The organism is Caballeronia sp. LP006 (genome assembly GCF_031450995.1).
Taxonomy (GTDB): domain Bacteria; phylum Pseudomonadota; class Gammaproteobacteria; order Burkholderiales; family Burkholderiaceae; genus Caballeronia.
In genome coordinates, this window is sequence record NZ_JARTVW010000005.1 from 1,139,236 (window position 1) to 1,253,022 (window position 113,787).

General features: G+C 62.6%; 105 protein-coding genes, 5 tRNA genes and 2 pseudogenes (1 of these 112 only partly in view). 49 read left to right on the top strand and 63 right to left on the bottom strand.

Annotation, left to right across the window (positions count from 1 at the left end):
- The first annotated feature begins 74 nt into the window (after positions 1 to 74).
- Positions 75 to 2,360 carry an arginine/lysine/ornithine decarboxylase gene (locus P9250_RS21955; protein WP_244827289.1) on the top strand — a complete coding sequence of 762 codons (2,286 nt, stop codon included), beginning with the start codon at positions 75 to 77 and terminating at the stop codon, positions 2,358 to 2,360.
- 28 nt (positions 2,361 to 2,388) lie between these two features.
- Here the strand turns inward: P9250_RS21955 and P9250_RS21960 are convergent, their stop codons facing one another.
- From P9250_RS21960 to P9250_RS21990, 7 genes are all read right to left on the bottom strand, one after another.
- Positions 2,389 to 3,363 (bottom strand): spore coat protein U domain-containing protein, encoded by a 975-nt coding sequence (locus tag P9250_RS21960; RefSeq protein ID WP_250491931.1) that lies wholly within the window; start codon positions 3,361 to 3,363, stop codon positions 2,389 to 2,391.
- A gap of 1 nt (position 3,364) precedes the next feature.
- The gene (locus tag P9250_RS21965) at positions 3,365 to 5,785 is read right to left on the bottom strand and encodes a fimbria/pilus outer membrane usher protein (RefSeq protein ID WP_310395158.1); all 2,421 of its coding nucleotides are present in this window, start codon (positions 5,783 to 5,785) and stop codon (positions 3,365 to 3,367) included.
- 36 nt (positions 5,786 to 5,821) lie between these two features.
- A complete protein-coding gene (locus tag P9250_RS21970) occupies positions 5,822 to 6,547 on the bottom strand; it encodes a molecular chaperone (protein WP_250491933.1) in 726 nt (241 codons plus the stop codon).
- Positions 6,548 to 6,638: 91 nt separating this feature from the next.
- A complete protein-coding gene (locus P9250_RS21975; protein ID WP_310395161.1) occupies positions 6,639 to 7,145 on the bottom strand; it encodes a spore coat U domain-containing protein in 507 nt (168 codons plus the stop codon).
- 257 nt (positions 7,146 to 7,402) lie between these two features.
- Complete coding sequence (locus P9250_RS21980) at positions 7,403 to 7,909, bottom strand: spore coat U domain-containing protein (RefSeq protein WP_244827295.1); 507 nt, start codon at positions 7,907 to 7,909, stop codon at positions 7,403 to 7,405.
- 265 nt (positions 7,910 to 8,174) lie between these two features.
- A complete protein-coding gene (gene gstA, locus P9250_RS21985; RefSeq protein ID WP_250463595.1) occupies positions 8,175 to 8,780 on the bottom strand; it encodes a glutathione transferase GstA in 606 nt (201 codons plus the stop codon).
- An 82-nt stretch (positions 8,781 to 8,862) separates the two neighbouring features.
- Complete coding sequence (locus P9250_RS21990; protein WP_310395163.1) at positions 8,863 to 9,792, bottom strand: bestrophin family ion channel; 930 nt, start codon at positions 9,790 to 9,792, stop codon at positions 8,863 to 8,865.
- 594 nt (positions 9,793 to 10,386) lie between these two features.
- Here P9250_RS21990 and P9250_RS21995 point away from each other — a divergent pair.
- Positions 10,387 to 11,859 (top strand): lytic polysaccharide monooxygenase, encoded by a 1,473-nt coding sequence (locus P9250_RS21995; protein ID WP_310395165.1) that lies wholly within the window; start codon positions 10,387 to 10,389, stop codon positions 11,857 to 11,859.
- Positions 11,860 to 11,929: 70 nt separating this feature from the next.
- Here P9250_RS21995 and P9250_RS22000 read toward each other — a convergent pair whose 3' ends face one another.
- Positions 11,930 to 12,790, bottom strand: coding sequence for a 2OG-Fe(II) oxygenase (locus tag P9250_RS22000; protein WP_244827299.1), 861 nt, complete (start codon positions 12,788 to 12,790; stop codon positions 11,930 to 11,932).
- Between the two features lie 384 nt (positions 12,791 to 13,174).
- Here P9250_RS22000 and P9250_RS22005 point away from each other — a divergent pair, with 384 nt between their 5' ends.
- Entirely contained in the window at positions 13,175 to 13,948 is a 774-nt protein-coding gene (locus P9250_RS22005; protein ID WP_310395169.1) for a lytic transglycosylase domain-containing protein, read from the top strand.
- A gap of 97 nt (positions 13,949 to 14,045) precedes the next feature.
- Here the strand turns inward: P9250_RS22005 and P9250_RS22010 are convergent, their stop codons facing one another.
- From P9250_RS22010 to P9250_RS22095, 19 genes and pseudogenes are all read right to left on the bottom strand, one after another.
- On the bottom strand, positions 14,046 to 15,653 hold the full coding sequence (locus tag P9250_RS22010) for a glycoside hydrolase family 19 protein (RefSeq protein ID WP_409014972.1): 1,608 nt from the start codon (positions 15,651 to 15,653) through the stop codon (positions 14,046 to 14,048).
- Positions 15,643 to 15,981, bottom strand: a complete 339-nt coding sequence (locus tag P9250_RS22015; RefSeq protein ID WP_310395172.1) for a hypothetical protein — start codon at positions 15,979 to 15,981, stop codon at positions 15,643 to 15,645. Before P9250_RS22015 ends, P9250_RS22010 begins: the two co-directional genes overlap by 11 nt.
- Before the next feature lie 26 nt (positions 15,982 to 16,007).
- Positions 16,008 to 16,202 (bottom strand): annotated as a pseudogene (locus P9250_RS32645) (carbohydrate-binding protein); the annotation flags it as partial.
- Positions 16,203 to 16,220: 18 nt separating this feature from the next.
- The gene (locus P9250_RS22020) at positions 16,221 to 16,757 is read right to left on the bottom strand and encodes a type II secretion system protein (protein WP_250463611.1); all 537 of its coding nucleotides are present in this window, start codon (positions 16,755 to 16,757) and stop codon (positions 16,221 to 16,223) included.
- A complete protein-coding gene (locus P9250_RS22025; protein ID WP_244827303.1) occupies positions 16,732 to 17,109 on the bottom strand; it encodes a type II secretion system protein in 378 nt (125 codons plus the stop codon). Before P9250_RS22025 ends, P9250_RS22020 begins: the two co-directional genes overlap by 26 nt.
- 5 nt (positions 17,110 to 17,114) lie before the next feature.
- Positions 17,115 to 17,582 (bottom strand): type II secretion system protein, encoded by a 468-nt coding sequence (locus P9250_RS22030; RefSeq protein WP_244827304.1) that lies wholly within the window; start codon positions 17,580 to 17,582, stop codon positions 17,115 to 17,117.
- A 22-nt stretch (positions 17,583 to 17,604) separates the two neighbouring features.
- Positions 17,605 to 19,533, bottom strand: a complete 1,929-nt coding sequence (locus P9250_RS22035; RefSeq protein WP_250463613.1) for a secretin N-terminal domain-containing protein — start codon at positions 19,531 to 19,533, stop codon at positions 17,605 to 17,607.
- Positions 19,530 to 20,072 carry a hypothetical protein gene (locus P9250_RS22040; RefSeq protein ID WP_310395176.1) on the bottom strand — a complete coding sequence of 181 codons (543 nt, stop codon included), beginning with the start codon at positions 20,070 to 20,072 and terminating at the stop codon, positions 19,530 to 19,532. The genes P9250_RS22035 and P9250_RS22040 overlap by 4 nt, the downstream gene beginning before the upstream one ends.
- Before the next feature lie 11 nt (positions 20,073 to 20,083).
- A complete protein-coding gene (locus P9250_RS22045) occupies positions 20,084 to 20,605 on the bottom strand; it encodes a hypothetical protein (protein WP_310395178.1) in 522 nt (173 codons plus the stop codon).
- Positions 20,602 to 21,183, bottom strand: coding sequence for a hypothetical protein (locus tag P9250_RS22050; protein WP_310395180.1), 582 nt, complete (start codon positions 21,181 to 21,183; stop codon positions 20,602 to 20,604). The genes P9250_RS22045 and P9250_RS22050 overlap by 4 nt, the downstream gene beginning before the upstream one ends.
- A complete protein-coding gene (locus tag P9250_RS22055; protein WP_310395183.1) occupies positions 21,180 to 22,001 on the bottom strand; it encodes a hypothetical protein in 822 nt (273 codons plus the stop codon). The genes P9250_RS22050 and P9250_RS22055 overlap by 4 nt, the downstream gene beginning before the upstream one ends.
- Positions 22,002 to 22,013: 12 nt before the next feature.
- Complete coding sequence (locus P9250_RS22060; RefSeq protein WP_250508684.1) at positions 22,014 to 23,678, bottom strand: GspE/PulE family protein; 1,665 nt, start codon at positions 23,676 to 23,678, stop codon at positions 22,014 to 22,016.
- A 3-nt stretch (positions 23,679 to 23,681) separates the two neighbouring features.
- On the bottom strand, positions 23,682 to 24,866 hold the full coding sequence (locus P9250_RS22065) for a type II secretion system F family protein (protein ID WP_250508685.1): 1,185 nt from the start codon (positions 24,864 to 24,866) through the stop codon (positions 23,682 to 23,684).
- Positions 24,867 to 24,883: 17 nt separating this feature from the next.
- Positions 24,884 to 25,369, bottom strand: a complete 486-nt coding sequence (gene gspG / locus P9250_RS22070) for a type II secretion system major pseudopilin GspG (protein ID WP_250508686.1) — start codon at positions 25,367 to 25,369, stop codon at positions 24,884 to 24,886.
- Positions 25,370 to 25,442: 73 nt separating this feature from the next.
- Positions 25,443 to 26,849 (bottom strand): glycoside hydrolase family 18 protein, encoded by a 1,407-nt coding sequence (locus tag P9250_RS22075; RefSeq protein ID WP_310395186.1) that lies wholly within the window; start codon positions 26,847 to 26,849, stop codon positions 25,443 to 25,445.
- Between the two features lie 258 nt (positions 26,850 to 27,107).
- Positions 27,108 to 27,542 (bottom strand): annotated as a pseudogene (locus tag P9250_RS32650) (carbohydrate-binding protein); the annotation flags it as partial.
- Between the two features lie 560 nt (positions 27,543 to 28,102).
- The gene (locus P9250_RS22085) at positions 28,103 to 28,525 is read right to left on the bottom strand and encodes a hypothetical protein (RefSeq protein WP_250463634.1); all 423 of its coding nucleotides are present in this window, start codon (positions 28,523 to 28,525) and stop codon (positions 28,103 to 28,105) included.
- Positions 28,526 to 28,710: 185 nt separating this feature from the next.
- A complete protein-coding gene (argH, locus tag P9250_RS22090) occupies positions 28,711 to 30,117 on the bottom strand; it encodes an argininosuccinate lyase (protein ID WP_244827315.1) in 1,407 nt (468 codons plus the stop codon).
- 86 nt (positions 30,118 to 30,203) lie between these two features.
- Complete coding sequence (locus tag P9250_RS22095) at positions 30,204 to 31,016, bottom strand: helix-turn-helix transcriptional regulator (RefSeq protein ID WP_250525521.1); 813 nt, start codon at positions 31,014 to 31,016, stop codon at positions 30,204 to 30,206.
- Positions 31,017 to 31,150: 134 nt separating this feature from the next.
- On the opposite strand from P9250_RS22095, the gene P9250_RS22100 reads away from it, so the two are divergent.
- On the top strand, positions 31,151 to 31,915 hold the full coding sequence (locus tag P9250_RS22100) for a class I SAM-dependent methyltransferase (protein WP_250463642.1): 765 nt from the start codon (positions 31,151 to 31,153) through the stop codon (positions 31,913 to 31,915).
- 104 nt (positions 31,916 to 32,019) lie between these two features.
- On the opposite strand, the gene ppc is transcribed toward P9250_RS22100, so the two are convergent.
- On the bottom strand, positions 32,020 to 35,100 hold the full coding sequence (gene ppc, locus P9250_RS22105) for a phosphoenolpyruvate carboxylase (protein WP_310395190.1): 3,081 nt from the start codon (positions 35,098 to 35,100) through the stop codon (positions 32,020 to 32,022).
- Between the two features lie 272 nt (positions 35,101 to 35,372).
- Between ppc and hemC the strand changes: the two genes are divergently transcribed.
- The 3 genes from hemC to P9250_RS22120 are packed head-to-tail and all read left to right on the top strand — an operon-like array spanning position 35,373 to position 39,681.
- Complete coding sequence (gene hemC / locus P9250_RS22110; protein WP_309961274.1) at positions 35,373 to 36,419, top strand: hydroxymethylbilane synthase; 1,047 nt, start codon at positions 35,373 to 35,375, stop codon at positions 36,417 to 36,419.
- Entirely contained in the window at positions 36,419 to 38,488 is a 2,070-nt protein-coding gene (gene hemDX, locus P9250_RS22115) for a fused uroporphyrinogen-III synthase HemD/membrane protein HemX (RefSeq protein ID WP_309841853.1), read from the top strand. The genes hemC and hemDX overlap by 1 nt, the downstream gene beginning before the upstream one ends.
- Positions 38,488 to 39,681, top strand: a complete 1,194-nt coding sequence (locus P9250_RS22120) for a heme biosynthesis protein HemY (RefSeq protein WP_310396841.1) — start codon at positions 38,488 to 38,490, stop codon at positions 39,679 to 39,681. The genes hemDX and P9250_RS22120 overlap by 1 nt, the downstream gene beginning before the upstream one ends.
- A 91-nt stretch (positions 39,682 to 39,772) precedes the next feature.
- Here P9250_RS22120 and P9250_RS22125 read toward each other — a convergent pair whose 3' ends face one another.
- The 5 genes from P9250_RS22125 to trxB form a co-directional block, all read right to left on the bottom strand.
- Complete coding sequence (locus P9250_RS22125; RefSeq protein WP_244827321.1) at positions 39,773 to 40,096, bottom strand: rhodanese-like domain-containing protein; 324 nt, start codon at positions 40,094 to 40,096, stop codon at positions 39,773 to 39,775.
- A gap of 57 nt (positions 40,097 to 40,153) precedes the next feature.
- Positions 40,154 to 40,807, bottom strand: coding sequence for a protein-L-isoaspartate O-methyltransferase (locus P9250_RS22130; RefSeq protein ID WP_310395192.1), 654 nt, complete (start codon positions 40,805 to 40,807; stop codon positions 40,154 to 40,156).
- A 171-nt stretch (positions 40,808 to 40,978) separates the two neighbouring features.
- Positions 40,979 to 41,599, bottom strand: coding sequence for a trimeric intracellular cation channel family protein (locus P9250_RS22135; protein WP_244827323.1), 621 nt, complete (start codon positions 41,597 to 41,599; stop codon positions 40,979 to 40,981).
- A 3-nt stretch (positions 41,600 to 41,602) separates the two neighbouring features.
- Complete coding sequence (locus P9250_RS22140) at positions 41,603 to 42,394, bottom strand: Smr/MutS family protein (protein WP_310395195.1); 792 nt, start codon at positions 42,392 to 42,394, stop codon at positions 41,603 to 41,605.
- A gap of 227 nt (positions 42,395 to 42,621) precedes the next feature.
- Positions 42,622 to 43,617 carry a thioredoxin-disulfide reductase gene (gene trxB / locus P9250_RS22145; protein WP_250463652.1) on the bottom strand — a complete coding sequence of 332 codons (996 nt, stop codon included), beginning with the start codon at positions 43,615 to 43,617 and terminating at the stop codon, positions 42,622 to 42,624.
- 372 nt (positions 43,618 to 43,989) lie between these two features.
- On the opposite strand from trxB, the gene P9250_RS22150 reads away from it, so the two are divergent.
- Positions 43,990 to 46,299 (top strand): DNA translocase FtsK, encoded by a 2,310-nt coding sequence (locus P9250_RS22150; protein ID WP_250463655.1) that lies wholly within the window; start codon positions 43,990 to 43,992, stop codon positions 46,297 to 46,299.
- 32 nt (positions 46,300 to 46,331) lie between these two features.
- On the top strand, positions 46,332 to 47,003 hold the full coding sequence (lolA, locus tag P9250_RS22155) for an outer membrane lipoprotein chaperone LolA (RefSeq protein ID WP_244827327.1): 672 nt from the start codon (positions 46,332 to 46,334) through the stop codon (positions 47,001 to 47,003).
- Between the two features lie 16 nt (positions 47,004 to 47,019).
- Here the strand turns inward: lolA and P9250_RS22160 are convergent, their stop codons facing one another.
- Entirely contained in the window at positions 47,020 to 47,445 is a 426-nt protein-coding gene (locus P9250_RS22160) for a hypothetical protein (protein WP_310395197.1), read from the bottom strand.
- A gap of 194 nt (positions 47,446 to 47,639) precedes the next feature.
- Complete coding sequence (locus P9250_RS22165) at positions 47,640 to 48,554, bottom strand: LysR family transcriptional regulator (RefSeq protein ID WP_310395199.1); 915 nt, start codon at positions 48,552 to 48,554, stop codon at positions 47,640 to 47,642.
- A 117-nt stretch (positions 48,555 to 48,671) separates the two neighbouring features.
- Here P9250_RS22165 and speB point away from each other — a divergent pair, with 117 nt between their 5' ends.
- On the top strand, positions 48,672 to 49,661 hold the full coding sequence (gene speB, locus P9250_RS22170; protein ID WP_310395201.1) for an agmatinase: 990 nt from the start codon (positions 48,672 to 48,674) through the stop codon (positions 49,659 to 49,661).
- Between the two features lie 13 nt (positions 49,662 to 49,674).
- Here the strand turns inward: speB and cytX are convergent, their stop codons facing one another.
- Positions 49,675 to 50,979, bottom strand: a complete 1,305-nt coding sequence (gene cytX / locus P9250_RS22175) for a putative hydroxymethylpyrimidine transporter CytX (protein ID WP_310395203.1) — start codon at positions 50,977 to 50,979, stop codon at positions 49,675 to 49,677.
- Positions 50,980 to 51,165: 186 nt separating this feature from the next.
- Between cytX and P9250_RS22180 the strand changes: the two genes are divergently transcribed.
- The 3 genes from P9250_RS22180 (at position 51,166) to P9250_RS22190 (ending at position 54,227) form a co-directional block, all read left to right on the top strand.
- Positions 51,166 to 52,482 carry a replication-associated recombination protein A gene (locus P9250_RS22180; RefSeq protein ID WP_310395204.1) on the top strand — a complete coding sequence of 439 codons (1,317 nt, stop codon included), beginning with the start codon at positions 51,166 to 51,168 and terminating at the stop codon, positions 52,480 to 52,482.
- 235 nt (positions 52,483 to 52,717) lie between these two features.
- Positions 52,718 to 54,016 (top strand): serine--tRNA ligase, encoded by a 1,299-nt coding sequence (serS, locus tag P9250_RS22185; protein WP_250525532.1) that lies wholly within the window; start codon positions 52,718 to 52,720, stop codon positions 54,014 to 54,016.
- 120 nt (positions 54,017 to 54,136) lie between these two features.
- Positions 54,137 to 54,227 (top strand) — tRNA-Ser (locus P9250_RS22190).
- Positions 54,228 to 54,325: 98 nt separating this feature from the next.
- Here the strand turns inward: P9250_RS22190 and P9250_RS22195 are convergent.
- Entirely contained in the window at positions 54,326 to 54,703 is a 378-nt protein-coding gene (locus P9250_RS22195; protein WP_310395208.1) for a hypothetical protein, read from the bottom strand.
- 244 nt (positions 54,704 to 54,947) lie between these two features.
- Between P9250_RS22195 and map the strand changes: the two genes are divergently transcribed.
- The 6 genes from map (at position 54,948) to P9250_RS22225 (ending at position 59,109) form a co-directional block, all read left to right on the top strand.
- Positions 54,948 to 55,730 (top strand): type I methionyl aminopeptidase, encoded by a 783-nt coding sequence (map, locus tag P9250_RS22200; RefSeq protein WP_250463762.1) that lies wholly within the window; start codon positions 54,948 to 54,950, stop codon positions 55,728 to 55,730.
- Between the two features lie 217 nt (positions 55,731 to 55,947).
- On the top strand, positions 55,948 to 56,472 hold the full coding sequence (locus P9250_RS22205) for a GNAT family N-acetyltransferase (protein WP_310395210.1): 525 nt from the start codon (positions 55,948 to 55,950) through the stop codon (positions 56,470 to 56,472).
- 118 nt (positions 56,473 to 56,590) lie between these two features.
- Positions 56,591 to 57,373: a septum site-determining protein MinC gene (gene minC / locus P9250_RS22210; protein ID WP_244827336.1), complete on the top strand. Its 783-nt coding sequence runs from the start codon at positions 56,591 to 56,593 to the stop codon at positions 57,371 to 57,373.
- 79 nt (positions 57,374 to 57,452) lie between these two features.
- On the top strand, positions 57,453 to 58,268 hold the full coding sequence (gene minD / locus P9250_RS22215; RefSeq protein WP_244827337.1) for a septum site-determining protein MinD: 816 nt from the start codon (positions 57,453 to 57,455) through the stop codon (positions 58,266 to 58,268).
- Between the two features lie 9 nt (positions 58,269 to 58,277).
- Complete coding sequence (minE, locus tag P9250_RS22220) at positions 58,278 to 58,532, top strand: cell division topological specificity factor MinE (protein ID WP_244827338.1); 255 nt, start codon at positions 58,278 to 58,280, stop codon at positions 58,530 to 58,532.
- A 268-nt stretch (positions 58,533 to 58,800) separates the two neighbouring features.
- Positions 58,801 to 59,109, top strand: a complete 309-nt coding sequence (locus tag P9250_RS22225) for a YXWGXW repeat-containing protein (RefSeq protein ID WP_250491967.1) — start codon at positions 58,801 to 58,803, stop codon at positions 59,107 to 59,109.
- A gap of 17 nt (positions 59,110 to 59,126) precedes the next feature.
- On the opposite strand, the gene P9250_RS22230 is transcribed toward P9250_RS22225, so the two are convergent.
- Positions 59,127 to 60,503: a chloride channel protein gene (locus P9250_RS22230; RefSeq protein ID WP_310395213.1), complete on the bottom strand. Its 1,377-nt coding sequence runs from the start codon at positions 60,501 to 60,503 to the stop codon at positions 59,127 to 59,129.
- Between the two features lie 257 nt (positions 60,504 to 60,760).
- On the bottom strand, positions 60,761 to 60,940 hold the full coding sequence (locus tag P9250_RS22235; RefSeq protein WP_244827341.1) for a hypothetical protein: 180 nt from the start codon (positions 60,938 to 60,940) through the stop codon (positions 60,761 to 60,763).
- Between the two features lie 252 nt (positions 60,941 to 61,192).
- Between P9250_RS22235 and P9250_RS22240 the strand changes: the two genes are divergently transcribed.
- The gene (locus P9250_RS22240) at positions 61,193 to 62,344 is read left to right on the top strand and encodes an OpgC domain-containing protein (protein WP_244827342.1); all 1,152 of its coding nucleotides are present in this window, start codon (positions 61,193 to 61,195) and stop codon (positions 62,342 to 62,344) included.
- Between the two features lie 34 nt (positions 62,345 to 62,378).
- Here P9250_RS22240 and P9250_RS22245 read toward each other — a convergent pair whose 3' ends face one another.
- Both P9250_RS22245 and P9250_RS22250 read right to left on the bottom strand, forming a co-directional pair.
- Complete coding sequence (locus P9250_RS22245) at positions 62,379 to 63,683, bottom strand: MFS transporter (protein ID WP_244827343.1); 1,305 nt, start codon at positions 63,681 to 63,683, stop codon at positions 62,379 to 62,381.
- Positions 63,684 to 63,941: 258 nt separating this feature from the next.
- Entirely contained in the window at positions 63,942 to 64,427 is a 486-nt protein-coding gene (locus P9250_RS22250; RefSeq protein ID WP_310395216.1) for a TonB family protein, read from the bottom strand.
- 145 nt (positions 64,428 to 64,572) lie between these two features.
- Between P9250_RS22250 and P9250_RS22255 the strand changes: the two genes are divergently transcribed.
- Positions 64,573 to 64,728: a hypothetical protein gene (locus tag P9250_RS22255; protein WP_244827345.1), complete on the top strand. Its 156-nt coding sequence runs from the start codon at positions 64,573 to 64,575 to the stop codon at positions 64,726 to 64,728.
- Here the strand turns inward: P9250_RS22255 and P9250_RS22260 are convergent, their stop codons facing one another.
- From P9250_RS22260 to rph, 6 genes are all read right to left on the bottom strand, one after another.
- Positions 64,729 to 65,001: a hypothetical protein gene (locus P9250_RS22260; RefSeq protein ID WP_310395219.1), complete on the bottom strand. Its 273-nt coding sequence runs from the start codon at positions 64,999 to 65,001 to the stop codon at positions 64,729 to 64,731.
- Between the two features lie 696 nt (positions 65,002 to 65,697).
- Positions 65,698 to 65,787, bottom strand: a tRNA-Ser gene (locus tag P9250_RS22265).
- Between the two features lie 44 nt (positions 65,788 to 65,831).
- Complete coding sequence (locus P9250_RS22270; RefSeq protein ID WP_244827984.1) at positions 65,832 to 67,022, bottom strand: MFS transporter; 1,191 nt, start codon at positions 67,020 to 67,022, stop codon at positions 65,832 to 65,834.
- 29 nt (positions 67,023 to 67,051) lie between these two features.
- Positions 67,052 to 68,275 (bottom strand): radical SAM family heme chaperone HemW, encoded by a 1,224-nt coding sequence (gene hemW, locus P9250_RS22275; protein WP_310395221.1) that lies wholly within the window; start codon positions 68,273 to 68,275, stop codon positions 67,052 to 67,054.
- Positions 68,272 to 68,889: an RdgB/HAM1 family non-canonical purine NTP pyrophosphatase gene (gene rdgB, locus P9250_RS22280; protein ID WP_310395223.1), complete on the bottom strand. Its 618-nt coding sequence runs from the start codon at positions 68,887 to 68,889 to the stop codon at positions 68,272 to 68,274. The genes hemW and rdgB overlap by 4 nt, the downstream gene beginning before the upstream one ends.
- On the bottom strand, positions 68,882 to 69,640 hold the full coding sequence (rph, locus tag P9250_RS22285) for a ribonuclease PH (RefSeq protein ID WP_244827351.1): 759 nt from the start codon (positions 69,638 to 69,640) through the stop codon (positions 68,882 to 68,884). Before rph ends, rdgB begins: the two co-directional genes overlap by 8 nt.
- A 293-nt stretch (positions 69,641 to 69,933) precedes the next feature.
- Here rph and P9250_RS22290 point away from each other — a divergent pair, with 293 nt between their 5' ends.
- The 5 genes from P9250_RS22290 (at position 69,934) to P9250_RS22310 (ending at position 74,893) form a co-directional block, all read left to right on the top strand.
- Entirely contained in the window at positions 69,934 to 70,878 is a 945-nt protein-coding gene (locus P9250_RS22290; protein ID WP_244827352.1) for a YicC/YloC family endoribonuclease, read from the top strand.
- A 9-nt stretch (positions 70,879 to 70,887) separates the two neighbouring features.
- On the top strand, positions 70,888 to 71,562 hold the full coding sequence (gmk, locus tag P9250_RS22295; RefSeq protein WP_244827353.1) for a guanylate kinase: 675 nt from the start codon (positions 70,888 to 70,890) through the stop codon (positions 71,560 to 71,562).
- Between the two features lie 70 nt (positions 71,563 to 71,632).
- Positions 71,633 to 71,836, top strand: a complete 204-nt coding sequence (rpoZ, locus tag P9250_RS22300; RefSeq protein ID WP_006025620.1) for a DNA-directed RNA polymerase subunit omega — start codon at positions 71,633 to 71,635, stop codon at positions 71,834 to 71,836.
- 116 nt (positions 71,837 to 71,952) lie between these two features.
- Positions 71,953 to 74,346 (top strand): bifunctional (p)ppGpp synthetase/guanosine-3',5'-bis(diphosphate) 3'-pyrophosphohydrolase, encoded by a 2,394-nt coding sequence (locus P9250_RS22305; protein WP_250463796.1) that lies wholly within the window; start codon positions 71,953 to 71,955, stop codon positions 74,344 to 74,346.
- Positions 74,347 to 74,401: 55 nt separating this feature from the next.
- Complete coding sequence (locus P9250_RS22310; RefSeq protein ID WP_250463799.1) at positions 74,402 to 74,893, top strand: phage protein NinX family protein; 492 nt, start codon at positions 74,402 to 74,404, stop codon at positions 74,891 to 74,893.
- 58 nt (positions 74,894 to 74,951) lie between these two features.
- Here the strand turns inward: P9250_RS22310 and P9250_RS22315 are convergent.
- Positions 74,952 to 75,028: transfer RNA gene (locus P9250_RS22315), tRNA-Arg, on the bottom strand.
- 105 nt (positions 75,029 to 75,133) lie between these two features.
- Positions 75,134 to 75,210, bottom strand: a tRNA-Arg gene (locus P9250_RS22320).
- 152 nt (positions 75,211 to 75,362) lie between these two features.
- Between P9250_RS22320 and greB the strand changes: the two genes are divergently transcribed.
- Positions 75,363 to 75,914: a transcription elongation factor GreB gene (gene greB / locus P9250_RS22325; protein WP_310395228.1), complete on the top strand. Its 552-nt coding sequence runs from the start codon at positions 75,363 to 75,365 to the stop codon at positions 75,912 to 75,914.
- 92 nt (positions 75,915 to 76,006) lie between these two features.
- Here greB and P9250_RS22330 read toward each other — a convergent pair whose 3' ends face one another.
- Both P9250_RS22330 and P9250_RS22335 read right to left on the bottom strand, forming a co-directional pair.
- On the bottom strand, positions 76,007 to 77,140 hold the full coding sequence (locus P9250_RS22330) for a porin (RefSeq protein ID WP_244827357.1): 1,134 nt from the start codon (positions 77,138 to 77,140) through the stop codon (positions 76,007 to 76,009).
- A gap of 532 nt (positions 77,141 to 77,672) precedes the next feature.
- Positions 77,673 to 77,906 (bottom strand): hypothetical protein, encoded by a 234-nt coding sequence (locus tag P9250_RS22335; RefSeq protein ID WP_310395231.1) that lies wholly within the window; start codon positions 77,904 to 77,906, stop codon positions 77,673 to 77,675.
- 659 nt (positions 77,907 to 78,565) lie between these two features.
- Between P9250_RS22335 and P9250_RS22340 the strand changes: the two genes are divergently transcribed.
- Positions 78,566 to 79,723, top strand: coding sequence for an exonuclease domain-containing protein (locus tag P9250_RS22340; RefSeq protein WP_310395234.1), 1,158 nt, complete (start codon positions 78,566 to 78,568; stop codon positions 79,721 to 79,723).
- On the opposite strand, the gene P9250_RS22345 is transcribed toward P9250_RS22340, so the two are convergent.
- The 3 genes from P9250_RS22345 to P9250_RS22355 all read right to left on the bottom strand — a co-directional run bounded on the left by P9250_RS22345 (position 79,720) and on the right by P9250_RS22355 (position 82,151).
- Entirely contained in the window at positions 79,720 to 80,337 is a 618-nt protein-coding gene (locus tag P9250_RS22345) for a chorismate mutase (protein WP_310395236.1), read from the bottom strand. The two genes, P9250_RS22340 and P9250_RS22345, sit on opposite strands and share 4 nt — an antisense overlap.
- Positions 80,338 to 80,544: 207 nt before the next feature.
- Positions 80,545 to 80,694, bottom strand: coding sequence for a hypothetical protein (locus P9250_RS22350; protein WP_244827361.1), 150 nt, complete (start codon positions 80,692 to 80,694; stop codon positions 80,545 to 80,547).
- A gap of 551 nt (positions 80,695 to 81,245) precedes the next feature.
- Positions 81,246 to 82,151, bottom strand: a complete 906-nt coding sequence (locus tag P9250_RS22355; protein ID WP_250463810.1) for a LysR family transcriptional regulator — start codon at positions 82,149 to 82,151, stop codon at positions 81,246 to 81,248.
- A 123-nt stretch (positions 82,152 to 82,274) separates the two neighbouring features.
- Here P9250_RS22355 and P9250_RS22360 point away from each other — a divergent pair, with 123 nt between their 5' ends.
- From P9250_RS22360 to P9250_RS22385, 6 genes are read left to right on the top strand one after another with little or no spacing between them, the layout of a single operon-like run.
- Positions 82,275 to 83,210 (top strand): ketopantoate reductase family protein, encoded by a 936-nt coding sequence (locus P9250_RS22360; protein ID WP_244827363.1) that lies wholly within the window; start codon positions 82,275 to 82,277, stop codon positions 83,208 to 83,210.
- 12 nt (positions 83,211 to 83,222) lie between these two features.
- On the top strand, positions 83,223 to 83,615 hold the full coding sequence (locus P9250_RS22365; RefSeq protein ID WP_250463815.1) for a VOC family protein: 393 nt from the start codon (positions 83,223 to 83,225) through the stop codon (positions 83,613 to 83,615).
- Between the two features lies 1 nt (position 83,616).
- Entirely contained in the window at positions 83,617 to 84,075 is a 459-nt protein-coding gene (locus P9250_RS22370; RefSeq protein ID WP_250463818.1) for a MaoC family dehydratase, read from the top strand.
- Entirely contained in the window at positions 84,075 to 85,298 is a 1,224-nt protein-coding gene (locus P9250_RS22375) for a CoA transferase (RefSeq protein ID WP_310395242.1), read from the top strand. Before P9250_RS22370 ends, P9250_RS22375 begins: the two co-directional genes overlap by 1 nt.
- Positions 85,295 to 86,128, top strand: a complete 834-nt coding sequence (gene aroE / locus P9250_RS22380) for a shikimate dehydrogenase (RefSeq protein WP_310395243.1) — start codon at positions 85,295 to 85,297, stop codon at positions 86,126 to 86,128. Before P9250_RS22375 ends, aroE begins: the two co-directional genes overlap by 4 nt.
- 10 nt (positions 86,129 to 86,138) lie before the next feature.
- Positions 86,139 to 86,927, top strand: a complete 789-nt coding sequence (locus P9250_RS22385) for an enoyl-CoA hydratase-related protein (protein WP_250508712.1) — start codon at positions 86,139 to 86,141, stop codon at positions 86,925 to 86,927.
- An 11-nt stretch (positions 86,928 to 86,938) separates the two neighbouring features.
- On the opposite strand, the gene P9250_RS22390 is transcribed toward P9250_RS22385, so the two are convergent.
- On the bottom strand, positions 86,939 to 87,589 hold the full coding sequence (locus P9250_RS22390; RefSeq protein ID WP_310395247.1) for a DUF4286 family protein: 651 nt from the start codon (positions 87,587 to 87,589) through the stop codon (positions 86,939 to 86,941).
- A gap of 165 nt (positions 87,590 to 87,754) precedes the next feature.
- On the opposite strand from P9250_RS22390, the gene P9250_RS22395 reads away from it, so the two are divergent.
- From P9250_RS22395 to P9250_RS22425, 7 genes are read left to right on the top strand one after another with little or no spacing between them, the layout of a single operon-like run.
- Positions 87,755 to 89,020, top strand: coding sequence for a Gfo/Idh/MocA family oxidoreductase (locus P9250_RS22395; protein ID WP_310395249.1), 1,266 nt, complete (start codon positions 87,755 to 87,757; stop codon positions 89,018 to 89,020).
- A 23-nt stretch (positions 89,021 to 89,043) separates the two neighbouring features.
- Complete coding sequence (locus P9250_RS22400; protein WP_250463835.1) at positions 89,044 to 90,774, top strand: iron ABC transporter permease; 1,731 nt, start codon at positions 89,044 to 89,046, stop codon at positions 90,772 to 90,774.
- A 38-nt stretch (positions 90,775 to 90,812) separates the two neighbouring features.
- Entirely contained in the window at positions 90,813 to 91,886 is a 1,074-nt protein-coding gene (locus tag P9250_RS22405) for an ABC transporter ATP-binding protein (protein WP_244827372.1), read from the top strand.
- The gene (locus tag P9250_RS22410; protein WP_310395252.1) at positions 91,883 to 92,629 is read left to right on the top strand and encodes a hypothetical protein; all 747 of its coding nucleotides are present in this window, start codon (positions 91,883 to 91,885) and stop codon (positions 92,627 to 92,629) included. The genes P9250_RS22405 and P9250_RS22410 overlap by 4 nt, the downstream gene beginning before the upstream one ends.
- A 30-nt stretch (positions 92,630 to 92,659) precedes the next feature.
- On the top strand, positions 92,660 to 93,730 hold the full coding sequence (locus P9250_RS22415; RefSeq protein ID WP_310395254.1) for an extracellular solute-binding protein: 1,071 nt from the start codon (positions 92,660 to 92,662) through the stop codon (positions 93,728 to 93,730).
- Between the two features lie 9 nt (positions 93,731 to 93,739).
- Complete coding sequence (locus P9250_RS22420) at positions 93,740 to 94,594, top strand: TIM barrel protein (RefSeq protein WP_310395256.1); 855 nt, start codon at positions 93,740 to 93,742, stop codon at positions 94,592 to 94,594.
- A 2-nt stretch (positions 94,595 to 94,596) separates the two neighbouring features.
- A complete protein-coding gene (locus P9250_RS22425) occupies positions 94,597 to 95,346 on the top strand; it encodes an SDR family NAD(P)-dependent oxidoreductase (protein ID WP_284507686.1) in 750 nt (249 codons plus the stop codon).
- Positions 95,347 to 95,350: 4 nt separating this feature from the next.
- Here the strand turns inward: P9250_RS22425 and P9250_RS22430 are convergent, their stop codons facing one another.
- The 3 genes from P9250_RS22430 to P9250_RS22440 are packed head-to-tail and all read right to left on the bottom strand — an operon-like array spanning position 95,351 to position 100,044.
- Entirely contained in the window at positions 95,351 to 97,132 is a 1,782-nt protein-coding gene (locus tag P9250_RS22430; protein WP_310395259.1) for an FAD-dependent oxidoreductase, read from the bottom strand.
- Positions 97,133 to 97,189: 57 nt separating this feature from the next.
- Positions 97,190 to 98,959 carry an FAD-dependent oxidoreductase gene (locus tag P9250_RS22435; RefSeq protein WP_310395261.1) on the bottom strand — a complete coding sequence of 590 codons (1,770 nt, stop codon included), beginning with the start codon at positions 98,957 to 98,959 and terminating at the stop codon, positions 97,190 to 97,192.
- A 17-nt stretch (positions 98,960 to 98,976) separates the two neighbouring features.
- A complete protein-coding gene (locus P9250_RS22440; protein ID WP_310395263.1) occupies positions 98,977 to 100,044 on the bottom strand; it encodes a Gfo/Idh/MocA family oxidoreductase in 1,068 nt (355 codons plus the stop codon).
- Between the two features lie 486 nt (positions 100,045 to 100,530).
- Between P9250_RS22440 and P9250_RS22445 the strand changes: the two genes are divergently transcribed.
- Positions 100,531 to 102,087, top strand: coding sequence for a methyl-accepting chemotaxis protein (locus P9250_RS22445; protein ID WP_250525554.1), 1,557 nt, complete (start codon positions 100,531 to 100,533; stop codon positions 102,085 to 102,087).
- A 264-nt stretch (positions 102,088 to 102,351) separates the two neighbouring features.
- On the opposite strand, the gene P9250_RS22450 is transcribed toward P9250_RS22445, so the two are convergent.
- Both P9250_RS22450 and P9250_RS22455 read right to left on the bottom strand, forming a co-directional pair.
- Positions 102,352 to 102,732, bottom strand: coding sequence for an NUDIX hydrolase (locus P9250_RS22450; protein WP_250463896.1), 381 nt, complete (start codon positions 102,730 to 102,732; stop codon positions 102,352 to 102,354).
- Positions 102,733 to 103,060: 328 nt separating this feature from the next.
- On the bottom strand, positions 103,061 to 103,267 hold the full coding sequence (locus P9250_RS22455; RefSeq protein WP_310395266.1) for a hypothetical protein: 207 nt from the start codon (positions 103,265 to 103,267) through the stop codon (positions 103,061 to 103,063).
- On the opposite strand from P9250_RS22455, the gene P9250_RS22460 reads away from it, so the two are divergent.
- Complete coding sequence (locus tag P9250_RS22460; protein ID WP_310395268.1) at positions 103,248 to 103,724, top strand: hypothetical protein; 477 nt, start codon at positions 103,248 to 103,250, stop codon at positions 103,722 to 103,724. The two genes, P9250_RS22455 and P9250_RS22460, sit on opposite strands and share 20 nt — an antisense overlap.
- A 364-nt stretch (positions 103,725 to 104,088) precedes the next feature.
- On the opposite strand, the gene P9250_RS22465 is transcribed toward P9250_RS22460, so the two are convergent.
- From P9250_RS22465 to pepN, 3 genes are all read right to left on the bottom strand, one after another.
- Positions 104,089 to 104,164 (bottom strand) — tRNA-Thr (locus P9250_RS22465).
- A 53-nt stretch (positions 104,165 to 104,217) separates the two neighbouring features.
- Positions 104,218 to 105,234, bottom strand: coding sequence for a class 1 fructose-bisphosphatase (locus P9250_RS22470; protein WP_244827384.1), 1,017 nt, complete (start codon positions 105,232 to 105,234; stop codon positions 104,218 to 104,220).
- Between the two features lie 162 nt (positions 105,235 to 105,396).
- The gene (gene pepN, locus P9250_RS22475) at positions 105,397 to 108,120 is read right to left on the bottom strand and encodes an aminopeptidase N (RefSeq protein WP_310395269.1); all 2,724 of its coding nucleotides are present in this window, start codon (positions 108,118 to 108,120) and stop codon (positions 105,397 to 105,399) included.
- Between the two features lie 195 nt (positions 108,121 to 108,315).
- Between pepN and P9250_RS22480 the strand changes: the two genes are divergently transcribed.
- The 6 genes from P9250_RS22480 to aepX all read left to right on the top strand — a co-directional run.
- Entirely contained in the window at positions 108,316 to 109,107 is a 792-nt protein-coding gene (locus tag P9250_RS22480; protein WP_409014925.1) for a DUF4136 domain-containing protein, read from the top strand.
- 204 nt (positions 109,108 to 109,311) lie between these two features.
- Positions 109,312 to 110,028, top strand: a complete 717-nt coding sequence (locus P9250_RS22485) for a CDP-alcohol phosphatidyltransferase family protein (protein ID WP_310396846.1) — start codon at positions 109,312 to 109,314, stop codon at positions 110,026 to 110,028.
- A complete protein-coding gene (locus P9250_RS22490) occupies positions 110,025 to 110,840 on the top strand; it encodes a 2OG-Fe(II) oxygenase (RefSeq protein ID WP_309961204.1) in 816 nt (271 codons plus the stop codon). Before P9250_RS22485 ends, P9250_RS22490 begins: the two co-directional genes overlap by 4 nt.
- On the top strand, positions 110,837 to 111,853 hold the full coding sequence (locus P9250_RS22495; protein ID WP_250492011.1) for a flippase-like domain-containing protein: 1,017 nt from the start codon (positions 110,837 to 110,839) through the stop codon (positions 111,851 to 111,853). Before P9250_RS22490 ends, P9250_RS22495 begins: the two co-directional genes overlap by 4 nt.
- 24 nt (positions 111,854 to 111,877) lie before the next feature.
- Positions 111,878 to 112,651, top strand: coding sequence for a phosphocholine cytidylyltransferase family protein (locus tag P9250_RS22500; RefSeq protein WP_310395272.1), 774 nt, complete (start codon positions 111,878 to 111,880; stop codon positions 112,649 to 112,651).
- Positions 112,648 to 113,787: the 5' portion of a phosphoenolpyruvate mutase gene (gene aepX, locus P9250_RS22505; RefSeq protein WP_310395274.1), read on the top strand. 549 nt of this gene lie beyond the right edge of the window; 1,140 of the gene's 1,689 nt are visible here — the first part of the coding sequence; its start codon is at positions 112,648 to 112,650; its stop codon lies off the right edge, out of view. The genes P9250_RS22500 and aepX overlap by 4 nt, the downstream gene beginning before the upstream one ends.

Below are 113,787 nucleotides of genomic sequence, written 5' to 3' on the forward strand. Positions count from 1 at the left end.
TACGCTTGTCGAAAGACCGCTGTCGTCGAGCTTCCAGTCTCGGGCAGCGGTCGTTCCATTTGGAGATTCGCACGATGAAGTTCCGCTTTCCCGTCGTCATCATCGACGAAGACTTTCGCTCCGAGAATATCTCGGGTTCCGGCATTCGCGCGCTTGCCGAAGCGATCGAGCGCGAAGGCGCCGAAGTGCTCGGCCTGACGAGCTACGGCGACCTCGCGGCCTTCGCGCAGCAGTCGAGCCGCGCGTCGTGCTTCATTCTGTCGATCGACGACGACGAACTCCTGCCATATGCCGATAACGTCGTCGTGGAAGGCGACACGCCGGAACTGGCTTCGGCTATCGTCGCGTTGCGCGCGTTCATCAACGCCGTGCGCCGCCGCAACGCGGACATCCCGATCTTCCTGTACGGCGAGACGCGCACCTCGCGCCACTTGCCGAACGACATCCTGCGCGAGCTGCACGGCTTCATCCACATGTTCGAGGACACGCCGGAGTTCGTTGCACGGCACGTCATTCGCGAAGCCAAGGTGTATCTGGATTCGCTCGCGCCGCCGTTCTTCAAGGAACTGGTGCAGTACGCAGAAGAAGGTTCGTATTCGTGGCATTGTCCGGGACACTCGGGCGGCGTCGCGTTCCTGAAAAATCCACTCGGACAGATGTTCCACCAGTTCTTCGGCGAGAACATGTTGCGCGCGGACGTCTGCAATGCCGTCGAGGAACTCGGCCAGTTGCTCGATCACACCGGGCCGGTCGCGGCGTCCGAGCGTAACGCGGCGCGCATCTTCAGCGCGGATCATCTCTTCTTCGTGACCAACGGCACGTCCACCTCGAACAAGATCGTGTGGCACGCGACCGTGGCGCCGGGCGATATCGTGCTCGTGGACCGCAACTGTCACAAGTCGATCCTGCATGCCATCACCATGACGGGCGCGATCCCCGTGTTCCTCACGCCGACGCGCAACCAGTTCGGCATCATCGGACCGATTCCGCGCGACGAGTTCAAGCCCGAAAACATTCGCAAGAAGATCGAGGCGAATCCGTTCGCGCGCGAGGCGCTCGCGAAGAACCCGAAGATCAAGCCGCGCATTCTGACGATCACGCAAAGCACGTATGACGGCGTGATCTACAACGTCGAGATGATCAAGGACCTGCTCGGCGACCTGCTCGATACGCTGCACTTCGACGAAGCCTGGCTGCCGCACGCCGAGTTCCATTCGTTCTATCAGGACATGCACGCAATCGGCGCGGGCCGGCCGCGTACCGGCGCGCTCGTGTTCGCCACGCACTCCACGCACAAGCTGCTCGCGGGCATCTCGCAGGCGTCGCAGATTCTCGTGCAGGACAGCGAGAACAGCACCTTCGACCGGCATCGTTTCAACGAGGCGTACCTCATGCATACGTCGACGAGCCCGCAATACGCGATCATCGCGTCATGCGACGTGGCCGCGGCGATGATGGAAGCGCCGGGCGGCACGGCGCTCGTCGAGGAATCGATTGCGGAAGCGCTCGATTTCCGCCGCGCCATGCGCAAGGTCGACGACGAATACGGCGACGACTGGTTCTTCAAGGTCTGGGGCCCGGAGGCGCTGGCCGAAGAGGGTATAGGCGACCGCGAAGACTGGATGCTGAAGCCGAACGACCGCTGGCACGGCTTCGGCGCGCTCGCGGAAAACTTCAACATGCTCGACCCGATCAAGGCGACCATCATCACGCCGGGACTCGACGTGGACGGCAGCTTCGGCGACACGGGCATTCCGGCCGGCATCGTCACGCGCTATCTGGCCGAGCACGGCATTATCGTGGAGAAGACCGGGCTCTACTCGTTCTTCATCATGTTTACCATCGGCATCACGAAGGGCCGCTGGAACTCGATGGTCACCGAACTCCAGCAGTTCAAGGACGACTACGACAACAACCAGCCGCTATGGCGCGTGCTGCCGGAATTCATCGCACAGCATCCATCGTATGAGCGCATCGGCCTGCGCGATCTGTGCGAGCAGATTCACAGTGTTTATCGCGCGAACGACATCGCGCGTCTGACTACCGAGATGTATCTGTCGAGCATGGAGCCGGCCATGAAGCCGTCCGAAGCGTTCGCCAAGCTCGCGCACCGCGAAATCGACCGCGTGCCTATCGACGAACTCGAAGGGCGCGTGACGAGCATTCTGCTCACGCCGTATCCGCCGGGCATTCCGTTGCTGATTCCGGGCGAGCGCTTCAATCGCACGATCGTCGATTACCTGCGTTTCGCGCGCGAATTCAACGAACGCTTCCCAGGCTTCCATACCGACATCCACGGGCTCGTGGGCGAGGTGATCAACGGGCGTATCGAATACTTCGTCGATTGCGTGCGCGACTGAGTTGCGCCCGGCTGCGCGCTGATCGTTGCTAGAAGACGATCAGCGCCATGATGGTGTCGCGATACCTTCCCGGCGGTTTCGATTCCTGCGCCGGGACCTGGCCATAGACCACGAGCGTTTGCGGCTGGCCGGTTCCGGTATTGAAGGCCATCGTCGTGCCATTCGTGCCATCGGCCCAAGGCACCTTGTGTGTCGGGTCGATGTATAGCTGATAGTCGATGGTCTCTGTCCCACCCTGGCGAGCGAGCTTGCGGTTGGTGGTCGTCGCGCCGGGCGTCATGCCGCGGTCCAGCGCCACCGAAAAGGGCATGCCCGAGACGCACGTCACCCGCAACGAACTCGTCGCCTCGATCGGTTGATCGAGCAGGCTCGCCTCCCGAAAGACGAGGGGCGACGCGTCTATCGTGCAAGTCGGGCCGACCGTCGCCGTAACCGTGAACGGACCGCTCGTGTAGGGCGCCGTCGCCGTCTTGCAATCGGGTGGCGTGCCGGTGTATCCCACATAGACGAAGTAGGTGTCCGAGGCGCTGAACGGCATGGTGTACGTGCCGTTCGGTACGGGCTGGTTAGGCGGAATGCGTCCATAGAACGGCTCGTGTTCCCAGACCTTGCCGCCCGGATGAACGGGAAGATCGAGCGTCAGCGGCACGGTGTCGGGCGCCGTGACCGATCCCCACACACCTTGATGGTCCGGATCGACGTAGAGGTTGTAGTTCAATGTTGCGCCGCTTGGGCCAATGAGCGTGCGCGAGTCGGTGTGGCCGATGTTCAGGCACATGCGAACCATCGCCGTCGAATAGCCGCTGCACAAAATGTGAATGCCGCCGACGATATCGGCGGGCTCGGTGTCCGTCACATCGATGGAGCCGAAATCCGTATAGCCCACCGAAAACGTGCAGGTTTGCGAGCGCGCCGCGCCGGAGAGCGCGCAGAGCACGAGAAACACGAGCGCGTATCTGACGGGACGAAACGAGCCGTGCGTGCGGCGAAGGGGTGCGTGCATGTCATTTCTCCTTTTGGCTCTTGCCCTTGTCCGGCTGGCAGGTGATCGGCCCGAGCTGTGGCAGGTCTCCAGCCTTCGGCGGGTCGAGCCTGAAAACGGCTGAACAGTCGCCTTTTGCCTCGTGAATCGTCACGTGGTTGTCTGAATCGAGACGGCGGAAAAATGCAACGCCGTCGTAGCCGACGATCGCCGCTTCGCCCGTACTCGTGAGCGTCGCCACGGCGCCGGCGGGCAAGGGCGCGCCCGTGGTATCGACGAAACTCACCGACGCGCCCTGATAGCGCGACATGCCGAAGTGCGCGAGCGCACCCGAGCGCCGCTGCGGCGCGATGTCCAGTTTCGTTCTGTCGATGGATGCGTCTGGCGGCAGCGCGAGCGGGTCGATCGTCAGTTGATTGCGCTGATAGGAAGTCAGATTCGGCACGAGCAGATAGCCCTTCGAGTTCGTCACGCCGACAAAGCGGTTCTCCTGCGTGACAGGAACATTGGGGACGCCATCGGTCGAAACGAGCGCGAACGCGTCGGTGACCGTGCGCGTCGGCAAGATGGCGCCGTCCATGATCGCGATGCCGCCCGCCATGTCCGTGCTGAGCGCCGTCGTGCCGTTGAAGCGCTGCGCGGTCGCTTCGAAATCGCCGAACTTCGAGCGATAAGTCGTTCCGGCGAAGGCATGACGATAATCGGCACCGGCGCCGCCTTGAACCGACCAGCCCCAGCCGCCACCGTAGTCGGCGGGACGCGATGCGGTGACGTCGGCGGTCGTGTGTCCACCCGACTGCGCCACCGTCGTGCTGACCGACGTATTGCCGCCGAGCGCGATGGTTATGCCAATCGAACCGCCCCATACTCCGCGCTGCAGAAAGTCGCGATACGTGCTTGCGAAAAGCGACCAGCGGCTGCCGATCTGCGCGTTGTACGCAAGCGTGACGACGCGCGCGTGTCCCGAGAACGTGTCTTCGGAATCGACGTAGCTCACTGTCGCCGATTGCGACCGCATCAACGCGACCGATACGGTCGCCTGGTAAATATGCTGAAACACCGAGGTGCCGTCGAGGGCCGCGATATCGCGATAGTTGTTGGTCGCGTGCGTGGTCTGCAGCGTCAGCGAAGCCGCAGGACTGATGTACTGGTAGCCAAGACTGAAAAGCGCGCCGGTCGCGCCATTCAGCTTGCTGCCCGCGGCCGCCGCATTGAAGACGCCGAATTGGCCTGCGCGCACGATCGCGCCCGTGCCGGCGTTGCTTAAACCTTGCCCGCCTTCCGCGTGGGCTTGCAGTGTGAGCCAGTCGGTGATGCCATACGCGGCCGTGCCGCTGAAGACGGGCGATGCCTCGTACGACCAGGAGCGCAGCGTGTAATCGTCGCGCAGAAAGCCGAATTCCGCCGAATAGCTCGACAGGCCTTTTGACAGCAGATGTGTGTCGATATAAAGCGGCACGCTCGTCGTGACGCGACGGCCGAGCGCATCGGTCACGACCACTTGCGCCGTGCCCGCGCCTGTCAGACTGGGCGCCTGCGCGATCTGGAACGGACCCGGCGCGACGTTGCCGTTGTACTGGCGCAGACCGTTGATATACAAGTCGACGGCCGAGGGCACCGCGGCCGATCCGCTGAACATCGGCAGGGGAAACGTCACGAGATCCGGGCGCAGGCTGAAATCGCGCTGTATCTGGAAGCCGCCGAATCGCACCGAGCGCGTCCACGCGAGCGAGCCGGAGATGGCGTCGCCGAACGTCATCGTCATGAGTTTGGCCGGATTCGAATAGACCCAGTTCGTGTCCAGCCGCGTGTAGCCGTTGGTTCCGGCGCCGTTGAGGTAAGTGCCGGTGTTGTCGAATACGCCCGCCGGACTGAAGAGCCGCTGTTCGTTCCAGACGCCGAACTGACCGGCCGCCATTTCGCCCAGTTGGCGCGTGTACGTCACGTCGTAGTTGAGCGCGAAGCCGGTGCCGGGCGTTGCCTTCGGTGTAACCGGAAGCCGGTTGCCGAGGCGCTGCGCGATCTGACGCGACCGGTCGACGTCAAGAAGCGCCTGCTGACGCGCGGAGGAATAAGTGGCGCGCACGCCTGGAATCGATGAAACGGCGATCCATCCGTCTGCATCGGCATGTAAGTCGTCGACCCGGATGGCCGCATTCTCGAGCGTGGCGCGCTCGGCATAGAGCTGGCCGTGACGCAACTCGAAGTTGGACGGCTCGCCCAGGTTCGTGCCGTTGACGACGATCTCGAGCACGAGCGACTGCGTTTCTTGCGATTGCATGTCGAGCGAGGCGGTGCGCGGCGAGCCCGCGATATTCGGAACCTGGCTGGGCGAGCCGCCGGTGATATCGACTTGAGCAACAGCCGCTTGGGAAAACACGCCCAGTGAAATCAGGAGAGGAACACCGCGCGTCACGAGCCTTGGGCGAGTCGATCCATCCATGACGATGCACGCCGTTCCCGTGGCAACCCCGAACGATCAGGGCGCGGCCGGATTGCTCAACGATCCGTTCATGCTGGCGCCGTTCACCGTGGCGCTGACTTCGCCCGTCTTGCCGCGCATGGCGCTGGCCGCGTCGGGGAGTATCCATGAGCGCACCCGGCCTGGCAGCACGTAGCCGAGCAAACCGCCGGACACGCGCACATCCTTGTCCGATGTCTTGAGTGAAACGGTGCTCAGTTGCGCGTGAATGTCGCCATCGTTTTGCACTCGCAGATACGCCTTGCCGTTTCTTTCGACGACGGACCATTGCAGCTTCGGCGTGCTCGCCTCACCGCGCGGCGAAATGAATAGGGGTACGGAATATCGAAAGCGAAACTGAACCGCCGATTGCTTGTCGCCGCCGTCGGGCGGCAACTCGTCGATGATCAGGCGGTATGCGCGTTCCTGTGCAACGGGTGCGGCGTTGGCTCGAATGACGCGGATGACTTGCTGACCGCCGGCGGGCACTTCGGCGATAGGCGGACTGGCGATCAGATCGCGGGTAGGCGTGAGTTTGTCTTCTTCGTCGGACTGATCCCAGACGAAGGTTCGCACCTGAGCGTGAATCGGTTCATCGCCATCGTTGCGTAACGTGACGACCTTGCCGTTTTCCGGGCCAGCGAGCTGGATTGAAACCGGAGATATCTGCAATGACGCGGCGAGCGAGGCAGCGCATTCCAAAAGCAGAAAGGCTGCCCATGCTGGTTGTGTAAAGCGTGGCATCGTCGGTCTCCCGAATTACTTCCGACGATGCCAGTGATATAGCTTTATTCGAGCTCTGGCAAGCTTTGCACATGAAGCGAAGCGAGTTGCCTCAGAACACGACCGTGGCGGTAACAGTCGAGCTATAGGTGCCTGCGGCCGGTGTGGTTTGCGACGGTACGCGGCCGTACACGACGAGGCTCTGACTGTCGCCATTACCTACACCCGAAGCCGTGTCGATGCCGGTCTGCTGGCCCCAGAGCTTGGTGCGGGCTGCATCGCGATACAGGTTGAAATTGACCGAGGCGTCGCCGGTGGCGTTGGCGAGCTTGCGCTTTGCGATGAGCGAACCGGCTGCCGTGCCGGCATCGAGCGCGACGTTGTAGGGCGTTCCGGACGTGCAAGTCACCGCGAGGTTGCTGGACTGATCGACGTTGTCGGTAAGCGCGCCGGTGTCGCCGAAATTCAAGGGATTCGCCGAGATCGAGCAATCGTCTTGAACGTTGAGCGTCACGTCGAACGTCGCGGTCTTGCTGCCGGCGAAGGCGCTGGGCGTGGCGACGGCAACGGTGCTTGCAACGATAGCAATGATGGCGACATTCTTGATCAGGTTACGCATGCTTGAGACTCTCCGGTACGAATTTAAGCGGGAAGCTTTCGATTCGGCGCTGCGTTTTTCTGCATCGCCGCGACATGTATGAATCATAGGGACGGGCGCTTTAAGACTGAATGAGACGAATCTCATTTGAGATAGCGTTGTGCTGCCTTTCCCTTACTGCATCAGGAGACGCGGCTTTATCGGAATAAATTTGCTGCGCCGTCAGATGCAAAAACGGCCTCCCGAAGGAGGCCGTTCCGTCTGCTTATCTACTCGCTTCAGAACACGACCGTTGCGGTGACAGTCGAGCTATAAGTGCCTGCGGCCGGTGTGGTTTGCGACGGTACGCGGCCGTACACGACGAGACTCTGACTTTTGCCATTACCTACGCCCGCTGTCGTGTCGGTGCCGGTCGTCTGGCCCCAGAGCTGCGTGCGGGCTGCATCGCGATACAGGTTGAAGTCGACCGTCGCGGTGCCGCCGGCATTGGCGAGCTTGCGTGTCGCGACTTGCGAACCGGTTGCCGTGCCGGCATCGAGCGCGACGTTGTAAGGCGTGCCCGTGGTGCAGGTCACGGCGAGGTTGCTGGACTGATCGACGTTGTCGGTAAGCGCGCCGGTGTCGCCGAAGTTCAAGGGGTTCGCCGAGATCGAGCAATCGTCTTGAATGTTGAGCGTCACGTCGAACGTTGCGGTCTTGCTGCCGGCGAAGGCGCTGGGCGTAGCGACGGCAACGGTGCTTGCAACGATAGCGATGATGGCGACATTCTTGATCAGGTTACGCATGCTTGAGACTCTCCAGTACAAATTTAAGCGGGAAGCTTTTGATTCGGCGCTGCGTTTTTCTGCATCGCCGCGACATGTATGAATCATAGAGGCGAGCGCTTTAAGACTGAATGAGACGAATCTCAATTGAGATAGCGTTATGCTGCGTTTCCCTTGCTGCATCAAAGGCTGCGGCTTTATTAAGATAGAAGCGCTGCGCCGTCAGATATAGAAACGGCCTCCCGAAGGAGGCCGCTGTCTGCTGCGATCAGGCCGCGCGGTGCGCTCAGATCAACCCTTCGGCCTTCAGCGCCGCCTGCACGCCGGCGCGCTCACCCACGCGCGACCGATACGCCACGAGCACCGGCCACTTGCCGAGATCCAGATCGATGAACTTGGCCCAACCGAGCACCGTGAACAGATAGGCGTCGCCAATGCTGAATTCGTCGCCAAGCAAGTACGGCTTGTCTTCGAGTTGTTGCGCGGTGTAGGCGAGGCGGCGTTCGAGATTGCTCATTGCCGCCGCTTTCCAGTCGCTGCTTGCGGACGGATTGAAGAACGGAGAGAAGTTCTTGTGCAACTCGGTGCCGATGAACGTCAGCCAGCCTTGCAGACGATAACGCGCCATGGCGTCGTTCAGCGGCGCGAGGTGCTTTGCGGGCGCCTGGTCGGCGATGTATTGCATGATCGCGGGACCTTCGGTCAGCACATCGCCATTGTCGAGGACGAGTGCGGGAACATAACCCTTTGCATTGATCTTCGTGAAATCCGCGCCGCTGGCGGTGACTTTCGCCTTCAGATCGACCGCTTCGATATCGAACGGAAGGCCGGATTCAACGAGCGCGATATGCGAGGCCAACGAGCAGGCCCCGGCTTTGTAGAACAGTTTCAAAGCGAATCTCCACAAATAAGGCTCGAAAGATTATGAAGGAGAGCGCTTGCGCCAGGCACGATCGACAATGAAATTAAGTGTCTCAATCCAGTATGTAGAGCCGCGACGAAGAAGAAGCCTTGGGCGCGCGTTCGAAGGCGGGATCGGCCGACATGTCGTGCAGAACGGCTTCGAGCGTATTGCACATTGCGTTCAGGGCGAGGTCGTTTTCTTCGAGGCCGAACGGATCTTCGATCTGTGCGGCGATTGCCTCGAGCGCCATGAACGCATAGGCGACGAGCAGCGCGAACAGTGGCGTGAGCATACCGGCACCATCGACGAGACCGAATGGCAGCAGCACGCAAAACAGATAGATGGTGCGGTGAATCATCACCGAATAGGAGAAAGGCAGAGGTGTGTTCGCGAGCCGTTCGCAGCCGCCGATGACGTCCGACAGCGCGTTGAGGTTACGGTCGATCGCGATGAGCGCGTAGCCGTCGATCGTGCCGTCACGCTGGCGTTGTGCGAGCCATTCGCCGAACCATAGCAGGATGATGCCCGGCTTGAATTGCGCGGTCGAGACGCGAGCGTGCAATTCGGGCGTCAGCCGTGATGCGAGATCGGCGAGCGCATCGGTGCCGCGCAACTGATGCCGCAACGCATGTGCAAAGCCGCCGATTGCCGCGAGGAAGTGCCGCTTTTGTAGAGGATCGAGCGAATTGGGCATCGACAGAATCTGGCGTGCGAGCGAGCGCGCCGTGATGAAGAGTTCGCCCCACAGTTTTCGGCCTTCCCACCAGCGCTCGTAGCTGGCGCTGTTACGAAAGCCGAGAAACACGGCCAGCGCGATGCCCACGAGCGCAAACGGCGGCGTGCCCAGGTTCACCGGATAGTTGCGAATGTGATCGTGCATGAACATCGCCGAGATCGACAGCACGAAGATGAGCGCGAGCCTCGGCAGCAGTTGGGGCAGCACGGAGCCGCGCCAGACGAACAGCAACCGGAACCAGTTCAGTTTTGGGCGAATGATCATAAATGACTACCTTGTGCGAAGCGTGGTCGCTGTCGTTGTCGATTGATGCAGAAACAATCAGCATGATAAGCGGGCCGTAGAAAGCGGCAGCGAAACGACACGCGCACTGCGGTGTATGCGCGTCCTGATGGCGAACATCGGCTACGCTGACAACATCCGGGATGTCGGTCCGCGTGTGCTACCGCATATCGTTTGAAGCGTCTAGAATAAAACCCAAACGAAGGGCAAGTAGATTCCGTTTAAGTTAGTAAAGCGAACTATTTCAGATGGCGTAAGCGAAACATGCGTCGAAGCCAGATGCGAAAACAGTCCGTGTGAATCCGCGATACCAGACCCCTCTCCAGTTGCCTGTTTCATTTCTTCTATGCCGGGAGTGCGCACGTATCGATACGCGTGATCTTGCATAGCCGATCGAGGAGAAGCAAACAACAAGCTCGGGCACCAATGCCGTTCGAAATTGAATGAGGCACTGAGTGACTCGACGTTCTGAAAATGAGTCCGCTTGCCGACGTGTTTCGAATCTTTATCGAGGCAATTCGGCTCGTCGTACACAAAGCGGACGCTGGCTATTGAACGAGCGTAGGAGTGTCTCTCATGTTGCGTCACAAGAAGAAGGTTTTGGCAATGCTGGTACCGCTGGCCGTTCCATGCCTTGCGTGGAGTCACGGCACGATGGAAACGCCGATCAGCCGGGTCTACGCCTGCTACAAGGAAGGGCCGGAAAGTCCGACGTCCGCGGCGTGCAAGGCTGCGGTGGCCGTCGCCGGGCCAGCGTTTCTTTATGACTGGGCGGGCGTCAACCAGCTTCCCAATGGCGATCACAAATCGTTCGTACCCGACGGGCATCTGTGCAGCGCCAACAAGTCGAACTATTACGGTCTGGATCTGGGTCGCAACGACTGGCCCACGACGACGATCTCGCCCGACCTGAGCGGCAACTACGAGTTCGTCTGGAACGCGACGGCGCCGCACGTGACGCGCTACTTCCAGATCTTCATGTCGGCGGATGGTTACGACTTCAATCAACCGTTGAAATGGTCCGATCTCGACAGCAAGCCGTTCTGCGAGATAACCAGCGTCACGCTCGACAACGGTCGCTACAAGTTGAAATGCAAATTGCCCGCAGGCAAGACAGGCAAGCGCATCCTTTATGCGATCTGGCAACGCAACGATAGCGCGGAAGCGTTCTATGCGTGTATGGACGTGGTCATCAACTCGACTAAAACGAGCTGGCGCGAAGTTCGTCCAATCCCGACCACCGCGGTGGATCAGCCGGTCGGCACGAAGATCACCTTGCGAGTATTCGATAACGACGGTCACGATCTCGAATCGCTCAGTTACACAGTGACGCAGCAAACGACCGCCGCGGCCGACTGGGTGTATGCAATGGCCACGAAGATCAACACGGACTCCGGGCGCGTGCATCTCGGTCTCGTTGATAACAGCGGGAACATCGTGCCGCAGAAGGTCATGTCGGCGAACCGCATCTACGTCGATAGCGCGCAAGACTACAACTTCGCGATGGACTACACCGGAGCGCCCGCGCCAACGCCTGCGCCGTCGCCGACGCCCACGCCCGCTCCGACACCGACTCCCACGCCGGCCCCGACGCCAACGCCCACGCCCACTCCCGCTCCGACACCGACTCCCACGCCGGCCCCGGCGCCGACGCCCACGCCAACACCGACGCCGAGCCCGACGCCAACCCCTGCCCCGTCGCCAAGCGCGGGCGGATCGACGTGCTCGGTTGCCTGGCAAGCCGGCACGCTCTATAAGGCGAAGGAAACGGTATCGGATAGCGGGCACAACTACAGCGCGCGCTGGGAGAACTCCGATCAGCCATCGCGCAACGCGGGTAACGGCAAGTCGTGGCAGGACATGGGGACGTGCTCCGGACAGACCGCGTTGACATGCGCGCCGGCCTGGAGTTCGAGCAAGACTTACTCGACAGCCGGAACGAGTGTCAGCGTGAGCGGCATGAACTATCGCAACAAGTGGTGGAGTTCGGGCGTCGACCCGGCAACCAACTCCGACGGTGCATGGGAAAAAGTAGGAGCGTGCAAGTAGCAGTGCCAGCGTGTCGCGCCGGAGCGAATGTTCCGGCGCACACGCGGCGTGGATCGCTCATCTGAATGCGTCAGGCTTCGGCGCGAAACCTGCCCTGACGAATCCACTTGGTGGCAATCCACTTCTCGCCTTTTTCGACAGGCGTTCCGGCATGTAGCGTGCGCGCGTCGGTTTGACCGAGGTCATTGACATACTCGAAGTACAACGCGCTGCCGCGACGCGGATGAATGCGCAAGCCGACGTCCGGAAAGGTGGTATCGCCGCCTCGTTCGACTTCGTTGAGATAGAGGATGACGGTTGCAATACGCTGTCCGCCGCGCAGCATGTGGTGCCGGCTGCCGGCTTGCTCTTCGGGAAAGTAGTCGAAATGCGGACGATATTCGCCACCTATGCCGTAGCGCAGAATATGCAGGTCCTCGCCGTTCTCGATCGGTTGCCGCACGAGTTCGGCGAGCCTGCGATCGACCCTGGTGACGAGTGCATCGGTCGATGCGTTGACGAACGCGCCTTCGCTCTTGCGTTCCTCGATAGTGATCTCGTTGCCCGAGTCGGGATCGACGACCGATGACTGCTGCACGCGCGCGCGGCCGATATCGATCAACCTCGCGCATTCGTCATCGGTCAAGACGTCGGCCAACAACGCGACTACCGGCGTCTCGCATGTGAATACCTTTAGCGCTTCGCAATCGCTCGCGCTCAGCACGCGACCGTCGGGAAGCATGGGCTTGCCGTATCGATACACGCCGGGCGGATCATCGCCGTCATCCGACGTATCGCCTGCAATGTGACGCGCGATGATGGAGCGCGCGGCGTTCGGATGGAACGCGCTGGCGACCATTGCGTCGATGAGCGATTGATGCGTGCAGCCACGGCGGATATTCTCGTCGAGCCAGTTCTTCCATGTAGCGTCGAAGCGCGGGTTCGTGCTCATCGTGGCGTCATCAAAAAGCGAGAGTTTCGATTCGTCCCGAGCGGTGCGTGACAAACCGACGCTCGGTTGAACGCTGGGGAAATCAGCTTTCATGGAAGCACAAATGCTGGCGTAAAACAACGGCATCCTTGGACAATCCGCCATTGAAGATCGTGCTAAAGAAGTGAATCGGCCAATGAATCGAAACGCTGACTGCATGGCGGTTTGGTTCGTCGGCTCGGTTCGTCGATTAAGCGTGGCGGAAGGCCCGAAGCACACTATCCTTGTTGAATGTCCGCACGTTCAACTGTAGCGCTCGTCTTGAGAGCCGGCACGCGTCATTCCATATCGACGCTGCTGGCCTGCGCGCTCGTGATGTCGACGAGGCAGGCGAACGCAGTTTCCATGTTGAGATGCGAGGCCGCGGATAATTCCGTCCGCTATGCGAGCGAGAATCTCGACAACGCGAAATGCAGTCGCGTGAATCTGATCTGGCAAGCCGCCTATCCGCCGGTGGCGTCGAGCGTTGCGCCAGCCCGTGCCGCCGCATCGGGCGATCAGGGCGCGCTGGCATCGAGCGTGGCGTTACCGCGTCGTGCAAGTCTTGCAAGGCGCGAAGCCGTCACGCCTGTCTATACCTACGTGGAAGACGGCGTCAGGCATTACCTCACGAAGATGCCGCTGGGCGTGGCGCAAAACGTCGAAGTCATCAAATTGCACTTCATGGAGACGTGCAGTTTGTGCGCGCCCGAAGAGAACATCGGCATCCCCGCCTTGAAGCTCGACTTGCGTTCATATCAACGTGAAATCGATGCGGCTGCTTCGACCTTCGGCGTCGATAGCGCATTGGTTCGTGCCGTGATTCATGCGGAATCGGCGTACCGCACGAACGCGATATCACGCGCGGGCGCACAAGGGCTCATGCAACTCATGCCCGCGACGGCGCTGCGCTTCAACGTCAACGATCCCTTCGATGCCGCGCAGAATATTCGCGGTGGCGTGAGTTATCTGGCGTGGCTGCAAACGCGCTTCAACGGCAACGTCGATCTCATGTTGGCGGCTTATAACAGCGGCGAATCGAGCGTCGACAAATACAACGGCGTGCCGCCCTACAGCGAGACGAAAATCTACGTCTCGCGCGTCAAGGCGTTAACAGAGCGTTACAAGAGCGGCAAATGAAGATGGCACGGTCTTCGGAATCGGACGTACGATGCCGTCGTTCGCAGGCCGCGCGTTCAACCAGAACGAACCGTTGAACGCGTGCCCGTGGACGTTGCTATTGCGTGTTGTCTATCACGATCTGCCCGTTGTATTGAACCTTGCCGCGGAAGAAGTAGTCGGTGCAGGCCTTGTAGTCGCCGGGCGTGAGAAGCGAGAACGGCATCTGATAATCGACGAGCTTGCATCCCGTGACGGGCTTGCCGTTGGCCCACGCATAGTCCTTGTCCAGATACGCCTTGATTGCCGCGGCCGAGCCTTCCGTGAAGCCGCGCATGTTCGCGCAGCCTAGCGGTTCGTCGGCGGGAATGGTGACGCCGAGTTCGCGCGCGAACTCCTTGTACGCGTTGATGCGATTGGTGACTTGCGAGCGTTCCGCGCCGCCCTGACCGCACTCTATGCCACCGTTGATGATGTAGATCGTCGCGCCGAAGCCAGGCTTCATGTTGTTGCCGACGTCGACGCTATTAGGCTTCCAGGTGCCGTCGATCGCCCAGGTCATCGGCGGCTTGGGCGTCTGCGGGGTCACGGCGAACCATACCGCAGAGGCGAAGTTCAGCCATGTATCCGCGACGCGGCCGGGGTCGTCGAGCAGCACGTTGGGGTCGCCGTATAGCGCCTGCGAGAACGGGCCGAAGTTGTAGTTCCAGGATAATTGCTTGGCGCCGCGCCCGAAGTAGTCGAGGTACTTGCCTGCCGCGTTCTTCGCGCACGGAAAGAAGATCCAGTTGGTCGCATGCGAGCCCGGCGCGCATTGTTGATACGCACCAACGGCCGAGCCTTCCTCGTAGCCCGACTCGCGAAGGAACCATAAAGCCTGCTGCCAGAACGGGATGGCCGTGTCTTGCGGCATTTTTGCGAGCACGGCGTTGTTGTGGTCCGCATAGCCCGAGCGCACTTGCGCCGGCGTGAGTGACGGCCAGTTGGCGCCCGTCTCCTGAACGAAGTGCGCGAAGGACGTGGCGAGCAGCTTGCGGCAGATGGCGGCGGCGTCGCGTCCGTCCGTGTAATCGCCGCAGTACGCCGGAAACTTGGCGATCCCGCGCAAGAAGCTGACGTAGGAGTATTTGATGTTGCGCACCGGGAAGAGCTGGTCGAACTTCGCTTCGCTCACGATCGACTCGACTCGCTTCACATTCGATGGATTCGCCGCGCGTCCGGGCGTGACGGCATCGACGTCGGTATCGGGCAGCACGCGCAGCGCGTCGCGGATCAAGCCGATCTGGCCGTTGGTCTGATCGACGAGTGTCTTCTCGGTCGCGTTGAACTGGGCGACGGTCGGATAGCCGGTGGGTTCGGGGATGTAGGTGATCTTCGGCTTGTAGGATGCGATTGGAGTCGGCGCCGGTGTTGGCGTTGGTGTTGGCGTTGGCGTGGGTACGGGCGCGGGAGCCGGCGTTGGTGTCGGTACGGGTGTTGGCGTCGGCGCTGGTACAGGCGCGGGCGTCGGCGTTGGCGTCGGAGTTGGTGTGGGCGCGGGCGCGGGCGTAGGCGTAGGCGTTGGCGTTGGCGTTGGCGTTGGCGTTGGCGCGGGCATAGGCGTAGGCGAAGGTGAGCCGCCAGAACACGCACCGAGATCTTCCCACGCACCATAGGCGCCCGATTGCGCCGGGTTGTCTCCCTGGGTCCACCACTTATTTCGATAGTTGCGGCCGTTATAAGTTATGCGCGTACCCGGTGTTGCATAAGCTTGGGTAGCAGACCACGCTGCAAAGCACGATGAAGTTGGCGTTGGCGTTGGCGTTGGCGTTGGCGTTGGCGTTGGCGTTGGCGTTGGCGTTGGCGTTGGCGTTGGCGTTGGCGTTGGCGTTGACGTTGACGTTGGCGTTGGCGTTGGCGTTGGGGCGGGTGTTGGTGATGGCTTTGGAGCTGGCGCAGGCACAGGAGCCGGAACTGGCGCAGGAGCAGGAGCAGGAGCAGGAGCAGGAGCAGGAGCAGGAGCCCCCGCCGCCCCCACATCCTTCCAAAGCGTCGGCGTAGTCGCAGGAAACCATCCCGCGCCCGGATACGCCGTATGCGCCTGCTGCGCCTGATAAACGCGACCGCTATAAGTCACCGTGGCGCCAGCCGCATAGGTCGCGCCTTCGCGCCATGCTTCCTGCGCGGACACGATGCCGGCATGCAATAGCAACGCGGCTGGAAGCATCGCCAACTTTCTACGAACGGTCAACATATCAGCACCTCTTTTGGAACGCGACGGCCAGCAGCTGCACATGCCGGCCCGATATGAAAACTACCTTCGATTCATGCTCATTTCCGGGTAGCTCGTGAACTTCCAGTCTTCGTAGCTCGTCTTCAACGCGAAGCTCGCGTCCTCGTCGGAGAAGCCATCCGTTTTCAGCGGCGTTTGCTTCGATGAGCTGTACACGCCGTACAACTCGCCATTGGGGCCGCGCACCGTTTGCCATTCGCCGTTGGTCATCGGGTCGGTGTATGCATCGCGCAGGTATCGGCGCACGAAGGACGCGCGCGAGTCGCGCAACAGGTCATCGAGGCTCTTCGGAAAAGCGCCGCCAGGGTCGGCCTTGACGTACTCACGAATCGCGTTGCGGATCGCATCGCCCTTTTTCAGCAGTTCGAATTCGCGGTTGCGCTGAATCTGCGTGCTCCATACGGTGCCGATCTGCATCAGATAGATGCCGATGAGCGCCACGCACATCAGCGCCCACAACATGCCGAAACCATGCTGCCGCTTGCGCGATGCAAACGCTCGACGCGCTCGATCCGAATGCCGCCCGCGCGCGCTACCAGCTGCCGTAGTCGGTGCCATCCCTTGCCTTGCCTTTTGCGCCGCTGCGCACGTTATAGACGCCGGGCGTGCCGTCGTTGGGCGGCTCGGTCGTCCAGGTCGTGCGGCTTTGCGCGACCGGGTCCATCGGCACCTCACGCAGATAGCGGCGCTCGACCAGTTCGTTGAGCGATTGCGGATAGCGCCCCTGATCGCCGCGAAAGCGGTCGATGGAATCACGCATGGCGGCGAGATTCTCCTGCAGCACGGTTTCCTTGGCTTTCTCCGCCTGCCCGAAGTAGCGCGGCACGACGAGCGTGAGCAAGGTCGCGATGATCGCCAGAACGACCAGCAGTTCGATTAGCGTGAAAGCGCGCAGCATTCGTTTGTTCATGACGCTCACCACTTGCGGTAAGGGACGCCGTTGAGGCCGGTTCCTTCCGAAAGCGAGTAGACGTCGTAGACGTCGTTGCCTTCGCTCGGTGAATCGGCGGAACTCGAATAAGCGCGCTTGCCCCAGGTCTGTTCATCCGAACGGCTCGGGCAATCGCACATCGGATCGCGCGGAACACGCCGCAGGAAGAAGATGCGCGCGTGAGTCGGATTGGTCTTGTCGACTTCGCCGTCCACCAGTACGTCGAGCTTGGCGGGATAGCCCGTTTCGCCGAGCGGACGATCGAACTTGCCGGCGTCGCCGGCGGCTTTGTAAGCATCGATGGCATCGCGAATACTCCATAGGGCGCGCCGCAATTCGTCTTCGCGGTTGCGTTGCGCGGTCACCTGCACGAGCGGCGCCGCGACCATCGCCAGCACCGCGATGATCGCGAGCGTGATGAGCAACTCGATGATCGTGAAGCCCTTGTCCATGGTCGCGGCTGGTTGCACGTTTCTAGGGTTGGGTGGGCGGCGGCGAGGTCGCGGCGGGTGGCTGTGGCGGCGGCGTGGGTGCGGGCAGCGCCATCACGGGCGGCGGCGCGGAAGGCGTCGGCACGGGCGGAGGCAGGGCAGGCGCGCTGCCCGCGCCGCTTGGCGGAACGCGCACGCTTGCGTTCGGTCCGACCGGGTCGCGCTCCGTCGAAATGCGCGTCTCCGTGCCCGAATCGAAGGACACGACGTTGCCCGCCGGCATGGCCTGATTGCGCACGATGCGCGGCGTCAGCATCAGCACGAGCTCCGTCTGATGCTGGTCGTTCGCGCGCGTGCCGAAGATCCGGTCCAGCAGCGGAATGCGGCTCAGGCCTGGCAAACCGGAGCCGGACGCGCGCTCGTTGCGCTGCAGGAGACCCGCGAGCAGCTGCGTTTCGTTGTTGCGCACGCTCATCACCGTTTCGGCCGTGCGAGTGCCGATCTGATAGGCGACCAGTCCCGTCGTCGTCGTGATCGTGTCGGTAACGTTCGACACTTCCATGCGCAACTTCACCTGCACTTCGTCCGAGTTGACGATCACGGGCGCAACTTCCAGCGTGAGGCCCACGTCCTGATAGTTGATGCTCTCGGAGCTGAAGTTGCTGGAGAGCGTCGTCGTGACCACGGGCAGACGGTCGCCGATCAGCACCTTCGCCTTCTCGCGGTTTCTCACGCGGATGCTCGGGTTCGCAAGCGTCTTGGTTTTGCCCTGGTTCTGCAGCATGTCGATACCGACCGGCCCGATCCTCACGAGCACGTCGCTGCTGTTCAGGTTGCGCAGTTGCTGCAAGGTCAGCGTGCCCGGCGCGCGGGTCGAGGCATCGGAATTGGTCCCGTCCGGCATGAGCGCGAACTCGATACGATTCGGATAGGAAATGCCCATCTGCAGCAGATCGGATGACGATACTTCGAGAATCTGCGCGTCGATGACGACTTCCGCGGGCGTCACGTCGAGCGCGCGGATGATCCGCTCCGCGACCTTGATGGTGTCCGGCGCGTCGCGCATGATGATCGCGTTGGTGCGTTCGTCGAGCACGGCATCGCGCGTCTTGACCATCTGCTTGACCGCCGCGAGCACTTGCGCCGCCTGCGAGTTCTGCAGGTAGAACGTGCGCACGACGAGGTCCTTGTATTCCGTTTCCTTGTCGGGCCGCTTCGGGTAGATCAGGATCGAGTTGCCGCTCACCACCTTGCTCGCGAGCTGGTTCGCCTGCAGGACCATCGTCATCACTTGCTTGACGGGCGTGTTGCTCGCGAAGATGGTCGTCGGCGCGGCGGCCTGCACTTCGCGGTCGAAGGTGAAGTTCAGTCCGGTAATGTTCGACATCAGCTCGAAGATACTGATAAGCGGCTGATCCCGGAACTGCACCGTGATCGGCTGATTGAGGTCCTTGTTGAGCTTCGGTTCGAGGTCTTGTCCCTTGGGCGCGAGCAGCAGGTCGCGCAGACGGATGGCGCGCGCGTTGTCGGGCTGCTTCGAGAGCACGTCGTTGAGAATCGCCATCGCCTGGTCCGGTTGATCCTGATAGATCGTTTCGGCGTATTGCACGGCGGTGTCGATGGGCGCCTGCTTCTCGATCCACGCAATCATCTCGCGCGGCCCGTCGTCGCCGGGCGCGGCGGCCTGAGCCTTCTTCGCCCACGCGATCGCCTGGGCCGAATCGCCCGCGCGGTACGCGACACTTGCCCGCTGCAAGTACTCCAACGAAACCTTGCGACGCAGGCTCACATACCAGTTGTAGATTTCCAGGTCGTCGGGATACTGCGCGCTCTGCTGCGCGAGCAATTCGAGCTGCGCGTCGGGCGGCATGGTCCCCAGACGGTTCTGCAGATCCTTGCGATGCATCTCGCCCGCGCACGCCGTCAATAGCGGAATCAGGACCCAGACCGTAATGTCTTTGAGCCGGCTCATTTCAGTTCTCCGAGCGACAGCGTTTGTCGGCGCTTCAACGGCAAGTACATGAACCTCACTTCTTTACGGTTGATGTCCTCGATCTTGTAGGCGTTGAGAAGCACATCGCCCTTACGCAGGAAACCCGTTTTCTTGCAGTTGATGCAAAGCGGGAACTCGCGTCCGGTGCCGCTCAGAACGACGTAGAAGATGCCTTGCTGGTCCAGCCACAGCGAACGGACGACGAAAGGCAAGGGCGGCAAGGGCGGCGGTGGCGGCGGCTTGACGGATTCGGGCGGCGGAGGCGGCGGCGGTGGCGGCTGCCAGTTCTGCATGGGGAAGATGTTCACGGCGGCAACGCGGGTATCCGGCGCGGCGTTGGCTTGCGGCACACTTGCCGGTGCAGGCGCGCTCGCTGGTGAAACTCGCTCCTTCGTGGCCACCGCGGGAGGACGATCCGCCTCGTCGTCGGGCGCCCCGCGAAACCATACGAACAAGATCAAGCCGAGCGTCACGACGAGCAGGCCGCTTATCGGCCACGAGATTCTCAGGGTTCGCATATCGAGCGGCTTCACTTGGCCGCCTCCACGACGAACGAACATTGCAGGCGAATTTCGAGATCGGTCACGCCGATATTCGGCCGCGACAGCGTGAGCCGCTCGCAGCGAATGCCCGGCAAGGTCCGCAACTCGGAGAAGAAAGTACGAAATTGCAGATACTGACTCGAAAACGACGTCTCGACGACAAAGCGGCGGGAGGGCGAATCCTTGTCCTGCGCGGCCATCTGATACGTGATTTGCGGCATCGAGATACCGTTCTTCGCGGCGATCGCGTGCAGGCTGTGCAGGAAAACGAAGTAACGCTGCTCCGGACTCGTCGGCGCCACGGCTTCATCCGGCATGGGCGGCGGCGGTTGTTGCAGCTTCGCGGTGCGCGCATCGAGATCGAGCTCGCGTGCGGCGATGTCGTTGCGAAGCGGCAAGATCTCGACCAGCGCGATGATCGCCGCGCTGCTCAGGAGCAGTAGCGCAAAGAGCCCGAAGGTGCCGAGCCGCCACTGCGCGCGGCGCAGTTCCCAAAGCCAGCGGCTCATCTGGAACCTCCGGCGGAAGACGCGGCCACATCCGGCGCCGACGCGCCCGTTGCCGCCTGCGTCGCGAACGGGCGCCACGTCACCTGAAGCGCGGTTTCCACGGTTTTGACGGGCGGCCCCGGCTTCTCGCTCTGCCGCTTGATCGAGACGCTTTCGGCGGCGGGCTGCGCCTGCAGCCAGTCCGCATAGGAGATCGCTTCCTGCGCCGAGCGCGTCTCGAACTGCATGTTGATGGTGCGCGATGCGGTCACGATATCGAGCGAGAGCATCGCGATATTCGGTTGCCAACCGCCTTCGATCAGACTGCGCGCCGGTTCCGCCGCATAGCGCTGCTGCGCCATCAAGGCGTCCGCGCGGGGATTGCGCATGCCGCGATGCGCCCGGCCAATGCGCTCGAAGCGTTTCTCCTCCTGCGCGACCGACGCTTCGCGTTCATCGAGCGCGGCGCCTTGCTCCTTGAGCTTGTCGCGATACTGCATCGTCACGAACAGCACGACGACGCCGAGGGCGAGCGCAATCAGCCCGGTCGCCACGCCCGGACGATTGGCCCGATGCAGGTCGATGGCGGGCGCTTTCATGGCGAAGCCTCCCATGGCGCGGCAAGCCATTCGACGAGCGTTGCATCCGCGACCCAGCGATCGGCTGCGCCCGGCCCGATGGCGTAACAGCGCTCGGGCGGCTCGGTGGCGGCGAGCACGAAGGCGTCGCGCAACACGTCGTCGAGCGGGCCCGCCACCGGCAGCGCGATGAAGCCGCTCCAGCCGCCGCCGCGCCGCAAGCCGATATGCGCGATGGCCGCGCCGCTTGCCGCCTGCTCCAGTTCCACGACGGCGATGTTGGCGTCGCGAATGTGCCGCGCATGCTTTTGCATGGCGAAGGTAAAGCCCGGCTCGATACCGAGCAATTGCAGCCGTCGCGTCTTGCATAAGCGCTCGATGCCCGCGCACAGCGCTTCGGGCATCGCGGCGGCGAGGCGGCCTTGTTGCCACGCGCCATCGGTGACGGCGTAGCGCCACGGCTCGGCGCCCGCGCCCGCCTGCACGGCCTGCATGCGCGCCATCGACACCCATTGCTCCGGCTTAGGATGCGGCCGCCACGGCAGCGCGTAATAGCGCACGAACGGCGCGCCGACGACCACGCGCAGGCCGTGCAGCCCAGGTCGCGCGGGCTTCGGCGCGAGCGCCTCGATGGCCTTGAGCGCGGCCGCCGTGTCGCCCGGCGTCGTAAGGGCTTCGGTATTCACGTTGCTCGCGACGCCGGACTCTCGCACGCGTTCGCCATCGACCCATAGCGTCACGCGCGGCATGAAAGCGCCCGCGCGGGCCGGGCCCGTGCGCCTCGAAGGGCGCTTCGCGACGGCGCTCATCGCTCCGACCAGATCCGACCAACGTGACATGTTCCGTCTCCGCTAGGCCGGTTCGACGATCGTGACGCGATTGACTTCCGCGAGCGTCGTGCGGCCATCCGCGACCGCGCGCAGGGCGATCTGGCGAATGGGCACGAAACCGCTTCGATTCGCGAGTTGCTTCAGTTCGATCAACGGGCGCCGTTCCACGAAGCACTGCTTGATCGCGTCGTTCATCCGCAGCACTTCCGCAATCGGCTGACGCCCGAGATAGCCCGTCCGGCGACATGCCTCGCAGCCCGCGCCACGGCGAAAGCGCCAATGCGCGACCTGCTCGCGCGTGAGCGCGGAGGCAAGCAGCGTGGCGTCGTCGGGCACCTCGTCGTCGCGCACGCAATGCGGACAGTTCTTGCGCATGAGCCGTTGCGCGACGGCGCCGAGCAGCGCATCGACGAAGCTGTGCATGTCGACGCCCATGTGAAGGAAGCGATCCAGCACGGAGAACACGTTGTTCGCGTGTACCGAGGTCAGGACCAGATGTCCCGTGAGCGCGGCCTGCACGGCGATGCCAGCGGTTTCGCCGTCGCGGATCTCGCCCACGAGAATCTTGTCGGGATCGTGCCGCAAGATCGAACGCAGGCCGCGCGCGAAGGTGAGCCCTTTCTTGTCGTTGATCGGAATCTGCAGCACGCCCGCGAGTTCGTATTCGACGGGGTCCTCGATCGTGATGATCTTCTCGTCGCCCGTGTTGATTTCGGTGAGCGTGGCGTAGAGCGTGGTCGACTTGCCCGAACCGGTCGGGCCCGTCACGAGCAACAGGCCGTAGGGCTCGCGCGCGATCGAGCGAATCGACGCTACCGTGTCCGGGTCGTGTCCGAGTCCGTCCAGACGCAGCGTCGTGCTGTTCGCATCGCCGCGCTGCTTGTCGAGCACGCGCAGCACCGCGTCCTCGCCGTGAATCGACGGCATGATCGACACACGAAAATCGATCTCGCGCTGATTGATGAACGCCTTGAAGCGGCCGTCTTGCGGAATGCGCCGCTCGCCGATATCGAGCTCCGCCATGACCTTGAGCCGCGAGAGCACTTGCTCCGCGACATCGGTGCCGGGCGCGGACGCCGTTTCCTGCAGCACGCCGTCGATGCGGTATTTGATGACAAGACCCGTCGCGGTGCTCTCGATATGAATGTCCGAGGCGCGTGCCCTGAGCGCGTCGTACAGCGACGAATTCACGAGCCGGATGACGGGATGCACGTCCGCCGAAAGCGTGGCGAGCGTGATCTCCACGCCCGCCGCGGCGGCGTTGCCGGTCTTGCTGTCGACATTGACCTGCGTGAGCGCCTGATGCGCGGACTCGTGCAGCGCGAGATACGCCATGAGCTCGCCCGGCACGCAGAAGGCGAACGCGAATGGCTTCTTAACGCGCTGCATCGCCCAGGCACGCAGCGGCGGATCGAAAGGATCGGCAAGCACGAACCACAGGCGCGCGTTGCTGTCGGCGGCAAGCAGGCAGCGGCGCGACATGGCTTCGCCGAACGGCAGGAGGTCGAAGCGCGGTTCGAGCGTTTCGAGCGCGGTGGCGTCGAAGCCGCGCAGGCCGATGGTCTGCGTGACCTTCTTCAGATAGTCGGCGCCGTCGTGTTCCGCTTCGTCCCAGAACTGCTGCTGCTTCGGGCGCGGGTCGCGCACGGGGTTCGCCTTCGCGGGCGTATCGGTGGTCTGTTCCATGTCTTACCCCACGCTTCCGGCCAACTGAAAAATCGGCATATAGAGCAGAAAGATGATCGTCCCGACGATGCCGCCCACCACCAGCATCAGCACCGGCTCGACCACGCGCATCAGCGTGTCGATCGCGCGGTCGAGTTCCTCGTCGCAGAATTCCGCCGAGCGCGTCACCATGCCGGCCAGCTCGCCGCTCTGCTCGCCGACGCGGATCAGCCGCTCGGCCACCGGCGTCGTGAGATTCGCGGCCGGCAACGCGCCGGACAGCGACTTGCCCGCGCGCACTTCGTCGAGCGCGCGCGCAAGCGCGGACTGCATCAGCGAAGGCAGCAGTTGCGCGGAGAGTTCGAGCGCCGCGACCATCGACATGCCGCCCGCGAGCAACAGGCCGAGCGTCCGGTAAAACCGTGTCAGGGCGAAGAGCCGTTGGTAATCCGCGAGCTTGGGCAGGCGCAGCACCGCGCCGAACAATCTGCCGCGCACCTTCTCGTTGCGCAGCGCCATGATCGCGCCGGCGAGCGCGGCCACGATGCCCGCGAGCAGCACGCCGCCGTGCTCGGCGACGAGGTTGCCCCAGGCGAGCATCATGCGGGCGGAGAACGGGATGTCTTTCATCGACGCGAACACCTGGCTGAACTTCGGAATCACGTAAAACGCGAGGAACAGGATGATGAACGCGCCCGTGGCGATCACGATGGATGGATACACCATGGCCGACACCACTTTCTTGCGCACCGCCGCGAGCCGCGCGTCGTAGTGGTGATAGCGCTTGAGCGCCTCGGAAAGATGCCCCGTCTGTTCCGCCGATGCCACGGTCGCGACATACAGCGGCGGGAAATGTTCGGTTTGACGCTCGAGCGCCCGCGACAACGGCTCGCCTTCGTAAAGCGCGGTGACGATGCCTTGCAGCACCGTCCGGTTGAGGCCTTCCTTGCTTTTGTCGCGCAACGTCTCGACCGTTTCGACGAGACTCAGGCCCGCTTCCAGAAGCGCGATCAGTTCCTGCGTAAAGAGCGCGCGCTCGAATACGGGCTTGCGCAACGAGAGACCGCGCGACTTCTTTTCCACGGGTGTCGCTTCGATCAGCGACAAACCCATGTCGGCCATGTTCTGCCGAAGCTGCGTTTCGTCCGCTGCATCGAGCTCCAGTTCCTGCTGGCCGCCGTCGGACTCGACCCGCACGCGATATCGCATGACTGCCGCCGAATCCATCATTTGCCGATGATGTCCGCGTCCTCGCCCGAACCGCCGGGCTTGCCGTCGGCGCCGTAGGTCATGAGGTCGTAGTCCTTGCCGTTCTCGCCGGGCGAGCGGTAGACGTACGGCTTGCCCCACGGATCGTTCGGAATGGCGCTGCTCATGTACGGACCTTCCCAGCCCGAGGTGTTGCCGACGTTGCTCATCAACGCCTGAAGTCCGGCGTCGGTGCCGGGAAAGTGGCCAGTGTCCAGACGGTATCGATCGAGCGCGTCTTCGATACCCTTGATCTGCGTCGCCGCTGTCTTGGAGCGCGCCTTGCCGACTTCACCGAAGAGCTTCGGGCCGACATAGCCCGCCAGGAGCGCGATGATGAGCAGCACCACCAGCAACTCGAGCAAGGTAAAGCCGCGCCCGCGCCAGCCGAGGTCGTGCCGGGAGAGTTTCGTTTTCGACACAGCGGCCGTCGAGAACGCGGCATTCGTCAATCGATCCTGCATGGCTGCCCCCGATTCATTGCATTGCGCATCGTCTGCGCCCGGCGTCACGCACCGGGCGCAGTCGCGCGGCCGATCACTTGTTGACTTCGCTCATGACGTTCAGCAGTTCCGCGTTGGCGGCGTCGCCGTCCAGCTCCCAGCCGAAGACACCGCGCAGACTGAACTGCTTCACGTAGGCGTTCTTGACGCGGATCGTGGTGGGCGAGTCGTAGGACCAGAAAGTCGTGCCGTCGAACTTGTACGACTGCTTCGTCACCGGATGCTCGTACACCGTGCCTGCGGCGCTCTTCAAGAGCCGGTAGTCCTGGATGCCGGCCTCGTACTTCCCGGGCGCTGTCTTGGTGGCTTTCTGATAGAGCCCGTCTCCCTTCGGTCCCGGCGTGACGCCGGTCCAGCCGCGCCCATACAACGGAATGCCGAGAACGATCTTCGACGACGGCACTCCCGCTTTCAGCAAGGCCTGGATGGCGGCATCGGTGTAATAGGTGTTGCCGGGAGCGCCCGCCATGTTCGGGCTGGCCGGGTCCGGATACAAATGCGACTGGAAGTCCGTCGGGCCGGTGCTTTCCCATCCGCCGTGATAGTCGTACGTCATCACGTTGATCCAGTCGAGCGGCTTGCTGTAGTCGCCCGGGTTCGTGCTGGCGATCTTGTCGCCACCCGCGCCGATGGCGACCGTGAGCAGATAGCGTTTGCCGTTTTGCGCGCCCATGGCGTCGAGTTGCTTGCGGAATTCCGTCAGGAGAAGCGTGTAGTTCTCCTTGTCCTTGACGTCGTACGTGTTGTAGGGCTGACCGCCGCCGCCGGGAAATTCCCAGTCGATGTCGATGCCGTCGAACACGTTCGCTGCGACGCCATCTCCGCCCGCGTTCGAGGCAGCATCGAAGGGCACGTTGCCCTTGATATAGACATCGATGCACGACGAGACGAGCTGCTTGCGCATCGCATCGGTAGCGCTGGCCTTGCTGAACCACTTCGACCAGGTCCATCCGCCGAGCGAAATGATCATGCGCACGTTGGGGTACTTGTCCTTCAATAGCTTGAGCTGATTGAAGTTACCCTTGAGCGGACCGGACTTGCCCTGACGTGGATCGCCATAGGGCCAGTCCCATGCATCGCTCTTGCCGTTGACCGATTCGTTCGCCGAGAAGCCTTTTTGGTAGTCGGCCCAGGCGTCGCCGCCGGTGCCTGCGTCCGGGGCGTTCTCGTTGGTCGCACCCGGTTCTGCCTTGTTGATGATGCCGCACTCGTAGCCGCCGTTCTTTTGATAAACGTTGCCGAATGCGTAGTTGATAAACGTGAGCAGCTTCGCCGAGCCCGATGTGTCGACATCCTTGACCTTGTAGTTGCGGTCGTAGATTCCCCATTGCGCGAAGTACGCGCCGACTTCACGCGCGCCGGCGGGAGCGGGGGCGGGCGTTGGTGTTGGCGTGGGTGTAGGCGTAGGTGCCGGCGTAGGAGTCGGGACCGGTGTCGGCACGGGTGCCGGCGTAGGAGTCGGGACCGGTGTTGGTGCTGGTGTTGGAACCGGCGTTGGTGTCGGTGTCGGTGTCGGCGTTGGAGTCGGAACCGGTGTTGGTGTTGGCGTTGGAGTCGGAACCGGCGTTGGTGTTGGCGTTGGAACTGGCGTTGGCGCCGGTGTCGGCGTCGGACTTCCCGAACATGCGCCTATGTCTTCCCATACGCCGTATTGTCCGGACTGCGTCGGGTTGTCGCCTTGGGTCCACCACTTGTTTCTGTAATTGCGTCCATTGGCCGTGACGCGCGTACCTGTTTGTGCATAAACCTGCGATGCCGACCACGCAGCGAAACAAGCCGAAGGTGTCGGAGTGGGAGAGGGTGTTGGCGTTGGAGTCGGCGTCGGGGTTGGTACGGGAGTTGGCGCAGGAGTCGGAGCGGGTGTCGGCGCAGGTGTGGGCGATGGTGCTGGCGTAGGCGTAGCCGCGCTCACATCGCGCCACAAGGTCGGCGTGCTGGCCGGAGTCCACCCAGCGCCTGGATAAGCCGTATGCGCCTGAAGAGCCTGGTATGTGCGCCCGTTGTAGGTGACGGTCGCGCCCGCCGCGTAGGTCGCACCTTCCTGCCATTCGGCGCCCAACGCATTGATTGAATAAGCGACGAGCGCAGCCAGCGTCAGCGCAGTAGTCTTCGACTTCATGCCAAGGCGATTCATGAGAACGGCCTCCTTACTCGGTTTGTTTGGTTCGTTTCGATCCGCGACTCATTTGCGCTGACTGAACTGTCGTCAAACCCTCTCTTATAGGGCTCGTGCGATCATTGATAATCCAGCGACCAAGGCGAGGCAAGCCGAAAATCGGATATTAGGTTTCCTACGGAAAAATTTTTAAGGGTGGACGAAGCGTGTTTTCCTTGACGTTTTTTTCTTGTGAGAATGACGTCGATTCGTTCAAGGAACTCGTTGAGAGAAGCGAAGCAAAAACGAACGATCCAGGCGAAACTGCGAATGCAATCTCGAACCATGACGATGCTTGCGTTACAAAGAAAGCTGCCACCGTTTAGCAGATGCCTTCAGTCGGGAAGACGATGAAGCAGATGCGGTGAAGCCGGAAGAACATCCAAGACCCGTCGTTTTATATTTGTGAATTTAAATCGGGATTGTTGGGCATCTAAAGCGTGTAGGGCAAAACACTCGACCTGCATTGCATCGCTTTCCAATGAATCGAGCGTTGTCTTGCAAGTCGTATCGTGCGCACGATTGGCGCCCCGCGAATATCAAAACTCGACGGTCACGAACTTGACCAGCGGCGTGGTCTCGGAGTTTATCGCCGACGATTGCGGTTCCGCGGCAACGCCGATCGTCTTTCGAGCATCGCCGTAAGCGGCAGTCGCGGCCTGTGCTGTTGCTTGCCTGGAGACGGCGGTGCTTGCATGCAGTTCGCTCATGACGGAAACGCCGTAGGGCGTTTGTTTTCCCGTGCAATCCACCTTGATGGACGTTCGGGCATTCGCACCGGAAAGCATCTCAATCGGATCTGCCGTTTCCGAACCGCTGACGATCGAGCAGGCATTGTGGATGGTCAACGTGACTTCTAGTTGTGAGCTTTTGCGCTCGGCATATGAGGCGGACGTGCCGGAAAGCGCTTCCGCCGCAACGAGCGCAGCCAATGCGGTACTGCGAAAATTGCGCTTGTGCATGATGATTCCCGAAGGCAAAAAAGTGTCTCTCATCATGCTTGCGGGCTACGCCAAGGCGGATAGGTTCGCTCCCATTTCATGCGCTCATTTGAACCATGCAGTGTTTCGCACGGCGTGATAAAAACCGGCGTTCCCAAAAAAATGGACCCACGAATGGGTCCGATTCGAAGCATGGTCCAACTCGATCAGCCAAGCGCCGCGCGCGCCGCCTTGGCGGCCGCACGCACCTGATCCGGCGCGGTGCCGCCCGCATGATCGCGGCTCGCGACCGAACCTTCGAGCGTGAGATATTCGAAGACATCGTCGCCAATCAGATGCGCGACGTTCGGCAGTTCCTGCTTCATTTCATCGAGCGACAAATCGGCGATATCGCATTCGCGATCCACGCAGATGCGCACCGCATGCGCCACGGCTTCGTGTGCGTCGCGAAAGGGCAGGCCACGCTTCACGAGATAGTCCGCGAGATCGGTGGCCGTCGAGAAACCTTGCAGCGCGGCCGCGCGCATAGCCTGCGGCTTGACGGTAATGCCCGCCGCCATTTCCGCGAAAATGCGCAATGTGTCGGCGACCGTATCGACGGTATCGAAAAGCGGCTCCTTGTCTTCCTGATTGTCCTTGTTATAAGCGAGGGGCTGGCCTTTCATCAGCGTGAGCAGCGCCATCAAATGACCGTTCACGCGGCCTGTCTTGCCGCGCGCGAGTTCGGGCACGTCGGGGTTTTTCTTTTGCGGCATGATCGACGAGCCGGTGCAGAAACGATCCGCGAGATCGATGAAACCGACGCGCGGACTCATCCACAACACGAGTTCTTCGGAAAAGCGCGAGACGTGCGTCATGACGAGCGCGGCGGCCGCCGTGAATTCGATGGCGAAGTCGCGGTCGGAGACGGCATCGAGCGAATTCGCGCAGATGCCATCGAAGCCGAGCGTCTTCGCCACCGCGTGACGGTCGATCGGATAACTCGTGCCCGCGAGCGCCGCCGCACCCAACGGCAGGCGGTTCACGCGCGTGCGGCAGTCGCGCATGCGCTCGGCGTCGCGCGAGAACATTTCGACATAAGCGAGCAGGTGATGCCCGAAGGTCACGGGCTGCGCCACCTGCAAATGCGTGAAGCCCGGCATGATGGTGTCGGCGTGTTTCTCGGCCATGTCGATGAGCGCGCTTCGCAGGTCCTTCAACAGTTCGCCGATACGGTCGATCTCGCCGCGCAGCCACAGGCGAATGTCGGTTGCGACCTGATCGTTGCGCGAGCGGCCGGTGTGCAGGCGCTTGCCGGCGTCGCCGATCAACGCGGTCAGCCGCGCCTCGATGTTCAGGTGCACGTCTTCCAGGTCCAGCTTCCACTCGAACTCGCCGCGCTCGATTTCGCCCTTGATCTGCGCCATGCCGCGCTCGATGGCGGCGAGGTCGTCCGCGCCGATGATCTTCTGCGCCGCAAGCATCGACGCGTGCGCGAGCGAGCCTTGAATGTCGACGAGAGCGAGCCGCTTGTCGAAGAACACCGACGACGTATAGCGTTTGACGAGATCCGACATGGGCTCGGAGAAGCGAGCCGACCAGGCTTCGCCTTTTTTGTGCAGTTGGGACGTCATGGTGATGTGATTGGCGGTTGAGGCGAATGAGGCGGCTAAAGCGGCAAGCCGGAAGTCGAAGATTTTAACATTCGGCGCCTGCTGCCTCAGTCGTTGCCGACGAGGATCACGAGCTTCAGATCTTCGCGATGCGCGGGCTTGAAGGTGATCTGGTTGAACACGAGTCGTCCGCGCGACGGATGATCGAACGCGCGTTCGCCGCCTTCGCGCTCGAACACGTCCTGCGACGCCCAGTAGCGCGCGAAGGCATCGCTGGCGGCGCCGAGCGTGTCGATCAGCGTGCGCGTGGGCGCGTCGTTGAGGTGACGGATGGAATCGGCGCGAAACTCGGCGGCAAGACGGCGCGCGCGCGTGTCCCAATCGACGATCAACGCGCGCGCCACCGGCGAGGTGAACGTGTAGGCGAGCAAGTTGCGGTCGTGTTCGCCATCGAGCCAGCCGACGAACAGTTCCGACGCGTGCGCGTTCCAGCGCAGCGCATTCCACTGGCGGTCGAGCACGTAGGCCGGCGCGCCGATCAGCCCGACGCTCTGCAAGAGCGCGGCGGGCACGTCCTGCGCGGTGGGATCGGGCTCGGCGGGATCGCGTTCCTCGGCCAGTTCGAAGAGATACGCGCGTTCGGCCCGCGACAACTGCAATGCGACGGCGATACGCGCGAGCGCATCCGCCGAGGCGGAAACCGGCCGGCCCTGCTCGATCCACGTGTACCAGGTCGGGCTGACGCCGCACAACGCGGCGACTTCCTCGCGGCGCAGCCCCGGCGTGCGGCGGCGCGGCCCCGGCGGCAAACCGACGGACTGCGGCGAAAGCCGTTCACGATGCGCCCGGATGAATTCGCCGAGCGCGCGTGCGGGGATATCGACAGCTTCTCTGGATTCGGTCTTCGGGATCGTTTTCATGAGGCGTGGCGGGTAATGTCGATACCAGAATAAACAGTCCACTTGTACTGGTACAAGGCGGGCTCTATTGTAGCGGCAGGCCGGGCGGCTCAGGAACCGCCCGGCGTCCCCAAGAACATTCCGGAGCCATACCGATGAAACACCACGACCAGGTAGCCGATGCGTTCGGCAGCACCGCCGCCGCCTATCTCACGAGCCAGGTTCACGCGAGCGGCGCCGATCTGCAAAATCTCGCCGCGACTTTTGCCGCGACGTGCGGCAACGCGACCGTGCTGGACATGGGATGCGGCGCGGGTCACGCGAGCTTCGCGGTGGCGCCGCACGTGCGCGAGGTCGTGGCGTACGACATCGCCCCGCAAATGCTGGCCACGGTCGATGCCGCCGCGAAGGAACGCGGCCTTGCCACGATCCGCACGCAACAGGGCGCCGCCGAGTCGCTGCCATTCGCCGACGCCTCGTTCGACTGGGTGGTGAGCCGCATGAGCGCGCATCACTGGCGCGACGTGCCGCGCGCGCTGGCCGAAGTGCGGCGCGTGCTCAAGCCGGGCGGCCGGCTGAAATTCATCGATATCGCGGGCGCCGACGATCCGCTGTACGACACGCACATTCAGGCAATCGAACTGTTGCGCGATGCATCGCATATCCGCGACTATCGCGCCGACGAGTGGATCGCCATGCTCGATACCGCCGGCTTCGACGCGAACGTGACCGAGCGCTGGCGTATCGGCCTGGAATTCGATTCGTGGGTGACACGCATGAGAACGCCGCCCGAACGCGTGACGGCGATCAAATCGATGTGGGCGGCCGCGCCCGACGAAGTGCGCGAATACTTCAAGGCCGGCGACGACTTCTCGTTCGAGCTGGATGCGTTGATGATCGAAGGCAAGCGGCGCGACTGAGCGCCGCTCGGATGCCGCAAGGGCTACTTAAACAAACGTGCCACGAACACATGGCGTGATTCGTGGCACGTGAAAGATGCAATGCCCGTTGCCGGGCGCATCGATCAACCCGTATTACGCAGGCCCGCCGCAATCCCGTTGATCGTCAAATGAATCCCGCGCCGCAGCCGTACGTTCTGATCGCCCGCGCGATGCCGCTTGAGCAGTTCCACCTGCAAGTGATTGAGCGGATCGAGATACGGAAAACGGTTCTTGATCGAGCGCGCGAGCAGCGGATTGTCAGCGAGGCGCTCGCCCTTGCCGGTGATTTCCGCGAGCACGTTGCCGGTCCGCTCGTGCTCCGCGACGATGCGATCGAACACGCGCTTCCTGAGCTTCTTGTCCGCGACGAGCTGCGCATAACGCGACGCCACCGCGAGATCGGTCTTCGCGAGCACCATATCCATGTTCGAAAGCAGATTCGTGAAGAACGGCCACGTCTTGTGCATCTTGCGCAAGGTGCCGAGGCGCTTCGCGCGTTCCGCGTCCGAGTCGGCCGAATCGAGATAAGCCGTCACCGCGCTGCCGAAGCCGAACCAGCCCGTCAGCAGCAGGCGGCATTGGCCCCACGAAAAGCCCCACGGAATGGCGCGCAAATCTTCGATCTTGCGTTGCTTCGGGTCCTGCAGCTTGCGCGATGCCGGCCGGCTGCCGATGTTCAGTTCGGCAATCTCGGCGATCGGCGTCGAGGCGAAGAAGTAATCGGTAAAGCCGGGAGTTTCGTACACGAGCGCGCGGTACGCGGCCATCGCGGAATCGGAGAGCGTTTGCATCGTCGCTTCGAATAGCGGCAATTGCGCGGGCGCGTTCTCGTGCGGCAGAAGCGATGCCTCGAGCGTCGCCGCCACCACCGTTTCCAGATTGCGCCGCCCGATTTCCGGATTGCCGAACTTGCTCGAAATGACTTCGCCTTGCTCGGTGAGACGGATTTGCCCATCGACCGTGCCGGGCGGCTGCGACAGAATCGCCTGATAGGTCGGGCCGCCGCCGCGTCCCACCGTGCCGCCCCGGCCGTGGAACAGACGCAAGGTCGTGCCGCGTTGCTTGAACAGCGCGACGAGCGCCAGTTCCGCGCGATACAGCTCCCAGTTGGACGTCAAGAAGCCGCCGTCCTTGTTGCTGTCCGAATAGCCGAGCATGACCTCCTGCTCGTTGCCCTGATTTTCGATGAGCGCGTCGATGCCCGGCAGCTTGAAGAACTCGCCCATGATGACCGGCGCATTGCGCAAGTCGGCGATGGTCTCGAAGAGCGGAATCACCATCACGCCATCGCGCGCGGGATTGTCCTTGCTGCCGAGGCAACCGTGCAGCACGCCGGTTTCCTTCTGCAGCAACATGACTTCGAGCAAGTCGCTCACAGTCTCCGTGTGCGAGATGATGTAGTTGCGCACCGCGCGCTTGCCGAACTTCTCGCGCGTCATGCGTGCGCCTTCGAGCACGCCGAGTTCGCTCTTCGCGAGATCGGAGTAATCGGCATAAGGAAGACGCAGCGGACGCGGCTGCGCAAGTTCCCTGAGCAACACGGCGCGCTTGTCTTCCTCGGAAAGCGCCGCATAGTCCGCTTCGACGCCCGCGCGCGAAAGCAACTCCGCGATCACCGCTTCGTGGATATCCGAGCTCTGCCGCAAGTCGATGCTCGCCAGATGAAAGCCGAACACTTCCGAAGCGCGCGTAAGCGGCGCGAGCCGCAGCAGCGCAAGCGAGCCGCCATGATGTTGCGCGAGCGAGTCGATCAGCACATGAAGATCGCGCGTGAACTCCGAGCTATCGCCATAAGGCGTCGCGCGAATTGGCGCCGCGCCGCGTCCCGCGCTGCGCACCGCGACCACGCCTTCACCCAGCCGCACGCGCGCGCTCGCCGCGATCCGCGTATAGATGCCGATCAGCGCGCGCCTATATGGTTCGTCCGTGCGATGCGGCGACTGGTCCGGCGAGGCTTCCGCGAGCGCCTGCAAGGCTTCGCTCGATCCGGCGAGCAGATTCGACACGGACAACTCCGCGCCGAGCTTGTGCACCTGTTCCAGATAGTGTTCGAAGATGACCGTTGCTTGCCGCGTGATGGCGTTTTCCAGCGTGGCGGCGGTGACGTTCGGATTGCCGTCGCGGTCGCCGCCAATCCAGCTTCCCATCTGGAAGAACGGCGGCAGCCGCGCGGGCAGGCCGTGTTCAGCGAGCGCTTCCTCGATATCGGCGTAAAGCGCGGGAATTTCCTCCAGAAAAGTCGCGCGATAGTACGAAAGCGCGTTCTCGATTTCATCGGCGACCGAAAGGCGCGACTCGCGCAGCATGCGCGTTTGCCAGAGCGAGGTCACGCGCGCCCGCAGGACGGCTTCGTTGTGCGCACGTTCGCGCGCTGTCAGTTCTTGATCGCGTTCGGCAAGCAGGCGCGCGATGTCGTGTTGCGCATCGAGAATGCTCTTTCGCGACACTTCCGTCGGATGCGCGGTGAGCACGGGCACGATGAGCGCGGCATCGAAGAACTTTTCCAGCACCTTGCGCGTCTTGCTGACGTTGGACTGCTCGCGCATGCGCTCGATGGCGTAGGCGATGGTGCCCGGCTGCGAAGTCGAACCGGCGAGCGCGTGAATCCGCCGCCGCCGATTGTGATGCCGGTCTTCCGCGATATTCGCCAGATGCGAGAAATAGCTGAACGCGCGCACCACGCTGACCGTCTGTTCCGGCGATAAAGCACGCAGACGCTTTTCCAGCGCTTGCGACGCTTCGTTGTCGTCCTCGCGGCGAAATTTGACGGCGGTCTGACGAATGGCTTCGACGAGTTCGAAGACGGCGTCGCCTTCCTGTTCGCGCAGCACGTCGCCGAGCAGGCGGCCAAGATAGCGGATGTCTTCGAAGAGCGGACGGTCCTTGTCGTCGCGCGTGCGGCTGGTCGGCTTCGGCCGTTCGGCGCCATTGATGGCCGTTTTGACGCTCGCCTTCTTGGGAACCGGCGCGGCCTTTGGAGCCACGCTCGCCTTCGATGCCTTCACGGCAGTGGCCGCTTTCGTCGTGCGAATGATTGGCGTCGCTGACGTTGGCATCGCTGACGATGAGGCGCCGGTTGCATGGGCCGCGCTCGATGCGTCGGCGGAAGAGTCAGGCGATAGAGCGTTGCGGCGCGCGGGGCGGGCCGATCCGGAAGTCGTCACGTCGGGTTCTCCTCAGAAGCTGCGCAGTCAGGGTAACGCGACGAAATCACCGACGAAACGAGTTCTGCACAGCCGCGCGAGGTGCGGCGCGAAGCTGCCGCAACCGCGCCGCAGCCGCTTTGCCTTCCGCTGCCGGAACGCGTGCTGAACGCTTCGAAAGGCGCGCGGACTAAGGCTCTGGCGCGCCGCGTGTCTTCAGGTCGACCCTGGCCTGCGTGCTACCATTGTTAGCTAATGTCTATTTATCCATCCCGTCATTCGATCGAGCTTCAATGAATTCCGAGACGCATTCAACGACACCGCCCGCGAGCCTCACAATCGTTTCGCGGGAAAGCCGGCTGGCGATGTGGCAAGCCGAGCACGTGCAGTGTGCGCTGCACAAATTATATCCATCTTGCGACGTCAAAATTCTCGGAATGACGACGCGCGGCGATCAGATTCTCGATCGCACGTTATCGAAGGTCGGCGGCAAGGGTTTGTTCGTCAAGGAACTGGAAGCCGCGCTCGCCGACGGCCGCGCCGATCTCGCGGTTCATTCGCTCAAAGACGTGCCGATGCAACTCCCCGAAGGCTTCGCACTCAGCGCGATTCTCGAACGTGAAGATCCACGCGATGCCTTAGTCTCTTCGCACTTCGATTCGCTCGCTGCGTTGCCGGCGGGCAGCGTGGTCGGAACCTCGAGCCTGCGCCGCGAAGCCATGATCCGCGCGCGCTATCCGCATCTCGAAGTGCGGCCGCTGCGCGGCAATCTCGACACGCGCCTTGGCAAGCTGGATCGCGGCGAATACGCGGCCATCATTCTCGCGGCGGCCGGTCTGATACGGCTTGGTCTCGAAGGACGCATCCGCGCGTATCTGGATGAAACCGACAGTCTGCCGGCGGCGGGGCAGGGTGCGCTCGGCATCGAGATTCGTGCGGATCGCGCCGATCTCGTCGCGTGGCTCGCGCCCTTGCATCACGAAGCGACCGCGCTTGCCGTCGAAGCGGAGCGCGCCGTGTCGCGTGCGCTTGGTGGCAGCTGTGAAGTGCCGTTGGCCGCTTACGCGCATTGGGAGAACGATTCGCTGTACTTGCGCGGCGCGGTCTCGACGCCGGATGGCACGCGCGTCTTGAACGCGGAAGAACGCATCGCCACGCCCGATCTTGCCGCCGCGCTCGAACTGGGTTTGCGCGTATCGGCGGATCTCGAAGCGCAGGGCGCCATGGAGATCGTCAACGCGCTGACCACCATCAGCCACCCGGACGGGCCGAACCGAAGCCCCGGCAACGACGCGGCCAATCCCGACCTGATCCCGCCTTCGACGGCGGGCAAGCACTGATGGCGAGCGAGCGTCGCGCCACCATCGTCGTCACGCGGCCTGCGGGACAATCGGCTGCGCTCATCGCGCTTCTCGCCGATGCCGGTTTCGAGACGCTCGAGTTTCCGCTCATCGACATCGCGCCCGTCGCCGACGACGCTCCTTTGCGCGCGGCCCTCGACGAACTCTACGGGCCGCAACGTTACGCGCTCGTGGTTTTCGTCTCGCCGAATGCGATCGATCATGCGTTCAGCCGTCTTTTCGCGCCGTGGCCTGTGGATGTGCCGGTGGCCGTCGTGGGTCCGGGCAGCGTCGCTGCGCTGGCGCGGCAAGGCGTGAGCGCGCCGGCGTATCGCGTGATCAGTCCGTCGGCGGAAGAAGCCGATCCGCGTTTTGATTCCGAAGCGCTCTACACGGCAATCGAAGCCACGCTCGGCGAGAACGGTCTGGAAGGCAAGCGCGTGCTGATCGTGCGTGGCGATGGCGGGCGCGAGTGGCTCGCCGAGCGCCTCACCGAAGCGGGCGCGCAAGTGGAGAAGGTGGCGGCGTATCGCCGCGTGCTGCCCGAACCGTCCATGCACAAGTGGGAGCGCATCCACACGCTGCTCGCGGGCAATCCGCACGCGTGGCTGCTGACGAGTTCCGAAGGCGTGCGCAATCTCGACGAACTCGCGCGCGAACATCTCACCGCCGACGAGATCACGCGGCTGCGGCACGCGCAGGTGATCTGCCCGCATCCGCGTATCGAGCAGGCCGCGCGGCAAGCGGGTTTTGATAGGATGACGGTGTCCGGCGCCGGCGACGAGCGCATCGTGCAGGCAGTCGATGCGCTTTACCCGCGCAAATCGGCTGGAATTCAGGCTGAACCTCACACTAATCAAGCACGTGAAACGCACGCGAAGCCCGCACCGGCGGATGCATCGCCGGACACGCAACCGGCCGCCGCGCCGGCCCACCAAACGGCTCAATCACGCATGACTGATTCGAACGATTCCAACAAAGCTTCACCTCAGCCCAACGTGCCACCGCCTCCGCCCAATACGCCTTTCACGCCCTACGAGCAGCAGAAGCGGCGCGGCGGCGCGGGCACGGTGTTGTTGTGGTTCGTCATCGTTATCCTCGCGATCGCTGCGGGCGCGGGTGGCTATGCGCTCAACCGCAAGTTCGAACGCAATAACCAGGCGCTCGCCCAGCGCGTCGAAGAAGCCAACGCGCAAGACGCGCAACTGCGCGCCAAGGCCGACGAAGCCGCGAGTTCGACCGCCGCGCTCAATACGCAAGTCATTCAGTTGCAGGGCAAGCTCAATGACGCCGAGGCGCACAGCCAGGCGTTGCAGCAGCAGTATCAGGACCTCGCGAGCAATCGCGACGACTGGACGGTTGCCGAAGTCGAGCAGATTCTGTCGAGCGCAAGCCAGCAATTGCAATTGACCGGCAACGTGCAACTTGCGCTCTTCGCGCTGCAAAGCGCCGACACGCGGTTGGCCGCCACGAACGGTCCGCAGGTCGTGGCGATCCGCAAGGCCGTCGCGCAGGACATGGACAAGCTCAAGGCCACGCCGACCACCGACCTCACGGGTCTCGCGATCAAGCTAGATACGGCGATCGACCGCATCGACAGCTTGCCGCTGTCCGGCGAAGCGCCGATCGATCCGGCGCGCGCTCGCGCGTCAGAACCGGGTGACAGCGCGTCGATTGCTGCGGCGACCGGCGTGCCGCGCTGGAAGGTGCTGTGGTATCAGATCACGAGCGGCATCGGGCAGCAGTTGTCGAGTCTCGTGTCGGTGCGGCGTATCGACAATGCGGACGCCATGCTCACGTCGCCGGATCAGGGTTACTTCGTGCGCCAGAACGTGAAGCTGCGTCTGTTGTCCGCGCGTCTTTCGCTGCTTTCGCGCAGTGAGCCTACGCTCAAGTCCGACCTGAAAGCCGCCGATGCCGCGCTTGCCCGCTACTTCGATCCCTCGTCGAAAGCGGTTCAGGCCGTGCGCGATCTCGTGAAGCAGGTCGATCAGGCGTCGATGGCCGTCGCCGTGCCGAACCTGGACGCGAGCCTCGCCGCCGTGCACCAGTTCAAGCGAGGCGGATGATGACGATTCGTGGACTCATCTGGATTGCGCTGTTGTTCGTCGTTGCGGCGATCATCGCGACGGTCGGCGGCTTCAATGGCGGGCAGATTCTGCTCGTGCTGCCGCCATATCGCATCGACATGTCGCTCAATCTGTTTGTCGTGGCGCTGGTCGTGCTGTTTCTCGCGCTCTATGCGCTGATCCGCGCGATCCGTGGCGTGTGGAAGATGCCGTCGCGCGTGGCGGCGTATCGCACGCGCAGCAAGCTTGCGAAGGCGAACGCGTCCTTGCGCGATGCGATCGGCCATCTGTACGCGGGCCGCTTCTCGAAGGCCGAGAAAGCCGCGCGCGATGCGTTGAGTGTCGAGGACAACAAGGGCGCGGCGGGCTTGATCGGCGCGAACGCGGCGCATCGGCTGCATGAATACGCGCGTCGCGACGAGTGGCTCGCGCAAGTCGGCGGCGCGGACTGGCAGGACGCGCGCCTGATGGCCACCGCCGACATGCGCGCCGATGGCCGCGACGCGGACGGCGCGCTCGTCGCGCTGACCGAGATCCAGGCGCAGGGCGGGCGGCGCATCCATGCGCAGCAGATCGCGTTGCGCGCCCAGCAGCAGTTGAAGAACTGGGGCGAAGTGCTGAAGCTCGTGCGCATGCTGGAAAAGCGCGAGGCGCTGCATCCCGCAGTCGCCGTGCGGCTGCGGCAAGTCGCGGCGGAAAACCTGCTGCGCGATCGCCGGCATAATCCGGATGCGCTGCTCGAACTGTGGCAATTATTGTCGCCGGTGGAGCGTCAGTCGCCGCGTCTCGCCGATCTCGCCGCCGAATTGCTGATCGCGCTGGATCGTCGGGCGGAAGCGAAGAAGATTATCGAAGACGCACTCGCCGTGAACTGGGATGCGCGGTTGTTGCGCCGTTATCCGGATTGCATCGTCGGGGGCGACGCCTTGCCGCTCATTCAGCGCGCCGAAGCCTGGCAAAAGGAACGCACCGAAGACGCCGACCTTCTTTTCACGCTCGGTCGTCTGTGCCTGCATCAGCAATTGTGGGGCAAGGCGCAGGCGTTTCTCGAATCGGCGCTGAAGTTGGCGGAAGACGAGCCGTTGCGTATTCGGACGCATCGCGCGCTGGCGCGTCTGCACGAGCAACTCGGCGATACCGAAAAGGCCGCGGAGCATTATCGCGCAAGCGCGCTGGCAATGAACGTGGTGTGACGCTTTCGTTTCGGCACAAAAAAGCCGCATGCGCTTCAAACGCATGCGGCTTTTTCGTTGGCTGGCCTGAACGCTCGGATTCAGGCTCGGTTCAATACGTTGGCACCGAAGGATCGACCTGACGCGACCACGCGTCGATGCCGCCGTACAGATTGAACACGTTCGTGAAGCCGCGCGACTCCAGAAACATGCCGACTTGCGCGCTGCGCGCACCGTGGTGGCAAATGCAGACGATCTGCGCGTCGTCGTCGAGTTCTTCGCTACGCGCGGGGATGTCGCGCATGGGAATCGACACGATCTTGTCGAGCTTCGCGGTCTGCACTTCCCACGGCTCGCGCACGTCGAGCAAAACGGGAGCGGGGCGCGAGGTGTCGGCAAGCCACGCGGCGAGTTCGGGTGCGGTCAGATTTTGCATGGAATCGAGTAAGGACGATGGCGACAGCCGGGCGGCGCCCGGCCCGAACGCACAGAATCAGAACCTGAATAGCGAAGGATGCACCGCGTTTTGCAGCGGCGCGACGAGCGTTTCGAAAACATCGGACACGCGGAATTGCTTTTCGTCGACCCGCGTGATGATCTGCGCCTTCATGACCGGCGCCGTGCCGACGAAAGCGGCGATACGCCCGCCCACTTTCAACTGTTCGAGCAATTCCTGCGGCATGACCGGCATGCCGCCCGAAACGCAGATCACGTCATAAGGCGCGCCGTCGGCCAAGCCCCGCGCGCCGTCGCCGTGAACCACATGCGCGTTCGACACACCGTTCGCCGCGAGATTCTGCTTCGCGAACTCGGCGAGTTCCGGCGAGATTTCAACCGTGGTCACGCTGCGGCCGCGATGCGCGAGGAGCGCCGCCATATAGCCCGAGCCCGCGCCGATTTCCAGCACCGTCTCACCCTTGTAAATGGCCAGTTCTTGCAGAACCCGCGCCTCGACCTTTGGCGACAGCATGCGCTCGCCGCCGGGAAGCGGAATTTCGAGGTCCGCGAAAGCGATATTGCGGTACGCGGCGGGAACGAAGTTCTCGCGCTTGATGAGCGACAGCAGATTCAGAATCTCCTGGTCCAGTACTTCCCAAGGACGAATCTGCTGCTCGATCATGTTGAAACGCGCTTGCTCGATGTTCATGTTCGTTGTGCGTCGTTGTGCGTCGTTCTGCAAGAAGGGTAGCCGCGAAGGCCGCCGGGTCAGACTTTCAGGCAGCTTCAGGCGGGTTTGAAAACTGTGCGATTGTAGCAAATAGACGGGTTTTCCCGCCCGTTCGTGCGCAGCCAGTGCGGCTCGGCCCATGCAGTTCGACTAATGCGGCAGTCGGATATCGAATTTGAAGGTGACGAGCCGCGCGACCAGAATGAAAGCCGTAGACAGCAGCACGTTGTAGATCGTGTCCACCTGAAGCTGTTCGAGCCCGATATACATCCAGCAGCCCGCGAACGCGCAGACTGCATACGGCCGCGAATCGCGCAGGATCAGCGGAATCTCGTTGCACAGCACGTCGCGCATGATGCCGCCGAACACGCCGGTGGTCACGCCCATCATCGTCGCGGTGAAAACGGGCATTTGCGCATCGAGCGCGATGGAAGTGCCCGAGACGCTGAAGAGTCCGAGGCCGATCGCATCGGTGATGAGGAGCGCGCGCTGATCGAACAGACGCGTCGTCACGCGTAGAAAGAAGGGCGCGAAAATCGCCATCGCGAAGATGACGAACACGTATTCCTGATGCTCGACCCAATAAAACGGCCGGCGTGACAGCAGCACGTCGCGTACGGTGCCGCCGCCGAAAGCCGTGGCGAGGGCGACGAGAAAGGCGCCGACGGCGTCGAGCCGGCGCTTGCGCGCCTCGATGAGACCGGAGAACGCATACGCGAAAATCGCGAACGCCTCCATGATGGAAATGGCGAGAGTCAGCCTGGGATGCACGTTCTAACCCGCTTTGCGGTTCTTGTCTTGTGGATGTTGATGATGTCGCGGCGCGCTCGCCGGTTGCAGCAGCACGAGCACGGCGCCCGCGCCGCCATCGTGCGGACGCGCCTGACAGAACGCAATCACTTCGACCTTCTGCACGAGCCACGCGCGCACCTTGCCCTTGAGCACCGGCTCGCGGCCGACGGACCCGAGCCCCTTGCCGTGAATCACGCGCAGACAGCGCAGCCCGCGCTTCACGGCTTCGCGGATGAACTCCGCAAGCGCCTCGCGCGCTTCCTCGCGGCGCATGCCGTGCAGATCGAGTTGCGCCTGAACGATCCACGCGCCGCGCCGCAACTTCCTCACGACCTCCTGACTGATGCCCGGACGACAGTAGGAAAGCGTCTCGTCGATATCGAGCAGGCTTTCCGGGTCGTATTCGTCGGAGAGCGCTTCCTGCAGGACCGCTTCCTCGTCGCGCCAGCTTTGCAGCGGAAGCGGTGGCGGCGGCACGCGGGCGATAGCGATGCGCGGCGGCGTCTTCAATGGCTCGATTTCGCCGATGGCGCGGCGAAACTCATCGGCCTCGGCCAACGTTTCGCGTTCCGCACGCACGGCCGCGACGCGTTCGGCGTCGCGCTTCTCCGCCTGCGCCTTCAACGCGCTTTTCAGCGATCCGAGTCCGGCGAGCCCTTCGCGTTTCACCGCTTCGGCGACATCGACGGGTTTCGCTTCGACAGGCGCGCTGACTTGCGGCGTGGCGGCGCGCCGCAGTTTCGGTTCGTTCGGATGAGGTTGGTTTTTCGGCATCGTTCGGCCAACGGATAAGCGCGGGACGGTCAAACGCAGCGCGCCGATTGTGCCACGCGCGGCGCCATGCACCTGCACGCAACGGCGCTCGCGAAAATAAAAACGGGCCGGCGGCGCGAACCGTGGCCCGTTCTTCAGTCTGGTTCAACCCTCGATGCGGCTGAACTCAGTGAGCAGTACGCTGCGCGCCGGCAACCATTCTAACGGTCCGACGCGCGCGCAGTCGCTCAACGATCCTTTTCGTGGCTCATCGAGTGCGGCGTGGGCGTTTCGTCGATGGTTTCCAGATAACGTTGCGCATCCAGCGCCGCCATACAACCGGTTCCGGCGCTCGTGATTGCCTGACGATACACGTGATCCTGCACGTCGCCCGCCGCGAACACGCCGGGGATGCTGGTGGACGTTGCGTCGCCCGTCGTGCCGCCCTTCGTGATGATGTAGCCGTTCTTCATTTCGAGCTGGTTGGTGAAGAGATCGGTGTTCGGCTTGTGACCGATTGCCACGAACACGCCTTGCAGCTTGACGTCGGTGGTGTCGCCGGTTTCGGTGCTCTTCACGCGCAGGCCGGTCACGCCGGTCGCGTCTCCGAGCACTTCGTCGAGCACGTGGTTCCATTTGATATCGACAACGCCTTCCTTTTCCTTCGCCAGCAAGCGGTCGATGAGAATGGGCTCGGCGCGGAACTTGTCGCGACGATGGATCACCGTGACCTTCTTCGCGATGCCCGCAAGGTAAATGGCTTCCTCGACCGCCGTATTGCCGCCGCCGATCACCGCCACTTCGCCGTTGCGATAGAAGAAGCCGTCGCAGGTAGCGCACGCCGACACGCCCTTGCCCATGAACGCTTCTTCGGAAGGATCGCCGAGATATTGCGCCGATGCGCCCGTCGCGATGATGAGCGAGTCGCACGTGTACTCGCCCGAGTCGCCGATCAACCGCAGCGGACGCTCGTTGAGCTTCGCCGTATGGATGTGATCGAAGACGATCTCGGTGTTGAAGTTGCGCGCGTGTTCTTCGAGGCGCTGCATGAGTTCCGGACCCTGCACGCCCGTGGGATCGCCCGGCCAGTTTTCGACGTCGGTGGTGGTCATCAACTGACCGCCCTGAGCTAAGCCGGTGATGAGCAGCGGCGACAGATTCGCGCGCGCGGCGTAGACGGCGGCCGAATAGCCGGCGGGGCCGGAACCGAGAATCAGCACTTTGGCGTGTTTGGTCGATGACATGGCGTTTGGTCCGTTATTGATGGCCGTCGGGTTGTGGCGCGGCAACTTCGACGCCCGGCGCAAAAAGCGGCTCATGACCGCGACGCGCCATTGCAGCCCCGACGAACTCTAGTTGGGTGCAAGGGATCAATTATAAAGGCCGTTGCAAAAGCCTTCCGAGTGAACCTTTCAATCGGATTGATAGCCGAGCGTCGCAGGAATCACGAAAAAATCGTTGCTTAATCGTGGCTTAAACCACGACGGTTTGCGTGTGACGAGTGTTACAGGTTGCAAGCACGGACGCCTTTTTGCGCCGTTCACCGCAATGCAGCGTTTACAATAGGCCACCTTATATGCGGCACTTTATAAGCCGCGACAAGCGACTCCGAATCAATGGCCAAAGCATCCTATTCCGCGAGCCCGCAGGCGCTGCCGCACCGCATGTCGCGGCTCTTCACCGAGATTCGCTGGATTCTCCAGGTTGCGCTCGGACTGTTTCTCGTCATGGCGCTCCTTTCCTATAGCCGGAAAGACCCGAGCTGGATGCACGCCATCAGCGTGGATCACATTTCGAACTGGGCTGGGCGCGTCGGCGCCAACACGTCCGATATTCTGCTGCTCGCGTTCGGGCTCTCGTCGTACTGGTTTGTCGTGCTGCTCGGGAGGCGGATCGTCGCGAATTACCGGCGCATCACGCAACCCGCGCTCGCCGACGACGACACCCCGCGCGATCGCACCTGGCTCGCCGAGGCATTCGCGTTCGTGCTCGTGCTGCTCGCAAGCGATGGCATCGAGGCGTTGCGCATGTGGTCGCTCAAGGTGCCGCTGCCGCGCGCGCCGGGCGGTGTGGTCGGCGACATGGTCGCGCGCCATGTTTCCCATGCGCTTGGCTTCACGGGGGCGACGCTCTTTCTGCTGATCGCGCTGGCCATCGGCTTGTCGCTCTATTTCCGCTTCTCGTGGTTGTCCGTGTGCGAAAAAGTCGGCGACGGCATTCTCACCGCGATCACCGGCGCGCAACTCCGGCGCGAAGCGGGCCGCGACCGCAAGCTCGGCGAGGAAGCGGCGACCAAGCGCGAAGGCAAGGTCGTGCGCTCGCGCGTGAAGCAGGAAGATCACGAGCCGGTCGTGATCGTGCCGCCGGTCGCCACGCCGCCGCGTTCCGAGCGCGCGGAAAAAGAAAAGCAGGTGCCGCTCTTCAAGGACCTGCCGGGCGATTCCACCTTGCCGCCGCTCGCGTTGCTCGACGCGCCGCCGAAAACCCAGGAAACCATTGCTGCCGACACGCTGGAATACACCTCGCGTCTCATCGAAAAGAAGCTGAAGGACTTCGGCGTGGAAGTGAGCGTGGTCGCGGCGTATCCGGGGCCGGTTGTGACGCGTTACGAGATCGAACCGGCCACGGGCGTGAAGGGCAGCCAGATCGTCGGGCTCGCGAAGGATCTGGCGCGCTCGTTGTCGCTCGTGTCCATCCGCGTCGTCGAAACCATTCCGGGCAAGAATTTCATGGCGCTCGAATTGCCGAACCAGCGCCGCCAGACCGTGAAGCTCTCCGAGATTCTCGGCTCCGAGGTCTACGCAGCCGCCGCCTCGCCGCTAACAATGGGCCTTGGCAAGGACATCGGCGGCAATCCGGTCTGCGCCGATCTTGCCAAGATGCCGCACTTGCTGGTCGCGGGCACCACGGGTTCGGGCAAGTCCGTCGGCATCAACGCGATGATTCTTTCGCTGCTCTACAAGGCAAGCGCGGATCAGGTGCGGCTCATCCTCATCGACCCGAAGATGCTTGAAATGAGCGTCTACGAAGGCATTCCGCATCTGCTGTGTCCGGTCGTCACCGACATGCGGCAGGCGGGTCACGCGCTCAACTGGGCGGTCGCGGAAATGGAGCGGCGCTACAAGCTCATGAGCAAGATGGGCGTGCGCAATCTCGCGAGCTTCAACAGCAAGATCGACGAAGCGAAGAAGCGCGACGAAACCATTCCGAACCCGTTCAGCCTCACGCCGGACGAACCCGAGCCGCTCGCGCGTCTGCCGCATATCGTCGTGGTCATCGACGAACTGGCCGATCTGATGATGGTCGTCGGCAAGAAGGTCGAGGAGTTGATCGCGCGGATCGCGCAGAAGGCGCGCGCGGCGGGCATCCATCTGATTCTCGCGACGCAGCGGCCGTCCGTCGATGTCATCACGGGCCTCATCAAGGCGAACGTGCCGACGCGCATGGCGTTCCAGGTGTCGTCGAAGATCGATTCGCGCACGATTCTCGATCAGCAGGGCGCGGAATCGTTGCTCGGCATGGGCGACATGCTTTATCTGCCGCCAGGCTCGGGTCTGCCGGTGCGCGTGCATGGCGCGTTCGTGTCGGATGAAGAAGTGCATCGCGTGGTCGACAAGCTCAAGGAGCACGGCGAGCCGAACTATATCGAAGGCATTCTCGAAGGCGGACTGGCCGGCGAGGGTGAAGAAGGCGCGCCCGGCGCAGGCGGCGCGACCGATGGCGAGTCCGACCCGCTTTACGATCAGGCGGTGGAAGTGGTCATCAAGAACAAGCGCGCTTCGATCTCGCTCGTGCAGCGGCATCTGCGCATTGGCTATAACCGGGCGGCGCGGCTGCTCGAACAGATGGAGAACTCCGGGCTCGTTTCGTCGATGTCGTCGAACGGCAACCGCGAGATTCTGACGCCGGCGCGCGATTCCGATTGAGCGCCGACGTGTTTTGAATGGAGAACAAAAGCATGAAGCAACACACGGGGAAGAAGGTATTCGGCGCGGCGCTGCTGTCCGCGTCGATGCTGTTTGCATCGCACGCGTACGCGAGTGGCACGGAGCAGCTGAAGGCCTTCGTTTCGCAAGTCCACGCGGCACGCGGCGAATTCACGCAACAGGAAGTCAAGGCGCCAGGCAAGGTCAATAACGGCGCAAGCTCCACGACTACGCCGACCAAGGGCGTGACCTCCAGCGGCACATTCATGTTCGCGCGGCCGGGCAAGTTCATCTGGTCGTATGAAAAGCCGTACTCGCAGGTTTTGCAGGCGGACGGCGACAAGCTCTACGTCTATGACAAGGACTTGAACCAGGTCACCGTTCGCACGCTTGGCGGCGCGCTTGGCGCAAGCCCCGCCGCCATCCTTTTCGGCAGCAACGACCTCGACAAGAACTTCACCTCGCGCGATGCGGGCGAGAAGGGCGGCATCGACTGGCTGGAACTCACGCCTAGAGCGAAGGACACGCAGTTCGAACGCGTGGGCATCGGCTTCAAGGACGGCAATCTGCAAGCCATGGAACTGCACGACGTGTTCGGCAACGTCACGCTTCTTACGTTCTCGAACATTCAGAAGAACCCGCCGATCAAGAGCGATACCTTCAAGTTCAACGTGCCGAAGGGCGCGGACGTGATCAACGGGTAAGGTTTGGGCGCCCGGCTTATTGATAGTCGGTGACGACCGTCACGAGCGCTGTCGATGGCGCTGACATGGACAGCACGCCGCCTGTCGCGCCGACGTGAAACGTGCCATCGCTGCCGCGTGCGGTCTGACGTCCGGCGCCATCGGCGAAGCGCGCGTACACGCTGCCGGCAATGGCGACGCGTGCGTTCGGCGCGTCGGTTGGCGGCGGCGTGAAGTGCACCGAGACCGTCTGGTCGCTCGCATGGTTCGTCGCCGAAAAAGTTGCGGACGTTGCCGCCGTCGATGTCGATACGCCAAACGGCGGCGCCACCAGCGCGCCCCGGAATGTGATCGTGCCACCGGGCATCGTGTACACCGGGGTGGATACCGCATAGGCGCTCATCACGGCGAGCGCCGCTGCCAATCCAACCCGGCGTGTTTCTCTCAGCTTTGCTTGGTCCATCTTTTCCCCCGTTGAAAAGTCCGTGTTTCGCGTGACGTGATTAAGCACATCCGATCATTCGGCTTATTTTTGAGATAGCGCGATTAGTTTGGATATTAGGAGAAATCGTGTCGGTCGAGTGATTGGCTTTCGCTAATTGCTCGCGGAAATCGATGCTTGTCGAATAAGCATGCGTACTGCTTATTTAGCTGCGTCTAAGCAGTGTGAGCGGCGGTCATGTCCTCGATGAATGCATCGACGATATCGTTCTTCGCATTGCGCGAGCCGCGTCCGCGCTCGGCGCGCACGACCATGTGAAACGCCACGCGATAACGCATGAACTCGGGATTCAACGCGGCGAGCAAGCCGTCTTTCACATAAGGCGCGGCGAAATGCTCCGGCAGATAACCGAGATGCCGCCCGGATAACACGAGCATGGCGACGGCTTCCATGTTGTCCGCGACCGCGCCGATAGTGCGCGGCGTGAGCGCGCCTGCTTCGGGCAGCGGATAGCTTCGCCACGCCCACGCATGCTCGGCGGCATCGTCCGGACTCACATTGCCCGCGTGTACAAAAAGCGGATGCTCTCGCGCGCAGTACGCGAACTGATCTTCGGCAAAGATCTGCGTGTATTCGAGCGACGGCACGCGATGCCAAAAGTAGCCGATCGCCATCTGAATGCGGCCGGCAAGCAGCATTTCCTCGAGTTCGCCTGGCGAGCGGACGAGCACGGATAGGCGCACCGATTCGTCGCGCTGCCGGAAGCGCGCGATCGCCTCGCTGATGCGCGCATTCGCGCTCACCGGCGTGTTGCCGATCATCCCGAGCGTCAGCGTGCCGACGAGTTTTCGGCCGACATGGCGCGCGGTGGAATCGAACGTTTCGACAGCGGCGAGCAACGCTCTGCATGCATCGACGAATTGCTCGCCGCGCGAAGTGAGTGCGAAACCGCCGCGTCCGCGCTCGCAAAGCCGGTAGCCGAGGCGCGTTTCGAGCGTCGCGAGTTGCGTGCTGATGGTCGACTGGCCAACATTGAGCGTGGCCTGCGCGGAGGAAACGCCGCCTGCATCGACGATGGCGAGAAACACGCGTATGAGCCGCAAATCCAGGTCGGAAAGATGAGTGAACACGCGCGCCGCCTATACATCGATTGGGATCGATGTGAAGTTGTTTTCGTCGCCATTTTAGCTTGAGTCAAAAGCGGGTACTAATACGCCATCTTTGGCTGAACGGAAACATTTGACACCATGAATACGTTTTCGCTCTTTACACCTGCCGAACACTTCGACGCCGAACGTCCGCAACCGCTTTCCGGCAATCAGATGCCGCGCTGCGGCGGCATCACCACGATGATGCGTCTGCCGAACGTACCGACGGCCGCCGGTCTCGACGTGTGTTTCGTCGGCGTGCCGTTCGACCTCGGTACGTCGAATCGCACGGGCGCGCGTTTTGGCCCGCGCCAGGTGCGCAGCGAATCGGTGCTGCTGCGCCCGTACAACATGGCGACGCGCGCCGCGCCGTTCGACTCGCTGCGAGTGGCCGATATCGGCGATGTCGCGATCAATCCGTACAACCTGCTGGATTCGATCGACCGCATCGAGCGCGCATATGGCGAGATCCTCGCGCACGATTGCAAGCCGATCACGCTTGGCGGCGATCACACCATCGCGTTGCCGATTCTGCGGGCGATCCACGCGAAGCACGGCAAGGTCGGGCTCATTCACATCGACGCTCACGCCGACGTCAACGACACCATGTTCGGCGAGAAGATCGCGCACGGCACGCCGTTTCGCCGCGCGGTGGAAGAGGGCTTGCTCGATTGCGGGCGCGTCGTGCAGATCGGCCTGCGCGGCACAGGCTACGAGGCGAGCGATTTCGACTGGTGCCGCGAACAGGGCTTTCGCGTCGTGCAGACGGAGGAGTGCTGGAACAAGTCGCTCGCGCCGCTGATGGCCGAAGTGCGCGAACAGATGGGCGACGGGCCGGTATATATCACCTTCGACATCGATGGCATCGATCCGGCGTTTGCGCCCGGAACCGGCACGCCGGAAATCGCGGGTCTGACGGTGCCGCAGGCACTGGAGATCGTGCGCGGCGCGTGGGGCTTGAATATCGTCGGGGCGGATTTGGTGGAGGTTGCGCCGCCGTACGATCCGTTCGGGACCACGGCGCTGCTCGGGGCGAATCTTGCGTTCGAATTGTTGTGCGTGTTTCCGGGCGTCGAGCGGCGCGCGTGAATCGGGCGAGACGTTACGAAGCCAACGCCGCCCGCCGCGTTGAAACCAGCAGCAAGTAGCAGACGGCGCCCAACGCAAGCGATGGCAATGTCGCGCCTAGATTCGGCAGCCACTGGTTGATCGCGTGATAGGCCGCGATTCCGATCGCCCACGCGACAAAGGCGCTCACGTGCCAGCCGCCCGAATAGCCATAGCGGCCGACGGACTGGCCGAGCGCGGCGAGATCGACGCGGCGTTTTCTCACGATGAAGTGATCGGCCAGCACCACGCCGAAGAGCGGCGCGAACACCGAACCGATCAGCAGCAGGAAGTTCTGATACTTGCCCATGGCAACGGCGAGCGCGACCAGCGTGCAGAGCGCGCCGAACGCGGCGGAAAGCACGGGTACGCTCACGCGCGCCCAGAACGTGCCCGTCGAGACGGCGGCGGAGTGGATATCGGCGAAGGCGTTGTCGATTTCATCGATGAGAATCAGGAGCAGCGCAATGCCGCCACCCGCTTGCGCGAGCGCGATGGTGAGGAGCGCATCGCCGCCGCCCGCGGCCAGCCCGTACACCGCGCCGAGCGCGTAGAACCACAGGTTCGCGATGCCGTAGCCGAGCAGCGTGCCACGAAACGAGCCGCCCGCGCTGCGAGAAAAGCGCGTGTAATCGGCAATCAGCGGCAGCCACGAAAGCGGCATGGCAACGACTAGATCGATCCCCGCGCCGAACGCCAACTCACCGGTGCCAGGACGTGCCAGCAGCGCGGCCAGATCCTGCTTGGCCAGCAGATTCCACGTGAGCCAGCCCGCGCCCGCGAGCAAAAGCCAGATGCCCCAGGTACGCAGAAAGCGCCGCACGAAGGACAGCGGACCGCTCACCGCGAGTAGCGTGGCGAGCACGCCGAAGATCACGGTCCAAACGAGCGGCATCGACAGATTGAAAGATTGTTTGGCGAGCGCGTCCGCGGAATCGCGCATGACGATGATTTCGAACGAGCCCCAGCCGACCAGTTGAACGGCGTTGAGCACGGCAGGCACCGACGCGCCGCGCACACCGAGCGTCGGGCGCAGCGAGGACATGGCGGCGAGCCCCGTGTCCGCGCCGACCACGCCCGCGAGCGCGAGCAGCACCACGCCGATCACCGTGCCGATGACGATTGCCACGAGTGCGTGCGCCAGCGACAGACCCGGCACGAGCAGCGCGCCCGCCTGCGCGACTAGCAGGCCGATGCCGAGCGAGAACCACAGCGCGAAGGCGTCGCTGGTGCCGAAGGCGCGCCGTTCGGGCGGCACGGGAATGAGCGGGGCGTAAGTCGACGTGTCCTCTTGCTGCATCGGATTTGATCCTTATCTTGTCTGTTCGCGGTTTGTCCGAAGCCGTCGCTCGCGCGCGAGCATCGGCTGTCATAATGACCCGGATTTTGCGGCCACGCGGAGCAATGCGCTAGCTCTGCCGTTCGGCATAGGCAAAAATGCGTCCGGTGACCCGGCCGTCAGCGCCTCACCTCACTCAGCAAGCACATGTTCGAAGAAAACCGTGGCACCGTCCCGCTCGCGGAACGCCTGCGCCCCCGCACCATCGACGACGTGATCGGGCAGAAGCATCTGCTCGGTCAGGCGAAGCCGCTGCGCGTCGCGTTCGAATCGGGCGAGGCGCATTCGATGATCCTCTGGGGCCCGCCCGGCGTCGGCAAGACCACGCTCGCGCGCCTCATGGCCGCTGCCTTCAACGCCGAGTTCATCTCGCTTTCGGCGGTGCTCTCGGGCGTGAAGGATATCCGCGAGGCGGTCGAGACGGCGCAGATTCATCGCGCGAACGGGCGCCAGACGCTCGTGTTCGTCGATGAAGTGCATCGCTTCAACAAGAGCCAGCAGGACGCGTTCTTGCCGCACGTGGAGTCGGGCCTGTTCGTGTTCGTCGGCGCGACGACCGAGAATCCGTCGTTCGAGGTGAATAGCGCGCTGTTGTCGCGGGCCGCCGTCTACGTGCTGAAAAGCCTGGACGCCGGCGAGTTGAGAGAACTGCTGGAGCGCGCAAGCACTGAACTCGGCGGCCTGACCTTCACCGACGAATCGCGCGACGCGCTGATCGGTTCCGCCGATGGCGACGGCCGCAAGCTCCTGAATAACCTGGAAATCGTCGCACGCGCGGCCGCGCAGCAGAAGCAGACGCACGTGGATGGCGCCTTGCTCGGCAGCGCGCTCGCCGAAAATCTGCGCCGTTTCGACAAGGGCGGCGACGCGTTCTACGACCAGATCAGCGCGCTGCACAAGTCGGTGCGTGGCAGCAATCCGGACGCCGCGCTGTACTGGTTTTGCCGCATGATCGACGGCGGCGCGGACGCGCGTTATCTGGCGCGGCGCATCGTCCGGATGGCCTGGGAAGATATCGGTCTTGCCGATCCGCGTGGCGCGCGCATCGCGCTCGATGCCGCCGAAACTTACGAGCGGCTCGGCTCGCCCGAGGGCGAACTGGCGCTCGGGCAGGCGCTCATTTATCTGGCGGTCGCGCCGAAATCGAACGCGGGCTACAACGCGTATAACGAGGCACGGCGCTTCGTCGGCAAGGATCAGTCGCGCGGCGTGCCGGTGCATCTGCGCAACGCGCCGACGAAGTTGATGAAGGAGCTCGGCTACGGCCACGAGTATCGCTACGCGCACGACGAACCGGACGCCTATGCCGCCGGTGAAACCTATCTGCCGGACGGCATGCGCGACCCGCACTGGTATGCGCCGACGCCGCGCGGGCTGGAAGGCAAGATCGGCGACAAGCTGTCGCGTCTCGCGGAACTCGACGAAGCCTGGCGGCGCGAGCACAAGGATGAGAAGAAGCGGTAAGGGGTGTTGCACGCTGGCGGGTGCTTCGTTTCACTCGCACCGCCCGCCTGTTTCATCGAGCGAATCGAAGCGGCACGCGCCGGCCGTAACCGGTGCGTTAGACTTCACAGCTACTGGCGGCGCGCCTTGCCGCAAAAAATCGGCGGTGCATGATCGCCTGAACGCCAGCCACGGCCGCGCCCGATGCGTGCGCTAAAATCGTCGTTTTCGAATACTTAACAAAAGCATCCCCGACATGCTCGACATTCAACACCTCCGTAAAGACCTGGACGGCGTCGCGAAGCGCCTCGCCGACCGAGGCTACACGCTCGACGTTGCCGCCTTCGTCGCGCTCGAAGCCGAGCGACGCGACATCCAGACCCGCACCGAAGAACTTCAGGCGCGCCGCAATAGCCTGTCCAAACAAATCGGCGCGATGAAAGGCCGGGGCGAGGACACGTCGGCGGTGATGGCGGAAGTAGGCGGCATCGGCGACACGATGAAGGCATCGGCGACGCAACTCGAAAACGTGCAGAAGCGTCTGTCGGACCTGATGCTGACCGTGCCGAATCTGCCTCACGAAAGCGTGCCTGTGGGCAACGACGAGAAGCAGAACGTCGAACTGCGCCGCTGGGGTTCACCGCGCGCGTTCGATTTCGAGGTCAAGGATCACGTCGATGTCGGCGCGCCGCTCGGCCTCGATTTCGAAACCGGCGCAAAGCTTTCGGGCGCGCGCTTCACGCTCTTGCGCGGGCCTATTGCGCGGCTGCATCGCGCGCTCGCGCAGTTCATGATCGACACACACACCGAACAGCACGGCTATACAGAAGCGTACACACCGTACATCGTGAATCCTGAGATTCTCTACGGCACCGGACAGTTGCCCAAATTCGCCGACGACATGTTCCGCGTCGAGAAGGGCGGCGACGAAAACACGGTCACGCAGTACCTCATCTCTACCTCGGAGATTTCACTCACGAACACCGTGCGCGACAGCATCCTCGAAGCGAGCGCGCTGCCGGTGAAGCTGACGGCGCATTCGCCGTGCTTCCGTTCCGAGGCGGGTTCATATGGACGCGACACGCGCGGCCTGATTCGCCAGCATCAATTCGATAAGGTCGAGATGGTGCAGGTCGTCGCACCCGAGCACTCGTACGCCGCGCTCGACGAGATGGTCGGGCAGGCCGAAACCATTCTGCAGAAGCTCGAATTGCCGTATCGCGTGATCACGCTTTGCACGGGCGACATGGGCTTTTCGGCGGCGAAGACCTTCGACCTCGAAGTGTGGTTGCCGGCGCAAAACACCTATCGCGAGATTTCGAGCTGCTCGAATACCGAGGCCTTCCAGGCGCGACGCATGCAGGCGCGCTTTCGCAATGCGCAAGGCAAGCCGGAGTTCGTGCATACGCTCAACGGCTCGGGTCTCGCGGTGGGACGCACACTGGTTGCCGTACTGGAGAATTTCCAGAACGCGGACGGCTCGGTGACCATTCCCGCGGTTTTGCGCCCTTACATGCGTGGCGCAGAGCGTATCGAGGCGCCGGCCGTGGTCTGACGTTTATTTTTAAAAAGGGTCTTGGAAAGCTCGAACGACTTCGTTATACTTTCTTTCTTCGCTTGGCAACGACCCGCTTCGCGAAGGCCGGCAAAGCCTTTAAGGCCTAGGCTGGTAGACGGAAAGGTGGCAGAGTGGTCGAATGCGCTGGACTCGAAATCCAGTGTACAGTTTTGCTGTACCGTGGGTTCGAATCCCACCCTTTCCGCCAAGATACTAAACCCCGCAAGTCGTGAGACTTGCGGGGTTTTTCGTTGAGGGCCCGGTTTCGTTCAAGGCCTTCGCATCACTTCGGCATCACGTCGTGCATCAAGTCGTGCATCGCGCCACATCGAACCTCAGTTCGGGCTCCGGCAACCCGCTGTAGTCATCCACGGATCGCTGCACCTTCACCTCTGTTCCATACGCGGATGGCGTCAAGGTCACGAGCCACGCGTTCGGTCCGACGACGAGCTCCGTCGCTCCTTGATTGCGCACCGTCTGCACCGAAGGCAACCTGCCTTCGAGACAGCCCGATATATCCAACGCACGCCGCGCCGATGAAACATGAATCACGGGCTTCGACGCTCTCAGCTCCGGGCCACTCGTCGAACTGCAGGCAGCCAGCACGGACAAGACCGCGGTAACGGTACAAACGGCATAGACGGAATAAACGGCACGAGCAGCATTCAGGCGATGCAGGTTCATATCTTCAGGCTCGGGTTCTCAAGTGCGAATGCGGGTCACTAGACCACAATCGCGCATCGATCACAAGACCGCATGGCGCGATCGCAAACGCCCGGTGTCGCCACGAAACGCAGCACGCATGCGCCTTTCCAAAGAGAGAGGGCCGCACGAGAGTGCTATCATCGGCCCCAATGTCCTCGTGCACGGCGCGCCCCAAGCGGCGTTTCTCGCGCCACGCACGCAGGCGCGACGAACACATCTGCCAATGGCCATTACGCTCAAGACACCCGCTGACATCGAGAAGTTACGCATCTCCGGCCGCATGGCCGCCGAAGTCCTCGCCATGATCGGGGAACACGTGCGCCCCGGCGTCACCACGGACGAACTCGACGCCCTCTGCAACCGCTTCATCGTCGATGAACTGAAGGCCGTGCCGGCGAACGTTGGCTACATGGGCTTTCCGAAGACGGTCTGCACGTCGGTGAATCATGTCGTCTGTCACGGTATTCCCGGCCCGAAAGAACTGAAAGACGGCGACATCATCAATATCGACGTGGCCATCATCAAGGACGGCTACTTCGGCGACACGAGCCGCATGTACTACGCCGGCACGCCGAACAAGGAAGCGCGGCGCCTCACCGAAACGACCTACGAAGCCATGGTCGCGGGCATCCGCGAAGTGCGTCCGGGCGCGACGCTCGGCGACGTCGGCCACGCAATCCAGACGGTCGCGCACCGGGAAGGCTTTTCGGTGGTGCGCGAGTACTGCGGTCACGGCATCGGCCGCGTGTATCACGAAGATCCGCAAGTGCTGCATTACGGCCAGCGCGGCGCGGGTCTGCGGCTCAAGGCCGGCCTCGTCTTCACCATCGAGCCCATGATCAACGCGGGCCGTCCCGCCACGCAGCAGTCGCGCGACGGCTGGACGGTGACCACGAAGGACCGCTCGCTGTCGGCGCAGTGGGAACACATGGTCGCGGTAACGGAAGACGGCTTCGAGTTGCTTACGCCCTGGCCGGATGGCGTAGGCGCCTACGCCGCGCCGTAAAGAAGCGCGCGAGTACCGTTTGCGCGCGCCGTGATGGTGCGTGAGCGGCGAGAGCGCGTCTGCATGTGCGCTGTAAAGCACTATCCGAGAAGAAAGAATTGACGGGTACGCCCGTTCGGTTGAAGCTACGCGAATGGCCCGAATACCGGAAAGGCCCGAGCGCCTTCGAGGCAGAGAAGCCAGAGAGCCAGAGAGAATTTGCCTGCATGAGCCCCGCATGAGTCCCTCACTGACCGTCAACCGAATCGCCTCGCAACAGGGCGCGGTATTGCGCGAGCTGCGCACGTCGTCGCTGCGCGAAGCGCCCTATGCGTTCGGCGAGACGCTGGAAGATGCGCTGCGCGTCGAGCCGCAATCGTTCGACGACACCGCCGCCGAGCACGCGCATTCGCCTCGCGTCGCGACCTTCCTGCTCTACACGGAAGGGCATCCCTGCGGGCTCGTGCATGCGTATGTCGAGGAAGCCGGATTGGCGCGGGCCTTCGTGGCGGCGCTCTGGGTCGCGCCGGCAGTGCGCCATCTGCGTGGCGGCGAGTTGCTCGTGAACGCCGCGTCGCACTGGCTCGCGGCGCAGGGCGCATCGGAAGTGCATGCGTGGATCGCCGACGAAAACCGCACCGCAATGCGCTTCTACGAACGTCTGGGCTTCGGCCCCACGGGCGATCGCCGCACGATGTCGTCGCACGAACAGGAGCACGAACTGCTCTACGTGCGCCACGTTCAGCGCGAGACCGGCGCGTAAGTCTCGCTTCCCCCTTCCTTCGCGCGTACTCATCGTTTCCGATAGCTGAAACGGGCCGTAAAAAGTATGGCCGCGCGCCCACACGCCTGTAAAATACGCAAAAATTTTGGCCGTTCCTATGTCGCTCAACAAAACGCCCTTCTTCGAACTGCGCAGCGGCTCCGTCGACACGCTCTACTTCGTCGTCAAGACTCCAGACCTCGATGCCCTGCGCACTGAACTCACGCGGCGCTTCGAGGCGACTCCCGAATTCTTCGCGGGCGACGTGGTCGCCATCGACGTGCGCCGGCTCGCCGAGAAAGCCGAAGGCGGCGAAGGCGAGCGCGTCTCGCTCGCGGAATTGGAGACGCTTCTGAAGAGCGTGCGCATGCGGCCCGTGGGCATCGTCGCGTTGCCGGTGCAGCGCTGGGCAATTCAATGGGCAAGCGAGGGCGGCTTGCCGGTCCTCGAGGCGCGCGACCGGCGTGGCGCGCCGAAGCCTTCGGTCGATGAGGCCAAGCCTAACGTCGAGGCCGCCGCGGCGATCGAAGCAGCAGTCGCCATCACGCCGCCGCCCGCGCTGCCGCAGCCGTCGACCATCATCGACCGGCCGTTGCGCTCGGGTCAGCAGGTCTACGCGAAAGGCGATCTTATCGTGCTCGGGCTCGTGTCGTACGGCGCCGAGGTCATCGCGGAAGGCAATATCCATATCTATGCGCCATTGCGAGGCCGCGCGCTCGCAGGCGTGCACGGCAATCACGACGCGCGGATCTTCTGCACTTGTCTCGAACCGGAACTCATCTCCATCGCGGGAATCTACCGGACGACCGAGAACCCGCTCTCGCCCGATGTACAGAGCAAGCCGGTGCAGATCTGGCTGGACGAAGAAAAACTGATGATCGAACCGCTGCGGCTGACCTGACGCCGCGCGCCCGATGCCCCTTGGCGCGCGCTCGATTAAGCAACGCGACGGACCTATTTGACGAACACAAGGTACTTGTATGGCAAAAATCATTGTGGTGACTTCGGGGAAGGGCGGCGTCGGCAAGACGACCACCAGCGCGAGCTTCGCATCGGCGCTCGCATTGCGCGGCCACAAGACGGCCGTGATCGACTTCGACGTCGGTCTGCGCAACCTCGACCTCATCATGGGTTGCGAACGCCGCGTGGTGTACGACCTCATCAATGTGATCCAGGGCGAGGCGAACCTGCATCAGGCGCTCATCAAGGACAAGAAGCTCGAGAACCTTTACATCCTTCCGGCGTCTCAGACGCGTGACAAGGACGCGCTCACGCTCGAAGGCGTGGAGAAGGTGATCGACGAACTGAGCAAGATGGACTTCGAGTACATCATTTGCGACTCGCCGGCGGGTATCGAGTCGGGAGCGCTCATGGCCATGCACTTCGCGGACGAAGCGCTTATCGTGACGAACCCGGAAGTGTCGTCCGTGCGCGACTCGGACCGTATTCTCGGCATTCTCGCTTCGAAGACCAAGCGCGCGATCGAAGGCAAGGACCCGGTCAAGGAGCATCTGCTGATCACGCGCTACAACCCGAAGCGCGTCTCCGAAGGTGAGATGCTGTCGTTGAACGACATCCAGGAGATCTTGCGGATCGAGCTGATCGGCGTGATTCCGGAGTCGGAAGCGGTGCTGCATGCATCGAACCAGGGCTTGCCCGCGGTGCATTTGGACGGCACCGACGTTGCGGAATCGTACAAGGACGTGGTGTCGCGTTTTCTCGGCGAGGAAAAGGCGCTGCGCTTCACGGATTATCAAAAGCCAGGGCTGCTGCAACGTATCTTCGGCACCAAGTAAGGGGACGCAATGTCGATTCTTTCGTTTTTGCTGGGCGAGAAGAAAAAGTCCGCTGCGGTCGCGAAGGAACGCTTGCAGTTGATCATTGCGCACGAGCGCGCGGGTGGCAAAGCCGCCGCCGATTACCTGCCGGCGTTGCAACGGGAACTCGTTGCGGTGATTTCGAAGTACGTGAAGATTACTGACGACGATATTCGAGTGAGCCTCGAACGTCAGGACGATCTCGAAGTGCTGGAAGTGAAGATCGAGATACCGCCGGCATAACGCCGGGCTTGTGTATCGAGATGAACGTATGAAGCCAGGATCGGGCGATCCTGGCTTTTTTCATGGCGACGCTATCGTTTGCGCGCGGCTTCAAATGCGCGTGGCTTTCATCAATATTCGGTTGCACTTCGGTCATCTCGTAATCAGACGTTTGTCTTCCTTTTGACCACGTCGCGCATTGAACGGACATCGGCAGCAAGGTTGCGTTGCCGACATGAAAATCCGCGCCACCCGGCGCGTTCAATGTCCTGGAATACGAGGTCCAAGCATGAAAACTTCCGTTCGCCATTTGCTCGCTTCATCCGCGCTTATCGTCGCTGGCGCGCTCACCGTGACCGCGGCATCGGCCGAAATCGTGATCGTGGCGCCTAGCGCGCCGCCCGCGCCGCGCCATGAGCCGGTGCCGCCCGCACGCGCGGGTTACGTGTGGGATCAGGGTCACTGGAACTGGGAACACGGCCACTACGTCTGGGCGGGGGGCCATTGGGAAGCCGAGCACGTCGGCCATCACTGGGTGCCGGCCGTTTGGGTGGAAGATCACGGCCAGCATCGCTATGTGGCAGGGCATTGGGACTGATCGGCGCGTAAGGCTGATTACTTTTGCGGGGCCGCGTCTTTCTCGACGACGGCCTCGTCTCTTTCCGGCACCTCGGGCGAGGCCGCCGGTTGTGGCAACGGCGCCATATAGCGCTCGGACAGCGCTTCGTATAAAGGCGGCGCGAACAAGCGCGACACGCGGCTCGACACCAGCGCGGTCGCCATCAGCGAGATGACGAGCGCGTGGCCGTTGATCATCTCCATCACGATGACGAACGCTGTAATCGGCGATTGCGTCACGGCCGCAAGATAGCCGACCATCGCGAGCGCGATCATCATGGGCAGCGACATCTGTCCAAACAGCAGATGCAACACGTTGCCGAAGCCCGCGCCAATCGACAGCGACGGCGCGAAGATGCCGCCCGGAATGCCCGGCAGATACGAACCGATCATCGAGATCATTTTCAATAGCGGGTAGAACACCGAAAGATGTTCGCGGCCTTCGAGCAGACCGCGCGCTTCCGCATAGCCGCTGCCGAAGGTCGTGCCGCCCGACACGAGCCCGACGATCGCGATGACCAGTCCGCACAGCGCGGCGAACACGACCGGCCGCGACGCATGCAAATGCCGCAAGGGCGCGGGAATCCACCTCGACGTGTTCAGAAGGAGCCAGCAGAAGACGCCGCCCGCCATGCCCGTGACAATGGCGGTCACGATCACCGCGACGGCCAGCATGTTCGAAAAGTGCGTGCCGACGTCGATGGTGCCGAAATACGTGTAGTTGCCGTTGAGCCCGAGCGCCACGATCCCCGCGATGATGATGCCCGTGATCAGCACGCCGCTCGTGCGCACTTCGAAGCTGCGCGTGAGCTCCTCGATGGCGAAGACGATGCCCGCGAGCGGCGTGTTGAACGCCGCCGACAGACCGGCCGCCGCGCCCGCCAGCACGAGTTGCCGTTCGATCAGCGAGTTCGAGCGCGGGTAGAAGCGCCGCATGTTGAACATGAGCGCCGCGCCGACTTGCACGGTCGGACCTTCACGGCCGATGGTGAAGCCGCCCAGAATCGCGATGAACGATACGGCAATCTTGCTCGCGAGAATCCTGAGCGTAAGCAGCCGTCCGCCGGCTTCCGAAGTCGGACTGTTGAGTACGGCGATGACCTGCGGGATGCCGCTGCCTTCCGAGCCGCGAAAGAACCTGCGCGTGACGAAAACGCATAGCGCGGCGGCGGCCGGTGTGATGACGAGCGACAGCCAGGCGTGCGCGGCGCGCGCATCGAGAAAAAGTCCGTAGCCCCAGTCGATCAGCCGCGCATAGTAGACGGCGATCAGTCCGACGGCGATTGCGCCAAGCCAGAAGATACCGTAGCGACGCCACAGGCCGCGTGTGCGTCGCGCGGTGCGAAGAGAAAGAGAACGTAGCGCTCGGATCATGCGGTCGCTTCGGCCAAAGGGCAGAGTATAGCGAGCGTCCCAAGCATGCGGCAGGTTACGCCTGACGAAGCAGACCCCGGAGCCAGAAAAAAGAACAGGCGCGAGGCTTTCGCCAGGCGCCCAAGAAACGCTCCCGACAACGAGAGCGGAGAGGAGAAGGTTGCCGCGCATGCACGGCACTCCTGAAAAGACTTTTGCCCGTGACGAAAGTTCAATCGGCTTGAAAAATCTTGGTCAGTCGAAAGCTGGACACGTTTTCAGCCGGTAAGCATCTCGAAAGCGATCACCGCGCCGATGGCTCCGATATTCGCAATGAGCGCCTCGCAAACGACGCCGCGCCATGTGAGCGGCCGGAACTTCATCGCAAGGAGCAAGGCCGTCACCAAGGCCAGTGCGATGACCACGACGAGATGCGAACTCTGCAGATGAAAAGGCATTTCAGCCTCCTGTCGATTGAAACGGCATTCCTTCCCGCGACCGGCGTTTTATCGAGTATTAGGTATTGGCATAGTTACTGCAACACCCAACAAAATAGTCATTTTGCCGCCAGCTTCCCGACTGTCTTCAAGTGTTAATTTAAATACGCGTTGATTCAGGGAATTTTCTTTTAAGGCTAGGTACAAACCCCGTATGCGCGCGAACGCCATGTTGGCCGCGCGCCCGACCGCAGTGCGTGGAGCATTCGTCCAATGAGTTCCCCGACCCAACGTTCTCTCGAAGTCGATTTCTTTCGAGGCGTCGTGCTGCTCATTATCGCGGTCGACCATATATCGGGAAGCGTGCTGTCGCACTTTACGCTGCATCAATACGCGTTCTGCGATTCCGCGGAAGTATTCGTCTTCCTCGGCGGTTATGCGTCGGCGGCGGCATACACGGCGCTTGCGACTCGCCGTAGTGCACAAGCCGCCCGCCGACGCTTTTTCAAGCGCAGTTGGGAGATCTATCGCGCCTATCTGCTGACCGCGGTTCTCATGTTGATCGGCGGCGCATTGCTGATGCTCCTCAAGATCGATTCGCCGATGCTGCGGTACACCGAATGGCCGACTTTCCTTGTGCGTCCGGTCGGGCTCTTGTTCGACATCACGACCTTGCGCCAGCAGCCGTATCTTTCGTCAGTCTTGCCGATGTACTCCATCTTCGCGCTCGCGGTGCCTTTCGTGGTTCCGCTCGCCGAGAGGAAGCCCGTTATCGCCATGTTCGGCAGTCTGCTCGTGTGGCTCGCCGCTCTTCCCTTGGCGCGCGCGCTGCCCTCGACCTACGCCGAAGCGTGGTCGTTCAATCCGTTCGCGTGGCAGCTCATGTTCGTGATGGGCATCCTTGCGCGCGTGCAGCCTGTCAGCAACGACTTCCACGCAAGCCGTACTGCGCGTTGGCTGACGTGCGGAGCGATCGCGATCGCACTGACCTTCGCATTCTTCAAGCTCTTCCTGGAAACGCAAGCGCCGCCGGGTTACCTCAAGCAGAACCTGGCGACGTTGCGTATCGTGAGTTTCGCCGCCGTTGCATGGGTGATCGCACGCGCGGTCTATGCGGGATGGATCAAGGCGCTCGCGGCTAAATTGCCGGGCGTGGTGACTATCGGGCAGCAAGGGCTCGTGTGCTTCATCGCGGGCACGTGTGTGTCACTCGTGCTGGATTCGGCGTTGCGCGCCATCGGCATGACGCACTATCAGTGGATTGGCGGTCTCGCCGCCGATGCGCTCGCTGTCGGCACGCTCCTATGGCTCGCGCACTTCTGGGCCGAGCGCAAGCGCACGCGCGTCGAACGGGAACGCAAGCGCGTGCCGCTCATCAAGGGCCAGCCGGTGCCCGCACATGCGGTGAACCAGCGCGATCGCTGAACGCGCCGGTATCGCTATCGAAGTCATTCGAACGCTATTCAAGTGCGATGTCGCGCGTCTCGCGCATGCACAGCACGGCGATGAGGCTCACCGCCGCCGCCGCCGATACGTACCCGCCGACCCACGACAGTCCGCCGCGATTTGCGAGCAATTGCGCGATATAAGGCGCCACCGATGCGCCCAGAATTCCGCCCAAGTTGTACGCGACGCCCGCGCCGGTGTAGCGCACGCTCGTCGGGAACAGCTCGGGCAGGAGCGCGCCCATCGGCGCGAAAGTCACGCCCATCAAGAACAATTCAATGGTCAGAAAGAGCGCGACGTAGACCGTGTTGCCGCTGCCGAGCAGAGGCAGCATTGCGAAGCCGGAGAGAATCGCCGCGAGACAGCCGACGATCAACACGGGCCGTCTGCCGAAGCGGTCGCTGGCGATGGCCGAGATCGGCGTCGCAATTGCCATGAACAGCACGGCAAAACACAAGAGACCGAGGAATTTTTCGCGCGAGAAATGCAGCGTGGAGACGCCGTACGACAGCGAGAAGACCGTCGAGATGTAGAAGAGCGTGTAGCAGACGACCATCGCGAAGGCGCCGAGCAAGGTCGGCGCAAGATAACGGCCGAGCAGCGTGGCGATGGGAACGCGCACGCGCTCGTGACGCTCGACGGCAGTGCGGAATGCGGGCGTCTCCGCGATTTTCAGGCGCACGTAAAGCCCGAGCCCGACGAGCACCGCGCTCACGATGAACGGCACGCGCCAGCCCCAACTGCGGAACTGTTCGTCGGAGAGTGAGAGCGCGAGGCCGAAGAACAGGCCGTTGGAAGCAAGAAAGCCGATTGACGGCCCGAGCTGCGGGAACATGCCGAAGAGGCCTCGCTTGCCCTTGGGCGCGTATTCCGTTGCAAGTAGCGCCGCGCCGCCCCATTCGCCGCCGAGCCCGATGCCTTGCCCAAAGCGCAGGATGCACAGGAGCACGGGCGCAAGACTGCCGATGGAATCGTAGCCGGGCACGAAGCCGATGAGCGTCGTTGAAATGCCCATGACGAGCAGCGACGCGACGAGCGTCGATTTGCGGCCGACGCGATCGCCGAAGTGCCCGAAGATGAACGAGCCGATAGGCCGCGCGACGAACGCAATGCCGAACGTGACGAAAGCCGAAAGCGCTTGCGCGGCCGGCGATCCGTGTGGAAAGAACACCGGCCCGATGACGAGCGCGGCGGCTGTCGCATAGACGTAGAAATCGTAGAACTCGATCGCGGTGCCGATGAAGCTCGCGAAGATCACGCGCGAGGTGCTTTGGGCGCCGTCGCCTGGCTTGGCGGCGGAAAGCGTGGGTGATGACATGGTGTCTCCGTTGTCGTGTCGCTTTTGTGGTGCTTATGGTGGCGCATTCCTGCTCGATGGGCGAGCAAGGCGTAAGAGCGCACGCAAGACGCTTGTTGGGGTGGGCGGTAAAACGGTCGAGCGGCTCGCAGGAGTAGAGCGCGAACCGGACAAAGACTTTCAACGGACGCGAGGGGTAGGCGCGGTCTGAAAGCCATGCCGGAAGCGGGCCCGGCCGGGATGTCAAAAATTATAACGAGCGTGCCGCGAGAGCGCCAATCAATCGATGGTCGTTGCTTGTGGCGAATGCGACGTTTGCAACTGGAAGTGGCCGTCGTCGTTGAACATCCAGCCTTCGAAGAGTTCGAGTTGGCCGTTGCCGTTCAGGAGGCGAGCGGGCGGCACGGGCAATGGCGACGAGCGCCGCAGCGAGGCGAGCGCGGTGGCTTCGGCTTCGTCGTCGCCGTTGGTGCGATACACCGACGAATTGACGACGCGCCCGTTGCGATCCACGGTAAAGGACACCAGCACGAACGAGCGCAGCATGGCTTGCGGCGTGCCCTTCAGCACGTACGACGGATTGCGTTCGAGGATACGTTGCGCGACGCGCTCCTTGTAGTCGCCAAGCGATGCGCGAGACGGTGCGGTTGCGGCGGAGCGTGCTTCGATGACGCTCGGTGGCGGCGTGATCGTGCAGGCGGCCAATGTCGCGGCAAGCACGATGGCGACGCGCGTGGCTGACGGCGGAATCGGTGCTTTAGGCATCGCGAGTAGCATCTGATGACGATGGATCGATGGTAGCCCGTGTCGGCGCCGCAGTGTTTGCGATTCTGCGTGCGCTTCTGGATGCGCTTCTTACAGGCGCAGGATTTGCTGACGATGCTTACACCCAAGGCAAACAGGAGGAGCCATGACTAGCGAAGCGAAGCCGGCCGAAGCACAACCCGCCGAACACAGCGACAACGAGAAGAGCAAGCTGCCCGAACGCGATGACGAAGGCCGCAAGCAGTCGCCAAACGATCGCCCAGGAAAGGAAACAGGCGAGGGCGAAGCGCCGGTAGGTTGATCAATCCACGAAGGGTTTGACGAGTTCCGCACAGCGCAATGGCGCGGCGGTTCTCGTTGTTTCTGGCTCGGCGGCGCGCGTTTCGACGCAACGAAAGACGCTATTGTTTTTTTGCAGCACGTAAGTATCCGCAGGCAGACCGGACGCGCGTTCGGCGATGCTCGTCAAGGCTACGATTCCGTAGCCGTTTTGAATCAGATCGAAAAACGAGGTTTCCGCCTGACGCCATTGAGTGTTGGGTTGCGGCTGTGCATGCGCTGTTATGCCTGTCATGGCGATGCAACCCAAAGTTACTTGCGCGATACGGCTTGGCTTCATCAGGCTTGTCTCCGCTTTATCGATCGATGAGGCGGTTAGATGGTAATTAAGCCGCCTTGTTCATGCGGATTGTGGCAGATAGGGTTTGTGCGCTCGTTGCTGTTTGCAAGTGCACGCGCGCGGCAGGCAAAAAAAAAGACCTCGCGCGAGGCGAGGTCAAACACTTCGAACGGCTTCCTTATCGCGAAAAGGCGTTTAACGCGACGAGGAAGCAAGGTCAAGGATAGGGATCGGGCGATGCCTCATATATCGGAGGAATCCGATTGATTGTTGCTCTTGGGCATGCAGCCGTATCGGACGGTTGTCTCGTTTTAAGCTTTTGTTACCCAGTGCGGCGAGTTGGCCATGTTTCGAGCGGTTTCACAGGGAATTCGCCTTCGCGAAGCCTTATTGGTCGATCGTTCAGTGTTGGATCACTGCGGCTCGATCAAACGCGCGCTTCTCCATGAACCAAGATCGATAGCACGCTAGAGCATGCCGACTGGTAAGCAGTTCTGGATGCTCGAATTTCTTGATTCCCCGGCGTCGGTGCAACCAGTTCGTCATGATCGAAAGAGAATCTCGCTGTTCTTGCTTGCTGATGAATCAATTGCGCGCCGGAAAACAAAAAGCCCCGTAATTCTTAAATTACGGGGCTTTTAGAGATCGCGCTGGCGGAGGCGGTGAGATTCGAACTCACGGAAGGATCACTCCTTCGCCGGTTTTCAAGACCGGTGCCTTAAACCGCTCGGCCACACCTCCAGCAAGGCGCGTATTGTAGCGCACTCAAACGCGCTTCGGAACCATCAGCCTTCGAGCGAGCGCGTCGCTTTCAAGGCGGGAAATAGTTGCATCCATAGAAGCGCCACGGCAATCGTTCCGAGTCCGCCGATCAACACCGCCGGCACCGCGCCGAACAAACCCGCCGTCATCCCCGATTCGAATTCGCCGAGCTGATTCGACGTCCCGATGAACAATGAATTGATCGCGCCGACGCGTCCGCGCATCTCATCGGGCGTCTGCAACTGCACGAGCGACATGCGCACGACCACGCTGATCACATCCGACGCGCCCAGCGCCGCGAGCGCCACCAGCGACAAATAAATGTTGCGCGACAAGCCGAACACGATCGTCGCAATGCCGAACGCAATCACGCCACCGAAAAGCGCCGTGCCCGCACGCTGCCGCAACGGAAAATGCGCCAGCCAGATCGAGCCGGTAAGCGCACCCACGGCCGGCGCCGCGCGCAAGACACCCAAACCCCAAGGTCCGGTATGCAGGATGTCGCGCGCGAACACCGGCAAGAGGGCGGTCGCGCCGCCGAGCAGCACCGCGAACAAATCGAGCGACAACGCGCCAAGGATCACCGGCTTCTTGCGGATGAAGGCGATGCCCGAAAACAGCGCCTCGAACGACAGCGGCGCGCGCATGCGGACGGCTTCATCGATCCTGATCGCCGCCACGGCAAACGCCGCGCCGAGAAACGCGACGGCTACCGCGCCATACACCGTCAACGCGCCGAGGCCGTAGAGGAGGCCGCCCATCGCCGGGCCGAGAATCTGCGCCGTCTGATTTGCCGAGGTGGACCACGCCGTCGCGTGCTGCAATTGCGAACGCTGGACGAGATTGGGCAGCAACGCCGCCATCGATGGCGATTCGAACGCGCGCGCCGCGCCCGTGATCGCCGCGATCGCGTAAATGGGCGCAACGCTTTGCCAGCCATGCCACGCGCCCGCGCACAGACAGAGCGCCGCGGCGCCCTCGATGCCCTGACAAACCCACGCGATCGTGCGCCTGTCGTAACGATCCGCCACATGGCCGACGACGAGCGTGAGCACGAACATCGGCAGGAACTGCGCGAGTCCGACGAGCCCAAGCGCGAACGCGCTATGCGTGATCGAATAAACCTGCCATCCGATCGCCACCGACATCATCTGAAATGCCACCGACGACATCACCCGCGCGCTCCAGAAAAGCGCAAACGGACGATGCCGCATCACCGAGTCCGATCCCAACGTGGGCGCGCTCAATTTTGCGAATCCTTCAAGAACAGCTCCTGTAGATCGTTGAGAAAGCGCTGGCCGAGCTCGGTCGGCGCAATGCGTTCGAAGTCGCGCGTGATGAGTCCGCGCTTCTCCGCTTCGACGAGCGCGGGTTCGATAGCCGACATCGACAAGCCCGTGCGCTCGATGAACGAATGCACCGGAAAGCCTTCGACCAGACGCAGCGTGTTGAGCATGAATTCGAACGGCAGATCGCGCGGTCCGACTTCGCGCTCTTCCTGAATCGCGCTCTGGCCGGGCGAAAGCGCCTGGTCCATGAATGTCGCCGGATGCTTGAAGCGCGCCTGCCGCAAGATTTTTTGCGGAAACGAGAGCTTGGTATGCGCGCCCGCGCCGATTCCAAGGTAATCGCCGAAACGCCAGTAATTCAGGTTATGTTTGCTTTGCCGATGCGGCTTCGCATACGCCGATACTTCGTAATGCTCGTAGCCGGCATCGCGCGCGCGTTCGTGAATCCAGTCCTGCATGTCGGCGGCGGCATCGTCGTCGGGCAGCGCAGGCGGGTATTTCGCGAAGAGCGTGTTCGGCTCCATGGTCAGGTGATACAGCGACAAATGCGGCGGCGCAAAGCCGATCGCGGTGTCGATATCGCGGCGGCATTCGTCGAGCGTCTGCTTCGGCAACGCGAACATCAGGTCGAGATTGAAATTGTCGAAGTGTTTCGACGCGATTTCCACGGCTTTGCGCGCCTGCGTTGCATCGTGAATGCGGCCGAGCGCCTTCAGATGCGTTTCGTCGAAACTCTGAATGCCGATCGACAAGCGGTTCACGCCGCTCGCGCGAAACTGCGCGAACTTCGCGGCTTCGAAGGTGCCGGGATTGGCTTCGAGCGTGATCTCGGCGTCGGCGTCGATGGGCAACAAGGCGCGCGCGTCCGAGAGCAGCCGGTCGAGTCCTTTCGCGGACAAAAGGCTCGGCGTGCCGCCGCCGATGAAAATGGTGTGTACCTGCCGTCCCCACACGAGCGGCAGCACGCTTTCGAGATCGGCACGCAAGGCGTCGAGGTAACGGTCCTCGGGGAACGCATCGCCGTTCCACTCATGCGAGTTGAAATCGCAATACGGACACTTGCGCACGCACCACGGGAAATGCACGTAAAGCGCGAGCGGCGGCAACGACTTGAGCCGGATGCTTCCCGGCGATGTGAATGCCTGCACGACATCGATTGTCTTCGGACCGGAACTCACGCAAGTTCCTTGAGATGTTGCAGCAATTCACGCAGCGCCAGCGCCCGATGCGAAAGCGCGTTCTTGCGTGCCGGATCGAGTTCGGCAGCCGTCGCGTTGAGCGTCGGCAAAAAGAAGTGCGGATCGTAGCCGAAGCCATGTGCGCCGCGCGGCGTGTCGATGACTTCTCCGTGCCAGCGGCCTTCGGCGATGAGCGGTTCTGGATCGTTCGCGTGACGCACTAGCACGAGCACGCAGAAGTAATAGGCGCGGCGGTCGGCTTTGTCGGCGAGTTCGGAGACGAGGTGCGCGTTGTTGGCCACATCGCTTTTCACGCCGCCGCGCATCGAGGCGAAACGCGCCGAATACACGCCGGGCGCGCCGTTCAGCGCGCGTACGCAAAGGCCGGAGTCATCGGCCAAAGCGGGCAGGCCGGTGAGCGTCGCGGCGTGGCGCGCCTTGGCCAGCGCGTTTTCGACGAAAGTGGCGTGCGGCTCTTCGGCTTCCGGCACGCCGAGTTCGCCCTGCGCGATCAATTCGATTCCCGCCGCATCCAGCAGCGATGCGAATTCGCGCAGCTTGCCCGCATTGTTCGACGCGAGCACCACGCGTCCGAGTGTTGCCGTATCAGACACCTTCTATCCCCAGTGCAGCTTTCTGCTTCGCGATCAGGCCTTTTATGCCGCTGTCCGCGAGGTCGAGCAGCGCGTTCATTTCGTCGCGCGAAAATGGTGCGCCTTCCGCCGTGCCCTGAACTTCGACGAAACCGCCCGCGCCCGTCATCACGACGTTCATGTCGGTGTCGCACTGCGAGTCTTCCTCGTAGTCGAGGTCGAGCACGGGCGCGCCCTGATAGATGCCGACGGAAATGGCCGCGACGAAATCCTTGATCGGCGATTGCGCGATACGGCCATTCGCGACGAGCTTCGTAACGGCATCATGCGCGGCGACGAACGCGCCCGTGATGCTCGCCGTGCGCGTGCCGCCGTCGGCCTGGATGACATCGCAGTCGATATTCAGCGTGCGCGGACCGAGCGCGTTCAGATCGAATACGGAGCGCAGCGCGCGGCCGATCAACCGCTGGATCTCCTGCGTGCGGCCGGTCTGCTTGCCGCGCGCGGCTTCGCGGTCGTTGCGCGTATGCGTGGCGCGCGGCAGCATGCCGTATTCGGCGGTGAGCCAGCCTTGGTCGCGCCCGCGCAGGAATTCCGGCACGCGCTCGGCGATACTCGCCGTGCAGATGACCTTGGTATCGCCGAACTCGACGAGCACCGAGCCTTCCGCATGCTTCGTGTAGTGCCGCGTGATGCGCACGTCGCGCAATTGATTCGCGCGGCGGCCGCCCGGACGCGGAACGGAAGGTTTCAGCAGGGGAGAGTCGGTCATGGATGGGCCAGAGTGGAGTTGAACGCGTAATGAAAGTGCCGGCGCTCGATAAAGACGCGGGAATAACGCGAAAGCGCGGCGTGTGCGCGATTTTATCGTTAATCCAAAGCCGGCGTTGTCGCGCGCGGCAAGCGCCGCGAGGCGTCATATCGGCGGGCGCGGCAGTAAAAATGGGATAATGCGGGTTCCTCGCCCGGCGGCCATACGCGTGCCACCGAAGCGCACCCTCAAGCGCGCCGGGCGCTCGTATCGAAACGGCCTTCGCAACGAAGGCTCACATCGCGAGACGTACCATGATCTACAGCATGACAGGCTATGCCAGCGCGACCCGCGAAGTCGTCGCGGATGGCGCGGGACCCAATGGCGCGGGCGGTTCGGGCGTCGGTGTATCGGTGGAATTGCGCACGGTGAATTCGCGCTTCCTCGATCTGAACTTCCGCATGCCCGAAGACGTGCGCGCAAGCGAGCCGCAATTGCGCGAAATGCTGATGAGCAAGCTTTCGCGCGGCAAGGTGGATATCCGCATCAATTTGAATCGCGTGGAGCAGACGGCCAACGCGGGCGCGCTCAATCGCGAAGCGCTCACGCAACTCGCCGCGCTCGAACGCGCCGTGCTCGACGTGTTTCGCGACTCCGAACGCATGCGCACTGGCGAGATTCTGCGCTGGCCTGGCGTGCTGAAGGAAAGCTCGGTGTCGCAAGACACGTTGCGCGAAGCCGTGCTCGCGTGCGGCAAGCAGGCAATCGCCGATCTCATCGACGTGCGCGCGCGTGAAGGCGCGGCGCTGGGCGCGGTGCTCATCAACAACGTGACGGAGATGGAAGCCATCGTCGCGCGCATCACGCCGCTCGTGCCGGAATTGATCGCGAAGCATCAGCAGAAGATCGTCGAACGCTTGCAAGACGCGCTCGGCATTGCGACGAACGACGGCGCCACATCGGCGAGCGTGCCGCGCGAGGAAATTGCCGAGCGCATTCGCCAGGAAGTGACGATGTACGGTATTCGTATCGATATCGCCGAGGAATTGCAGCGGCTCACCGCGCATCTGACCGAAACGCGCCACGTGTTGCAAAAGGGCGGCAAGGTCGGCAAGCGCCTCGACTTCATGATGCAGGAGCTCAATCGCGAAGCAAACACGCTCGGCTCGAAGGCCGCGGCGAAGGAACTCGCGGATGCATCGATGACGCTGAAACTGCTCATCGAACAAATGCGCGAGCAAGTACAGAATCTGGAGTAACGCAACATCATGCCGAACAACACGCACCGCTCGCACAGCAACTACACGGGCATTTATCCGGGCAACCTGTTCATGGTCGTCGCGCCTTCGGGTGCGGGCAAGTCCACGCTCGTGAACGCGCTGCTTGCACAGGACGAAGCTATCCGCCTGTCCGTTTCGTATACGACGCGCGACCCGCGCCCGAAGGAAAGCAACGGCGTGCAGTATCACTTCGTTTCCGTCGATGAATTCATGGAACGCCACAAGGCAGGCGAATTCCTCGAAAGCGCCGAAGTGCACGGCAACTACTACGCGACCTCGAAGGTGTGGATCGAGGATCAGATGCGTAACGGCAACGACGTGCTGCTCGAAATCGACTGGCAGGGTGCGCAGCAGGTGAAGAAGCAGTTCCGCAATGCGGTCGAGATTTTTATTCTGCCGCCTTCGCTGGACGCGCTCGAAGACCGTCTGAAAAAACGCGGCCAGGACTCGGAGAAAGTGATCGTGCGGCGTCTGCTTGCAGCCGGCAGCGAGATGGCGCATGCATCGGAAGCGGAGTATGTCGTGATCAACGAGAACTTCGATCGCGCGCTCGCCGAGTTGCAGTGTCTCGTCAAGGCGACGCGGCTGCGCTTCACCTCGCAATACGCGCGTCATACGGAGTTATTCGTGGAGCTCGGCATTCACTCCGCGCAGGCGCAATGACGCGAAGTAGTGGCCGGGTCATGCCGGTCACATAAGGTAGAATAAAGTACATATCGAGAAGGAAACAAACATGGCCCGCATCACCGTCGAAGACTGCCTGAAACAAATTCCTAACCGCTTCGAGCTCGCGCTTGCAGCGACCTATCGCGCGCGTCAGCTCGCACAAGGCCATACGCCGAAGATCGAAAGCCGCGACAAGCCTACGGTCGTTGCGCTGCGCGAAATCGCGGCCGGCCAGGTCGGCGTCGAAATGTTGAAGAAGGTGCCGGTTTAATTGCCTTCGCCTTCGTAATAGTCCGTGTGACCCTCATCACGGGCGCTGTTTTTTGCATGGCGTTTCAACTCTCCTAACCGGACGACATTGCGCGTCACTTACCCACGGAGGCGAACATGAGTCAAGCACCGTTGCCCGTCTCCGCCTCCGTGGAACCCGACATCGAAATCGATCAGGATTCGGTGCTCGACGCGGACAAGCCCCAAGCGGCGCGCAGATATATCGATGCGGTCCTCGAACAGTCGTTTCGCCATCTGTTCGGGCCCACCGCCACGCCGGAACAGCCGCGCAAGCACGACGTCGTTTCCATCGCGAAACTGACGAACACGCTTGCAGGCTATCTTTCGCCGGAAGAGATCAAGGAAGTCAAGTCGGCTTTCCATTTCAGCGACGAAGCGCATCTCGGGCAGTATCGTCAAAGCGGCGAGCCCTACATCACGCACCCGGTTGCCGTTGCGGAAATCTGCGCGGGCTGGAAGCTTGATGCGCAATCGATCATGGCGGCGCTGCTGCATGACGTGATCGAGGATCAGGGCGTCACCAAGACGGAGATCGCGGAGCGCTTCGGCGCGAAGGTCGCCGAACTGGTCGACGGCTTGTCGAAGCTCGACAAGATGGAATTTCGCAATCGCGAGGAAGCGCAGGCGGAAAACTTCCGCAAGATGCTGCTGGCCATGGCGCGCGATGTCCGCGTCATCCTCGTCAAGTTGTCGGACCGGCTGCACAACATGCGCACGCTCGGCGCGGTGCCGTCGGAAAAGCGCCGTCGCGTCGCGCGCGAGACGCTCGACATCTACGCGCCCATTGCGCATCGGCTGGGTCTGAACAATACGTATCGCGAGCTGCAGGATTTGAGCTTCGCGAACTTCAATCCGACCCGTTACGCCACGCTCGAAAAAGCGGTGAAGGCGGCGCGCGGCAACCGGCGCGAAGTGGTCGGCAAGATTCTCGAAGCCGTTCAGCGCACCATCGCGGACGCCAAGATCAGCGCCGAAGTCACCGGCCGCGAAAAGACGATCTTCAGCATCTACAAGAAGATGCGCGACAAGCAGTTGTCGTTCTCGCAAGTGCTCGATGTTTACGGTTTTCGTGTGGTCGTGGAAAGCGCGCTCGAATGCTATACGTGCATCGGCGCGCTGCATGCGCTCTATAAGCCGGTGCCGGGCAAGTTCAAGGACTACATCGCCATTCCGAAGGTCAATGGCTATCAGTCATTGCATACCACGCTGGTCGGTCCGTTCGGCGCGCCTATCGAGTTCCAGATTCGCACGCGCAAGATGCACGAGATCGCCGAGGCGGGCGTTGCGGCGCACTGGCTGTACAAGAACGGCGGCGCCGACCTCAACGACGTGCAAAAGCGCGCGCATCAATGGCTCAAGTCGCTGCTCGACATTCAGAGCGAAGCAGGCGATTCGAGCGAGTTCCTTGAACACGTCAAGATCGACCTGTTCCCGGACGCCGTCTACGTCTTCACGCCGAAGTCGAAGATCATGCCGCTGCCGCGCGGCGCGACCGCACTCGACTTCGCGTATTCGATCCACAGCGACCTCGGAAATCAGTGCGTCGCGGTGAAGATCAACAACGAATTGCTGCCGCTGCGCACGGAGTTGAAGAGCGGCGATATCGTCGAAGTCATTACCGCGCCGTACTCCAAGCCGAATCCCGCGTGGCTCGGCTTCGTGCGCACGGGTAAGGCGCGCTCGGCCATTCGTCACTATCTGAAGACAATGCGCCTGAACGAGTCCGTGCAGCTGGGCGAACGTCTCGTCGATCAAAGCCTCAAGGGTTACGGTCTGGCGCTTTCGGATGTCACGCCGGAAGTCTGGGAAAAGCTCGTGCAATGGACGGGCAACAAGACGCGTCAGGAAATTTTCGCGGATATCGGTCTTGGAAGGCGCGTGGCGGCGGTCATGGCCAAGCGCATCGAAGTGCTGATGAACGGCCGCGACGACGACGATCACTCGCCGCGCGATCACGTCAATACGAATACGGCGCCGCCAGTTGTCATCACGGGCACGGAAGGCATGTCGGTGCAGCTTTCCGCGTGCTGCCGGCCGATTCCCGGCGACGACATCATGGGCTATATCGGCATCGGGCTCGGCATGGCCATTCATACGACCGAATGTCGCGTGGCGCAGCGAATTCATCGGCGCGATCCAGGCCGCTGGATCGACGTCGCGTGGGCGCCGCAGCCGGGACGTTTGTTCGATGTCGCGGTGAAGGTGCTCGTCAGAAACACGAAGGGCGTTTTTGCGCGCGTCGCGGCGGATATTACGTCGGCGGATGCCAACATCGTCCATATCGCCATGGATGAAGACGTCTCGCAGGAAGCCAAGATGCTGCGCTTCGTCATCCAGGTCAGCGACCGCGTGCATCTCGCCAACGTAATGCGGCGTGTGCGGACCAATCCGGACGTCATGCGTATCGCACGCGAGCGGCCTAGCGACGAGCCGCATCATCGCAATCAGGAAGGCGGCATGCGCATCGACCGCGAACGCGCCGACTATTGATCCACGGCGCGGGCACATCGCGTGCATGCCTGTACGACTACAGGAGAAGCGCCACATGCAAACATCCGATCTCGACGGCCAGGCACTAGACTACTGGGTAGCGCGCGGGCTGCACGACTTCATTCGCGAAATCCACTTCACCGACAGCGGACAGACGCTCTCCATTCGCGGCAACGATCGCGGCCGGCCTTGGGACGGTCGCTTTCTGCCATCGACTTCGTGGGAAGCCGCTTCGGTCGTTCTCGAGCGCGCGTGCCGGCTCGAAATGAGCGATCACGGACGCGGCGAGGTGGTCTGCAGCGTGAGCTTCGGCAAGGACGCGGACACGATGGAAGGGCGCGGACCGTCGCTGCGCGTGGCGCTTCTGCGCGCGTTCGTGCGCCACTCGTTCGGCGATACCGTGGACGACGAATTCCCGCATCGCTCGCAAATGCTGATGGGCGAGCGAGCCGAGGCGATTGGCGAACCGAGCGCGGTGGCATCGGTTGAAGATTTGCCGATACCGGACGAGCGTATAGGCGATATCGGCTCGTTGCCGCGGCAGTAGAGTAAGTAGCGACGAGGCAGACAAAAAGGGCCTTCCGTGTGGAAGGCCCTTCGAAAGGTGGTGCGGCTGGCAGGATTCGAACCCACGACCCCTTGGTTCGTAGCCAAGTACTCTATCCAACTGAGCTACAGCCGCACGCAAAACGGTACTGCTTCAAACGGTACTGCTTGTTTATTACATGCGCTTTTGGTTAAGCGCATGATGCTGTTTTCCGTCCGAAGGCGGGAAACCTGAATTAAGTGGTGCGGCTGGCAGGATTCGAACCCACGACCCCTTGGTTCGTAGCCAAGTACTCTATCCAACTGAGCTACAGCCGCACGCAGAAGCGGAATTATAGCCAAGCCTGTTTGAAAAAGGAAGGGGCGTTGACCAAATTATCGCTTTAGATGCGTCCTCCACGCTCAACGCGCGTGGTAAGTTGTTGGTTTGGGGGCAGAGAAGCCCCGGAAATTCGAACTTGGTCTGTGCGATGAACAAGGCATTTGTCAAAGAGTCGGACGAAAGTGACGACGATCTCGAACTCGGTCAGCCGGACGTTCCGGCGGGGACCAAGAACTACATCACGCCAGCGGGCCACAAGCGCCTGCGCGACGAGCTGTTGCAATTGCTCGATACCGAGCGCCCCGAAGTGGTCAGGCTCGTGTCGTGGGCGGCGTCAAATGGCGACCGCTCGGAGAATGGCGATTACATTTACGGCAAGCGTCGGCTGCGAGAAATCGACCGGCGTATCCGCTTTCTCGGCAAGCGTCTCGATCTCGCGGAACTGGTGGACAGCAGCAGGCAGGAGAACGTCGACCAGGTGTTCTTCGGTGCGACCGTCGACTATTCCGGCGACGACGGCGAGGTGCATACGGTGACGATCGTCGGCGTGGACGAGGTCGACCTGGACGTCGGTCACGTGAGTTGGATCTCGCCGGTGGCGCGCGCGCTGCTCAAGGCGAAGATCGGCGATACGGTGCCGTTGCATACGCCCGCAGGCGTGCAGCAGATCGACATCCTCGACGTGCGCTATCCGCGCTAAAAGTTTTGAAGGCGCTTCGGTGCCCGGAACGTTGGACGAAAAAAGGCCGCTCCGAAGAGCGGCCTTTTTCATACTGATGAAACCAGTCCAGCTTAGAAGCGGTGACGCAGACCAACCGTTGCCGAGACTTGGTTCGGCGTCGACGAAACGCCTACGCCGTTGATCGTCGCGCCCAGACCCGTGCCATCCAGATCCGAAACGTGTTGGTATTCGCCTTGCAGATATACGTCCGTACGCTTGGACAGCGCGTACGCCGTTTGCAGGTCGACTTGGTGGAACTTCGGCTTCACGCCATCGATGCGGCTGTCGGTGTACGTGTAGTTCGCTGCGAGCGACAAAGCCGGCGTCAGGTTGTAACGGCCGTTGACTTCGTAGTTCGTGAAGCGAACGTGGCCGTCCGTCAGACCAACCAGGCCAGCGCCTTGCGAACCCGTGTTGCTGATGGCCGTTGCGTTGTCCAGCATCGTCTGCGTGAACACGAAGCCAACCGTTGCCGGGCCGAAAGCGTAGTTCACGCCGCCGCCGAAGATGCGTTGACGGCCAGCCACGAACGGGTTGTCGCCGCTGATTGCGCCACCGGTGTTCAGCGAACCGGCGTTGTTCAGTTGCATGTACGCGCCAGCAATGTTTAACGGGCCGTAGTTGTACGATGCGCCGACGCTGTATTGACGGTTGTCCGAGAAACCGCCTGCTTCGTTCGAGAAGCCATACTGCGCGCCAAGCTTGAAGCCGGCGTAGTTCGCGCTCGTGTACTTGACCGAGTTGTTCACGCGGAACGTGTTGTCGAGGTTGTCGTTGTCGAACGGGTGGGCGAACTGCGTGCCGCCGTATTGCGTGCCCGTCAGAGCCAGAGGCCCGAGGAAGTCGACCACGGAGTCATATTGACGACCGAGCGTGACCGTGCCGAATTGTTCGCTCGACAGACCAACGTACGCTTGACGGCCGAATTCGCGGCCACCCTGGCCCAGCGTGCCGTTAGCGATGTTGAAGCCGTTTTCCAACGTGAAGATTGCCTTCAGGCCGCCGCCGAGGTCCTCAGCGCCGCGCAAGCCCCAACGGCTGCCGTTCACCGAACCGCTGGTTTCCTTGAAGTTGCTGTGGCCGTTCTGATTGTTCGTGTAGGTGATGCCTGCATCGATCAAGCCGTACAGCGTGACGCTGCTTTGGGCGTGAGCTGCAGTGGCGAAGACACCCGAGAGGGCTGCGACGATGAGAGTCTTTTTCATCTTTGTAACTCCGAGAGCAGATTGGGCCCTAGACCCAGGCTTTGAGGAAACCTCGTTCCGGCGCGCTGCGAGAGGCGCTGTCGGAGGAGTCATGCGTCACGAAGAGACACATGTGTTTCCGGACCAGACGAAGTGTAAAGACGGCGTTACAAGCGGGGCGTTCCAATTTTCGCAATAAATCATTCTTCTAACAGCAATGATCGATGAACCGCTTATTCTTCTTTTAATACAACGCTTTAAGCGCGAATAAAGTCGTAAGGGCGGAAGTGTCAACCAACTCGCGTTGCGCAAGCGCTACATATAAGTTGGCGCAAAGCAACAGGCGCTTTCCGAAAATACGGATTGTTGAGCCAAGTGAAACAGAAGATTGCTTTTTTCGAGGGTAATTATTGCTGCAGCCGTAGCTATACTGAGGGCTCTGCTTTCCGAAGCAGACTTTTTCGTTGACGGAAAAGATCTCCAAACTTTGTCAGCGCGATCTTCGGGTCGCGCTTTTTTTTGCTTGAAACTTCGCGAACTCACGGGCCGCAATCTAGGCCGTGGCTTTCTCCTCTTCCCGCTCGACGACGTCCGCGCCGAGCGGCACTGCCCAATCCTCCATCACGTAGCGGCGGGCGTCCATGGGCGATGCGAGCAGGTTTTGCCAATGATCGCCGTGCCAGGAAGGATCGATTTGGAGCAAGCCGGCCGATGACGTTTCCGGCGCAATGGTCGGAGCGAATGCCAGTTTTAGCCAATGCGCGATACGCTTGAATTGGATTATCACCGCGTCCTCCTTTACAACTGGTTGCGAGTTAGTTTCCATAATCCTTAATTTCATAGAATGGGGCAAGACGAGTAAACGCTTACGATTTTAATAAATCGGTTGCGGGCGTGGTAATTTTTTCACTTAATCAATGCGTCTGCCTGTCGCTTGAAATAACGATGACGGAAAGCAGTAATCGGGATGGTCTGAATTACAGATTAGTTAATGTGCAACAGCGATCGCCGTATTATCTTCCGGGCTCGATAACGATTATCGACCTCGGACTTGTGAGACCGGAGATTCGCAGGATGCATCCCATCGCGGTAGCTCGCGGCGCGCCCATCGCCGGTCGACGGCCCGCTGGAGCGGCCTCTGGCGGCGTATGGACGGTGATTGAGCGACCATGACCAAAATCCATAAGTAATCAGGGTTATCCGCCATTGTGTCAAAATTCATGTTCAACATGGTCGCCGCAAAAAAAGTTTAATTGCGACGACTCAAGCGTCGTAAATCGTAAATCCGGGTAATCACGTAAACCGACAATATATTTGCTTGACCAGAATTACTTACCGATTACCGCGGCTCGGCGATCAAAGCCCCGGTCACCCCGCTGCGTTAGAATGGGCAATCTCGTCCCATCGCTTACTCCCGCGAATCCCGCAATCTCCCGCCGTCCGATAATGCATTTCGATCCACCCGCCGAATTCAAGCTTCCCACCGATCCCATCGTCTTCGTCGATCTCGAAACGACGGGCGGCACGTTCGGCATCGATCGCATCACGGAGATCGGCATCGTCGAGGTCGGGCCAAGCGGCGTGTCGCAGTGGACCACGCTCGTCAACCCGCAGAAGCCGATTCCTGGCTTCATCCAGCAATTGACGGGCATCACCGATGCCATGGTGCGCGACGCGCCCACCTTCGAAGCGCTCGCGCAAGACCTGCTCGAACGCATGAACGGGCGGCTTTTCATCGCGCACAACGCCCACTTCGATCACAGTTTCCTGAAGGGCGAATTCCGGCGGCTCGACCTGCGCTTTACGCCGGATGTGCTGTGCACCGTGCAACTTTCGCGCGCCGTGTATCCCGCCGAAAGCCGCCACGGACTCGATGCGCTCGTCGAGCGTCACGCGCTCGTGCCGTCCGCGCGTCACCGTGCACTCGCCGATGCGGACCTGCTTTGGCAGTTCTGGCAGCATCTGCATCGCTCGCACGCGGCCGATTTACTGAGCGCGCACGTCGAACGCGTGACGCGGCGCTTTCAGATCGCGGCTCATATCGATGAAGACACGATCGAGCGCATGCCAGTTGGCTGCGGCGTCTACGTCTTTCGCGGCGACGACGATGCCCCGCTATATGTCGGCCGAAGCGTGCGCTTGCGTCAACGTGTGCGCTCGCATCTGGTTGGGCCACGCCGTTCCGCGAAGGATTTGCGGTTGTCCGCGCTCGTGCGGCGCGTCGAGTGGCGCGCGACCGGTGGAGAAATCGGTGCGTTGCTTGCCGAAGCGCAACTGGTGGCGGCACTGCGGCCGGCGCATAACCGCGTGCCAAAGGCGCGTACCGGCGACATGCGTGGCGCGCCGTGGCCCTATGCGGGTCCAATCGCAATCGAAGAACGTGATCCGGCGATGGCCGAACGCGTCTGGCATGTCATCGACCGATGGCAATATCTCGGTTCGGCTCGGAGCATCGTCGACGCGCGCGCCTTGTCGGCGATTGCTTCGGCGCCCGTCTTCGAACTCGCTACCTATCGCATCCTCGGCGAGCGCCTCGCGCGCGGACTGGCTTTCGTCGCACTCGAATGCGCGCCAGCAGCTGTCGCGAATCGGGTCACCAGCTAGCCGACCGCGCCCACGCCGCCCGCCGCGCACACATGCGACAACGCGTGCGAGAGCGGATCGTTCATCGACGAGTCATAGCGCGTCAAATGCTTCCAGCGCGCCACGCTTTGTGCAAGACGCAGCGGACAATCGTCGGCTTGACGTAGCGGTTCGACGCGCGCGAGCGCGGTCATGAGCGACTGCGTCAGGCGATCGAGCTTCGGGCGCGTGTCATGCGCGAGATCGGGCGGCGTGCCTTCTGGCGCAGCCTTGGCCGCGCGCCAGTTGGCGAAGAGCGCGTTCTGCACGTCCTTGCTGGCATCGATCTGATCGCGAAAGAACTGGCGCGCGAACGCGGGATCGACCTGCGCGGCGCTGGCTTTATCTTCGACTTGCTTCAGGAGCGCGGCTTCGCGCGGTTCATCGGTGATCGGTTCGCGACGCGCCCACTTCCAGCGCGCGACGGGTTCGGCAAGCGCAAGCCGTTGCGAAACGAGAGCAATGAGATTGGTGAAGGCGGTGTCGTCGCCATCGGCACTAACGGGCGCCGACAACGTGTAGAGCAAGGCGGCGACGCCAGTCGCCGCGAGCACGCGAGATGAAGCGAGAAGAGAAGTCAGAGATCGGCTGCGCATGGGCTCGATGCAAAAGCGCCAGCATAACGCACCGCTGTGAGAGTTCATCCTGGATAGGCGAGTCTTGCCGCACGACTCCCCGCTGCCGTCAAAAGGATAAGGCGCGACTTCGCCTGGCTTCTGCCATGAAGAGACCGTGAGGTCCGTGCGCGCCGTGCGCACCGGGCGTCGTTTTCACGACGACGGCGTGACGATCCAGCGCGCCGCCTATTTCGAGCCGGTCGAGTTGCGCTGTTCGTCGAAGAACGCGCGAACATGCTCGGGCAACTCGGTGGCGAGAAATTCGACGGCAACCGGGTCCGGGTCCGGACTGTTCACTTTGTCGGGGGTCGGGATTTTCGTCGGTCTGGCGTCCATGATGCTCTCCTCTGTGTCGACAACGATTACTTACTAGCCATTCCGCGACGCAAGCCATGTTTCATGGCTTTTGCAGCACCGCATCCGGCCTTGCGAATTCATTACTGCGTTCTGTGTGAATGCGTTATCGGTACGCCGGCAGTCCGACTTGAGCGATTTATCCAGTACGAACGGTTTTAAATAAGCATGCGGTCACGAATTACCGAATTTAAAAATCGTCCAACGCAAAAATTACTTAAAAAGCCAGATAATCGGTAGCTCCGGAAGCCGCGCCCAGCTTGGCTCGGCGACCGTGAGGTCATCGCGCACTAATAGTTTAGCGATTCCTCTATGGATATAACGATACCGGGAAACCAGCGTTGACGCTCGATTGTGCGCAGCGGAAAATAGCTCGTTGTTGTACGAAAGCGCACATAAAGAATCAATCATCGAAGTGTGACGCCCGAATGTGAAATCGGTGTGGTGATTTCGCTGTTATTACGCAAGCGTGTCGGATCAAAACCGCACTGTTGTAATCGCACACTGAAAGCGTCTTCATGGCGTCACGCGAATCAGCTTGCGCTGCCGAATAGCTGCGCCACGACGGATCGCAGCCAGCGGTTTCCTGCTTCGTGGTGGTATCGCGCATGCCAGTGCTGACGCACGGCAAATCGATCGACGGGAAAAGGGCAGGGGTGAACGGCGACGTCGTTGACTCGCGCCAGCGTCTCGCCGATATTGCGCGGCAGCGTGGCGATGAGGTCGGTGGTCTTGATGATCGATCCGAGGCCGAGAAAGCCCGGCAGTTCAAGCACGACATCGCGCTCGATATGCTCGCGCAGCAGCGCCTGCTCAAGCAACTGCGCGCCCGTGCCGGCTGCGATCGCCACATGTCCCTCGGCGCAATATTGCTTTCGGCTGAGCTTCGCGCGCAGCCTCGGGTGGCTGCGGTTGGTCAGGCAGACCCAATCCTGCATATATAACTGCTGCTGGTAGATTCCTCCGCCAAGCCAGGGCACATGTCCGATCGCCAGATCCGCCTCGCCGGATTCCAGGGCGCGTTCCGTGTTGCCGTCGATTCGCGCCGCATCGAGACGCACGCCGGGCGCCTGCGCGCGCACATGCGCCAGCATCCGCGGGAGTAGCGTGATGTGACTGGCGTCGGTCATGCAGATTCGAAACCGCCGCTTGGCGGTCGATGGATCGAACGCAATTTCCCATGCAGCAAAGCGCCGCAGCGATTCGAGAATCTCCCGGCATGGACCGATCAGCGCGTCGGCCTGCGGCGTCGGCGCCATGCCGCTCGGCGTACGAATGAAAAGCGGGTCCTGCAGATGCGTTCGCAAGCGTCCGAGCCAGATGCTGATGGTCGGCTGGCTTTGTCCGAGCTGCTCTGCGACGCGCGTCACGCTGCGCACGTCGTAGAGCAAATCGAAGAGTTGCAGCAGCTTGAGGTCGGGAAGTTCGATCGGTTCCATCGGCCTATTGTCACGGAACAAGCCGCGCGAGTGATATTGCCAAACGCAATGTGGTCATTGAATTCATTGCATTGCCGATATGACCCGTGAGCCGTATCTTGGTCGCAGATCAGGGGGACGGCTGTGAAAATCGCGATTCTGGGTGCCGGTGCGCTCGGCTGCGCCATCGGTGCGGCGCTGACCGAAGGCGGCAACGAAGTGTGGTTGCTGAACCGCTCCGCCGCGCACGTGGACGCCATGCGCCGCGACGGCCTGCTCGTCGACGACGCCACCGGCTCGCGTCGCGTCACCGTGCGCGCCACGACGCAAGCCGCCGAGGCCGGCGCGGCCGATCTCATCATCGTGCTGGTCAAATCTTTTCATACCGATGCCGCCATGCGCGGCGCGCTCGAACTGATCGGTCCCGAAACGGTGGTGCTGTCGCTGCAGAACGGTCTCGGGCATGAAGACGTGCTGGCGGGAATCGTCGGACGCGAACGCGTGCTGGCCGGCAAGACATACGTCGGCGGGGTCATGCGTGGCGCGGGGCATATCGAGTCGGGCGTGGCCGGCAAGGCGACCATCGTGGGCGAACTCGACGGCCGCGTTACCGCGCGCGTTGCGGCCATCGCCGACACCTTCAACGCGTCCGGGCTCGCCACGACGGTCAGCGACAACATCCTCGGGACGATGTGGGACAAGCTCCTCGTCAACGTCGCCACCGGCGCGCTCACGGGCATCACGGGCCTGACTTACGGCCAGTTCTATGAAGACGCGCATCTCAAGGCCACGTCTCTCGCGGCGGTTGCCGAAGCGATGGCCGTGGCGAAAGCGGCGGGCGTCGCGCTTTCCGTCACCGATCCCGAACGGCCGTGGATTCTCGCGGGCGAAGGGCTCTCGCCCGCCTTCAAGACGTCGATGCTGCAAAGCCTGGAAAAAGGCTCCGCTACCGAGATCGATTTCATCAACGGCGCGGTCGTGCGCTGGGGCGAGCGGCACGGCGTGCCGACTCCCGTCAACGCGACGCTCGTCGCCTGCATCAAGGGCATCGAGCGGGCCATGACCGACCGAAAAGAATAAGGAGACAACCGCATGAACGGCAGCAAGGCGTATCTGGAACACGTCGCCATCTGGGTGAAGGACATCCACTGGCACATCCGTTTTTTCGAGGACGTGCTCGGCATGACTATGCGCGAAGTCGACGGCACGATCGACGAACCGCGCCAGTACTGGGCGCTCGGCGGTCTGCAGTTCATCCACAAACCGGACCATGACGCGCCCGAAGGCCGGCTCGGCCATCTGGGCGTGATGTGCGAGGACCTGGAAGCGGCGCTTCGAGCCGCGCAGCGCCACGAAGTCACTGAAATGCCGCAGGGACGCAACTGGATTCGCCTGCCGGACGGCCTTGCCGTCGAGCTGATTCAGGCCAAGCCCGCGTCGTGCGTGGCACGGGCGCTTTCCATCGATCCGCGTTCGGAGGCATGAGATGACGATTGTCGATAAATACTGGGACGACGCCCACGAAGGCGACGAGTGCACGAGCCCGACCTACACGGTCACGAAAGCGCGCATCCTCGCTTACGCCGACCTCACGGGCGACCACACGCCAGTCCACGTCGATGAGGACTACGCCAACGCGAGCCACTTCGGCTCGATCGTCGCGCATGGACTCTTCGGCTTGTCCATCGCGGACGGCCTCAAGACACAGAGCGACTACCGCTTCCTGCCGGGCATGTCGCTTGGCTGGACGTGGGACTTCAACCTGCCGATCAAGGTCGACGACGTGCTGCACGTGAGGTTTCGCATCGGCTCGATGCGTGCCAGCAAGAGCCGTCCCGATTGGGGCATCGTCATCTTGCCGTCGGAGTTGATCAATCAGCACGGGCAGGTCGTCCAGCATGGCGAGCATCGTCTGATGGTGCCGCGCCGACCGGGAGCAAAGTAATGCAGGCACGTCCTCTGGAAGGCATGCGCGTCGTCGATTACAGCCACTTTCTTGCCGGTCCCTATGTCGGACGCTGTCTCGCGGCGCTCGGCGCGGAAGTCATCAAGGTCGAACGTCCGGTCAGCGGCGATGCGGGCCGGCAGCATGCAACCGTGCTCGACGACGAACAAAGCGCCTACTTCCTGCAACTCAACATGGGCAAGCGCGGCGTCAGCGTCAACATGCGCGATGCGCGCGGCAACGAATTCATGCAGCGCCTGTGCGACTCGGCGGATGTGTTCGTCGAGAACTACCGGCCGGGCGCGCTCAAGAAGCTCGGCCTCGGTTACGAAGAGCTGTCCGCGCGCAATCCGGGTCTCGTCTATTGCTCGATTTCGGCGTACGGCCACACGGGACCGGACGCGCATCGCGCGGGCTTCGGGCTGATCGCGGAAGCGAAGAGCGGCATCATGCAGATGATCGGCAATCCCGGCGAGCCGCCGCCCCTGATGCGTATTTCGCTCGGCGACATGTACACCGGCATTCACGCGGTCGCGGCGATCAATGCGGCGCTGCTCGGCCGCGTGAAGAGCGGGCGCGGGCAGCATATCGACATGGCGCTCTACGACACGCTCGTGTCGATGCACGAATACGCGGTCCAGTGCTACACGATGCAAGGCGTCGTGCCCGAGCAAACCGGTCATGACATGCCGACATCGACGCTCTATGGCGTGTTTCGCGCCGCCGACGGCGACCTCGTGATCGCGGCGCAAGTGGACGATGCATGGAAGCGCTTCGCCGCGCTGCTCGAAGCGCACGGCGCACCGGCGGGCTTCGGCGCCGACGCGCGCTTTCACACGCTCAACGGGCGCAATGCGAATCGGCTCGACATTCTCGCGGTGGTCAAGCCCTGGGTCGCATCGCGGCCCGTTGCCGACGTGCTTGCGTTGCTCGACAGCATCGACGTGCCGTGCGCGAAGGTGCAGCGGATCGACGAAGTGCTCGCGGACCCGCAGATCATCGCGCGTGGCATGGTGATCGAGCAGGAGCATCCGCGCTTCGGCACGCTGCGTCTGCCGAACCTGCCGTTCCGGTTCTCCGATTGCGATACGACCATTCGCGAAGTCGGGCCGGACCTCGGTCAGCACAACGCGGAAGTCGCGCAGTCGCTGGGGTTCGACGCGGCGGAGATCGACGCTATGCAGACCGACGGCGTGCTGTATTCGAAAGCGAGGCCGCGATGAGCGATCGGTACGCGGTGATCGGCAACCCGATCGGCCACACGAAATCTCCTTTGATCCACGGCCTGTTCGCGGAAGAAACGCGGCAGGACATGCGCTATACGGCAATCGAAGGACCGCTCGAACCGCACGACGCCTTTGCCGATACGGTGCGCGCGTTCATCGCGGACGGTGGCAAGGGCATGAACGTGACCGCGCCGTTCAAGCTCAAGGCGTTTGCCATGGCCGATGAACGCAGCGAGCGCGCAACCCTTGCGGGCGCTGCCAACGCGATGAGCTTCGAAGACGGCAAGGTCGTCGCCGAGAACTTCGATGGCGTCGGCCTGGTGCGCGACATCGAGATCAATCTCGGTTTGCCGATGGCCGCCAAACGCGTGCTTCTGCTCGGCGCGGGCGGCGCGGTGCGCGGGGCGCTGCTGCCGTTTCTCGATGCGCGGCCCGCCGAACTCGTCATTGCGAACCGAACCGTGCGGAAAGCCGAAGCGCTGGTGCGCGAAGTCGGCGCGCAAGCGTCGTTGACGGCCTGCGGATACGACGCGCTCGAAGCCATGGGCGGCTTCGATCTCGTGGTCAACGCGACCTCCGCGAGTCTCACGGGTGACTTGCCGCCCGTGCCGCCAAGCGTGTTCGATCCCGACGGCGCTGCCTACGAACTCGTCTACGGCAAACGGTTGACCCCGTTCCTTCGGCTCGCGCGCAATGCCGGCGTAAGGGAAATAGCCGATGGCGTCGGCATGCTGGTGGAACAGGCAGCGGAAGCCTTCGAATGGTGGCGCGGCGTGCGTCCGCGGACGCGCGCGGTAATCGATCGGCTCACCGTTCCGCTCGACTGACGAGGCATCCATGACACCCGAAACGGTTCGATCCTGCCGCTACGAAGTCGAAGGCCCGCTCCTCATCTTGACGATCGATCGTCCCGAGGTGCTCAACGCGCTGCATCCGCAGGCGCATCGGGAACTGGCCGAAGCGTTCGATCGATACGCCGCCGATGCTTCATTGCGCGTCGCCATCGTGACCGGTGCGGGCGAGCGCGCATTCTGCGTCGGCACCGACCTCAAGGCGCTGGCGGCGAGTGGCGACCATACGAAGCCCGCGACGGGTTTCGCGGGCATCACGCATCGCTTCGATCTTTACAAGCCATTGATCGCGGCGGTGAACGGCCTGTGTCTCGGCGGCGGCATGGAGATTCTCGCGGCATGCGACCTGGGTGTCGCCGCCGATCACGCGCAATTCGGTTTGCCCGAGCCGCGCGTCGGACTGGCCGCGCTGGGCGGCGGTCTCTTGCAGCGCTTGCCAAGGCAGATCGGCATGAAGGACGCAATGGGCCTCGTGTTGACCGGCAATCGCATCTCGGCGGATGAGGCGCGCCGCATCGGTCTGCTCAATGAAGTCGTGCCGGCGGCTGAACTGATGAAGCGCGCGCGCGCCTTGGCAGAAGACATTCTCGCGTGCGCGCCGCTGGCCGTTCAGGCATCCAAGCAAGTGATGCTGCAAAGCCTTGCGCAAGCGAATCTCGCCGCGACCCTGCACGAAGACTATCCGCTCGCGCGGCGCATGCTCGATAGCGACGACGCCCGCGAAGGACCGAAGGCGTTTGCCGAGAAGCGCAAGCCGAACTGGACCGGACAGTGAAGCGCCGCGTTCTAAGCGGTGCTTGCGTAGGAAAACCGGAAGAGCGCGCGGTCGCAATCCGCCGCCGATACTCCGAGCGCGTCTTGCATGGCCGCCGCGCCGCATTCCAGCGCATTGCGCGTCAATGCGCCCGCGAAAAGCAGATGACCGAAGCCGCCCGTATCCTCCGTTCCACGCATGCGCTTTTCCTCGGTCTGCCGGCCGCTGAGCGCGTCGTGGACGCGGCCGAGCCGCACGCGCGTGAGCGCATGTGCGTCGCGAAGCTCGCGAATGGTGTCGCCGATATCGACGCCTTGCTCGAGATCGAAGCGCACGCACCATTGAAAAGGCGCCAGGCCGCCGCCCACATCCACGAGCGTCTCGCACAACGCGCGCTGAACGTTCCGGTAATGCGGCATCAGCTTGCGGGTCCACTCGGTCGGTGCGTCGAGTCTCGCGAGATAGTCCGGCGATTCGAGATCGCGCGCGGAATCGACGTCGATCACGCACAGATAGCGCGGCCCGTCGCCACTGATACGTTCCCATCGCTCCGCATGCCGGAAGCCGGGCAGGGCGAGCCGTTCTGGCAGATGCTCGAACGAATGCCAGCGCAGATATTCATCGACCGTGTCCGCGTCCACGTCGTGGCGGATAACGACCATGGCCTGCGTGCGCGTCGTCATGAGCGTTCCCCGTGGAAGAAGTCGTCGAATCACGAGCATGCGCGCGTCATTGCCGTAATGCAATTACCGATTGAAATACCTTTCCAAAATCGATACGCTTTCTAAGAACGTAGACGGCCGCGATCAGACGGCTGCATCGAGCGAACTGGCATCGGAGAGAGACACATGGCTTTCATCAGATACGCCGCAATCGGCTGCAGCGGCATGGGACGACGACATCTGCACGGTCTCGCGCAACTGAAGCGCAGCGGACTGGCGAACATCGAGCTTGCGGCCGTGTGCGATCTCAACGCCGAGAGCGCGCGCAGCATGGCCGACGAAGCCGCCGCGCTCTTCGGCGCGCGGCCCGCCGTGTACGCGGACATTGGCCAAATGGCGCGCGAAAATCCGGAGATCGTTGCCGCCGATATCGCCACGGACGCCGGCTCGCACATGAGCGTCGCGTTGCAGTGCTTCGCGGCCGGCCTTCACGTGCTGTGCGAAAAGCCGCTCGGCATCACGGTGTCAGAGTGCCGCAGGATCGTGAATGCGGCGAGGGATGCCGGGCGCGTGCTCTCGGTCGCGGAAAATTTCCGGCGCGATCCGATCAACCGGCTCGTGAAGGCGCTGCTCGACGATGGCGCCATCGGCACGCCGCGTCTGATGCTGGAAACGAGTATCGGCGGGCGCGATGTGATGGTGCAGACGCCGTGGCGGCATCAAAAGCCATCGGGCATGGTGGTACTCGATTCGGGCGTGCACAACGCGGACATCATCCGCTTCTACATGGGCGGCGTGGCGAGCGTCTACGGCGAAAGCCGGCTGCACGAGAAGACGCGCCGCGTGGCCGCGCGCGCAGGCGGTTCGGCATCCGAGACGGACAAGTGGTGGCGCGCGCCGGGCGGCATGCCAACGGAATTCGAAGCGAGCGGCGACGACGCCACGTATTCGCAACTGCGCTTTACTTCGGGCGCTATCGGCCAGTGGGTGAACGATCGCGCGGGACATGGCGAGCATCGCGAGAGCCGCGTCATTCACGGCTCGAAAGGCTCCATTGTGGCGCCGGGCGACCGCAATGGCCGTCCTGTCACGCTTCATCTCGACGATGGCTCCGTCATCGCCGATGCGCGCATTCTCGAGCATGCGCCGAGCTATCGCCTGGGGCCGGTTGCTGCCGCGCTTTTCGGCGATGCGCGTCCGTGGACCTATTCGTTTGCCTTCGACGAAGTGGACCAGCGCATTCTCGCGCTTCAGCTTCACGAACTCGCCGATTGTGTGATGCACGGCAAAGCGCCCGAAGTGACCGGCGAGGAAGCGCTTGCCGATGTCGCGCTCGCGTATGCGCCGATCGAATCGGGCAGGCTCGGCCGCAGCGTGAGCCTCGCCGAAGTGATCGATGGCGAGGCCGCACCCTATCAGGCGGAAATCGACGAGATGCGCCGCCGGTCCTGACACGTCGACTTCGGGAGCGAAGTTTGAATCCACATCACGTACAGCCGCTTGCCGCCGACCGCGCGCCCGCAGCGCGCGCGGGCATCTCCACGCGCCGTCTGAACCAGATCGGCATGTTCGCGCTGCTCATCGCGGCGCTCGCCGTGCTGATCGTCCTGCCGCTCGGCGCGTTGATCCTGCGCGGCTTCGTGCGTATCGACAATGGTCATGCCAGCGCATCGCTTGCCGCTTTCGGCAAGGTATTCGGCGATATGAGCTACTGGATCGCGATGGGCAACACGCTCGTCATCGCGCTCGGTTCCATGCTGCTCGCGACCGCGCTCGGCGTCATGCTCGCGTGGTGTCTCGTGCGCACCAACGTGCCGTGGCGCGGCTTTCTCGAACGCGCCGCCGCCATGCCGATCTTCATTCCGCCGTTCATCGGCGCGTTTGCGTGGATTCTGTTCGGCGCGCCGCGCATCGGCATCTTCAACGTGGCGGCGAAGTGGATGAGCATCGGCCAGCCGTTCAACGTGTACTCGTATCTCGGCATCGTCTGGGTGATGGGCATCTACATCGCGCCTTACGTGATGATGATCGTCGCCGGCGCGCTGCGGAACATGGACCCGAGTCTCGAGGAAGCCGGGCAAGTGGCCGGCCTCAGCCGCTTTCGCACGATGCGCGTCATCACGCTGCCGGTGGTCGGTCCGTCCATTCTGTCGGGCGCGGTGCTCGCGTTCGTCATCAGTCTCGGGCTCTTTGGCACGCCTGTGCTGCTTGGCATGGCGAAGGAGATTTATCTCGTCACCACGCGCATCTACCTCGAATTGCAGCAGTTTCCGCCCGATGCGGGCATCGTTGCCGTGCTGGCGATCTATCTCATGGTGCTTTCGGTCGCGGCCAATCTCGTGCAGCAATGGATGCTGCGCGGCCGTTCCTTCGTCACCGTCACCGGCAAGGGATTCAGGCCGCGCCTGATGAAGCTCGGCGCGAGCCGTCATGCGATCGCCGCCGCGATCTGGTGCTATCTCGCGCTCACGGTCTTCGCGCCGATTGCGATCATCGCGGCGGCGGCGTTTTCGACCTACGCGTGGTCGGGACACTTCACCTGGAACAACCTGCGCTTTCTCTGGACCACGGTGGACGTGCGCACGACCTTCGTCAACAGCCTTCTCATCACGATCATCGCGGCGAGCGCGACGACGGTTCTGGGCGTCGCGGTGTCGTGGTTCACGACGCGCTCGAAGATGCGCGGCCGTCAATGGATCGAAGCCATCGTCCTTTTGCCGATGTCCGTGCCGAGTCTCGCCTTCGCGCTCGGCGTGTTCTTCTTCTGGGTCGCCATGCCGAAGTGGGTCGGCGTGTACGGCACGGTGTGGATCATCATCATCGCGCTGGTGGGGCGCTACATCAGCTACTCGGTGCGCGCCATTTCCAGCAGTCTCGTGCAGATTCATCCCGAACTCGAAGAGAGCGCGCGCATCTCGGGCTACGGCTGGACGCGCGCGCTGTCACGCATCACGTTGCCGCTCATCATGCCGAGCGTGATTTCGAGCTGGGTGATGATCTACAGCATCTTCGTGTCCGAGCTTTCCATCGTGCTGCCGCTTTATACCGCCGAGACGCGCACGCTTTCCATCCTCAGCTTCGATACCTGGTCGATCGGCCAATTCTCGCAAGTGGCCGCGCTTTCGCTGCTGCAACTGATGATGGGCGTGGGTGTCATGGCGGCGGTCGCCGTCATCACGCGCCGCCGCGAGAGTTCGATTGTCTGACGCGCGCCATACGATCACCCGATACGAGAGTCCACGCCATGACCGTTGCCATTCAGTCCCTCACCAAGCGCTTCGGCGGCGTGCACGCCATCGACGATCTCACGGTGCAGTTCCGCCCGAACGCCATCACGGTGCTGCTGGGCGCGAGCGGCTGCGGCAAGACCACGACCTTGCGCTGCATTGCCGGGCTGGAGCAGCCGACGAGCGGCGAGATCGAGATCGACGGGCGCACCGTGTATTCATCGACGCGCAACATCGACCTGCCGCCCGAGAAACGCGAACTCGGCATGGTGTTTCAGTCGTATGCCATCTGGCCGCATTTGAGCGTGATGGAAAACGTCGCGCTGCCGCTGCGGGCGCGCGGCACGGCGCACGCGGCCATCGACACGCGCGTGCGCGACACGCTCGCTTCGGTGGGGCTCGGTCAGCAAGTGGATCGCAGCGCGATGCAACTCTCGGGCGGCCAGCAGCAGCGCGTATCGATTGCGCGCTGTCTCGTGGCCGATCCGCGTCTCATCCTGATGGACGAGCCGCTCAGCAATCTCGACGCGAAACTGCGCGTGGAGATGCGTCACGAGATTCGCAATCTGCAGCGGCGCATCGGCGCGACCATCTTGTTCGTCACGCACGATCAGGAAGAAGCCATGTCGCTCGCCGATGAAATCTTTCTCTTCGATCGCGGACGTATCGTGCAGCGCGGCGCGCCCGAGGAACTGTATTTCCGGCCGGCGGTGCGCTATGTCGCGGAGTTTCTCGGCAAGGCCAATCTCTTTCCGGTTGCGCTGCGTTCGCACGCGGGCGAAACGGAAGTCGTGGCGCAATCCGGGCAGATCGTCGTGAAGGGCGATGTGACGGGCGCCGCCAACGGCAACGAAGCGCTCTGCATGGTGCGGCCCGAAGCGTGGCGCGTGCAGGCGCGCTCGCACGCGGGCGTGCCGGGCCGCGTGCGTGAAAGTTCGTTCGTCGGCGACCGGCGCGAGTTGCGCGTGGAAACGCCGCTCGGCGATCAGACCGTGGTGACGCCCGGCTTCGAACGCTACGCCAACGGCGATGAAATCACCCTGAGCGTCGCGCCCCAGCATTTGCATCTGATGAGAGGAGAGCTTCAATGATCGCTGTCGGCACCGGTCTCTTTACCATGTGGAACGACATCCCGCCCGCCTACGGCCGCGAGTTTGCGCTGATGCACACGCGCGACCACGTGCCCGAGCACATGGCCTATCTCGGCGATGACGGCATCCGCTGGGCGCGGCGCTGTATCGACGGACAAGGCGACATGCCGCGCTTCTTCACGTTTTACGGGCTGACGAGTCTTGACGTGCTCACCGACGAGAAGCACGCGAAGTGCAAGGTGACGGAGACCGCCTGGTTTCTGAAGATGCGCCCGCATTACCGCGACCGCATTGCGTATCACTGCTCAGTGCTGGCAAGCGCGGGCGGCGGCACGGGCGGCACGGTGGCGACGCTCTTGATCGACTTCGCCGACGATGCACGGCAGGATGCGCCGCGTCTCGCGGCGCTCGTGGATGACCTCACGCGTTTGTCGCCCGTGGTCGGCGCGCATCTCGCCGCGCCCGAATGGAACGTGCCGATCCGCGTCGGCGAAGCATTGCCGGCCGGGCGCGAGGGCAACGAAGCGGTGGGCGTGGTGATCCTCGAAGGTTTCGATCGATACGAACTGGCCGCGTGTCTCGAGGACGTGCGCGAGCAACTCGTGGCAAGCGGCGTCGCGGCACGCGTGCGTTCAGCCGGGCATTACGCGCAGGCGTACCGGCTGGACTATGACGAGCTTGCGCATCTCGAACACTTCCGTCGCGACGACGCGCTCATCACCGAACGCTTCGACCTGAAATAGCCGAACGACTACAAATCATCAGGAGACAACATGACCACTTCGATAAAACGGCGCCGCCTCGTCCAGACACTCTCGCTCGGAAGCGCGGCGCTCGCGTTCGGCATCTCGCCGCTGATCGCGCACGCCGAGCCCGACAGCACGCTGATCGCGGAGGCGAAGAAGGAAGGCAAGCTCGTGGTGTATGGCGATCTCTTCACGGTGCAGATCATCGTCAAGGGATTCACCGCGAAGTATCCGGGCATCGACGTGACGACCGCGACCGGCGACGCCTGGCAGATCTATAACCGCTTCATCGGCGAACAGCAGGCGGGACGTCCGGTGATGGACGTGTTCTATCAGGCGGAGGACACCATCATCACGGCGGGCGCGTCGGGCACGCTCGCCGATGTGTCGTACGGCGACAAGGGCGTGCTCTTGCCCATCGCCACGCCCGCACAGGGCACGACGTATCTGCGCGGCAACGGCCAACTGTGCCTCTTCGCCTACAACAAGCAGTCGATCGGTTCCGCGCCCATTCCCGCCGACTGGCAGGACTACGCGAAGCCGAAGGACGAATGGGACGGACTCGTGGCGACGACGAATCCGGCGTCGTCTTCCGCGACCTTCGCGGTGATCGCGAGTCTATATCAGCATTACGGACCCGAAGCCGGCGGCGCGATCCTCAAGGGCGTGCGCAAGACCAACGCGGAACTGGTGGCCTCCATGGGCGTGATGACGACCAAGCTGCAAACCGGCGAACGTCCGCTCGATTTCTTCACCAACACAACGGCCGCGACGGGTCTCATCACGCAAGGTGTGCCGGTTGAAGTGAGAGTGCCGGCATCGGGCGCGGTGGCGCAGTTCAACGCGGTGGCGATCAGCAAGACGGCGCCGCATCCGAACGCGTCGAAGCTCTTTCTGGATTACGCATTGAGCGCGGAGACGCAGACGCGGCTCGCGGCGGCGGGCGCGTATCCGGTGCGCAAGGACGTTGCCGCGCCGAAGGGCTTGCCCGCGCTCACGAACGTCAAGCTGCTCAAGCTCGATTTGCCGCAGGCGCTGAAGGATCGCGACACGATCCTCAAGTGGTGGTCGGCGAGCACCGGTTTCAATACGCGTTGAGGAGAAACGATGATCGAGGAAGTGAATTTGCATGACGTGTCGGTGGCGAACCTGACCGTGGCGGGCGGCGCGCCCGTTGCACTGATCGAGGCCGCCGCGGCGGCGGGACTGGGCAAGGTCGGCTTGCTTTTGCGCACGGCGACGCCCAAGCCGCTCGCGCACGAAGTCATCGGCCGGCCAGACGTGGTGCGCGAGATCAAGGCGGCGTGCCGTGCGAACGACATCCGCGTGTTCGACGTGGAAGCGTTCATTCTTTCGCCCGCCGCCAATATCGACACTTATCGCGCGGCGCTCGCCACCGGCGCGGAACTGGGCGCGACGCATATCTCGGCGGTCGGCACGGAACTGCTGACCAACGACGCGTTTTTATCGGCGCCGGAACGCATCGAACTGTTCGGCCGCTTGTGCGATGCCGCCGCCGAATACGGCCTGCATGTGGGCGTCGAATTCATGCTGTATCGCGACGTGCGCACGCTTGGTGAAACGCTCGAGTTGCTGAATGCGGCGGGGCGCGCCAACGCGGGCGTGATCCTCGATGTGCTGCATTTTCATCGGAGCGGCGCGCGCCCGGAAGAACTCGACGCGGTGCCGGCCGAACGTATTGCCTACGTGCAGTTGTGCGATGCCATCGAACGAAGTCCGTCGCTCGACGGGCTCGCCAACGAAGCGCGCACCGCGCGCCTGCATCTAGGCGATGGCGTGATTCCGCTCGATGTGATTCTCGACCGCTTGCCCGCCGGCGCGCAACTCGTGATCGAGACGCCGGTTGCTGCGGATGCCGGTTTATCCGATGCACGCAAGGTAGCCCATTGCACCGATGCCGCGCGTCGTTTCTTCGCGCGGCGCGCAAGCCAGCGAGTTTGAACATGACGATCAGCCAGGCATTCGAAGGACGCGTCGCCCTCGTGACGGGCGCTGCATCGGGCATCGGGCTCGCGTGCACGGAGCGCTTGATGTCGGAAGGCGCGACGGTGGTCCTATGGGACATCGACCAGAAGCGGCTCACCGCGTGCCAGGAACGTCTGGGCGAGCGCGCGATTGCGCAGCGCGTCGACGTCACGAACGAGGACGAAGTACGCGCCGCGCTCGAAGCGGCGGTGGCGCAGACGGGCAAGCTCGATATCGTGGTCAATAGCGCGGGGATCGTCGGATCGAGTGCGTCGGTGTGGGAGATGCCGCTCGATGCGTGGAACAAGGTGCTGCTGCTGAACCTGACCGCAACGTTCATCGTCTGCAAGGCGGCCGTGCCGTATCTGCTCAGAAACGGTTATGGACGCGTGGTCAACATGGCGTCGATTGCGGGCAAGGAAGGCAATGCGAACCAGTCGGCGTATTCGGCTTCGAAGGCGGGCGTGATCGGCCTTACGAAGTCGCTCGGCAAGGAACTGGCTCAGCGCAATATCACCGTCAATGCAATTGCGCCGGCATCCGTGCAAAGCGAGTTGCTCGCGCAGATGCCACCCGAGCAGATGAAGATGCTGCAAGCCAAGATTCCGATGGGACGTCCCGGCACCGTGCAGGAAATCGCCGCCCTGATTCGCTGGTTGAGTAGCGAGGAGAGTTCGTTTTCCACAGGCGCGGTGTTCGATGCATCGGGCGGGCGGGCGACTTACTGACGCTTCAATGCGTCGGCGTCGGCACGCGGTTCAGGTCGAGCGGCAAAACGAGATCCTCCTGCACCGCGTTTTCGTCTTCGTAACGATGGATGCCCGCCGCATGCCGGCCCGCGACATAGCCGAAGGTCATCGCGGGACCGAGATTGATTCCGCCTGACGGATAGAATCCGCCCATCACGCTCGCCATGTCCGTGCCCACGGCGTAAAGGCCGGCGATCGCCTGGTCGTGCAAATCGAGCACTTGCGCCGAGCCGTTCGTCTTCAATCCCGCGAAGGTGCCGAAGCTGCCCGGGTACACCTTCACCGCGTAGAACGGACCGTGTTCGATAGGCGCCACACATGGGTTCGGCCCCTGATGCAACGGGTCGCCCATCTTGCGGTTATAGGGCGTCGAACCGCGTCCGAATTCCGGGTCCTCGCCGCGCCGCGCGTGGTCATTGAACGCGATGACGGTTTTAACCAGCGCATCGGAATCGATACCGCAGCGGGCGGCCAGCTCTTCCAGCGAATAACCGCGTTGCAGGTAGCCGTTGCGGATGAAGCGGCGCATCGGAACCGGGAAGGGCCGCACGTAGCCCAGGCCGTATCGGCGCAAGAATTGGTGATCGCAAATCAGCCATGACGCGACTTCCTGACCGTCGGGCGCGCCCGCGACCATAGCGGCGGTGTAGTCGTAATAGCCATCGGCTTCGTTGACGAAGCGCTTGCCGTTCGACAGCACGCCGATCACACCGGGCTTGCCGCGATCGATGATGTGCGGAAAGTGCCCGATGCTGCCATCCGAATGCGTGACGCGCGATACCGGCGCCCATGCGGCGGGTGAAGCGACATCCGTCACGAGCGAGCCGCCCGCCGATTCACCCAGGCTGATGCCATCGCCCGAGCAGCTTTCAGGCGGCAGCGCCAGATGCTCGCGGCCTGTCGGCGTGCGCGGGAAGAGCGCCTTGCGGCGCGTGAGGTCGTTCGGAAAGCCGCCGGCGGCGAGCACCACGCCCTTCGCCGCGCGAATCGTGACTTCGCCTCTCTTCGTCGATACGACAGCACCATGCACCGCGCCATCCTCGACGATCAGACGCTTGGCGGGCGCGGACTCCATCAAGGTCACGCCGAGATCGTCGGCGGACTTGGCAAGACGCCCGACGAGCGCCGCGCCATTCACGAGATGCATTGCGCGGCCGTGAAAGGCGAGGTCGCGCAAATGACGCGTGAAGCGCTTCGCCACGTGGATGAACGAGCCGAACGAGCGTGTCATGCTCAGAAAAGCCATGAGGTCGGCGCCCGCCATGATCGGCATGCCCATGAACGAGGTTTCGCGCATGGTCTTGCGCAGGCGCTTGTTGAGCGGACCGATTTCGCGCGCATCGTAGGGCGCGGCGATCACCTGATGCCCTTGCGTCGCGGCGCCTTCGACGTGGCCATGCACATCGGGAATCTGATTTCCGTCCACGAACCGGAGCGCGGTGTGCTCGTGAAAGAAGCCGACCATGTGCGGACAATTGTCCAGAAAGGCATCGACGCGTTCGGGATCGTAACGATCTCCCAACTCGTTCCTGAGATACGTGCGCGGCTGTTGCGGATCTTCGATGATGCCCGCGCGTCGTGCGAGCGGATTGCCCGGCACCCACATCCAGCCGCCCGACCATGCCGTGGCGCCGCCGAAGACGTCGTCCTTCTCCACGACGACCACTTTGAGCCCGTGCCACGCCGCGGTAACAGCGGCAGCGAGACCCGAGGCGCCGGAGCCCACGACCAGCAGGTCGCAGTCGATTTGATTCGGAGTATTCATGTGCCAGGCCGGTTCGTGGTGTTCGATTGTGGCTGCTTCAGTTTCGTCGACAGCGCATCAAACCCTGACGCGCACCGGAATGTCCCGCAGCCCGACCACGAATTCAGGATCGGCGACGGGCACGGCGCGCGCCGCGAATTTCGCGACACGCCATCCGAACACGAGTGCGGGTCCGAGCGTCGTTCCCGGCCCCGGATAAGTGCCACGAAAGATCGATGCGAGGTCGTTCCCGCATGCGAAGAGTCCGGGAATGGCGTTGCCGTGGTTATCGAGTACCTGACCGTCGGCGTTGCCAGACAGCCCCGCGCTGCATGCCAGATCGGCGGGCCACACCGTGACGGCGTAATACGGTCCCGCGCCGATGGGCCGCACGCAGGGATTGGGCTTCTGCGATGCATCGCCATTGAAGCGGTTCATCGCGCTTGCGCCGCGCTTGAACTGCGGGTCTTCGCCGCGCGCCGCGTCGCGGTTGTACGCGGCGACCGTGCGCTCCAAGCCGCTCGCATCGACCTCGAGTTTCGTCGCCAGTTCGGCCAACGTGTCGCCCTTGATGAGATATCCCGCCTTCACGAAGCTGGCAATGCGCGCCTGGCTGCGTTTCTTCATCACGAGTCCGAGGCCGTAATCGCGCAGGAACGCGGCATCGACGATCAAATGCGCCGGCACGCTCGTGCCCTGGCCGTTGTCGCGCAGCATGCCCATCACGAAGTCGTGATAAGAATCCGATTCGTTCACGAAGCGCTCGCCACGCGCGTTCACGGCGATGAGTCCCGGCTTCGCGCGATCGAGAAGAATGTGCGGCCAGACGCTATCGGGCTTGCCTTCGCGACGCAGGATGGAGCAGGGCATCCACAGGCCGGGGCTTTCGCAGCCATCGTCGAGCCTGGCATCGAGATCGAGCGCGCGCTCGATGCCATCGCCCGTGTGCGTTTGCGGCGAAAGCGACAACGGTTGTGCGGCAGCGGGGAACAACTGCTTGCGCAACTCCGGGTTGCGCGTGATGCCGCCCGTTGCGAGCACCACGCCCCGGCGCGCGCCGATGCGCTTCTTCGAGCCGCCTTTCTGTCCGACCACGGCGCCCGTCACCATGCCGTGCTCGACGACGAGTTCCAGCAACGGTGTCTCGAAACGCACTTCCACGTTTTGCTTGCGCAGGCTGTAGAAGAGACGCGCGGCGAGCGCGTTGCCCATGACGAGATTCGTGCCTCGCTTGTGGCGCAGACGGTCGGCGACATAACGTCCGACCACCGACAACGTGCGTGTGAAATTTTTCTTCGACGCGAACGGTTCGAGCAGCGCATCGAGGTCCGTGCGCGCGACCATCATCCCGCCTAAGCCCATGAACTCGGGGCGCGGCGGCCTTACGCGGGCGAAGTCATCGCCGAGCAGCCGGCCATCGAAGGCGACGGGCGCGAGCGCGCGTCCGCCGAACGCCGCGCCGGGACCGCTGACGTAATCGGGATGCGCCGCCGCAGCCACGAATTTGACCTCGCTGATGCGCTGAATTTCCTCGATGGCCTGCGGGCCGCTCGCCAGGAACGCCTCGCGTGCTTCGTCACCGCCGCGATCGCCGACCACCGACGCGAGGAAGCGCCGCGCGTCGTCGGTTTTATCGGGAACGCCCGCGCGCACGCTGTCGCTCGTGCCGGGCACCCAGGTCGTGCCGCCGGAGGTCGAGGTAATGCCGCCGACCGCGTCGGTCTTCTCGCAGATGAGCACCTTCAGACCTTCGTGATGCGCGACGAGCGCCGCGGTCATGCCGCCCGCGCCCGCGCCGAACACGAGCAGATCGACTTCGTCGTCCCAGGGTTGAGTCATCGAATTCATGCGCTTTGTCTCCTGTCTCATGCCGTGCGGCCGATGCTCGCTTCGGCCGTTGTTGCGACCGCCACCGGCGCTCTCGATGCGGCCGCGCGATGCACCGCGAATGTCGTCGCGAGCGTGCGCGTTGCGTCCTCGCCTGAACAGACCGGCGCTTCCTTGCCGTCGATCACCGCCGAGAAATGCCGCAGCTGCTCGTGATACGGATCGCCGCGATGCGGTGTGCTTCGTTCGACGGTCAGCGGGTCATGCCAGCCTTTGCCGCTGCGGTAATCCCAGACATCGAGCAAGGGCAGCGTGAGCGATCCATCGGTGCCCGTCAGAAAATGCGTGTTGACGTTCTGACGCGGGTAGTGCGCAGCTTCGCCCGCCGCGAGATCCCAGTTCCAGGGCGATGCCGCGCAATCCGAGACCGCGAGCGTGCCGAGCGCACCGCTTGCAAACCGCAGCAGCACGGCCGCCGTGTCCTCCACTTCGAAGCCGCGCACCGCGTTGGATGTCTGCGCTTGAACTTCGATCACTTCGCCGAGCAGAAACCGCATGATGTCGATGTCGTGGATCAGGTTGATGAGCACCGGACCGCCGCCTTTTTCGCGGCGCCACGCCATCTCGAAGTAGCTGTCGGGTTTATAGAACGTGGCAAGCGCCATGGCCGCAACCGGCGTGCCGAGGCGGCCGGATTGGACGATCTCGCGCGCGCGCCGCAGGATCGGGTTATGCCGCCGATGATGTCCGACGATGAGCGGCACTTGCGCTTGCGACGCCGCGCGGGTCAGTTGTTCGGCTTGCTCGACGGTATCGGCGATAGGCTTTTCCATCAGCACCGCGACGCCCCGTTCGATGCACGCCAGTCCGACTTGCAGATGCGTCGCGTTCGGCGTCGCGACGATCGCGCCTCGCGGTTTGACCTCGTCGAGCATGGCGGTGTAGTCGGCGAACCAGCGCAGGCCTTCGGCGCGTGCGAACGCTTCGGCCGCCGGCGACGGATCGGCCACGGCCACGATCTCGCAATCGGGATGCAGCCGCGCGCGTTCCACATGCATGCGCCCGATCGCGCCGGCGCCGATGAGGGCAAGGGTCGTCCTGCTCATTCGTGTCTCCTGTTGTGGTGTCTCGCGCCGCGCGTGTTGCGTGAAGCGTTTGACGGCACGCAATATCCTGTTAACGCGAATACGAAGCTATTTCGGAATAGTATTCCAACTTCAAAGTTTATTCCACACCAAATTGGATCGTGATGCTGGAGGCGATCCATGCTTCGTGCGCAGGCTCGCGAACCGAATCGTCGATAAGCGGAATGTGTCGCGGAGCCTACGTAGCCGGCGTCTTTGGAGTTCGAATCGGCGGTGACGCGGCTTTTAGCGAGCATCGACGGACGGCCAACGACCGAAGGCGTCGCGAAGCTAGTCTGAACGCGTTGAACGCCGCGACGTGGCTAGACGAAGCGCGCTTTATCGGTGCGTAAAGCGACGCCAACGTGATGCGTTCCCTGTTTCATCGCCTTCAGTTTTCCCGCGAGACAGCCGATAAAAAAGCGATCGGCGCACATTGCGCGTAAACCCTCGAATTGAAGACTCTCGATGAAGCTCAGCCTCAAGATTCCGCTCGCTTTTGCCGCCGCGCTCTTTTTCATGTTCGCGGGCGCGTTGTACGGCATTTTTGCTCTCAATCAATCCATCGACACCTATCGGACAGTGGTCGCGGATAACGTCGCGAGCGAACGCATGGTGTCCGCGACGCTGGTCGCCTTCAAGTTGCAAGTGCAGGAGTGGAAAGACACGCTCTTGCGCGGCAAGGACCCCGAGAAACTGCAGAAGTACTGGTCGGCTTTCCAGACTCGCGAAGCGACCGTGCACAAACTGGCCGATGAACTCAAGCGCACGCTTCCCGCGGGCGAGAGCCGCGATTTGATCGACCGCTTCGCTTCCGCACACGCCGCAATGGGCGATGGCTACCGGCGCGGCTTCGATGCGTTCAAGGCCGCGGGCTTCGAATCGTCCGCTGGCGATAACGCCGTAGCGGGCGTCGACCGCGAACCGGCCGCGCTGCTCGAACAGGCGGCCCAGAAGATTGCCGCCGATAGCGCCGAAGTGTCCGCGCACGCCGATCACGCCGCGCGGCAAGCGTCGTTCATCAGCGTCACGTTGATGCTCTTCGTGCTGGCGCTCTCGTTGATTGGCGGATATCTCTTCAGCCGCACGGTGTCCGGTCCGCTCGTCCGTGCGCTCGGTTGCGCGCGCGCCGTGGCGAAGGGCGATCTCTCGCACGAGTTCGAAACCGACGGCAAGGACGAAATCGCCGAGTTGCTGGTGGCGCTCAAGCATATGCAGACGAGTCTCGCGACGGTCGTGAGCAAGGTGCGCCAGAACGCGGAAGGCGTGGCGACCGCGAGCGCGGAAATCGCATCGGGCAATCTGAATCTGTCTTCGCGTACCGAGGAGCAGGCGGCGTCGCTCGAGGAAACGGCGGCAAGCATGGAAGAGATCACCGCGACGGTGCGTCAGAACGCGGATAACGCGGTCGCGGCTTCGTCGCTTGCGGAGAATGCATCGCAGACCGCCACGCGCGGCGGCCAGATGATGGAAAAGGTCGTCGAGACCATGCACGGCATTTCCGAGAGCGCGGGCAAGGTGGGCGAGATCATCGCCGTGATCGACGCCATCGCGTTCCAGACGAACATCCTCGCGCTGAACGCAGCCGTCGAAGCGGCGCGCGCGGGCGAGGAAGGGCGCGGTTTTGCGGTCGTGGCATCGGAAGTCCGCTCGCTCGCTCAACGCAGCGCGACGGCCGCGAAGGAGATCAAGGAGCTGATCGAGCAGTCGGCCGGCCGCGTAGAGACGGGCTCGTCGCTCGTGCGGGATGCGGGCAGCATCATTGCGGATATCGTCGGCTCGGTCGAGCGCGTGACCGATGTGGTCGGCGCGATTTCGTCGGCGTCGAAGGAACAGACCACGGGCATCGAACAGGTCAACATGGCCGTCACGCAGATGGACGAGGTGACGCAGCAAAACGCCGCGCTGGTCGAGCAGGCATCGGCGGCGGCTCAGGCGCTGGCGGAGCAGGCGAGGTCGTTGCGTGACGTGGTGGCGATTTTCAAGCTGCGGGGAGATGGTATGGGGACGATGCGGGCTGCGTAGGTGTCGGTTTCGCAGCTTGGCCGCGCGCGATGCAGGTCGTAAATGAGACCGATGCCCGCGTATGCGCCGCCGCCTTCAGCACGGTGTCGCCCAGTCAGTAGCCGAAGCGATTGTTGAAGGGCTTGCAGTGGTCGAGATCGGCATGGCATGCCAATGAGCCGGTCGATATGCGCGATAAGGCGGGCGAAGTGCCACGGTTGATGTGCGGCCGACGCGCGTGACGTCTTTCGGGATTGACGAGCTCGTCCGTGTCGCGGTTCGGCTTTATTTTCCGCGGCCGTTCTTACGCTTATGACTGACGAGCTTCACGATATCGTTCGTTGGCGTGCTCGTCATGAGCCGTGGAATGTCTTCGAGATTCACCCAGCGGCATCGCGAGATTTCATTGCTCGGACGCGGCTTGGCGCGAGCGGAGATATCGCAATAGAAGACGTGATGATGCTTTTGCTTGCCTCTGAAGTCGAAGAGATACTTGGCCGACTTGCCGGAGAGTTGTGTTTCCTCCTTGAGTTCTCGAAGCGCGGCGTCAGGGAGATGCTCCCCGCGCTTGAGGATTCCGCCTGGCAGGGCCCATTTCGATTGGCGACGTGCCACTAGAAGAATGCGTTTTCCCTTTCGACAGATAACAGTGGCGCGCTTCTTCAATTGAACTCCACTTTGTTCTTTTGGATGTGATGGCTCATATCTCATCCACCTTTGTCGTCGAATGGCTTCAGCTCATGGCGTCAGCTGTGAAGAGCCGCTGACGGGGCAGAAACGTGCGCTAATGCTATTACAAGAAAGCGGCCTTTTGTGATCGATTTCATAAAAACACACGAATGAGAAAATCGGCGGCTTGACACAAAAGTTTCATTGAGCAGATGCGCGTCGTAGGTGCCTTGCGCGTCTTCAATGTCGATGACGCTGCCAGCGGCGATTGCACTGGCAGCGGAGCGTTCCTCGACGTGTTGCGAGGTTCGCGATCGAGCGGCGGTCAGGCGTTTGCAGGACGGCCGGTCTTGACGGTTTCGAGCGCCTTGATCGCGGCGACGATGCGCTTTTCCGGCGCGGCGTCGAGCACAGCGAGTGCGGCGCGCAGCAGTTCGCTCTTCTTTACGCGGATGCCGTTGTTGAGACACTTCTGCTTGAGCGATGCAATCTTCGCGTAGTCCGCTTCTGGCATGGTGAAGCTGTCGCGCACGACTTTTTCCTTCTTCGCTCGCTTGGCTTTCGCCGCGGGTTTGGTCGTCGCGGCGGGTTTGGCTGTATCGGCAGGGGCGCGCGCGGTCGGTTTCTTTTCCCTGGCTTCGGTTGCCTTCGTCTTCGGCTTCGTTTTCGACTTCGTCGCGGGAGCCGAGGATGCGCCGGCTATGGGCTTGGCAACTGCTTTCTTCGCGGGCTTTTTCACTCCACCCGATGCGGGCGCCGCAGCCTTCGACCGGGTTTTCGTTGCGGTCTTCGTGGCCGGCTTCTCGTCTTTTGCGACGGCGTTCTTGGGAGCATCGACAGCCTTGGTGGCGGGGGCATCGATTTTGGGTGTGCTCATTTTTTCTCCTCTTGATGTGGAGAAAACAGTATATACGGTTTTATCTCGTGACGAATGTTGCCGTGGGTCGAGGACATGGGCGGATGTCTACCAAGGTAGTTCATGTCGATGAGCGGATGAGTCCGCGCGGCATTCGACCCATGTTCTGCGACGAGCGCGGAGGAGGGAGGCTGAACTTGCTTCGCGGCGCGTTCAGCAGTTCGCCATTCTCAGCGGTGCTTCGGAAAACTTAGACGCACTGAGTTTTGTGATTGCTTGATTGCCGCGCTTCGAGACTCGCGACCGGCGTTTGCATGAAGCGCGTTTCGAGGACCGTGGCGGAGGCAACGTATGGCTTGTTTTCATGGCGTTACGTGTGCGCGGTGTTTCGGTGCCATCTGATCGCTGATATGGACTCGGTTGGCCTGCGTTTATTGGGAAGACCCCACAACGCAAAAAGCCCAGTCAACCTGACTGGGCTTTTTGCTTGATACGTTTGGTGCCGGAAAGAGGAATCGAACCCCCGACCTTCGCATTACGAATGCGCTGCTCTACCGTCTGAGCTATTCCGGCATCAGAGAAACGAGATTATAGAGACTCCTTTCCCAATTTGGCAAGACCCTGAATCAAACTTTCTTTTCCGAGTGATAACGCGTCACGCGATCGACCTCGCTCTTCGAGCCGAGAAACACCGGCACGCGCTGGTGCAGGCTCGTTGGAACGATATCCAGAATGCGTTGCTCGCCATCCGTCGCGGCGCCGCCAGCCTGCTCGACGATCAGCGCCATCGGGTTCGCTTCGTACATCAGACGCAGCTTGCCCGGGCGGTCCGGCGTGCGCTTGTCGGCGGGATACATGAAGATGCCGCCGCGATTCAAGATGCGATGCACATCCGCCACCATCGACGCGATCCAGCGCATGTTGAAGTCGTCCTTGCGCGGGCCGTCCTTGCCGTCGTTCAACTCGCCGATATACCGCTGCACCGGCTCATACCAGTGACGGCTGTTGGACGCGTTGATCGCGTACTCGCGCGTTTCGGTCGGAATGCGCATGTCGCTCTGCGTCAGCACCCACGAGCCCAGCTCGCGGTCCAGCGTGAAGCAGTTCACGCCGTTGCCGGTCGTGAGCACGAGCACGGTTTGCGGGCCGTACACCGCATAGCCCGCGGCGACCTGCGCCGAACCCGGCTGCATGAACGCTTCCTCGCTTGGCTCCGCGCCGTCCGGACAGCGCAGCACCGAAAAAATGGTGCCGATCGACACGTTCACGTCGATGTTCGACGATCCATCGAGCGGATCGAAGGTCAGCAGATAGTTGCCTTTCGGATAACGATTCGGGATCGGGAAGATCTTTTCCATCTCTTCCGATGCCATCGCGGCCAGGTTGCCGCCCCATTCGTTGGCTTCGAGCAGAATTTCGTTGGACAGCACGTCGAGCTTCTTCTGCACTTCGCCCTGCACATTTTCGCTGCCGGCCGTACCGAGCGCGTCGCCGAGTGCGCCCTTGCTCACCTGGTAACCGATTTGCTTGCATGCACGCGCGACGACTTCGATCAGAAGACGCAAGTCGGCCGGCAGATTCTGGTGTTCGCGCTGCTGCTCGATCAGATATTTCGTGAGCGTAGTGCGGCTGGAGATGGACATGCTGGGCTCCGTGAGCGTTTGACGAATCTCATGATTCTAACCGCTTGCCCCATGCGCTCCGTATGACAGAGGCCGCTGATGCCCGACATAAGCAAGAACGGCCACCGCGCTAAACAACACGGGGTGGCCGCTAAACAGTAAAAAAGTGTGATGAATCAGTGATTAAGCGGCGAGCGCCTTTTCGACGACTTCGCGCACATCGCGCGATTTCGCTTTCGACGCCACTTCGGTCAACGCCGCATGCATCTTCTCGCGCAACTGTGGCGTGAAGCGGCGCCACAATTCGAGGCCGCGCGCGAGGCGGGCGGCAACTTGCGGATTGAGCGCATCGAGCGCGATGACCTGTTCGGCCCAGAACGCGTAGCCGGAACCGTCGGGCGCGTGGAATTGCGCCGGGTTGCCGCTGCAGAAACTGAAAATCAGCGAGCGCGCGCGATTCGGGTTCTTCAGCGTGAACGCCTGATGCTGCATCAACTGGCGCACGATCTCGATGATCTTGCGGTCCGGCCCGCCACGCTGCGTCGCCTGCAGCGCGAACCACTTGTCGATGACGAGCGCCTCGTGCTCGAAGCGGCGATAAAAGTCGTCGAGCGCGGTGTCGGCGACGGTGGGATCGGCGCCCGCTGTCGCGCTTGCCAGGAGCAGCGCGGAAAGCGCCGCCGAACGATCCGTCATGTTGTCGGCCGAATCGTACTGAGCCTCGGCAAGCCTGATTGCTTCGCTCGGGTCGTCGAGCTGGCTCAGGTAGGCAAGGGCGAGGTTCTTCAGGCCGCGCTTGCCCGCATCTTCCGGTGTCGGACGATATTCGCCCGGCGTGCGGTTCGCCTCGTAAGCGGCGAGCCACTTGTCGCGCAGTCCTGTCGCGAGCTGGCGGCTCATGAACACGCGCGCCGCGTGCACGGCGGCGGGGTCGGAGACGGACATTTGCTCGGCGAGATAGCTTTCCGATGGCAGCATCATCGCGAGTTCGCGGAAAGCGGGCGTGAGCGTGGTGTCGTCGAGTACGCGGGAAAATGCCGCGATGATGTCGCTATCGAGCGTGAGCGTTTCGCCCTTGGCCGCGCGCGCGGCGAGCGCCAGCAGTTCCCGCGTGGCGAGCCGCTGACCGGCTTCCCAGCGATTGAAGGGATCGCTGTCGTGGGCCAGCAGAAACGCCAGTTGTTCGTTCGTGTAGTCGAATTCGACGATCACCGGTGCCGAGAAATTGCGCAGCAGCGAGGGTAGCGGCGCTTCGCTCACATCGACGAAAGTGAACGACTGTTCGCGCTCCGCGAATTCGAGCACGCGCGTCGTGCCGTTCGGCTCTTTTTCGCCTTCGAGACGAAGCGGCAAATCCGCGCCATTCGCGCCGATCAGACCGACCGCGAACGGAATCAGGAGCGGACCTTGTTGCGTGGCGCGCGCGGCTTCGTTGCCCTCGGCGTAGCCTTGCGCGAGCGTCAGCGTGTAGCGCTTGGCGGCGGCGTCGTAGGAAGCGCGCACCGACACACGCGGCGTGCCCGCCTGGCTGTACCAGCGCTCGTATTGCGCGAGGTCGCGGTTATTAGCGTCGGCCATGGCGTGACGGAAGTCGTCGCAAGTCACGGCCTGACCGTCGTGGCGCTGGAAGTACAGGTCCATGCCTTTGCGAAAACCCTCGCGGCCAAAGAGTGTCTGATACATCCGCACGACTTCCGAGCCTTTCTCGTAGACGGTCATCGTGTAGAAGTTATTGATCTCGACGTAGCTTTCCGGGCGCACCGGATGCGCCATCGGGCCGGCGTCCTCGGCGAACTGCATCTGACGCAAGACGCGCACGTCCTCGATCCGCTTGGTCGCGCGCGCGGCCGCGCTCGCCGCGCCGTCCACGTCGCCCGCGGCCATATCGGCGGAAAATTCCTGGTCGCGGAAGACAGTGAGGCCTTCTTTCAGGCTCAACTGGAACCAGTCGCGGCAAGTCACGCGGTTGCCGGTCCAGTTATGGAAGTACTCGTGTCCGACGACCGCTTCGATGTTGGAGAAGTCGATATCGGTCGCGGTTTCCGGATTGGCCAGCACGTACTTCGTGTTGAAGATATTGAGGCCCTTGTTCTCCATTGCGCCCATGTTGAAGTCGCTGACCGCGACGATCATGAAGCGGTCCAGATCCAGTTCCAGCCCGAAGCGCTTCTCGTCCCAGCGAATGGAGTGGATGAGCGAATCCATGGCGTGGCGCGTTTTGTCGAGATCGTGCGGCTCGACCCAGACCTGCAGCAGCTTCTCTCGCGAACCGGACTGAATGCGCTCTTCTATCCTCACCAGCTTGCCGGCGACCAGCGCGAAGAGATAACTCGGCTTCTTGAACGGGTCTTCCCAGACGGCGAAGTGGCGGCCGTCGGGCAGATCGCCTTCATCGATCAGATTGCCGTTCGAGAGCAGCACCGGATACGCGGTCTTGTCGGCGCGCAGGGTCACGGTGTAGGTTGCCATCACGTCCGGACGGTCGAGGAAATAGGTGATGCGCCGGAAACCTTCCGCCTCGCACTGCGTGAAGAAGTTGCCGCTCGACACATAAAGCCCGGACAGCGTGGTGTTCGCGGCAGGATTGCAGACGCTTTCAATGACGAGTTCGAACGCGTCGCCCGGAATATTGCCGATGGACAGACCGTTATCGCTTACACGGACGTCCGTATGCGGCTTGCCGTCGATGGTCGCGCTAACGAATTCGAGTTGCTCGCCGATCAGTTCGAGCCGCGCGGTGTTGTCCGCCGCGTTGGGGTTGCGATGCAGACGCATGCTGTTTCTGACAACGGTCCGCGAGGGCACGAGGTCGAACTCGAGCGCGACGGAATCGATCAGGAACGCGGGTGGCGTGTAGTCCTGGCGGCGGATCACGGTGGATGCGGTCGTTTCGGTCGTGGTGGACATGGCAAGATCTTGAGTGAGTTGAGCGGCGCGGTCGCGCTCGTGAGCCGGGTGGTTTCGGGCACAAAAGCGGGCGCGGCATGTCGAACCATTGTACTGAACGCCCGCCGATCGTGAAGCCGGACGGTCAGCGAGGCGTCCGCGGCCACAGCAAGAGCGGCTCAAACCGGAACGACATTGAACGAAGCGAGGAAGACCATGATTTCCCGGATCGAAGGCAGCGGCCCGTGGCGCATGCTGGCCCGCGCGGCGCTCGCGCTTGGCGTGCTCTGGCTTGCCGGCTGCACGACCTACGTGCAGACGCAAGTCACCGCGTTCTCGGATTGGAGCGGCGGCCGCGACGCCACCCGTACCTACGCCTTCGCGCGCAACAACGATCAGCAGAACAGCATCGAGCAGACGACTTACGAGACGCTCGTCGCCACCGAGCTTTCGAAGTATTCGTTCCGTCAGGCGCCGGAAGCGAGCGCGAACTACAAGGTGGCGCTCAATTATTCGGTACGCGGCGATTTGATGACGGTGCGCCAGCCCGTCTATTACGATCCCTGGCCGATGTACGGTCCGTGGGGCCGCCCGGGCTTCGGACCATGGGGCGGCGGCTGGGGCGGCTATGGCTACGGCTACGGCGGTGGCCCGTGGGGCCCGACGGGTTACGTCGATCAAAGCTTCCCGGTTTATATCCACGCGCTGCAGATTCGCATGAACGAGCGTGCTTCCGGGCGTGAAGTCTATAAGGTGACGGCGGTCAATTCCACGGAAGATCCGTCGCTCTATCACGCCATGCCGTATCTCACGCGCAGCGCGCTGGCCGACTTCCCGCTCGGCAACGGCACGGTTCGCACGGTCACCATTCCTGTCGACAAGAACGGCGGCATGTCGAGCGAAACCACGGCATCCATCGGCAACGAGCGCAGCGTACCCATCCCACCGCCCAATGCGCCACCGCCTCCGCCGCCGCGCGACGCGCCGCCGCCCGCGACCATTCAGTGATCCGCAAGCGCCCCGAATCGAAACGGGGCGCCTGTTCCGCCAAAACGAATCGGAAATATTTTCTTCGGGGCGAATCGCGACAATCGTTTGCGGCGAGCGGGCATGGATCAAAACACGCGTCCGGCCCCGCTAAACAAGGTTCCGACGCCGTCGGAATGAGTCGCAATATATGCAGCTTGCGCGAAATAGCGATATATTCGCGTGATGACAAAATCGTGTCCGCCCAGCCCGAAAGCCGTTCCCGAACCATCGACATGGGACGCGCGCATTGCCCGCCGTCTCGTCACGCCACTCGTCGGAACGCCGGTAACGCCCAATCACCTTACGACACTACGGCTCGCCATCGGTCTTGGCGGCGCGTACTATTTGTCGCTCGGTTCGTTCTGGCTTTGCACGCTCGGCGCGTTGCTGATCGCACTATCGAATCTCGTCGATCACACCGACGGCGAGCTCGCGCGTATCAGCGGTCAGTCGAGCAGGATCGGCCACCTGTACGACCTCGCGTGCGATGCGCTCGTCACCGTGCTGCTGTTCGCGGGCATCGGCTTTTACGTGAGCGTGCATCATCCGGCGTGGCCCGTTTCGGCGCAGTGGCTCGGCGGCATCGCGGGCATTGCCGTTGCGTTGATCTTTTTCCTGCGCATGCGGATCGAGTCGACGGTCGGCAAGGCCGCCACGAAGCAGGCGTCGATGGCGGGCTTCGAAACCGAGGACGTGCTTTACCTGCTGCCGGTGATTACCATCCTGAACGGCACGACGCCGTTTCTGATCACCGCGGCCATCGGCGCGCCGCTTTTCGCGATCTACGTGGCGGTGGATTATCAACGCGTGATGCGTCGCGAGCGTCGCGCGAAGAGCTCGAGCGCGAGCCAGGCGCAAACGCGTAGCGAGAACGGCAAGGACTTCCAGGCGGTGAGATGAGCGATACGGCAACCCCACTTCACGACAAGCTCAACGAAACGAGCAACGGGACCAGCAAAGCCACGCCGAGCGCGCGCGACATCGACACGACGTTGTCCGCGCGCATCTCGGCGCTGCCGACGCCGCAATTGCGCCAGGACTACGACAAGCAGGGCGCGTTTCTCTACCTCGAAGACTTTCTGCCGCGCGATTACACCGAACGCCTGATCGCCGCCGTGCACGATGTCATGCCCGCCGTAAATCGCAATTACTTGCCGGGGCACAAGGCGGGCGGCAGCGTGAGCCGTCATACGCTCGACAAGCTTGCGCCGTTCATCGCGGACCTGTACCGCTCGGAAGCCCTCATCGAGTGGCTCGAAACGCTGACGGGCGACAAACTGCAACTCTCGCCCGAAGACGACGCGCACGCCTACGCGCTGTATTTCTATACGCGGCCAGGCGATCACATCGGCTGGCACTACGACACTTCGTATTACAACGGCCGCCGTTACACGCTGTTGCTCGGTGTCATCGACGACTCCTCCTGCCGTCTCGACTACGAACTGCACACGCGCACGCCCGAGATTCCCGATCAGCCGGGCTCGGTGCAGTATCCGCCGGGCGCGCTCGTCTTCTTCGACGGCGACAAGCTGCGTCATCGCATCACGCCGCTCGGCGAAAATGAAATGCGCGTCTCGCTTACGTTCGAATACGTGACGGACCCGAACATGAAGCCGTTTCAGCGCTTCATCTCGAACATGAAAGATTCGATCGCGTACTTCGGTTTCAAGCAGGTCTTTCGCCGCAAGGGCGGCAAGAACGGCGCCGCATGAGTCGCGCTGGCACTTTCCTGCTGTCGGCCGGCGTGGTTCTGTTCGTCGCGCTGCTCGGCTGGCAAGGCTTCGGCTCCGTGGCCTCGACGCTCGCCGCGGCGGGCTGGGGACTCGTCGCCGTCGCGGCGTTCCATTTCGTGCCGCTTTTCATCGATGCAATCGCTATCAGCAGTCTCTTCTCGAACAAAGAACGCGACGTCTCCTTGCGCGATGCCTTGCTTGCGCGCTGGACGGGTGAATCGGTCAATAGCCTGATGCCCGCCGGGCAGATCGGCGGACCGATGCTCATGGTCCGCTATCTCACGCAGCGCGGCATGCGCGCCCGCGACGCCGCCGCGGTCATTACCGTCAGCACGACCATGCAGACGGTCGCGCAATTGCTTTTCGCGCTGGTCGGCGTCGTGCTCCTCACCGGTTACGCGACGGGCGGCTCCGCTTCCACCGTACGGATCGCGGTGCTCGCGGTCATCGGCGTGATCGGCGCGATGATTCTCGGCTTCTATCTGGCGCAGCGGCGCGGTCTTTTCGGTCGCGCCATGCGCTTCGCCTCCGGCATCGCGGCGCGCTTCTCGAAGAAGCACGACTGGTCCTCGCTCGTCACACGCGCCGAAGCGGTCGATACCGCCGTCCACGAGATGTATCGCGAACGCGGCAAGGTCGCGGCGAGCTTCGGCCTGAGCCTGGTCGGCTGGGTGGTTGGCACGGGCGAAGTGTGGCTCGCGCTGAGTCTGCTCGGCCACCCGGTCGGCTGGACCGAAGCGCTGCTGCTCGAAAGTCTCGGCCAGGCCATTCGCGGCGCGGCGTTCGCCATTCCCGGTTCGCTCGGCGTGCAGGAAGGCGGCTATCTGCTGCTCGCACGTCTCGTCGGCCTGCCGCCCGAAGCGGCGCTCGCGCTGTCGCTTGTGAAACGTGCGCGCGAGTTGCTGCTTGGCGTGCCGGGCATCGTCTATCTGCATTTCGTTGAAAAAGGCTGGCAGCGCCGCCGTCTCGCGCGTGTGCCGGAAATCGACTGAACCACCCTCGAAGGGAATCACACCATGCGCGCAATTATCCTTGCGGCCGGGATGGGCTTGCGCCTCGTGCAGCCCGAAGGCCAGCAAAAGCCGAAGTGTCTCTTGCGTTTCGGCGACGCGTCGCTCCTTGAGCGCCATCTGCACTTGCTGAAGGCAGCCGGTGTCGATGAAGTCGTCTTCGTGACGGGCTTCAAACACGAACAGATCGAAGCGGAACTGGCGGGCATCGACTGGAAGCCCAAGACGGAAACGGTGATCAACGCCGACTTCTCGCTTGGCAGCGTGCTCTCCGTGCATACCGCGCGCGACGCCATGACACGCGGCGGCGATGTCCTCCTGATGGACGCCGACGTGCTCTACGACGAACGCATTCTCGCACCGCTGGTGGCGGGCGACTCGGCGAACCGTCTTTTGATCGACCGCGACTTCGAAGCCGGCGACGAGCCGGTGAAGCTGTGCGTGGCGCACGGCGTGCCGGTCGAACTGCGCAAGCAAGTGGCGGCGGGCTTGGATTACGACACGATCGGCGAATCGGTGGGATTCTTTCGCTTCGATCAGAAGACGGCGCAGCGCCTGGCCGAAATCGTCGCGGATTATGTGGGAACCGGGCGTGCGAACTTGCCGCATGAAGAAGCGGTGCGCGACCTGTTGCTGGAAAAGCGCCACGCGTTCGATATCGCCGATGTCACCGGCGCACCGTGGATCGAAATCGACTTTCAAAACGACGTGACGCGCGCGGCTCTCGACGTGCTGCCGCAATTGAACGCCCTCAGTCAGTTTGCCGGAGCCCTGAAATGAACGCACCCTCGCAACTTCCCGTCGGTTTTTCGCGCACGCTGCGCCTGCGCGAGATGCTGCAAAGCAGTCGCCTCGAATTCCTGATGGAGGCGCACAACGGCATTTCCGCGCGCATCGCCAAGGAAGCGGGCTTCAAGGCGATCTGGGGCTCAGGCCTGTCGATCTCCGCGCAGTTCGGCGTGCGCGACAACAACGAAGCAAGCTGGACGCAGGTCGTCGACAACCTCGAATTCATGGCGGACGCCAGCGACTTGCCCATTCTCCTCGACGGCGACACCGGCTACGGCAACTTCAACAACGTGCGCCGGCTCGTCAAGAAGCTGGAGCAGCGTGGCATCGCGGGCGTGTGTATCGAAGACAAGCAGTTTCCGAAGACCAACAGCTTCATCAACGGCGAAGCGCAGCCGCTCGCCGATATCGACGAATTCTGCGGCAAGATCAAAGCCGGCAAGGACTCGCAGAGCGACCCGAACTTCTCCATCGTCGCGCGCGTGGAAGCGCTGATCGCGGGCTGGGGCATGGAAGAAGCGTTGAAGCGCGCCGAGGCGTATCGCCAGGCGGGCGCGGACGCCATCCTGATTCACAGCAAGCTCTCGAAGCCCGACGAAATCCTGACCTTCGCGCGCGAATGGGCCGGGCGCGGGCCGCTCGTCATCGTGCCGACGAAGTACTACAGCACGCCGACCGATGTGTTCCGTCAGGCGGGCATCAGCACGGTGATCTGGGCGAACCATCTGATTCGCGGCGCGGTCTCGGCCATGCAGGCCATCGCGAAGGAAATCCACGATAGCGAGACGCTTATCAACGTGGAAGACCGCATTGCGTCGGTCAACGAAATTTTCCGTCTGCAGGATGCCGACGAATACTCGGCCGCCGAGAACATCTATCTGAGTTCGGCCAACGCGCAACGCAGCGCCGTGGTGCTGGCGGCAAGCCGTGGCGCGGGCCTCGAAGCGCTGACCGCCGAGCGTCCGAAAGTCATGCTGCCGGTCGCGGGCAAGCCGCTCTTGCGCCATCTGGCCGAAGCGTTCAAAAAGGAAGGCATCAACGACATCACGGTGGTCGGCGGTTATCGCGCCGATGCGATCGATGCGTCCGGTATCCGTCTCGTCGTCAACGCGGAGCACGAGACGACG

Bases quoted from the DNA above. Each gene is read 5' to 3' on its own strand.
- P9250_RS21955 (WP_244827289.1), top strand. From the start codon at position 75: ATGAAGTTCCGCTTTCCCGTCGTCATCATCGACGAAGACTTTCGCTCC.
- P9250_RS21960 (WP_250491931.1), bottom strand. From the start codon at position 3,363: ATGCACGCACCCCTTCGCCGCACGCACGGCTCGTTTCGTCCCGTCAGA.
- P9250_RS21965 (WP_310395158.1), bottom strand. From the start codon at position 5,785: ATGGATGGATCGACTCGCCCAAGGCTCGTGACGCGCGGTGTTCCTCTC.
- P9250_RS21970 (WP_250491933.1), bottom strand. From the start codon at position 6,547: ATGCCACGCTTTACACAACCAGCATGGGCAGCCTTTCTGCTTTTGGAA.
- P9250_RS21975 (WP_310395161.1), bottom strand. From the start codon at position 7,145: ATGCGTAACCTGATCAAGAATGTCGCCATCATTGCTATCGTTGCAAGC.
- P9250_RS21980 (WP_244827295.1), bottom strand. From the start codon at position 7,909: ATGCGTAACCTGATCAAGAATGTCGCCATCATCGCTATCGTTGCAAGC.
- P9250_RS21990 (WP_310395163.1), bottom strand. From the start codon at position 9,792: ATGATCATTCGCCCAAAACTGAACTGGTTCCGGTTGCTGTTCGTCTGG.
- P9250_RS21995 (WP_310395165.1), top strand. From the start codon at position 10,387: ATGTTGCGTCACAAGAAGAAGGTTTTGGCAATGCTGGTACCGCTGGCC.
- P9250_RS22000 (WP_244827299.1), bottom strand. From the start codon at position 12,790: ATGAGCACGAACCCGCGCTTCGACGCTACATGGAAGAACTGGCTCGAC.
- P9250_RS22005 (WP_310395169.1), top strand. From the start codon at position 13,175: ATGTTGAGATGCGAGGCCGCGGATAATTCCGTCCGCTATGCGAGCGAG.
- P9250_RS22015 (WP_310395172.1), bottom strand. From the start codon at position 15,981: ATGGTTTCCTGCGACTACGCCGACGCTTTGGAAGGATGTGGGGGCGGC.
- P9250_RS22020 (WP_250463611.1), bottom strand. From the start codon at position 16,757: ATGGCACCGACTACGGCAGCTGGTAGCGCGCGCGGGCGGCATTCGGAT.
- P9250_RS22025 (WP_244827303.1), bottom strand. From the start codon at position 17,109: ATGAACAAACGAATGCTGCGCGCTTTCACGCTAATCGAACTGCTGGTC.
- P9250_RS22030 (WP_244827304.1), bottom strand. From the start codon at position 17,582: ATGGACAAGGGCTTCACGATCATCGAGTTGCTCATCACGCTCGCGATC.
- P9250_RS22035 (WP_250463613.1), bottom strand. From the start codon at position 19,533: ATGAGCCGGCTCAAAGACATTACGGTCTGGGTCCTGATTCCGCTATTG.
- P9250_RS22040 (WP_310395176.1), bottom strand. From the start codon at position 20,072: ATGCGAACCCTGAGAATCTCGTGGCCGATAAGCGGCCTGCTCGTCGTG.
- P9250_RS22045 (WP_310395178.1), bottom strand. From the start codon at position 20,605: ATGAGCCGCTGGCTTTGGGAACTGCGCCGCGCGCAGTGGCGGCTCGGC.
- P9250_RS22050 (WP_310395180.1), bottom strand. From the start codon at position 21,183: ATGAAAGCGCCCGCCATCGACCTGCATCGGGCCAATCGTCCGGGCGTG.
- P9250_RS22055 (WP_310395183.1), bottom strand. From the start codon at position 22,001: ATGTCACGTTGGTCGGATCTGGTCGGAGCGATGAGCGCCGTCGCGAAG.
- P9250_RS22060 (WP_250508684.1), bottom strand. From the start codon at position 23,678: ATGGAACAGACCACCGATACGCCCGCGAAGGCGAACCCCGTGCGCGAC.
- P9250_RS22065 (WP_250508685.1), bottom strand. From the start codon at position 24,866: ATGCGATATCGCGTGCGGGTCGAGTCCGACGGCGGCCAGCAGGAACTG.
- gspG (WP_250508686.1), bottom strand. From the start codon at position 25,369: ATGCAGGATCGATTGACGAATGCCGCGTTCTCGACGGCCGCTGTGTCG.
- P9250_RS22085 (WP_250463634.1), bottom strand. From the start codon at position 28,525: ATGCACAAGCGCAATTTTCGCAGTACCGCATTGGCTGCGCTCGTTGCG.
- argH (WP_244827315.1), bottom strand. From the start codon at position 30,117: ATGACGTCCCAACTGCACAAAAAAGGCGAAGCCTGGTCGGCTCGCTTC.
- P9250_RS22095 (WP_250525521.1), bottom strand. From the start codon at position 31,016: ATGAAAACGATCCCGAAGACCGAATCCAGAGAAGCTGTCGATATCCCC.
- P9250_RS22100 (WP_250463642.1), top strand. From the start codon at position 31,151: ATGAAACACCACGACCAGGTAGCCGATGCGTTCGGCAGCACCGCCGCC.
- hemC (WP_309961274.1), top strand. From the start codon at position 35,373: ATGAATTCCGAGACGCATTCAACGACACCGCCCGCGAGCCTCACAATC.
- hemDX (WP_309841853.1), top strand. From the start codon at position 36,419: ATGGCGAGCGAGCGTCGCGCCACCATCGTCGTCACGCGGCCTGCGGGA.
- P9250_RS22120 (WP_310396841.1), top strand. From the start codon at position 38,488: ATGACGATTCGTGGACTCATCTGGATTGCGCTGTTGTTCGTCGTTGCG.
- P9250_RS22125 (WP_244827321.1), bottom strand. From the start codon at position 40,096: ATGCAAAATCTGACCGCACCCGAACTCGCCGCGTGGCTTGCCGACACC.
- P9250_RS22130 (WP_310395192.1), bottom strand. From the start codon at position 40,807: ATGAACATCGAGCAAGCGCGTTTCAACATGATCGAGCAGCAGATTCGT.
- P9250_RS22140 (WP_310395195.1), bottom strand. From the start codon at position 42,394: ATGCCGAAAAACCAACCTCATCCGAACGAACCGAAACTGCGGCGCGCC.
- trxB (WP_250463652.1), bottom strand. From the start codon at position 43,617: ATGTCATCGACCAAACACGCCAAAGTGCTGATTCTCGGTTCCGGCCCC.
- P9250_RS22150 (WP_250463655.1), top strand. From the start codon at position 43,990: ATGGCCAAAGCATCCTATTCCGCGAGCCCGCAGGCGCTGCCGCACCGC.
- lolA (WP_244827327.1), top strand. From the start codon at position 46,332: ATGAAGCAACACACGGGGAAGAAGGTATTCGGCGCGGCGCTGCTGTCC.
- P9250_RS22160 (WP_310395197.1), bottom strand. From the start codon at position 47,445: ATGGACCAAGCAAAGCTGAGAGAAACACGCCGGGTTGGATTGGCAGCG.
- speB (WP_310395201.1), top strand. From the start codon at position 48,672: ATGAATACGTTTTCGCTCTTTACACCTGCCGAACACTTCGACGCCGAA.
- cytX (WP_310395203.1), bottom strand. From the start codon at position 50,979: ATGCAGCAAGAGGACACGTCGACTTACGCCCCGCTCATTCCCGTGCCG.
- P9250_RS22180 (WP_310395204.1), top strand. From the start codon at position 51,166: ATGTTCGAAGAAAACCGTGGCACCGTCCCGCTCGCGGAACGCCTGCGC.
- serS (WP_250525532.1), top strand. From the start codon at position 52,718: ATGCTCGACATTCAACACCTCCGTAAAGACCTGGACGGCGTCGCGAAG.
- P9250_RS22195 (WP_310395208.1), bottom strand. From the start codon at position 54,703: ATGAACCTGCATCGCCTGAATGCTGCTCGTGCCGTTTATTCCGTCTAT.
- map (WP_250463762.1), top strand. From the start codon at position 54,948: ATGGCCATTACGCTCAAGACACCCGCTGACATCGAGAAGTTACGCATC.
- P9250_RS22205 (WP_310395210.1), top strand. From the start codon at position 55,948: ATGAGTCCCTCACTGACCGTCAACCGAATCGCCTCGCAACAGGGCGCG.
- minC (WP_244827336.1), top strand. From the start codon at position 56,591: ATGTCGCTCAACAAAACGCCCTTCTTCGAACTGCGCAGCGGCTCCGTC.
- minD (WP_244827337.1), top strand. From the start codon at position 57,453: ATGGCAAAAATCATTGTGGTGACTTCGGGGAAGGGCGGCGTCGGCAAG.
- minE (WP_244827338.1), top strand. From the start codon at position 58,278: ATGTCGATTCTTTCGTTTTTGCTGGGCGAGAAGAAAAAGTCCGCTGCG.
- P9250_RS22225 (WP_250491967.1), top strand. From the start codon at position 58,801: ATGAAAACTTCCGTTCGCCATTTGCTCGCTTCATCCGCGCTTATCGTC.
- P9250_RS22230 (WP_310395213.1), bottom strand. From the start codon at position 60,503: ATGATCCGAGCGCTACGTTCTCTTTCTCTTCGCACCGCGCGACGCACA.
- P9250_RS22235 (WP_244827341.1), bottom strand. From the start codon at position 60,940: ATGCCTTTTCATCTGCAGAGTTCGCATCTCGTCGTGGTCATCGCACTG.
- P9250_RS22240 (WP_244827342.1), top strand. From the start codon at position 61,193: ATGAGTTCCCCGACCCAACGTTCTCTCGAAGTCGATTTCTTTCGAGGC.
- P9250_RS22245 (WP_244827343.1), bottom strand. From the start codon at position 63,683: ATGTCATCACCCACGCTTTCCGCCGCCAAGCCAGGCGACGGCGCCCAA.
- P9250_RS22250 (WP_310395216.1), bottom strand. From the start codon at position 64,427: ATGCCTAAAGCACCGATTCCGCCGTCAGCCACGCGCGTCGCCATCGTG.
- P9250_RS22255 (WP_244827345.1), top strand. From the start codon at position 64,573: ATGACTAGCGAAGCGAAGCCGGCCGAAGCACAACCCGCCGAACACAGC.
- P9250_RS22260 (WP_310395219.1), bottom strand. From the start codon at position 65,001: ATGACAGGCATAACAGCGCATGCACAGCCGCAACCCAACACTCAATGG.
- P9250_RS22270 (WP_244827984.1), bottom strand. From the start codon at position 67,022: ATGCGGCATCGTCCGTTTGCGCTTTTCTGGAGCGCGCGGGTGATGTCG.
- rph (WP_244827351.1), bottom strand. From the start codon at position 69,640: ATGACCGACTCTCCCCTGCTGAAACCTTCCGTTCCGCGTCCGGGCGGC.
- P9250_RS22290 (WP_244827352.1), top strand. From the start codon at position 69,934: ATGATCTACAGCATGACAGGCTATGCCAGCGCGACCCGCGAAGTCGTC.
- gmk (WP_244827353.1), top strand. From the start codon at position 70,888: ATGCCGAACAACACGCACCGCTCGCACAGCAACTACACGGGCATTTAT.
- rpoZ (WP_006025620.1), top strand. From the start codon at position 71,633: ATGGCCCGCATCACCGTCGAAGACTGCCTGAAACAAATTCCTAACCGC.
- P9250_RS22305 (WP_250463796.1), top strand. From the start codon at position 71,953: ATGAGTCAAGCACCGTTGCCCGTCTCCGCCTCCGTGGAACCCGACATC.
- P9250_RS22310 (WP_250463799.1), top strand. From the start codon at position 74,402: ATGCAAACATCCGATCTCGACGGCCAGGCACTAGACTACTGGGTAGCG.
- greB (WP_310395228.1), top strand. From the start codon at position 75,363: ATGAACAAGGCATTTGTCAAAGAGTCGGACGAAAGTGACGACGATCTC.
- P9250_RS22330 (WP_244827357.1), bottom strand. From the start codon at position 77,140: ATGAAAAAGACTCTCATCGTCGCAGCCCTCTCGGGTGTCTTCGCCACT.
- P9250_RS22340 (WP_310395234.1), top strand. From the start codon at position 78,566: ATGCATTTCGATCCACCCGCCGAATTCAAGCTTCCCACCGATCCCATC.
- P9250_RS22345 (WP_310395236.1), bottom strand. From the start codon at position 80,337: ATGCGCAGCCGATCTCTGACTTCTCTTCTCGCTTCATCTCGCGTGCTC.
- P9250_RS22350 (WP_244827361.1), bottom strand. From the start codon at position 80,694: ATGGACGCCAGACCGACGAAAATCCCGACCCCCGACAAAGTGAACAGT.
- P9250_RS22355 (WP_250463810.1), bottom strand. From the start codon at position 82,151: ATGGAACCGATCGAACTTCCCGACCTCAAGCTGCTGCAACTCTTCGAT.
- P9250_RS22365 (WP_250463815.1), top strand. From the start codon at position 83,223: ATGAACGGCAGCAAGGCGTATCTGGAACACGTCGCCATCTGGGTGAAG.
- P9250_RS22370 (WP_250463818.1), top strand. From the start codon at position 83,617: ATGACGATTGTCGATAAATACTGGGACGACGCCCACGAAGGCGACGAG.
- P9250_RS22375 (WP_310395242.1), top strand. From the start codon at position 84,075: ATGCAGGCACGTCCTCTGGAAGGCATGCGCGTCGTCGATTACAGCCAC.
- aroE (WP_310395243.1), top strand. From the start codon at position 85,295: ATGAGCGATCGGTACGCGGTGATCGGCAACCCGATCGGCCACACGAAA.
- P9250_RS22385 (WP_250508712.1), top strand. From the start codon at position 86,139: ATGACACCCGAAACGGTTCGATCCTGCCGCTACGAAGTCGAAGGCCCG.
- P9250_RS22390 (WP_310395247.1), bottom strand. From the start codon at position 87,589: ATGACGACGCGCACGCAGGCCATGGTCGTTATCCGCCACGACGTGGAC.
- P9250_RS22395 (WP_310395249.1), top strand. From the start codon at position 87,755: ATGGCTTTCATCAGATACGCCGCAATCGGCTGCAGCGGCATGGGACGA.
- P9250_RS22405 (WP_244827372.1), top strand. From the start codon at position 90,813: ATGACCGTTGCCATTCAGTCCCTCACCAAGCGCTTCGGCGGCGTGCAC.
- P9250_RS22410 (WP_310395252.1), top strand. From the start codon at position 91,883: ATGATCGCTGTCGGCACCGGTCTCTTTACCATGTGGAACGACATCCCG.
- P9250_RS22415 (WP_310395254.1), top strand. From the start codon at position 92,660: ATGACCACTTCGATAAAACGGCGCCGCCTCGTCCAGACACTCTCGCTC.
- P9250_RS22420 (WP_310395256.1), top strand. From the start codon at position 93,740: ATGATCGAGGAAGTGAATTTGCATGACGTGTCGGTGGCGAACCTGACC.
- P9250_RS22425 (WP_284507686.1), top strand. From the start codon at position 94,597: ATGACGATCAGCCAGGCATTCGAAGGACGCGTCGCCCTCGTGACGGGC.
- P9250_RS22430 (WP_310395259.1), bottom strand. From the start codon at position 97,132: ATGAATACTCCGAATCAAATCGACTGCGACCTGCTGGTCGTGGGCTCC.
- P9250_RS22435 (WP_310395261.1), bottom strand. From the start codon at position 98,959: ATGAATTCGATGACTCAACCCTGGGACGACGAAGTCGATCTGCTCGTG.
- P9250_RS22440 (WP_310395263.1), bottom strand. From the start codon at position 100,044: ATGAGCAGGACGACCCTTGCCCTCATCGGCGCCGGCGCGATCGGGCGC.
- P9250_RS22445 (WP_250525554.1), top strand. From the start codon at position 100,531: ATGAAGCTCAGCCTCAAGATTCCGCTCGCTTTTGCCGCCGCGCTCTTT.
- P9250_RS22460 (WP_310395268.1), top strand. From the start codon at position 103,248: ATGGTGAAGCTGTCGCGCACGACTTTTTCCTTCTTCGCTCGCTTGGCT.
- P9250_RS22470 (WP_244827384.1), bottom strand. From the start codon at position 105,234: ATGTCCATCTCCAGCCGCACTACGCTCACGAAATATCTGATCGAGCAG.
- pepN (WP_310395269.1), bottom strand. From the start codon at position 108,120: ATGTCCACCACGACCGAAACGACCGCATCCACCGTGATCCGCCGCCAG.
- P9250_RS22480 (WP_409014925.1), top strand. From the start codon at position 108,316: ATGATTTCCCGGATCGAAGGCAGCGGCCCGTGGCGCATGCTGGCCCGC.
- P9250_RS22485 (WP_310396846.1), top strand. From the start codon at position 109,312: ATGACAAAATCGTGTCCGCCCAGCCCGAAAGCCGTTCCCGAACCATCG.
- P9250_RS22490 (WP_309961204.1), top strand. From the start codon at position 110,025: ATGAGCGATACGGCAACCCCACTTCACGACAAGCTCAACGAAACGAGC.
- P9250_RS22495 (WP_250492011.1), top strand. From the start codon at position 110,837: ATGAGTCGCGCTGGCACTTTCCTGCTGTCGGCCGGCGTGGTTCTGTTC.
- P9250_RS22500 (WP_310395272.1), top strand. From the start codon at position 111,878: ATGCGCGCAATTATCCTTGCGGCCGGGATGGGCTTGCGCCTCGTGCAG.